The following is a 113235-nucleotide window of genomic DNA, read 5'->3' on the forward strand; positions in this document are numbered from 1 at the left end:
AGCGGGCCGAGAGCGCGCCGCTGCTGCGGGCGAGCGCGCTGCACATGAGCTACCGCAGGCCCGGCCGCAAGGAGTCGTTCACCGCGCTCACCGACGTGTCGTTCGACCTGCGGGAACGCGAGATCGTCGGGCTGGTGGGGGAGTCGGGGTCGGGGAAGTCGACGATCGGCAGGATCGTGGCGGGCCTGGCCAGGCCGACCGCCGGATCGGTGTCGCTGCGCGGGGAGGTCTACAACGCGCCCGGTGACGTGCGGCTCCCGAAGAGCCTGCGCCCGGCCGTCCAGGTCGTGTTCCAGGACCCCTACGGGAGCCTCAACCCGCGGCGCACGGTCGCCGCCACGCTCGCCGAACCCTTCGTGGTCAACACCGATCTGCCGGCCGCCGAGATCCGCGCCAGAGTCGAGGCGCTGGTCGCGCGGGTGGAACTGCCCCAGTCCGTGCTGCACCGGCTCCCGGCGCAACTGTCGGGCGGGCAGCGGCAGCGCGTGGCCATCGCCCGCGCCGTCGCCCTTGAGCCCTCGGTCGTCGTGGCCGACGAGCCGGTCTCCGCGCTCGACATCACCACGCAGACGCAGATCGTCGCCCTCATCCGGCGGCTGCGCGCGGAGCTCGGGACGTCGTTCCTGTTCATCTCCCACGACCTGGGGGTGGTCGCCGACCTGTGCGAGCGGGTCGTCGTGCTCAACCAGGGCCGGGTGGTGGAGCAGGGCCCGGTCCACCGGGTGTTCGACGACCCCCGGGATCCGTACACGCGGGAACTGCTCGACTCGATCCCGGGGCGGGTGGCCCGTGTTTAGGGGGACACGTGTCTGATCTGCTCACCGCGGAGACATACGCCGAGGAGGCGGACGTCCGCCGGTTCCCGGTGCTGCGGGCGATCCTCGCCGAGCGCTCCGCCAGGACCGGGCTGATCCTGGTCGGCGTGGTCGTGCTGGCGGCGCTGCTCGCCCCGGTCGCGGCGGCGCTCACCGGGCACGGCCCGGACCAGCAGTTCCGGTCGGAGGCCCTGGCCGAGAACGGGCTGCCGATCGGCCCGAGCGCCCACTTCCTGCTCGGCGCGGACGGAAACGGCCGCGACGTGCTGGTCCGGACGCTGTACGGCGCGCGCATCTCCCTGCTGGTGGGGATTCCGGCGACCACCCTCGCCCTCGTCGCCGGCACGGCCGTCGGCCTGGTCGCCGGGTTCTCCCCGGGCAGGACCGACCGGCTGCTGTCCCTGGGCACCGACGTCGCGCTGTCGTTCCCGTTCGTCGTGACCGCGCTCAGCCTGGTCGCGCTCAACCGGGGCGGTGACGGGGAGCCCGTCGTCGACCCGGTGCTGCTCGTCGTGCTGGTGATCTCGCTGTTCGCCTGGACCTACTTCGCCCGGCTCACCCGCGGGCTCGTCGTCGTGCTGCGCAACCGGCCGTTCGTGGAGGCGGCGCTCTCGATCGGCGTGAGCCGCCGCCGCCTGATCGTGCGGGAGATCCTGCCCAACGTGCTTCCGGTGGTCGCGGTCTACTGGGCCGTCCAGCTTCCCGTGAACATCCTCGCCGAGGCGACCCTGTCGTTCCTCGGGGTCGGCGTCCAGGCGCCCACGGCGAGCTGGGGCAACATGATCGCGGAGGCCCAGCGGTCGTCCCTGTACCAGGTGCAGCCGTGGTTCCTGCTCGGGCCCGGCATCGCCATGTTCGTCACCGTGCTGGGGTTCAACGCGATCGGCTCCGGCATCCGCAACGTCCTCGATCCCCAGGGGTAGCCGGCGATGAGAAGGCACATCGCGGGCCACGCGGCCCGCGCCCTCGCGACCCTGCTGGCCGTGCTGGTCATCACGTTCGCGATGACCCGGGTCGCCTACCGCAACCCCGCCGCGGTGCTCGCGCCCCGCAACGCCACCCAGGAGACACTGGACGGCATCACCCGGGCGCTGCGCCTCGACGAGCCGTGGTATCTGCAGCTCTGGCACTACCTCTACCGGGGGCCGGACATCCAGGGCGCGCCGATGGGCCTGTTCAACTGGCCGCCCGCCCTCGGCTACTCGTTCCGGCAGCAGCGGCCGGTCACCGAGCTGATCCTGTCGAAGATCCCGGTGACGCTGTCGCTGGCGCTGGGCGCGCTCGTCATCTGGATGACGCTGTCGATCCTCTTCGGCGTGGCGGCGGCCAGGAGGCCGGACTCGTGGGTGGACCGGATCCTGTCCGCGTTGTCCTACGCGGGCCTGTCCGTCCCGACGTTCCTGACCGGGATCCTGCTGTCCTACTTCCTGTACTTCACGCTCTCGACGTACGGCATCAGGTGGTTCCCGAGCAGCGGCTACGTCGGCATCACCGAGAACCCCTTCGAATGGGCCAGGCACCTCGCGCTGCCCTGGCTGACGATCGCCGTCGCCGAGATCGGGATCTTCCAGCGCGTCGTGCGGGCGAACATGCTCGACGTGCTCGGCTCCGACTACATCCGCACGGCGCGGGCCAAGGGCGTCACCGAGCGGAGGGTGCATTTCGGCCACGCGCTCAGCGCGGCGCTGAACCCGATCATCACGCTCGGCGGGCTGGAGCTGGCCGCGCTGATGGGCGGGGCCATCGTGACCGAGCAGATCTTCGGCCTCGACGGCGTCGGACGGCTCGCCGTCGAGGCGGCGGTCGGCGGGGACTTCCCCGTCGTCATCGGCACCACGATCCTCGCCGCCGCCATCTTCGTGGTCTCGACGTTCGCCGTCGACGTCGTCACCCGCCTGCGCGATCCCGCCGCCCGCTGACTCCTGAAGGAGAAGACATGACTTTCGACGTGCGCGTGCTGAGCGGGGAGGACGAGCTGCTCGCGGCGTCGGCGACGTTCCGCACCGCCCTCCTCGGCCTGCCGCCCCTCCCGGCGGGAACCGACGTCACGCAGTTCTTCGAACCCGGCCGCACCCTCGGCGCCTTCGACCGGACCGAGCTCGTCGGCACCGCGGACTCCTACGCGAGCACCCTGGTCGTGCCGGGCGGCGCGCGGGTCCCGCACGCCGCGGTCACGCACGTGGGCGTGCTGCCCACGCACACCCGCAGGGGCATCGTGACCGCGCTGATGCGCCGTCAGCTCGCGGACGCCGCCGCGAGAGGCGAGATCGCGGCCACGCTGCGGGCCTCCGAGGCGGTCATCTACGAGCGCTTCGGGTACGGCATCGCGGGGTCGGCCGCCCGCCGGGAGGTGTCCCGCAGGCAGGCCGTGCTCCGCGCGACCGTGCCGCCTGGGGGCCGGGTCCGGCTGGCCGACCCCGCGTCCTCCTGGAAGACGCTCGCCCAGATCTACGAGTCCGCCGCCGCCTGGACCGGGGCGATCGGCCGGCCCGCCTCCTGGTGGCGGCAGCAGGAGCAACGGCAGGCCGCGGACCCCGGCCCCGCCTACGTCGCCGTGCACGGGGAGGACGGTTCGGAGGACGGGTACGTCCGTTACCACCCCGCCGACACGGCGGAGTGGTTCACCAGCCGGGACCGGGCGATCGTCGTCGACGATCTCGTCGCCGCCACACCGGACGCGTACGCGGGGCTGATCCGCTGGTTGCTCGGCCTCGACCTCGTCGACCGGATCATCCTGCCGTTCACCGCCCCGGACGACCCGCTGCCGCTGCTGCTGACCGACGACCGCGCCGTCCGCACCGTCTCCGTCCGCGACGAGACGTGGCTGCGCCTCGTCGACGTGCCCGCCGCGCTGGCACGGCGCGACTATCGGGGCTCCGGCTCGATCGTCCTGGCCGTCACGGACGACCTGCTGCCCGGCAACACCGGGACCTACCTGATCAGCGCCCGCGGGGCCGCCAGGACGAAGGGCCGCGCCGATCTCTCTGGGGCCGATCTGTCTGTGGACGTCGCGACCCTGGCAGCCCTCTACCTGGGCGGTTCCCGCTGGTGGCAGCACGCCAGGGCCGGACGGGTGACCGTCCACAGCGACGGCGCCCTGGAGACGGCCGAGGAACTGTTCCACACGGACGCCTCGCCCTTCTCCGGCACGCTCTTCTGACGGCTGAGCTGCGGATATGACGGGTGTCACGGGTCAGGACACGACGCGCGGCACTTATCGCCGCATCGGCCGATCCGTACCGTGATGGTCATGACGAACACGCCTTCATCGCAGCGTACGGACTGGCGCATCTCCCTCCTCGGCGGCCTCAAGCGCCGGGGGCCGGGGCGGATGCCCGCGGACACGGTCGTCCTCACTCCCGTCGGCGGGGCCGATCTCGACCTGAGCGAGGCCGAGATCGCGCCGGTCACCTCGGTGACGAAGATCTCGATCGCGGGCGGCGTGCGCCTGCGGGTGCCCGCCGACGTCACGGTGGAGGTCGAGGGCTTCAGCCTGTTCGGCGGCCGCCACGTGGAGCCGGGAACGCCGAGCCCTTCCGGCCGTGTCGTCCGCGTCCGCAACTACGGCGTCTTCGGCGGCGTCGACGTCACCCGCGGCTGAGCCCCTGCGCCCCCGAGCGGGGCGCAGGGCTCAGGCGGGCCCGCCGTCCGCCAGGATGCGTTCCAGGGTGCGCCGGCCCATCCGGCTCATGGCCGGGTTGGTCTCGCGGTAGTACCAGACGAGCCCCATCGCCTGCACGAAGGCCCACGCCCTGCCCCGCTCCCACTCGAGGTCGTCGCACTCAAGATCGAGGCGGAGCACCCGGCGCGGCCCGGCCTCCAGCAGGTGCCAGGCGCTCACGAGATCGAGTGCGGGATCGGCCGGCCCGAAGCCGCCGACGTCGAGAATCCCGGCCAGCCGGCCCTCGGACACGAGCACGTTGCCGGGGATGAGATCGCCGTGGTTCATCACGTCGGCCGCTTCGCGGGGCAGCGTACGGAGGTCCTTCCACGTCCGGCGCAGCCGGGGAACGTCCAGCAGTCCCTCACTGCGCTCGAAGCAGGTCTCCATCCACGCGTCGTGGGACCGGAGGTCGCCTCCCCGGCCCGTGCCGCCGAACGTACGGCCACGCGTGCCGATCGCGCGCAGGTCGGTGATGAGATCGGCGAGGTCGTGGGCGAACGCGACCGACTCGCCCGGGTCCTCGTCGGTCGCCACGGCGCCGGGCAGCCACGTCTGCACCGACCATGGAAGCGGATATCCCGCGCCGGGTTCGCCGAGCGCGACCGGCTCGGGCGTGGGAAAGCGGGTGCTGCCCGCCAGTTCGCGGGCCGCCTCCGCTTCTGACTCCAGCCAGCGCCGCGTCGCGTCGACCGGCCCGGGCTGCAGGGGGAACCGGGCCGTGAGGCGATCGCCGACGCGGAAGATGGCGTTGACCGTCCCATGGGCGGCGACGCCGGTGACGGGCAGGCCCCGCCACTGCGGGAACTGCTCGTCCACCAAGGCGCGCACCGTCTCCCGCGACACCGTCAGCTGACCGGGGTGCATCTTCACGTCCGCGAGGGTTCCGCGTCCCGGTCTTCTCCCGCAACGTGTTTTCGGCCACCTGAGGCGGCCTCGCCGGCCGTCAGGTGCCCGCGGCCACCTGGGCGGGCGTCCACGGAGGCAGGCCGAGTTGCACCGAGATGCCGCGGAGCAGCGAGTCGTGCATCCGGGCTCTGGTCATGCCGGAAACCTGTGTGGCCACGGCGATTTCGAAGCCGTCGATCTGGGTGAGGATCAGGTCGACGGTCTCCTCCACCGTCGAGTGGACCCGGAAGGCCCCGTTGGCCAGGCCCTCCTCGATCGCGGCGTGCATGGGGGCCCGCCAGCCGTCGTACTGGAGCCCGAAGAGGCGTCTGAGCTCCTTGTCCCGCGCGGACGCGGCGGCGTATTCCATGAACGCGAGGCAGCGGTTCCGGAAGCCGCGCGGGTGGGTGATGTACTCCACCAGGCTGCGGATGCGGTCCCAGGGGTCGCGATGGCGGGCTGCGATCTCCTCCAGTCCCTGGATGATCTTCCCGGTGTGGTGCGCGAAGGCGGCCAGCATGAGGCCGTCGCGGGTCTCGTAGTAGTGCTGCAGCGTGCCGATCGACACCCCGGCGTGCTTGGCGACGTCCCGCAGCCGGACCCGCTCGTAGCCCATCTCGGCGACCAGCTCGATGACCGAGGCGAGGATGCGCCCTCGCTGACCGTCGGTCCGTACCTCCAGTGCGGCGTCCACCCGTTGCCCTTTCTCGGCCCGTCCTGTGCCTGTCGCCTCCGGACCGCACTATAGCGATCGTCAACGCGTAAAAGGAACCGAAAAGCCCTATTGACAAGGGCATGAAGCCACTCCTCTAATAATGCGGTACTAACGGAGCCGGAGCGCTGACGCAGGTCGGAGCGCTCCGCGGAGCCATGGACTGGAGGGGCGGTGGGCAAGACGATCATCTGTCCGTGCCATGACGTGACCGTCGAGGACATCCGGGCGATGTACGCGGCGGGCTACACCCACCCCGAGACGCTGAAGCGGGCGACGGCCGTCTTCATGGGCCCCTGCCAGGGCAAGCACTGCGCGGGCCCGGTCATGGAACTGCTGCGGGAGCTGGCGGGCGGCGACGCGGGACGGGTCGACCGGCGCCCCACGGCCCGGCCACCGCTGCGTCCCGTCCCCCTCGGCGTGCTCGCCGGCGCCGCCGGGCCGTCCGCCGAGACGAGCCCTGAGACGAGCCCCGTGAACGGTACGACGGGGGGTGCCTGACCATGGCGATCCCCGGAGCCTGCCGCTCCCCGCTCCGCCGCGCGTACGACGTCGTGATCGTCGGCGCGGGCGTGCAGGGCCTCGCGCTGGCGTACGAGCTGGCCAAGCTCGGCGTCCGGGACGTGGCGGTGCTGGACCGGAGCTATCCCGGAGGCGGCGGCAGCGGCCGCAACGGCGAGATGATCCGCTCCGCGTTCGGCTCCCGCGAGTGGACGGGCCTGTTCGACGAGTCGCTGCGCCGCTGGCGCACGCTCTCCGCCGAACTGGACTTCAACGTGCTGTTCTCCGGCAGCGGCTACCTGGTGCTGGCCTCCACGCCCGAGCAGGTCGAGCGGTGCCGGGCCGACGCCGTACGTCAGGCCACGCTGGGCGTGCGCTCCCAGTTCGTCACGGCCGAGGAGGCGCGCCGGATCGTGCCCGAGGTCAACCCCGATCTCGCGCTCGGCGGCGTCTACCAGGACCACGCCGGGTTCGCCCACCACGACGCCGTCGTATGGGGGTACGCCCGGGCCGCCGCACGTCTGGGCGTGGAGATCCACACGGGTGTCACCGTGACCGGCGTCGAGGTCGCAGGCGGGGCCGTACGCGGCGTCCGCACCGACCGCGGGGACGTCTCCACGCCGGTCGTGGTGAACGCGGCGGGCGGCGCGGCCAGGGCGATCGCCGAGATGGCCGGGGTGCGGCTGCCGACCCGCACCTGCCGCCTGGAGATGATCGTCACCGAGTCGGTCGCGCCGTTCCTGCGTCCCGCGCTCGCCAGCCTGGAACTGCTCGGCTACTGCCACCAGACGGCCAGAGGCGAGTTCGTGGGCGGGACCGAGTTGCCGTACCCCGACGTCAGCGACAGCCTCAACGGCACCTACACGCTGCTCGCCGACATGGCCGCGAAGTTCGTCCGGCTGCTGCCCCGGCTGGCCGGGGTGCGGCTGCTCCGCCACTGGGCGGGGCTGGTCGACCAGGCGGACGACCTGTCCCCGGTGATCGGCCCGGCGCCCGAGGCCGGCGGGTTCTACCTGACCTGCGGCTGGGTCTACGGCTTCATGGGCGCCCCCGCGACCGGCGCGCTGCTCGCCCGGGGGATCCACGAGGGCGTCATGCCGGAGCTGCTCCGGCCCTTCTCGGTCACCCGCCTGCACGAGGGACGGCTCATCCAGGAGGGCGCCCTCGTGGTCGCAGCGGAGGAGGGGAACGCGGCGTGAACCTGCGCATCACCACCCATCCGTCGTCGTCGCCTGCCAGGTCCAGGCGGGTCGCGTTCACGTTCGAGGGCCGCACCCTGCACGGGTACGAGGGCGAGCCGGTCTCCACGGCGCTGCACGCCGCCGGAGTGCGGGTGCTCTCCCGCAGCTTCAAGTACCACCGCCCCCGCGGCATCGGGCTGACCTGCGGCACCCCCTCGTGCCCCGGTTGCCAGCTCACCATCGACGGTCACTACGGCGTGCCGGGATGCGCCACTCCGCTGCGCGGGGGCGAGTCGGTGCGCCGGGAGCGTGCCTGGCCCGGCGCCGAGTGGGATCTGCTCGCGGCGATCGACCGGTTCTCCGCGCTCGTCCCCGCGGGTTTCCAGTTCCGGCTGCTGCGCGGCTCACCCCGGCTGGCCCATCTGGCGGAACGCCTCATGGGCGTGATCGCGGGCGGCGGGCGCAATGTGGCGGCCGAGGTCGCCGCGCGGGCGCTGCGGCCCGGCCTGGGGGTGAGGCGGCCCCCCGCTCGCCGTCGTCGGCGCGGGGCGTGGCCGGGCTGGCCGCCGCCCTGGCCGCCGCCGGGAGCGGGCTGGAGGTGGTCCTGGTGGACCAGGGCGAGGAGCCGGGCGGTGCGCTCCGGGCGGAGACGCGTGACGTGCGCGGCCCCGACGGCGTGGAGGTCCCCGGATTCCGGCTGGTGGCCGACCTCGCGGCCCGGGCGCGCGAGCACGCCTCGATCACGGTGCTCACCGCGTCGACCGCGCTCGGCTGGTACGAGGGCGGGGCGCTGCCGGTGGACACCCCGGACGGCCTGCTGGTGCTGCGCCCCGGCCGGTTGCTGGTCGCGACCGGCGACTACGACGTCCCGATGCCGTTCCCCGGCAACGACATCCCCGGCGTGATGATGGCCGGTCCGGTCCAGCGTCTGATCAACGTCGATCACGTCCGCCCCGGCGAACGCGCCGTCGTGGTGGCCGCCGAGCCGTACGGCTACGGCCTCGCCGAGCAACTCCACGCCGTCGGCGTCACGCTCGCGGCCGTCGTCGACCCCCGGCCGGAACGGGAGATCCCGGCCGGGGCGTTTCCGGCGGCGCTCGCCGCCGCGCGGGTGCCGTACCTGCCGGGCCACGCCGTACGGGAGGCCACCGGGCATCGTGGCGTGCGCCGCCTGGTGGTCGCCCCGCTTGCGGGTGGCTCGGTCGTGCGGCTGGCCTGCGACACGGTGGTGGTGGCCGCGGGACGGCGACCGGCCGAGGAACTGCTCCTGCAGCGGCTCTACCACGGCGACGTCACGCTCGACGTGACCCGCGACGAGGCGGACGGGCCTTACTCTCTGCCGGGCGGTGTGGCGGTCGCGGGCGGCGCGGCGGGGACGACCCGGACCCCGCCGGCCGCCCTGGCCCACGGCGCCGAGGCGGGCCGCCGCCTGTCCCGATGGAAGCCCGGAAGCGACCTTCCCCTCACCCCTCTCTCGCCCGGCGCGGCCGGGCGGCCGTCTCCTTCAGGAGGAACCAGTGACTGACACCGGCGCGCACGGGATGCTGTCCCGCCGTACGCTGCTCATCCGCGGCGGCCAAGGGCTCGGCCTCCTCGCGGCCTCCGGCGTGCTCAGCGCCTGCGGCGGCGGCTTCTCCGCCTCGTCGTCGAGTGGCGGCGGTGGCGGTGGCGGCACGACCCTGACCGTCGTGAGCTTCGGCGGCGACTACCAGAAGGCGCAGGCCAAGACCATGTGGGCGCCGTACGCCGCCAAGAACGGGATCACCGTGAAGGAGGACGGCCCCACGGACAACGCCAAGATCAAGGCGCAGGCCGAGTCGGGCAACCCGTCCTGAGACATCGTGGTCGTCGGCAACGACTTCGGGAGCGAGTCGGACTCCCGGTGGCTGGAGCCGATCGACTACTCGGTCGTCGACAAGTCGTCCATCGTGGACGGCTACGCGCAGACGTACCGCGTCGCCGCCGACATCGAGGGCACCGTCCTCGCCTACCGCTCCGACAAGACCGGTGGCGCCGCGCCCACCCCCTGGGCGGACTTCTTCGACCTGAAGAAGTACCCGGGCAAGCGCACCGCCTGGAAGTCGGTGGGCGGCGGCATCTTCGAGATCGCGCTGCTCGCCGATGGCGTCGCCCCGGCCGACCTCTATCCGATCGACGTGGACCGGGCACTGAAGAAGCTGTCCACGATCAAGGACCAGCTCATCTGGTGGGAGACCGGCGCCCAGGCCCAGCAGTACCTCGAGAGCGGGGAGGCGGTCATGGGCATGGTGTGGATCGCCCGCGCCGTGCTTTCCGCCGCGAACGCCCCCATCACGATCGCCTGGGACTCCTGGCTGTCACAGGAGGCGTACTGGGTCGTGGTCAAGGGCAGCAGGAACAAGGCCGAGGCGATGAAGCTCATCGCGTACACGACGTCGGCCGGCCCCACCGCCGAGTTCACGAAGTACCAGCCGTACGGACCGGTGAGCAAGGCGGCGCAGGACCAGGTCGACCCCTCGGCGAAGGAGAACCTCCCGACCACCCACCTCGACACCCAGGTCAAGGTGAACGACGAGTGGTGGGGCAAGAACCGCGACTCCGTCAACGACAGGTTCCAGCAGTGGCTGCTCTCCTGAGCCCGCTGTCGCCGAGCGGCCCGGCGCCGGCCGCCGCGCCCGCGGAGAAGGGCGCGGGCTCCCGGCGCGGGACGCGGAACTGGCCGTTCCTGCTGATCGTCCCTGCCCTGCTGGTCCTGCTCGCGGTCTTCGCGTACCCGGTCGCGCAGACGTTCGTCAGCGCGTTCACCACGCCCTCGCCGGGAACCGGCAACTTCGCCTGGTTCTTCGGCTCCTCCGCCAACGTCGCCGTGCTGACCAGGACGTTCTCGACGGCCCTGTGGGCGACCGTGATCTGCCTGTGCCTCGCCTATCCCTACGCGTACCTGATGACGGTGGCCTCCCCGCGGGCCAGGGCGGCGCTGCTGCTGATCGTCATGCTCCCGTTCTGGACCAGCCTCATGGTCCGCACCTTCGCCTGGCTCGTGCTGCTCCAGGACACCGGCGTCGTCAACGGGTTCCTCGGGCTGCTCGGCCTGGGGCCGGTGAGCCTGGTCCGCACGCAGGCCGGAGTCCTCGTCGGGATGGTCCAGATCCTCATGCCGTTCATGGTGCTGCCGCTGTACTCGGTGATGAGCGGCATCGACCGGCGGCTGCTGACCGCCGCCCAGAGCCTCGGCGCCCGCCCGCTGGTCGCGCTGCTGCGCGTCTTCGTGCCGCTGTCCCTGCCGGGGGTCGCCGCCGGGGCGACGATGGTCTTCATCACCTCGCTGGGCTTCTACGTGACGCCGGCCCTGCTCGGCTCGCCCAGTGAGGCGCTGATCTCGCAGTTCATGTACACCCAGGTCAGCGGAATGCTGATGTGGGGCAGGGGCGGCGCCATGGCGGTCGTGCTGTTCGCCGCCACCCTGCTGCTGATCGGGCTGCTCGGCCTGGCCATGCGGGCCGGCCGCCGGAGCAGGGCGGGCGCCCGATGAGCGCCCGGCTCGCCCGCGCCGCCCTGTGGACCGCGGGCGTCCTGGTCGCCGCCTGGCTGGTGGCGCCCACCCTGGTGGTGATCCCGCTCAGCTTCACCGACAAGGTGTCGCTGACGTTCCCGCCGACCGGCTGGTCGACCAGGTGGTACGCCAACTTCTTCGGCGATCCGGCGTGGACCGCCGCACTGGCCAACTCGCTGCTGGTCGGTGTGCTCGTCGCCGTCGTCGCGACCACCCTCGGCACGGCGGCGGCGTTCGGGCTCAGCCGCTGGACGAACGGAAGGGGAGCGGCCGCCGCGAGCGTGCTGCTGCTCGCCCCGATGATCGTCCCGGGCATCATCCTGGCCATCGGGATCTACGCCGTCTTCCTGAAACTCGGCCTCGCCGGGACGCTCGTCGGCTTCGTCGCCGCCCACACCGTCCTGGCCATGCCCTTCGTCGTCGTCTCCGTGACGGCCTCTCTGCGCACGTTCGACGTCCGGCTGGAGACCGCGGCCGCGAGCCTGGGCGCCGGGCGGTGGGCGACGTTCCGGCAGGTCACCCTGCCGCTGATCATGCCCGGTGTGGTCTCGGGCGCCCTGTTCGCGTTCGTGACCTCGTTCGACGAGGTCGTGGTCTCCCTGTTCATCCAGAGCCCCACCCTCGTCACCCTGCCCGTCCAGATGTATTCGAGCGTCACCCGCGAGACCGATCCCACGCTCGCCGCCGCCGCGACCATGATCCTGGTCCTCACCACGGTCCTGGTCGGCGGTGGGCTCACGCTGGCCGCAAGGAGGAACCGTGCCCGTTGACCGGCCCGAGGGGGCGGCCCTGCCCGCAGGCAAGGGCGCCCGCATCGACCTGAGCGGCATGACCAAGCGCTACGGCGGCTCCGCCGCCGTCGACGACGTCACCCTCACCGTGGAGCCGGGGGAGTTCATGACGTTCCTGGGGCCGTCCGGCTCCGGGAAGACGACGACCCTCAACATGATCGCTGGCTTCACCGACATCACGTCCGGGACCCTCCGGATCGACGACCGGCCCGTGGGTGACGTGCCCGCGCACAAACGGGACATCGGCGTGGTGTTCCAGCACTACGCGCTCTTCCCGCACATGACGGTCGCCCAGAACGTCGCCTTCCCGCTGCGCCAGCGCAAGGTGCCCAGGGCCGAGCGCGACCGCCTCGTCGCCGCCGCCCTGGAGACCGTGCAACTGCCGGGCCACGCCTCCCGCTACCCCCGCGAGCTGTCCGGCGGGCAGCAGCAGCGGGTCGCGCTCGCCCGGGCCATCGTGTTCAGCCCCCGCGTCCTGCTCATGGACGAGCCGCTCGGCGCGCTCGACCGCAAGCTCCGCGAGTTCCTGCAACTGGAGATCAAGCGCATCCACCGGGAGGTCGGGTCCACCTTCGTGTTCGTGACCCACGACCAGGAGGAGGCGCTGATCCTCTCGGACCGCATCGCGGTGTTCAACAACGCCCGCATCGAGCAGGTCGGCACCGCCCGGGACCTGTACGAGCGGCCGGCCACGCTGTTCGTGGCCCGGTTCCTCGGCGAGTCCACGATCCTGCGCGGCACCGCGACGCCGGACGGGCACCGGTCGCGGCTCGACCTGGACGGCTTCGCCGTACGGGCCTCCGGCGGGGTGCGCAGCGGACCGGCCGCGCTGGTCGTGCGGCCGGAACGGCTCCGCCTGGAGCCCGATGGGTTCGACGCCGCCGGGATCGGTGCGAACGCGGTTCCGGTCACGGTGGTGGAGGAGATCTATCTCGGGTCGGCCCGCAAGCTGGAGGTGCTGCTGCCCGGCGGCGGGCGCGGCCTCGTACGCGAGCATGCGGGCACGTCGAGCGACCTGAGAGTGGGCGACCGCGCCCGCCTGTGCTGGCATCCCGACGACTGCGTCCTGCTGCCCGACGACCCCACCACCGAAAGGATCTTCACGTGACCGTCAACGGCGGAGTGTCGTTCTGGTACCGCGAGACGGGGTTGCCCGCGCGACGCCCGCCCCTGGACCGGCCGATCGAGGCGGACGTCTGCATCGTCGGGGCCGGCTACACCGGCCTGTGGACGGCCTACTACCTGAAGAAGGCGCAGCCGGGGCTGGACATCGTCGTCCTGGAGCGCAAGTTCGCGGGCTACGGCGCCTCCGGCCGCAACGGCGGCTGGCTGACCGGCGCGCTCGCGGGGTCGCCCCGCAGGTTCGCCCGCACCCACGGCGGCGAAGGCGTGCACGCCCTCCAGCGGGCGATGAACGAGACCGTCGACGAGGTCATCGCGGTGGCGCGCGCCGAGGGCATCGACGCCGACATCGTCAAGGGCGGCATCCTCAGGGTGGCGCACGCCCCGTCCCACCTGCCGCGCCTGACCGCCCAGGTGCGCGCGGCCCGCGCCTGGGGCGACACCGACGTGGAGCAACTCGACGCCGAGCAGACCACGGCCAGGATCCGGGTGGACGGCGCCCTCGGCGCGTCGTTCAGCCCCCACTGCGCCAGGGTCCAGCCGGCCAAGCTCGTGCAGGGACTCGCGAAGGTCGTCGAGGGGCTCGGGGTGCGCATCTACGAGTCCACCCCCGTGACGGAGATCGTGCCGCACGAGGCGCGCACGCCGTACGGCGCCGTGCGGGCGGACTTCGTGCTGCGTGCCACGGAGGGGTTCACCGCCGGGCTGGCCGGCGAGCGCAGGACCTGGCTGCCGATGAACTCCTCGCTCATCGTCACCGAGCGGCTGCCCGACCGGGTGTGGGAGCGGATCGGCTGGGAGGGCCGCGAACTGCTCGGCGACATGTCCCACGCCTACATCTACGCCCAGCGGACGGCCGACGACCGCATCGCCATCGGCGGGCGCGGGGTGCCCTACCTGTTCGGTTCCCGCACGGACGACGACGGGCGCACGCACGCCACGACGGTGCGCGCCCTGCGTGACGCACTGGTGCGGCTGTTCCCCGCCGTACGGGACGCCGCGGTCGAGCACGCCTGGTGCGGCGTCCTCGGCGTGCCGAGGGACTGGTGCTCGACCGCGACGCTGGACCGCCGGACCGGGCTCGGCTGGGCCGGCGGTTACGTCGGCCACGGCGTGGCCACGACCAACCTCGCCGGGCGGACCCTGCGCGACCTCGTGCTCGGCGCCGACACCGAACTGACCCGGCTGCCCTGGGTCGGCAGGAAGGTGCGCAGGTGGGAGCCGGAACCGCTGCGCTGGATCGGCGTGCGCGGGATGTACGCCGCCTACCGCGCGGCCGACCGGGCCGAGATCGTGGGCGGCCGCACGACGACCTCGCCCATCGCCAGGATCGCCGACGCCGTGGCCCGCCGGCACTGAGCGGCCCACTCGTACGAACACACACCAGACCAGCAGGAGATCGGATTGACCAGCATCGTCGTACCCGACGCGAGCACTGCCGTCCTCGGACCGGCCGCGCCCAAGCCGACCTCGGTCGAGGGTGACCAGCGCGAGGCGACCCTCGCCGTGTGGACCTCCGAGGACGGCAGGACCAGCGCCGGTGTGTGGGAGTGCACGCCCGGCAGGTTCACCGCCGTACGGGACGGCTACCACGAGATCTGCCAGATCCTCTCCGGGCGGGTGACCGTGGTCTCCGCCGACGGCACGGAGCAGGCGGCCGGCCCCGGCAGCACCCTGGTCATGCCGGCCGGCTGGCGGGGTGAGTGGCACGTCCACGAGACCGTACGGAAGACGTACGTGACCACGCGCCTGTGACTCTTCAGTCCGGGTTTCCCCGGTCTCCCCGGCCGTATTGGCCGAACAAAGCGCAACTTCAGGAGATTTCCACCAGTGTCTGACTTGCCGGTATTGAAGAACTTCGTCAATGGTCGTCACACCGACACGGCCGACGGTGCCACCTCCGAGCTGATCGATCCGTGCGACGGCGAGCCCTACGCCCTCGCGCCCGTGTCCTCGCCGCAGGACGTCGACGTCGCGATGCGCGCGGCGGCCTCCGCGTTCGAGACCTGGCGCGACACGACCCCGGGGGAGCGCGCCCGCGCGCTGCTGCGGCTGGCCGACGCCATCGAGGCGAACGCCGACCGGCTCGTGGACGTGGAGTGCCGCAACACCGGCAAGCCGCGTGGAGCGACCGCGTCGGGCGAGGTGCCGCCGATGGCCGACCAGGTCCGCTTCTTCGCCGGCGCCGCCCGGCACCTGTCCGGACTGTCCGCCGGAGAGTACGCGCCGGGCCACACGTCGATGGTCCGGCGGGAGCCGATCGGCGTGTGCGCCCAGGTCACGCCGTGGAACTACCCGATGATGATGGCGGTGTGGAAGTTCGCTCCGGCGATCGCGGCCGGAAACACGGTCGTGCTCAAGCCGTCGGACACCACTCCCGCCTCGACCCTGCTGCTGGCCGAGATCGCGGCGGAGTTCCTGCCTCCGGGTGTCTTCAACGTCGTGTGCGGTGACCGCGGCACCGGCCGCGCCCTGGTGGAGCACGAGATCCCGCAGTTCGTCTCCATCACCGGTTCGGTCCGGGCCGGCATGCAGGTGGCCGGCAGCGCCGCGGCCGACCTCAAGCGCGTCCATCTGGAACTCGGCGGCAAGGCGCCCGTCGTCGTCTTCGGCGACGCGGACATCGAGGCCGCCGCCCGGAAGATCGCCGGGGCCGCGTACTACAACGCGGGGCAGGACTGCACGGCCGCCACCAGGGTCCTGGTCGCGGAGAGCGTGCACGACGCGCTCACGGCCACCCTGGTGGAGCAGGCGCGCGCCCACCGCACCGGTCCCGGCGTCGCCGAGCCCGACTTCGGGCCGTTGAACAACGCCACCCAGCTCGCTCACGTCTCCGGGTTCGTCGAGCGGCTCCCGGCACACGCCGAGGTCGAGACGGGCGGCGGCCGGATCGGCGACCGCGGCTTCTACTACGCCCCCACCGTGGTGTCGGGCCTGCGGGAGGAGGACGAGATCGTCCGCACGGAGATCTTCGGCCCCGTGATCACCGTGCAGCCGTTCACCGACGAGGCGGACGCCCTGAGGATCGCCAACTCCACGGAGTACGGACTGGCGTCCTCCGTCTGGACCAAGGACCACGGCCGCGCGATGCGCATGGCACGCAATCTCGACTTCGGGTGCGTGTGGGTGAACACGCACATCCCCCTGGTCGCCGAGATGCCGCACGGCGGGTTCAAGCATTCCGGATACGGCAAGGACCTGTCGATGTACGGATTCGAGGACTACACCCGGATCAAGCACGTCATGAGCAACATCGACCTGTGAGAATTTCGAATTCGCGATTGGTTCGGAGAACGATTCGGCGTTGAATCACCGGCTATTCCGTGCCCCACCGGGTGCTTTTCGTGCCGGGCCCGGAAATGACGGATGGGGACTTCCGCGGCCGGTGGGGACGCGGCGTCCGGCCCGGCGCGGGCGCGCCAGGAACCTTTTTGTCGTCTGTTCACTGTCGAAATAAGTCTCACTACCGTGTCCTCCCGGCAGGGCGCCCGCGCCCTGCCCGAGAAAGGAGGACGCTACCGATGACTGGTTCCGATAACGGGTTGTACGTGGGCCGGAGGTCCGTGCTGGCCGGTGTGGCGGGCTTGCTGGGAGCGGCGGCGCTGCCCACTGCCGCCGCGCACGCGGACCCGAAGGAGTTGCCGAACGGGGGCGCGCCGAAGGGGCGGTACCCGTCGAACTGGCCCGAGCTCCAGCCGTACGGCCTCGCGGACACGCGGGTGGACCTGTGGCCGCGTGACGACAACTCCTTCATCCTCCCGCTGGAGCTGCGCCCCCCGCGACGAGGAGCTCGGCCGGGTCTGGATGCGGGACACCTACGTCAACTGCTTCGACGTGGGCGGTCGTCCGGTCTACGTCGCCACGGGCACCACCCGGGTGCCCGGGCTGGAGGCGGCCGGCCCGTGGAACGACGGCATCTTCGTGTGGACGGCCACATCCCTGCACGGGCCGTGGAAGCTGGCCGACACGACCGCATCCGGCCGGACGCCGAGAAGGGCAAGGTGTGGTCGCCCGAGTTCGCCGGCGAGAACCGGCCCGGGCGCACGGTCGTCGCCCCGTGGCAGGAGTACTGGTACGACGACCAGTTCGGCAAGCGCGGCAACGCGTGGGCGCCCGAGGTGCACTACTTCCGCGGCAAGTGGTACATCGTCGCGTGCATGGGCGACCACTCCCAGAAGGTCGGCTCGTTCATGCTCGTGAGCGAGGGTGGGGTGGAGGGCCCGTACCGGCTCGTCCAGGGCAACTACGACAAGCCCTTCGGTGACTCCTTCATCGGCGGGCCCGCCTTCATCAAGCCCGGCGCCTACCACCACATCGACGGCGGCCTCTACAGCGAGGGCGACGAGGCGTGGCTCGTGCTGCACAACAACCTGTACGCGAAGTTCCGGGATGACATGGAGGACATCATCCCGACGACAAACCTGCCGAAGTTCCAGCAGACGCCCTACGCGCCCGAGCCGTATCTCGAAGGCGCGTACGTGTTCAAGTACGGCGGCAAGTACTACCTCATCCACGCCGCGTGGGACCGCTCGTCGGTCAACGCCGACGGCAGCACGCGGTACGCCTACGACACGGCCGCAGCCGGCCGCGTGCAGTACCAGTACGACGCGATCATCGCCGTCGCGGACAGCTTCGAGGGGCCGTACTCCAAGCGGTGGACCCTCGGCGTCGGCGCCGGCCACAACAACATCTTCGTGGATCGCAGCGGCCAGCTGTGGGCGACGTTCTTCCGCAACCCCAACTTCGGCTACTGGGCCGACCCGTCGCGCATCGGCGACGCCGCCGTGCCCGGTGTCGTGCGGCTGGAGTGGACCGGGCCCGAGGGCAACCGCCTGTACGTGGCGCGCCGGAACCCGGGGCACAGCAACGACTGACCGCCCCGGCGCGGACTCGTGCCGGCGGATGGGGGTCTCGGCCGTACGCCGGCGGCCTGAACGGGCTCGCCCGGCCCGTCGGGCGCCGGCGGTGCGGCATCCGGAGTCCTGCGCTACCGCTTGGGACGTCCTGCACGATCACACCTGCACCGATGTCGCGTCCCCGATCTCGACGGTGAGACCCTCCTCGGCGGCCAGCACGTCACCGCCGAACGCCGGCCTGGCGGCCGCCACGGAGGCGGCCCGGTCGTTACCCGGCCAGAAGTGCGTGAGCATCAGCCGGCGCGCGCCCGCCCGCCGGGCCCATTCACCGGCCTCCGCCGACGTCATCAGATTGCGGGTGGAGCGGCCGGTCTCGCCGTCGCGGTCGGTGGCCTCGACGATGAACAGGTCGGCGTCGCGGCCAGTTCGGCCAGTACAGCGGTCGGGCCGGTGTCCCCCGAGTAGGCCAGGACGATCCCGTCGGCCTCCAGGCGGACGCCCGCGTTGGGCACGTAGTGCGGAAGCGACAGTCCCGTCAGCTCGAAGGGCCCCACCCGGTGACCGCCGGGCAGCGGATGCATCTCGAAGACCGCGTGAAGGTCGACGTCGGGTTCCAGACCGCCGAGGCGGTCGAGCACGCCGGGCGGGCAGTACAACGGCAGCCGCGGTCCACCCGGGTCGCCGTAGTACCGCATCCGGAACAGCGCGTGCAGGTCGATTGCAGGCCCGGCCCGGTTCGGGGAAGGCACCACAACTGCCGAGCACGGTGACCTGTCGCATCCGCACAGAATGTCAGATCGCGTTCGCGGCCGGGATCTTCGCGCTCATGGTCCGGCCCCGCCACGAAACCGTCCAGGGACATGGTGAAGTGCCAGAGGACCTTGCGGTTCGCAATCGGTTTGGTGGTGCGGTGGAAGCATGGTGTCGCTTCCTTCTGGGAAGATGACCACTTCACGCATAGGCCACTTATGCCGTGAGACGCCGCAGCAGCCCGACAACAAGGACGAACCCCCCATGAGACGATGCACTGCCCTGGCAGTCGCCGTACTGATCACGTCCGCGTCCGTCGCCGCGGGCCCCGCCGCCGTCGCACAGGGAGGTCCCCCCGATCCGGTGGACGCGCTCAAGCGGCAGTTCCGCGAGGAGCACGGCGTCCGCACGTCGGAGACGGCACGCGTGTTCTTCGGCGCGAAGTCCAGGAGCGCGTTCCGGATCAGCGGCAGGCTGCAGTTCGGCCCCTCGGGCGTGGTGGCGGTCGACCTGACCTGGCGCGACGTACCCGAGCCTGGGAACGGCCCGGGCGGGAAGCCGTCAGAGAAGGCGCCCTCCTATCGGGTGATCCGGGTCGGCAAGGACGTGTACTACGACGTCGCGCAGTATCCGGGGCCGGTCCCCGACGGCAAGAAGTGGATCCGGAGGAACCACGCCGCGGGCATGACCCGCTACCTCGCCCCGGCCGCCGGCCTGCAGCCCGTCAACGTCTACGACCCGTCCGTCCTGAAGGCAGTGCTGAAGCGGTCGAGGAGCACGCCCGTCTCCGGCGGCCGCCTCTACCAGGGCACCATGAGTCACAAGGAGATGGGCAGGGTCACGAAGGGCCACTACGTCGACCCGTTCTCGGGACTGTCCGCCAGGAAGAGCAAGGGGAAGATCTCCTGGCGGCTCTGGACCGGCCACGACGGTCTGGTCGCACGCCTGCTCACCACCGACACCCTGGGGGCGGCGAAGACGTCGGTGTTCGCGCGGACGGACACGCGCTACACCGGCTGGGGATGCCGTCTCGTCATCACCGCCCCGCCCGCCGACGAGGTCGTCGAGCAGGACGACCTGGCGGGGTACGTCCCCGAGCCCGACCCGGCCCACTAGCTTCGACTCGGGATGGAGGGGCCGGCCGTCGCGGTCAGGCGAGCGCGAGCTCGGCGGGTGCGGTGACGGCGTCGGGGTCGCCCGCGTAGGAGGCGGCTTCGATCACGGCCGGGGGGGAGGCGGGGACGAACCCGGTGGGCGTCCACCTCCGCAGGGGCCGGGTCGAGGCGCGTACGGTGACCCGGGCGGATGCTCCGGCCGCCAGATCGACGGTGGCGAAGCCGAGCAGGACCCGCGTGGGGAAGTCGTCCGCGACCGCGTCGATGCCCGTGGGCCGTCCGTAGAGCTGCACGACGTGGCGGCCCGCGCGTGAGCCGGTGTTGGTCACGGTCACGACGCCGGTGAAGGAGTCGCCGTCGGGAGCGCTGAGAGTGAGGTCGCCGAGGGCGAAGCTCGTGTAGGACAGCCCGAACCCGAGGGGGAAGGCCGGCGCGTGGCCGTCCCGGTCCAGCAGCCGCTGGCCGAACCACTTGTCGTAGGTGATGGCGGTGGCGTCGCGGTCGAAGTACGGCAGGTGCTCCTCGGCGGCCGGGATCGAGTACGGCAGCCGTCCGGCGGCGTCGGCGTCGCCGAGCAGCACGTCGGCCAGGGCCCGGCCTCCCTCGCAGCCGGAGTACCAGGAGACCAGCACGGCGGGTACGGCGTCGCGCCACTCCTCGGTGATGACGGCCCCGGCGGTGACGATCACCACGACGGTGCGGGGGTTGGCCGCCGCCACGGCCCGGATGATGTCGGCGTCGACGGGCCGCAGCCGCAGACTCGGGCGGTCACCGCCGGCGCTTCCCCCGCTGATGGAGTCCACCGCGCCGGGCTCGGCCAGGAAGGACGCGAACGACTGCCCGGCGGGGTCGTCGCCGGGAGGCGGGAACAGCGCCAGCAGGCCGGGGTCGGCCAGCACGTCCCCGCCGACCCATTCGCCCTCGTCGGCGGCGGTGTAGCCGGCGACGACGACGGCGACGTCGGCCTGCGCGGCCGCGGCGGCGGCCGCCGCCGGGTCGTCGTCGGCCACATGGATGATCCGGGCCTGGGGAATCGCCTCGGTCAGGCCCCGCAAGGCGGTGACCACCTCAGGGGCGCGTACGTCGGAGGAGCCGTTGTCGCCGGTGTTGGCCACGTCCGCCAGGCGCCCGACGACCGCCAGGGAGGTGAGGGCGTCCCGATGCAGGGGAAGCAGGGGCGCGTCGCCGACCGGGTCGTTCTTGAGCAGCACCATGCCACGGGCGGCGACCTCGCGCGCCAGCGCGCGGTGCTCGGGGCTGAAGACCACGTCGAGCGGGGGCTCGGGCTCGGTGAGCGCGGCGTAGTGGCGCAGCTGGGTGCGCAGGACGCGGCGGGCCGCCCGGTCGACGTCGTCCCAGCTCGCCCGGCCCTCTTCCAGGTCGGCCGGCAGGTGCTGGGCACGCTGCTGGCGGAAGGGCTCCTCCACGTCCAGCCCGGCGCGCAGCGAGGCGGCGGCGTCGCGCAGGCCCCAGATGAAGTCGGAGACGGTGACGCCTTCGAAACCCCACATCCCGCGGAGCACGCCTTCCATCAGGTGCTCGTTCTGCCCGGCCCACTCGCCGTTGACCGAGTTGTAGGCGGTCATGACACCCGACACGCCCTCGTCCACGATTCGGCGGAAGTGCGCCAGGTAGACCTCGTGCAGGGCCGCGTCGTCGGCGGTGACGTCGACTTTGAAGCGAGCGTTCTCCATGCTGTTGAGCGCGAAGTGCTTGACGACGGCCATGGCGTTGCGCTGCACCCCCCGGGTCAGCGCCGCGCCGAACTCGCCGAGCAGGATCGGGTCCTCGCCGTACGTCTCCTGGACCCGGCCCCAGGCGGGGTGGCGGGGCAGGTTGACGCACACGCCGCCGAAGAAGTTGGCGCCCTGGGCGCGCAGCTCGCGCCCGATGGCGGTGCCGACGCGCTCCTCGAGGTCCACGTCCCAGGTGGCGCCGCGGGCCATGGAGACCGGGAACGCGGTCGACTTACCCATGACCACGCCGCGCGGGCCGTCGGAGAACAACAGGCCGGGGATGCCCAGCCGTTCGACCCGGCCCATCGGGATGGGGGTGAGGTTGTACCCGTTGGTCATCATGTCGGCCATGCCCGGCCAGAACTCCAGGTCCCCGTCGAGCAGCCACAGCCGTTCTTCCCGGGTCATCCGCGACAGCAGCTCGTCGGCCGCCTCGTCCACGGGCCGTCCGGCACGCACTGCGGCGACGGCGGCGGAGAAGGCGGTCGGAGAGGTGGTGGGAGAAGAGGGCGTCGACATGCGCACACAGCTCTCTGAACAGGCGCGGCAGGGCTGTCCACCACGCTATCTACCAAACGGTAGATAACCTAGGCTGGTACCGTGATCGAAATCAACCCCCGCCTCCGAGGAGCCAGGACGGCATGACCGCCTCACCGGGACGGCGCCGGCTGCCGCCCGCAGAACGCCGGGAGGAGATCCTCAAGGCGGCCACCGAGCTGATCGCCGCCTCCGGATTCAAGGGCGTCACGCTGGAGGCGTTCGCGGCGGCCTGCGGCATGACCAAGGCGGGGTTGCTGCATCACTTCCGCTCCCGGGAGGAACTGCTCATCGCGGTACTCGAACGCCGGGACACCCTCGACCTCACCAGCGTGGTCGACACACTGGAACCGGCGCCCGACGCGGCCGCCGCCCGTGCGGTCATGTCGGGATTCGTCCGCCGCAACCTCGCGCAGCGCTCGCTCGTGCAGCTGTACACGGTGCTGTCGGCCGAGGCGCTGGACCCCGCGCACCCCGCGCACGCCTACTTCCGGACGCGGCTCCACGAGGGCCGCGCCATGCTGGAGCGCTACCTGCTGGCCTGGCATCCCCATCCGGGTCCGGCGGCCGTGGACCTCCTCGCCTTCCTCGACGGCCTGCAGCTCAACTGGCTGCGTGACGACGGCATCGACTTCCTCGCCCAGTGGGAGGCCTTCGCCGACCGCTTCTTCGCCGCCTGACGTTCCCGGGGGCCGCCGGCACGTACGCGAGGGTGGCGGTTGTCGGTCGTAAAGGCGTGTAACCGCAGGTGGAAGGCGTTCGGCGACCTCCCGGAGTGGCGTAATCTCGCCGTTATCCAGGTATTCCTACCTGGAAGGTAGTCTTTGGCCTCATGGAGTTGGCGGACGCGAGACGGCGCCGGGCGGACAGGGCCCGCCAGGTCGCCGACCTGCTGCGGCGGGAGGTCGTGCACGGCGGTTTCGGCGGTGGTCACCTGCCGCTCGAGTCCGCCCTCGCCCGGGAGTTCGGGACCTCCCGCAACACGATCAGGGACGCCCTGGACCTGCTGCGCGACGAGGGCCTCATCGAGCGGTGCCCGGGCGTCGGCACCACGGTGGCCGCGGAGAAGTACCCGCACGGCCTGCACCGGCTGCTTGGCCTCGCCGAGACCCTCCGGGAGCACGGCGAGGTCACCAACGAGGTCCGCGCGATGGGGCTGATCCCGCCTCCGGCCGCCGTCCGGGGACGGCTCGGCCTGCCGCCGGGCGAGTCCGTCGTCTACGTGGAGCGGCTGCGCAGGCTCAACGGGCTGCCGCTCTCGCTCGACCTGACCTACCTCGTACGCGAGGTGGGGGAGCCGCTCTTCGACGCCGACCTCGTGCACAACGACGTGTTCGTGCTGCTGGAACGGGTCGCCGGCCAGCCGCTCGGCGTGGCGGAGCTGACGATCGAGGCCGTGAACGCCGACGCCCACACCGCGGCCGTCCTCGACGCGCCGCGCGGCGCGGCGCTGCTGATGGTCGAGCGCCTCACCCACCTGTCCGACGGCCGCCCGGTCGACCTGGAGTTCGTCAGGTTCCGCGGCGACCGCCTCACCATGCGCGGCCATCTCTGGAGGAACACCGATGACCCTGGTCAATAGCCGTGTCGACGTGCCCGTCACGATCGACGAGTCGCTGTGCATCGAGGGCTGCACGCTGTGCGTGGACGTGTGCCCGCTCGACTCGCTGGCCATCCACGAGGTCAGCGGCAAGGCGTATATGCACGTGGACGAGTGCTGGTACTGCGGCCCCTGCGCCGACCGGTGCCCCGCGGACGCGGTCACGGTGAACATCCCCTACCTGCTCCGATAGAAGGACACCTCCCATGCGTAAGCTCTTCGCCGCCGTGGCGCTGCTGGCCGCGGCCGGGTGCTCCGTGTCCGCGGGCGCCGACGACGGCAGGCAGACGGTCGTCGTCGGATACCAGTCGAAGACGATCAACACGGTGACGGCCGGGACGCTGCTGCGCGGCCTCGGCTACCTCGAAAAGCGCCTCGGCGACCGATACCGGGTCGAGTGGCAGGACTACGACACCGGCGCGCCGATCACCGCCAAGATGGTGGCCGGGAAGATCGACATCGGGTCGATGGGCGACTACCCGCTTCTCATCAACGCCTCCCGCACCCAGGGCGTGCCCTCCGCGCGGACCGAGCTCGTCTCGGTGACCGGCTACAACCTGCGCGGCGGGCTGAACTCGGTCGTCGTGCCTCCGTCGTCGGACGTGCGGACGCTCGCCGACCTGAAGGGGAAGAAGGTCTCGGCCAGCTCGGGGTCGGCCGGGCACGGCACGCTGGTCCAGGCGCTGGAGCGGGCCGGGCTCGACCCCGCGACGGACGTGGAGGTCGTGAACCAGCAGCCGCCGGTCGGTGCGTCCGCGCTGCAGTCGGGCAACGTGCAGGGATACGCCCAGTTCGTGGCCTGGCCGGGACTGCTCGTCTTCAAGAACCAGGCCAGGCTCGTGTACGACGGGTCGGCGCTCGGCGTGCCGACCTTCCACGGCGTCGTCGTACGGCAGGCGTACGCGAAGGAGCACCCCGACGTGCTCCAGGCGTTCCTCCAGGCGCAGATCGACGCGACGAACTACCTCCACGAGCATCCCGTGGAGGCCGCCGAGGCGGTCGCGAAGGCCACCGGCCTGCCGCCCGAGGTCGTCTACCTCTACAACGGCCGCGACGGCATCGCCTCGTTCGACGTCACCGTGAAGCCGCGACTGCTGGCCGCACTGCAGCACGACGAGAAGTACCTGAAGATCATCGGCACCGACTTCAAAGACGTCGACGTGACGAAGTTCGCGAACGACTCCTACATCAGGAAGGCGTACGGCGCCTCTTACGAGGCCGGCGTCGCGAGCACCGTCAACGCGGCGAGGATCACCGGGACCGACGAGGCCTGCGGGATCGCCGTGAGCGATCCGGCGAAGGCGGGCGAGCTCTGGCTCGCGGGGGAGGAGCGGCTTCGTCCCGCGGCCACCCCCACGTGCCTGCTGCGCCAGATCGCCGCCGCCACCTCGGGCGGCCGGGCCGTACGGGCCGCGTACGTGCCCGACGCGGTCACCGGGACGCACTGGTTCGCGGACAGGTCCGTCTGGGTGCGCGATCCCTCGGCGGACGAGAAGGAGCGGTTCAAGCCCTTCACCACGGGGGATGGCGCGCAGACTTACGTGAAGGAGCACCCCCGGGCGCGGATCGTCGGCTACGACGAGGCGTTGAAGGCCGCGGCGGGAGGTGCGTCGCGATGAGCACCCCGGCGTTGGACGCGACGCTCGGCCCCGGTGCCCCCGCCGTGGAAAGCGCGGACGCCGCCACGGCGACGGGCCGGACGAGAACGGCGGCCGGCCTGCGCAGGTGGGCGGTCAGGTTCGGCTCCCTGGCGGCCGTCGTCGCGCTGTGGCAGTGGCTGACGACCGCGGACGCCCGCGTCGGACTGCGGTTCGACCGGCTGCCCTCGCCGCCGAGGTCGCGGCGGAGTTCGGCCGGCAGCTCGGCACCCGGATCTACTACCTCGACCTGGCCCAGAGCATGATCCGCATCCTCACCGGGTTCGCGCTGGCGGCCGTGGCCGGCATCGCCCTGGGCGTCCTGGTCGCCCGGTCCCGGTGGGCCGGTGACCTGCTGCTGCCGCCCGTCGAGGTCGTCCGGCCGATCCCGGCGATCGCCCTCGTCCCGATAGCGATCCTGGTGTTCCCCACCGACGAGCAGGGCATCGTGTTCATCACGTTCGCCGCGGCGTTCTTCCCGATCATGGTGAGCACGCGGCACGCCGTACGGGCGCTGCCGACGCTGTGGGAGGACGCGGTCCGCACGATGGGCGGCGGGCGCGCGCACGTGCTGTGGAACGTCGTCCTCCCGGGCACGCTGCCGGGCGTCTTCGGCGGGCTGTCCGTCGGCATGGGCGTCGCCTGGATCTGCGTGATCTCCGCCGAGATGATCTCCGGGGAGTTCGGCGTCGGCTACCGCACCTGGCACGCCTACACGGTGGTCGACTACCCGGCGGTGCTCGTCGGCATGGCGTCGATCGGCGTGCTCGGCTGGGTCGCCTCGGCCTCCGTCGAACTGCTCGGCCGGCGTCTCACCCGCTGGCTGCCTCGTGCGGGCGAGAGCGCGGAAGGGGACATCCGATGAGCGCCCCGGCCGCGCCCGCCCTGGAGACAGGGCTCGCCATCCGCCTGGAGGGCGTGTCCCTCGGCTACGGGCGGCACGCCGTGCTGGAGGACCTGCGCCTCGACGTCGCCCCCGGCGAGGTCCTGGTCATCGTCGGCCCGTCCGGATCGGGCAAGTCGACCGTCCTGCGGGCGATCGCCGGACTGCTGGCGCCGCGCGCGGGCCGGGTCCTGGCCCAGGGCGTCCCGGTCACCGGGCCCTCGCCCGACCGCGCGATGGTCTTCCAGGACGACGCGCTGCTGCCCTGGCGCACGGTCCTGCGCAACGTCGAGCTGCCGCTGCGCATCCGCGGCGTGCCGAGGCGCGAGCGCAGGGCGGCCGCCGAGAGCTGGATCGCCCGCGTCGGCCTCGCCGGTTGCGAGGACCGGCTGCCCCGGGAGCTGTCCGGCGGCATGCGGCAGCGGGTGCAGCTCGCCAGGTCCCTGGCGGGCGCGCCGCGCGCCGTGCTCATGGACGAGCCCTTCGGCGCCCTGGACGCGCAGACCCGGGCCGGGATGCAGCGCCTGCTGCTGGACGTGCTCCGCGACACCCTCGCCACGGTCGTCTTCGTCACCCACGACGTGGACGAGGCGCTGCTGCTCGCCGACCGGGTCGTCGTGCTCGGGCATCGCGGCGGACACGGCGGCATAGGACGCGTCCTGCGCGTGCCGGACCCGCGCACCCCCGACATCGACCGCGCCGGGCTGCGCGCCCGCATCATCGAGGAGCTGTGAATGGACATCCCTGCCCCGGCGGACCGTACGCATCTTGAATGCCAGGTCCTGGTGGTCGGCGGCGGCACCGCCGGGACCATGGCCGCGATCACGGCCGCCGAACGCGGCGCCGACGTGATCCTGCTGGAGAAGGCGCACGTACGGCACAGCGGCGCGCTGGCGATGGGCATGGACGGCGTGAACAACGCGGTCATCCCCGGCAAGGCCACCCCCGAGGACTACGTCGCCGAGATCACCAGGGCCAACGACGGGGTGGTCAACCAGCGCACGGTCTACCAGACGGCCACGCGCGGCTACGACATGGTGCGGCGGCTGGAGCGCTACGGCGTGAAGTTCGAGAAGAACGAGCACGGAGAGTACGCGGTGCGCCGGGTCCACCGCTCGGGCAGCTACGTCCTGCCCATGCCGGAGGGCAAGGACGTCAAGAAGGTGCTCTACCGCGTGCTGCGCCGCCGCGACATCCGCGAGAAGGTGCGCATCGAGAACCGGGTGATGCCGGTCCGCGTGCTGACCAGCGGGGGCCGGGCCGTCGGCGTCGCCGGGTTCGACACCCGTTCTGGCGGGTTCGTCACGGTCGCCGCCGGTGCGGTGATCCTCGCCACCGGCGCCTGCGGACGGCTCGGCCTGCCCGCAAGCGGCTACCTCTACGGCACGTACGAGAACCCGACCAACGCCGGGGACGGATACTCGATGGCCTACCACGCGGGCGCGGAGCTCAGCGGCATCGAGTGCTTTCAGATCAACCCGCTGATCAAGGACTACAACGGCCCGGCCTGCGCGTACGTCGCCAACCCGTTCGGCGGCTACCAGGTCAACGCCGAGGGGGAGCGGTTCGTCGACTGCGACTACTGGTCGGGCCAGATGATGGCCGAGGTGGCCGGGGAGATCGCGTCGGCCCGCGGCCCGATCTACCTCAAGGTCAGCCACCTGCCGGACGAGACGCTCACCGCGCTCGAGAACATCCTGCACACCACCGAGCGCCCCACCCGGGGCACCTTCCACGCGGGACGCGGGCACGACTACCGCACCCACGACGTCGAGATGCACATCTCCGAGATCGGCCTGTGCGGCGGCCACTCGGCCTCGGGCGTCTGGGTGGACGAGAACGGCGCCACCACGGTCCCCGGCCTGTACGCCGCGGGCGACCTGGCCTGCGTGCCGCACAACTACATGATCGGGGCGTTCGTGTTCGGCGACCTCGCCGGCGCCCACGCCGCCGAGCACCACCGCACGCCGGACGGCCTGCCGGAGGACCAGATCGCCGACGCGCACGAGCTGATCTACCGCCCGCTGCGCAACCCCGACGGCCCGCCGCAGCAGCAGGTCGAGTACAAGCTGCGCCGGTTCGTCAACGACTACGTCGCCCCGCCGAAGACCGCCAGGAAGCTGGACATCGCGCTGGAGACGTTCGACCGGATGCGCGACGAGATCGCGGGCATGGGCGCGAGGACTCCGCACGAGCTGATGCGCTGCGCCGAGGTGACGTTCATCAGGGACTGCGCCGAGATGGCCGCCAGGTCCTCGCTGATCCGCACCGAGAGCAGGTGGGGTCTCTACCACGACCGCGCCGACCTGCCCCGCCGGGACGACGACGAGTGGCTCTACCACCTCAACCTGCGCAAGAACGCCGCCGGGGCGATGGAGTTCGTCAAGCGCCCGGTCGAGCCCTACCTCGTGCCCGTCGAGGGCTTCGCCCCCCGCCCGGCCGAGCCCGTCCTGCTCGGCGCGTACGGCACGGCGGGCCCGGCGCGGCGCAGGGCGGGCGGGCGGCTCGCGGTAGAGGCGATCGGGCGCTCGCCCCGCATCCTCGAACTGCTGCGGCTCGCCGACGGCGAGCCCGCGCTGGACCAGATCACCCCCTACCTGGCGGAGGCCGACCCCAAGGTCCGCAGGGCGGCCGTCGCGACGCTGACCGAGACCGCGCCCCGGGGTGTGGAGACCGCGCTGACCCGGGCCCTCGCCGACCCGCACGGCACGGTGCGGCGGGCGGCGGCCACCGGCCTGCGCGAACTCGTCGAGGTGCTGCCCGCGACCGCCGAGTTCGGCGCGTCGCTCCGCGCCGTCGCGGGCTACCCGGAAGCGGGCCAGGCGAGAGAGGGCCAGGGTGGAAAGGGCCAGGGCGGAGCGGGGGACCCGGTCGTCCGTGCGGCCGTCCTGGACGTCCTGCGGGCGCTGCGCCTCGGTGACGCCGCGTTGTTCGAGGCGGCGCTCGCCGACGCCGACACCCGGGTGCGGATCGAGGCGGTCAGGGGCCTGGTCGCGCTCGACGACGCGGAGCGGGTGGCGCTGGCCGCCGGCGACCGGGACCGCGAGGTGCGCGTATGGGCGGCCAGAGGGCTCGGCGTCATCGGCCTGCCGGACGGCGCCCCCGCCGTCGCGCGCCTCGCCGCTGATCCCGACCCGCTCGTCCGGGCGGCGGCCCTGGAGGCGTTCGCCGGGCTCGGCCCGGCTGTCCACCAGCAGCCGGGCTTCGCGGAGACGGCCGTACGGGCCCTGGCGGATCCGGCCTGGCAGGTGCGGGTGGGGGCGGCGCGCGGACTGGCCGCCGCCGACCCGGCCCTGGTGGTGGAACCGCTGGTGACGGCGCTGGCCGACCCGCACCTCGACGTGCGCAAGGCCGCGGTGCTCTCGCTGTCCGGATGGGCGGCGCGGCCGGAGGTCGCCGCGGCCCTGCACGGCGCTCTCGGCGACTCCGACGCCGACGTCCGGGCCTACGCCCGCAGGGCGTTGGACGCCGCGCGGGCCGAGGCGGCCGAAGGCTTGAGCACGGTCCCGGCTGGGGCCCGGGCATGAGCGAGCGGAGCGAGCGAATCAGTGGACACAGTGGGTTGAGCGCGCCAGGCACGTCTCCGGACCCTTTCCCCGGGGACACGCACTGGTACGACCTGCCGGACGACGATGCGGCGCAGGAGGAGGACGGGGGCGGCGTGTTCACGTGGTTGGGCCGGGGGCTCAGGCGACGGTGAAACCGCTGAACAGGACCGTGGCGAGCCCCAGGGCCAGCAGCACGTTGGCCACGGTGGCGGCGGCGAAGACGGCGACCGGACGCCAGCCCGCCTCCCGGAGCGAGGCCACCCGGAACTCCAGGCCGATGCTGACGAAGGCCAGGATGAGGAACCAGGTGCGCAGGTCGTTGGCGACGCCGACGACCGCCTTGCCCTCGGCCGCGCCGACCGTGGTGAGATACCACGTGGTCACCACCGAGGCCGCCACGAAGCCGAGCACGAACTTCGGGAACCGCCGCCACAACTCGCTCGCGCCCGGCCGCTCGGCGCCGGGGCGGCGCTCGATCCGGAAGGCGAACCAGGCGGTCAGCGCGACCACCACGACGCCGATCAGGGCGTTCTGCGTGACCTTGACGATGGTAGCGACGGCCAGCGCGTTCTCGCCCGCGAGCGTGCCGGCCGCGGTCACCGCCGCCGTGGTGTCGATGTTGCCGCCGATCCAGGCGCCCGCGACCTCCGGGCTCAGCCCCAGGGCGGAGGCCAGCGCCGGGAGGACGAAGATGGACGGCAGGGCGAACGCGATCACCAGGCTCGCGCTGTAGGCGAGTTGTTCACGCCTGGCCTGTACGGCTCCCGCCGCCGCGATGGCGGCGCTGACGCCGCAGATGGACACCGCGGCCGACAGCAGCGCCCGCAGCCTGTCGTCCAGCCCGAGCCGGCCGCCGAGCCACCAGGTGAACAGGAACACCGCGCTGATCAGCACGATGCCCTGGACGATCGCGGGACCGGCCGCCGTGACGATCACCTTCAGGTTGATCGACGCGCCGAGCAGCACGAGGCCGGTCTTGATGAAGAACTCGGTGCGGAAGCCGGCGGCCAGGCGGTCGCGCAGCCCGGTCGCGGTGAGCACCGCGTTGCCCAGCAGGCCGAGTGCGATCGCGTAGACGGGGTACTCGATCGCCTTGGCCAGGTCGGAGCCCGCGAACCACTCGGGCACGCCCTTCTCCAGGGCCCTGGTGCCGGCGGCGAGGACGAGGACGGTGAGGACGCCCAGGGCGGGCCACTGCCACGCCGTGGCCCTCGTTGCGGTGGGCACGGCCGCTTCGCCGCTCATCACGGCACCAGCCCCGTCGGGATCACGCCGGTGATGACCAGCGCGAGGAGGACGAGGCCGACGATGGTGGCGGCCCAGTCCTCGTTGATCGCGGCACGGGTGTGCTCGCCGACGGTCGGGGGGTGTTCGTTGCTCACGCCGGACGCCTTTCTCGGGAGTGCGGGTGTTCGGCTCGACTGTGGGACCGCAATACCCATCAAGTCAATAGGGAATAGAGGGAAAGCCTGGGTGCCGACGGTCAGGCTGCGGTTACGGAAGAGCCGGAGTAGATACTTGCTATTACCTACCAGGTTTGTGGGATAGTAGCTCCATGGGCCCGGACCCGATCCGCTCATCCGGTGAGCGCGCAGAGACCCCGCTGACGGCCGCCATCATGGCGGGACGGTGGATCCGTACGGCCGCCGTCGACGACGAGAGCGGCAGGCGATGGCGGGCCAACCCCGATCCGCACGGCCGGCCGGCGATGCCCGGGGGACCCGCGTCCCTCCATTCGGGGGCGGCCGGGATCGTGCTGTTCTTCCTGGAGCTCGCCGCCGGGACCGGGCACGAGGCCTACCTCGAGGACGCCCGCGCGGGGGCCCGCTACCTCGCGTCGACGTGGCAGGGGCAGTCCGACGTGTCGCTCCACCACGGCCTCGCGGGTGTCGTCCTCGCGCTGACCGAGGCCGGCTGGGCGCTCGGTGAGGAGCGTTTCGAGAGCGCCGCCGTCGCGGTCGCCGACAGGATCGTCAGGAGCGCCCGCGCGTTCGACGACGGCGGCATCGGCTGGTCGGGGGATCCCACGCTGCGTGGTGACGGCGGCGTGGTGCTGGGGCTGCTGCGCGCCGCGGCGGCGCTCGGCGTGCCGGCCTACGAGGAGATGGCTGTCGAGGCGGGACGGCGGATCGCGCGCCTGTCCGCGCCCCGGGAGCGGCCCGCGGCCTGCCCGGCCCTGTCCGCGGAGGCGACACCGCCCACCTTCCTGGCCGGGACCGCCGGGACCGCCTTCCTCCTCGCCCGCCTGTACGGCGCGACGGGCGAGGAAGCCTTCCTCGACGCGGCACGCCGGGGCGCGGGCCTCGTCCGGGCCGCGGGCGTCCTGGCCGGCCGGAGCGCGATGGTCACCGACCACCTGGGCTACTGCTCGGGCTCCGCCGGGATCGCGCGCATGTTCTACGAGCTGTATCGGGTGACCGGCGACGGCGACGACCTGGAGTGGGTGAAGCGGCTGGCGGGGGGCGTCAAGGAGTCCGGCGCGCCGTTCCGGCAGACCGCGGGGCTGTGGAACGTCGCCTGCCAGTGCTGCGGCACCGCCGGGCTGATCGAGCTGTACGTGGGGCTGTGGGCGGCGACGGGGGAGCAGGAACACCTGGAGTTCGCCCGCAGGCTCGCCGACCACCTGATCGGCCGGGCGACCGGCTACGACGGCAGGGGATACCGCTGGTATCAGGCGTACCGGCGGCACCGGCCCGGAGAGGTGTCGGCCGACACCGGCTACCTGACCGGGGCGGCGGGGATAGGGGCGGCCCTGCTGCACCTGGACGCGGCGGGGCAGGCGGACCGGCCGCGCCGCGTGATCCTGCTGCCCGACAACCCCTTCCCGCCCATCCCCACTGCCGGCCGTCGCCCTGCGGAGGCCGGCCGGCTGACAGCGGCAGGTGAGGAGGCCCATGACTTTCACAGAGGACGGTCTCGGAGCGCGGCGTACGGCCCCGGAGGCGGAATCCCCGCCCGGCATCCGCAAGCCGCTGCCGCCCCGCCTGTTCGCCGTGCACGGCACGAACGCGGAGACCCGCTGGGAGGCGCTGCGAGGCGAGGACTACCTGACGCCGGACGACCTCTTCTTCGTCCGCAACCACACGGCGACACCGCTGATCGACGCGGCCACCTGGCGGCTCACGCTGTGGGGCGGCGGGCTCGACGGCGGGCCGGTCGCGTTCACCTACCGGGACCTCCTCGGCATGCCGGCCGAGACCGTGACCGCGTTCATCGAGTGCGCGGGCAACGGACGTCGCCTGTACGGCGAGCAGCAGAACCAGGAGGTGTCCGGCACCCCCTGGCGGCTGGGCGCGGTGGGGGTGGCGCGCTGGCGGGGCGTGCGCCTCGCGACGCTCCTGGAGAGGGCGGGGATGAGCGGCAGGGCCGTCGCGCTGATGCCGCGCGGGCTCGACGCCGATTACGTCGAGGCGGGGGAGAACCTGGGGAGGGTGCGGCGCCCGCTTCCCGTGGCCAAGGCGCTGGACGACGTGCTGGTGGCCTACGAGATGAACGGGCGGCCGCTGCCGCCCGACCACGGTCATCCGGCGCGCCTGGTGGTGCCGGGCTGGGTGGGCGCCGCCTCGATCAAGTGGCTGGGGGACATCGAGGTGTCGGCGGAGCCGCTGGAGTCGCCGTGGAGCACGCGGCTGTACCGGATGCACGGCCCCGGTCACCCGCCCGGGGGCGGCCCGCCGCTGACCCGGGTGGGGGTGAAGAGCGCCTTCGAACTGCCCTGGCCGGCTCGCCTGGAGGCGGGGCGCGAGCACCTGCTGCGCGGCCGGTCGTGGTCGGGCGGCGGGCGCGTGGTCCGGGTCGAGGTCAGCGACGACGGGGGCGTGTCGTGGCGGCCGGCCCGTCTGCGCGACGACCGGCACCCGCGCGGCTGGGTCCGCTGGACCTTTCCCTGGACCCCGCGCGATGCGGGGAACGTCCGGTTGCTCGCCCGGGCCGCCGACGAGACGGGCGCCGTGCAGCCCGATCGGGCGGCGTACAACGCCCTCGGCTACGGCTTCGACGCGGTGGTGCGCCACCCCGTCGTCGTCACCTGACCCGGTCGCGGTGATGTGGTGGATCCTCTCAACGGTCGGCAGAGGTGAGGGCGTCCGATGTCAGGGGTGATGCGTCCTGCTGCGGATGCCTGCGGCGCCGCTGATAGCAGATCGTGGCGGTGGCGAGCGCGGCGCCCCAGATCGGCCAGAAGCACTCCGGCAGCCAGGCGCCCCATTCATCCAGCGCGAACCGGCCCGCGATCGACCATCGGATGTAGGTGAGCCCGGCCACGGTGATGATGATCGAGACGAACCCGGCCGGGATGACCGCCAGCGACGGTGGCACCCGCCTGCCCCGCAGACCGGGGATCCAGCGCGGGAAGACCTCGCCCCACCGCTGGTTCAGCCCGAGGGTGAGCACGCCTCCGAGCGCCCCGAAGGTCGCCAGATAGGCCCCCAGCAGCCACAGGCCGTCCTCGCCCTCGGCCAGGAACTCCTTGCTCACACCGAGAGGGATGCCCAGCGCCCACGCCCACCGGGTGGCGCAGTACACCAGGGGAACCGCGACCGCCACGTACACCGCGATGCGTCCGCGCTCCGGAGTGAACCAACTCCCGCGCTGCTGGCCGCGTGTGTAGGCCAGCGCCGCGGCGGCCAGCAGCAGGCCGCCCAGCACGCACACGAGCTGGTTGAGCACCGGCCAGGGCCAGGCGTCGGCGAAGGTGGCGCCGCCCAGCCCCCAGCCGAATACGGGGGCGACCAGCAACAGCGGCGTGTAGGCGACGCCCATCATCAGCCGGGAGTCGGGGATCACCAGGACCAGGAACGCGGCAATCGTCCAGGCCGGCCACAACGGCGCACGGCGGGCGCTCCTTCGGGTCAGCGCCAGCGCCGTCACCGCGGTGAACAGCGAAAAGGCGGCGATCCACCAACCGAAGCGCGGTGTCGTGCCGGCCAGGATCGACAGCGCTCCGTCGGGGTCGGGATCGGAGGCGCCCCAGGGGAAGCCGGGCATGCCCAGCGCCCACGCGGCGCCGAGCACACCGTAGGCCAGCGCCCACAGCGCCGCCGCGTGCCCCTGCCGGCCAGAGAGGAATGTTTTCATGGGATCAACCTCCCGGCGCGGCCGGGCGGTGAGCCAGATGTCGTTCGGCACTCTTCCGGGCAGAACCGGTGCCGTTCGGCACTCCTCGGCGCGGCCCAGTCTGCGCGTATCGTCACTGGGTGACCGTGATGTGGGGTGTTGCCCTGGTGCCGATGGTGATTGCCGTCGCGGGGGCCGTGACGGGGGTGTTCCTGCCGCGGTTCCGTTCGCGTCTGTCCTCGTCGGCGTCGCTCGCGGCGATCGTGTCGGTGGCCGCCACGCTGGCTCAGTCGGCCGGCGTGGCACGGCCGGGGCCCGGCTCCGGCGTGCTGGGCATGGTCGAGAGCGCGGCGCTGATGGTGCTGGTCGCCCTGGTCATCCGATATGCGCCAGTTCGGCGGGCCATGGTGTCGGCGCCGATCGCGGGCCTGGCCGCGTCCGTCTGGTTGCTGCGCGTGTTCGCGCCCGTCTCGCCTCTGGAGGGGGTCGGCGCGTGCGCGTTCTGGGGTCTGGGCGCGCTGCTGGCCGCCGCTGTCGGCGGCTACCTGCGGTTCCTCGATGCACGGCAGGAGCGCGCTGTGGCCGACGCTCGTCTGGCCCTGCGGCTGCGGCTCGCCGGGGATCTGCACGATTATCTGGCGCACGACATCAGCGAGATGGTGGCGCACGCTCAGGCCGGCCGCGTCGCGGGCGATCCGCGGCAGGCGCTCGAGCGCGTCGAGGGCGCGGGCCGGCGGGCCCTGTCCATGCTGGACCGGACGCTGGACATGCTGCACCACGACCGGCCTCTTGCCCCCGGCGGCGACCTGGGCGGGATCCGCGAGGCGGCGGAACGGTTCTCCGCCGCCGGCCCGGCGCGGGTCGACCTGCGCATGGATCCGGCCGCGGCGGCTTCGCCGGACATCGCGGCACTGGCCTACCGGATCGTGATCGAAGGAATGACCAACATCAGGCGGCACGCCCCGCAGGCCAGACGGGTGGACCTGAGCGTCAGCGCCTCGTCCGGCATTCTGGAGGTCACGATGACCAACGACGGCGTCGTCCGCGCCCCGGGCCCCCGGCGTGGCGGCACCGGCCTGCCCGCCCTCGCCGCGCTCGTTCAGGCCCGGGGCGGTGAGCTGATCGCGGAGACCGTACCCGAGGGGTGGTCGCTGACCGCCCGCCTGCCGCTGGCACAATCCCCGGAGTGGTCACCCGCATCCTGATCGCCGACGACCAGGAAGGCATCCGCAGCGCCTTCCGCCTGATCCTCGACGCCCAGCCCGACATGACCGTGGTGGCCGAAGCGGCCGACGGGCGCACCGCGATCGACACCGCCAGAACGGTCAAGCCCGACGTGGTGCTCGCCGACATCCGCATGCCGGGAACCGACGGCATCGAGGTCACCCGCGCCCTGGCCGGCACCGGCATCCACGTCGTGGTCGTCACCACCTTCGGGCTGGACGAGTACGTCGATGCCGCGCTCCGGCACGGCGCCGCCGGGTTCATACTCAAACGCTCCGGCCCCACGCTGCTCATCGAGGCGATCCGGGCCGCGATGAACGGCGACGTGCTCATCAGCCCGCAGCTCACCGTCCGGCTGCTGCGTCAGCGCGAACAGCCTCGGGAGACCTCCACCGTGGTCCTCACGGAGAGAGAGGACGAGATCGTGGCTCGGGTCGCGCAGGGCAGGACCAACGCCGAGATCGCCGCTGAGCTCTTCTTGTCTCCGGGCACCGTCAAGAACCACGTCGCCTCCATCCAGCGCAAGGTCGGCGCCGGGAACCGCGTCGCGATCGCCGCGTGGGCATGGGCGACCGGCAGGGTGGAGCCCTGATCGCGCCACGGACAGGGGGATTTTCCTGCAAAGCTAGTAGGAAATATTGACATTTCGCTCAGGTGATCGTACGTTCGGTGGTATGAGCCAGGGCGTTCGTCTGACCCGGCGTTCGAGCGTGGACTACGGCCACGTCGCCAGCGCGCAGTGTCGTTGATTGTGAATCTTCCGTCGTCATCGTGCCGATGAGGGCCGGCCGGGAGCATCGGCCGCCCTCCTCGCGAGCCGTGCGTGATCGTGTCACGCACGGTCCCGCCTCCATCCGAATCCCTGATCCCGCGTGTCGTGGTGCCCGCGGCGGGCGGAATCGACCTTGAGAGCAGCCGCGACCTTCCGGAGGTTTGCCATGACGGAGACTCTGCTCGGCCCCGGCCTCGACGCCGACGACTACAAGCGCGGGCTGGACGCCGACGGCTACAAGCGCGCCCTCGCGGTGCACGCGGCGGGAGTCGTCGTGATCACCGCGGAGAGCGGGGGAGTGCCGGTGGGGTTGACCGCCACCTCGTTCTCCTCCGTCAGCCTGGACCCGCCCCTCGTCTCCTTCTACGTGGACCAGGCGTCCACCACCTGGCCGTCGCTGCGCGCGGCGGACCACTTCGCCGTCAACGTCCTGGCCAGCGACCAGGCCGATGTCGCCGCCCGGTTCGCCCGCAAGGGCGTCGACCGGTTCGCCGAGCCCACCCGGTGGCGTCCGGGACCGCTCGGGGCGCCGCTGCTCGAGGACGTCTCCGCGCACCTGATCTGCCTGCCGTACGAGCGGGTCGGCGTGGGCGACCACGTCCTCGTCGTGGGGCTGGTCACCCAGGCCGAGGTGCGCGGGCCGGGGCGTCCGCTGCTGTACCACCAGGGCCGCTTCGGCCGGTTCATCGCCCACCCGTGATCCCGCTCCGCACGAACATCCGTCCCGATCTGGAGGACCGTCTGTTGACCACTCGTAAGCTCTTCTACGCGGAGACCGGACGCTCCGAGCGGCACGAGGCGGTGGCCTCGTGAGCTCTCTCGTGGTGCTGGTCGGCAATCCGCGCGGCGGTTCCCGGACCCACCTCGCGGCCGTGGCGGCGGCCGAGGCGGTGGGGCGCCGGATCGGGCACGAGGCGCCGCCCGAGGTCGTGGACCTGTCCGCGATCGGGCCGCACCTGTTCACCCCCGGCCCTTCGCCGACCGTGGAGGTGGCGCTGGAACTGGTCGCCGGAGCGCAGGTGCTCGTGGTGGCCAGCCCCACCTACAAGGCCACCTACACCGGGCTGCTCAAGGCGTTCCTCGACCGCCTCCCCGGCGGCGCGCTGACCGGGACGGTGGCGCTGCCGCTGCTGGTCATGGGCTCCCCCCGGCACGCGCTGGCCGTCGAGCTGCACCTGCGTCCCGTGCTGGTCGAGCTCGGCGCGCTCGTGCCCAGCCCCGGGCTGGCGCTGCTCGAGGCCGAGATCCCCGACCTCGACCGGGTCCTCACCGACTGGACCGATCGCGTCGCCGCGCAGGTGGCCGCGGCGCTGGAGAGGCGGGCGACCGCGTGACGACCACCCACGCTCCCGTTTACGCGAGCCCCGCCGACGTCGCCGCCTTCGGCCCTTACGGGCCGGGCAGGACCGACCGGCCGGGACCCCTCTACCCCTTCCAGGGCCGGATCACCGCCGACGGTTCCGGCGGCCACCCCGCCGAGCCCGGCCGCTACCACCTGTACGCCGCGTACGTGTGCCCGTGGGCGCAGCGGGCGGCCATCGTGCGCGACCTGGCCGGGCTGAAGGACGTCGTCTCGCTGTCGTACGTCGACGACGAGCGTGACGCGCGCGGCTGGGCGTTCCGGGAGCGGCGCGGTCCCGACCCGGTGAACGGCTTCGCGCTCCTCGCCGAGGCGTACGACGCCACCGAGCCCGGCTATCCCGGCCACATCTCGGTGCCGGTGCTGTGGGACCGGCGGACGAACCGGATCGTGAGCAACAACTACCCCGACATCCCGGTCGACCTCGGCACCCGGTTCGCCGAGTGGGCCGACTCGGGCCTGGACCTCTATCCGGAGGACCTGCGCGACGAGATCGAGGCCCTGGACGAGGAGATCGCCCGCGACCTCGCCCACGGCGTGCACGGGGTGGCCAGGGCCGCCACGCAGGAGGAGTACGAGCGGCGGCGCGGCGAGGTGCTCGCCGCGCTCGACCGCCTCGACGCCCGCCTGGCCGACCGGCGTTACCTGTTCGGGGACCGCCTCACCGAGTCCGACGTGCAGCTCTGGGTGGTCCTGGTCAGGTATGACCTGCTGCACAACCCGCTCGCCGGGATCGGCGAACGGCCGCTGACGGACTATCCCAACCTGTGGCCGTACGCGCGCGACCTCTACCGGCTCCCGGCGTTCCGGGAGACGACCGACTTCGCCGCCCTACGGCTCACCACCCGGCCCGCCTACCGGGGCGACGGGCCGGTGCGGATCGCGGTCGAGCCCCGGGAGGCCGACTGGGACGAGCCGCACGGGCGCGGCGCCGACCGGGCAGGGCAGGTGACCGCCCGCCGCGACGCGGCCGCCGGCGGGTCTTAATGAGGTGCGGCGGATAAGCGGGTTTTGCGAGTCTGGGACGCATGCAGGCGACCCTGACCGTGACTCCCGCGCAGCTTCCTGAGGTGCTGCTGCACGTCGCCGTCGTGCGCCCGGTGTTCCTGTGGGGTGCGCCGGGCATCGGCAAGAGCTCCCTCGTCCGCGCGTTCGCCGACTCCCTCGGCCTCGACTGCGTGACGCTCCTCGGCACGCAGCTCGCTCCGGAGGACCTCATCGGCGTGCCGCAGATCGTCGGGGACCGCAGCCGGTTCGCCCCGCCGGAGACGATCGCGAGGCAGGAGCCCTACTGCCTGTTCCTGGACGAGCTCAACGCCTCCTCCCCGGAGGTCCAGAAGGCGTTCTACTCGCTGATCCTCGACCGGCGCATCGGCACGTACGAGCTGCCTGCGGGGTCGGTGGTGATCGGCGCGGGAAACCGGGCGACCGACAACGCGCTCGCGAGGCCCATGCCGTCCGCGCTGGTCAACCGCATGATCCACGTCCATCTGCGGGCCTCGGCCGACGACTGGCTGAGCTGGGCGGCCACGAGCGGCATCCACCCCTGGATCGTCGACTACCTCGTCCAGCGCCCCGACCACCTGTGGAGCGCGCCGCCCAAGACGGAGGAGCCGTTCTCCACGCCGCGCGGCTGGCACATGCTGTCCGACGCCATGCACTCCTACGGTGAGGGGCTGGACGACGAGACGCTGGGCATGCTGGCCTACGGCACGCTGACCGCCGCGCACGCCTCGGCCTTCCGCGCGTACGTGAAGACGGTGCGGCACGCGTACGACCTCGACGCCGTGATCAAGGGGGACGCGGGGTGGCCGCGCCGGCCCGAGGACCGCGACCTGCTGTACTTCCTGTCCGAGACCTTCCGGGCCCGGCTGGTCAAGGAGCTGCCGCAGTCGAAGGAGCACGCCTCGCCCGCCGGCCGGCAGCTCGCCTTCCGGGCCAAGAACCTGCTCGTCGAGCTGGCGGGGATCTCGCTCGAATGCGCGCAGCTCGTCATCGCGGCGGGCGACGACGGCGCGCCGGTGCTGCCGTCGTGGTTCCTGGTCGAGGTCGGCCGCGACCTGCCGCGCCTGGCCGCGGCCCGCACCTGAGGCGGCGGGGGAGCCGACGTGCCGCGCAAGAAGCAGAAGAAGGCCGACCCCTGGCGCGACGCCGTGCTCAAGGGCTGGGAGGAGGTACGCTCCCACCCGCTGTTCCGCCACCTCGGGGGCTACCTGTACGCGGAGGACGAGCACGTGCTGCCCCACGACCGGTGGGCCTACATCACGCCGGACGGCGGCGTGCACCACCACCCCAGAAGGCGCGCCGAGGCGGGCGAATGGGCGTGGGTGTTCGCGCACTGCCTGCTGCACGCGGGATTCGGGCACCTGGACCCGCGCAACGCCCTGCCCGAGGACCTGGACAAGGAGCACACCCCTCGGTGGGAGCAGCCGCGGCGCGCTCCCCGTCACCCGTACCTGGCCGCGTGCTGTCTGAGCGTGGACAGGTTCCTCGCCACCCTCAAGATCGGCACGGCGCCGGAGCCGCGGCCGCAGGTCTTCCCGCCGGAGGACGAACGGACGCTGGCCGGTCTGTGGCGCACGTCCGGGGTGCCCGCCGAGTTCGACGTGCCGGCCTTCCCGGATTTCTTCGCCGGCACGGTCGAGACGGCCAAGGCCCACGACTACGAGGAGGCGTTCGCGCTCGGGGGTCGCGCCGCGGCGGCGACGGCGATCGAGGTGGCCGGAGGCGCGCGCGACTCCGTCCGGAGCGCGGTGAAGAAGCCGTGGGACCACGCGCTCGGCTGGTTCGTGTCGTCGTACCCGCTGCTGGGGGCGCTGGCGGCGGGCATGACGATCGTGGCGGACGCCGATCTCGCCCGGGGCTGGGACATCTCGGTGGCCGCGGTCAACGCCGAGGCGGCCGAGATCTACGTCAACCCGCTGGTCTCGATGACCGCCGAGGAGTGGCGGTTCGTGCTGGCCCACGAGATGCTCCACGCCGCGCTGCGGCACGGTGAGCGTACGGGCTGGCGGGAGCCGTACCTGTGGAACGTCGCCTGCGACTACGTGGTCAACGGCTGGCTGGTCGAGATGGGCGTGGGGGAGATGCCCGAAGGGCTCCTCCACGATCCGGACCTGCGCGGGCTGTCCTGCGAGGCGGTCTACGACCGGGTCGCCCGCGACCTGCGCCGTCTGCGCAAGCTCGCGACGCTGCGCGGGCGCGGCCTGGGCGACGTGCTCGGGCAGCCGCTGCCGCGTCCCGGCGCGCCCGGACGCTACGTGGACCTGGACGAGTACTACCGCAACGCCCTCGTCACCGGCCTCGCCTACCACCACAGCGGGGGCAGAGGCACCCTGCCGGCCGGCCTCGAGCAGGAGATCCGGGCCCTGGACCACCCGCCGCTGCCCTGGGACGCGGCGCTCGCGCGCTGGTTCGAGGAGCACGTCCCGGCCGTCGAACGGCGCAGGTCCTACGCCCAGGCCTCCCGCCGCCAGTCCGCGACGCCGGACATCCCCCGTCCGGGGTGGCTGCGGCCGGAGGAGATGGTGCGCCGGGCCACGTTCGGGGTCGTGCTCGACACGTCGGGATCCATGAACACCCGGCTCCTGGGCAAGGCGCTCGGCGCCATCGCGTCGTACGCGACCGCGCGCGACGTGCCGCGCGCCCGGGTCGTGTTCTGCGACGCCGTCGCCTACGACGCGGGATACCTGCCGGTGGAGGACGTCGCGAGCAGGGTCCGCGTGCGGGGACGCGGCGGGACGATCCTCCAGCCGGGCGTGGACCTGCTGGAGCGGGCCGAGGACTTCCCACGCGACGGCCCGATCCTGGTCATCACCGACGGGCAGTGCGACGTGGTGCGGATCCGCCGCGAGCACGCGTTCCTGATCCCCGAAGGCGCCTTCCTGCCGTTCGCCCCGCGCGGCCCGGTCTTCCGCATGAGGTGACGGGAGCCTCCCGCGCCCGCGCCCGGTTCCGCCGGGCGCGGGCGCGGGTCACGGACGGCAGCGGTCCGGGTCGGCGCGCAGGAAGGCGTTCCGGTCCGTCTTCACGGTCTCGTCGCCTCCCGCCCAGGCCAGCACCTGCCCGCCGCCGAGACCCGCCAGGTCCGCCGCCGTGAACGGCACCCTGCCCCGCAGGTTCCGGCCGTCCACGAAGCCGTTGACGGTCGCGACATAGGGCACGCCCTCGCGCAGCGCGGTGAGGCTGTCGTCGGTGGACCGCCAGCCCTCGGGCGGCGCACGGAACGCCCGGACGTCCCGCACCGCCGCGCCGGCGCCGCCGTTGTGCACGCTCCAGGTGAGCGTGTCGCCGCCCTCGGTGTCCTCCAGGACCGAGAAGTCCCGGGCGGCGTAGCCGGGGCAGTCGGCGAGCAGCAGCCTGACGCCGCCGTCCTCGGCGCGTTCGACGGCGAGGACGCCCTTGGGCGCGGGCGTGCCGTCGCACGCCGCGGTGAAGAAGGCCAGGGCGGTCAGCGCGACCGCCGCATGCCCGAGCCCCGGCCTTCTTCCGCGCATCATCGTGGTCCTCTCTATCTGATTTCTAGCTCACCGGGCCCCAGTGGAGGGGTTGCCATTCGACGTAGCCGCCCCACCAGAGGTTGGCCCCGACCTCGAACTCGTTGGCGGCCACCTTGCTGCCGGTGGTCCGCTGCGAGTACATGGTGGCACCGGCGTAGGCCGCGATGAACTGGGTGGCGTCCCTGAAGCGCGCCCACTGCTCGGAGTGCACGGCCTCGTGCTTTTCGAGGTTGGGGCCGTACTTGTCCGCCGTCTCCCGCCCGGCGACCCGTGCGATGTCGTCCCTGGTCTGCTTCTCGTCCCGCAGCCGGCTCTCGAACTCCTTCTTTGAGTGCGGGTAGAAGTGGACGTCGCCGACCGTCATCGGCTGGTCGCCACCCGGAGAGCCGCCGTAGCAGACGTACTGCAGGGCCCGCTTTTCACACCCCTCGCTGGCGAAGATCTCGTACGTCAGCGCCAGCGCGTTCGCTCCGTTGAAGTTGTTGTTCCAGTGGAACGGGTGGACGAGCAGCGCCTTGAACAGGTTGACGCCGTTGTCGCGGTGGACCGGCTTGCAGTGGCAGCCGCCCGCCGGAGGCTTGGGCGACGGGCCGGGGGACGGCCTCGGCGTCGGGTAGCTCTTCTTCTTGTGCCTCCGATGCTCGGCGCCCTTGGCGGGGTCGACCTTGCCCGTCTTCGGGTTGTACCCGACGTCCGCCTGCGTCTCCTTGTCGCAGTACTTGAGGTCGTACTGGCACGAGTTGGGCCGCGAGCCGATCTCCTCGCCCGTCGGGTCGCTGAACGTGACGGGGTTGTTGTTGCCGTAGGAGTACCCGTTGAGCGACTGGGCCTGGTCGGTGGACAGCACCGGGTCCACGCTCAGGAACCTGCCGGCGACCGGGTCGTACATGCGGGCTCCGACGTAGGTGAGCCCTGTCGCGGCGTCGGCGGGCTTGCCGAGGAACCCCTTGTCGTCGGGCCAGGCGCCGCCGACCGTGTCCCCGCGCGGCGCGCCGAACGGGGTTGTGAAGCGCTTGCTGATCGCCTGACCGGCCGCGTCGACCGACAGCGAGGAGGTGCCGTGCTGGTCGCCGGCGAGGAAGGAGACCGCGTTCTTCCCGGCCTGCGTCGTGCGCACCGCGATCACCTGCGTGTCCGCGGCGTAGAAGCGGCTGGCCCAGGTCGTGACGGTGCTCCCGGTCTTCTTCGAGTGGATCTCGGTGGCGCCGAGGTAGAGCACGCTCTCCCCGTCGCCCACCGCCCGGCGGATCAGCAGCGCACCGTCGGCGTCGTACAGGTAGGCGGTCTTCTGCGTGCCCTGGGTGAGGGTCGCGATGCGGCCCTGCGCGTCCCAGGTCAGCACCTGGCCGTTGCGCCCGGTCGTGTTGCCGGACTTGTCGTAGGAGTAGGTGGCGGTCGCGCCCGTGCAGGAACCCGTGACGACCGCGGTCAGGGCGTGCCGCCTGGCGGTGTCGCCGTAGCAGTACGCCGAGGTGGTGGCGGTGGAGCCGGTGTACTTCGTCTCCGTCGCCCGCAGGCCCGAGGTGTTGTAGGTGTAGGCGGTCCGGTACGGCGCCGCGCCGCCCAGCGTCTTGCCGGTGCAGTCGTCGGTCGCCGGCGTCCACGCCTCGGTCAGCCGCCGCTGCCCGTCGTAGGCGAAGCACTGGATGTCGCTCTGTCCCGCGCCGTCCTGGGTGGGGGTGTCGGCGATCTCGGTGACGTTGCCCGCGTCGTCGTAGCGGTAGGTCAGGTCCTGCGGCTTGACCGGCGTGGACTGGGTGGTGACGAAGGACCGCTTCAGCCGGTCGGTCCCCTCCTCGTAGCTGTTGTTGAGGAAGGTCTTCTTGGCCTCCGTGGCCCCCGACAGGCCGAGGGTGAACTGCAGGGGCTGGCCGAGCGCGTTGTAGTCGGCCTTCTGCAGGTAGTCGGTGGTGCCGGTCACCCCGGCCACCTGACCGGTCGGCGTGTAGGTCAGGCTGATCTTCTCCTCGGCCAGGCCGCCGGCCGCGGGCTCGGTGGAGCTCTTCAGCGTGCCGTCGAGGTTGTAGTCGCTGCCGTAGATGTAGCTGGTCTTCGCCGCCCCGGACAGGACCATCGGGTCGTTCGGGTCGATGTCGATCTCGGTGCTGGTGGCGCGGTACTGGCCGTCGTACGCGAGGACCTTCTTCGTGTACGCCTTGCCGGAGACGCCGCCGTCGTAGCTGGTGGACGAGGCGAGCCGGCCCTTGGCCACGGTGTCGTAGGTCCAGGCGGCCAGCTTGTTCGCGTCGGTCCGCGACTCCGACCACAGCCCGGTCTTTCGGCCGAGCTCATCGTAGCCGTACAGCAGGACCGTGCCGTTCGCGCCGGTGACCGTGTCGGTCTGGTCGAGTGCGGTGTAGCGGACGGTGCTGGCGCCCTTGTCCGGGTCGCTGATGCCGGTCTGCCGTGCGAACAGGTCGTAGGTGTAGGACCACTTCGCGCCGTCGGGACCGGTGACGGTGAGCTCCTTGCCGTCGGGCCGGTAGGCGAAGGACGTGGAGGTGTATCCGCTGGAGGACAGCGCGCCGTACTCGGTGTCGGCGGGGGAGGGCGAGTTGTACTCGCGCCGCTCGACGGTGCGGTCGAGCGCGTCGGTGATGGTCCGGACGGCCGTGCCGCCGGTCAGCGCGCTGACGGCGATGGAGTCACCGGTGTAGGTCGTGGTGGTCGTCCACTTCTCCACGCCGTACGACAGGAACGTGCTGCGGATCTGCCGTCCGGCGCCGTCGAAGACGATGTTCGTCTGCTTGGGCGCCTCGCCGTACTCCTCGCGGGTGTAGGTGGCGTTCGGCGTCTGCTTGGAGTCGAAGATGTCGGCGTAGGTCTCGTAGGCCAGGCCCCGCGAGTCGTAGCGGGTGTCGGTCAGGAGCCGCCCGCCGTTCGGGGTGGGCTTCTGCGTCTGCATCGGCCGCAGCAGCGAGTCGAAGATCTCGTACGACCAACTGGCCGTGGTGGACGACTTGACGGTCGAGGTGCCGATCGCGGGCGCCTTGCCCCGCTCGTACACGTAGGAGTAGGCGTAGGTGGGGGTCTGCCCGCCGTCCTTGCTGCGGTCCGGCAGCCACACGCCGGTCAGCCTGCCGAGCGCGTCGTAGGTCTGCTCGGTCTTTCCGTTGTTGGGGTCGTAGGTGCGCACCGGAAGGCCGCGCGTCCCGTCGAGGAACGTCGTCACCTTCTGCTGCTTGGCGTTGGTCTCCACCTTCTTGGTGAGCACCCCGGCGCCCGTCGGAGTGTAGGCCGTGGTGGCGGGGTTGCCGCCCGCGTCGGTCACGGTCAGCGGCCTGCCCAGCGTGTCGTAGGTGGTCGACTCGGTGCGCTGCCAGCCGGTCGGCGGGCGGTCGTCGCCGGTGACGGCCGAGGGGTAGCCGGTGGCTCGTCCCGTCCACGTGGCGTCGCCCTTCACCGGCTTCTGGCTCGCCGACCAGCCGGTCGCGGCGGTGTTGTCGTACACGGTGGCGGTGTCGGACAGCACGTCGCCCGAGGTGTCGGAGTTCGCGGGCAGCGACAGGTCGGCCTCCTTCACCGAGCAGGCGCGGCCGACCACGCGGGTGCGGGAGACCAGCGAGTTCAGGCCCTTGGCGTCGTCACGGGCATACCAGGTGCGGGTGCAGGTCTCGTCGCCGCTCTTCGCGGTGTCGCCCGTGCTGTCCTGCCTGACCGCCATGCCGTACGAGTCGTACGTCGTGGAGGTGGTGACGGTGCGCCAGGTCTTGGGGACGGTCAGATAGGTGTGCTCCGAGGTCTTGCCCATGCGCACGTAGTAGGCCTCGGTGTCGGCGTACGACTTGTGCTGGGTGGCGGTCTTCGCCGACCACGGCTCGTTGACCGTCACGTCGACCGGGTCGGCCCCGTCGTAGGTGACCTCCTCGCGGGTGAACCCGGCGTACTGCTCGGAGTCGGTGAGGTCGGGCACGTCGAGACCGGCGACGTCGAGGCCCGGCACGGTGGCGGCGCGCCGCCTGTCGGGATCGACCGTCCTCGGGTCGGCCGACTTGAGCAGCCGGTCGCCGTTCATGCCCTGCAGGTACACCTCGACCGACGTGGTGCGGGTGCCGTCGGCGTCGCCGACGTACGTCGTGACCTTCTGGTAGCCGCGCCACAGTGACCAGGTGCGCTCGTCGGCCGGGGTGAACGGGCTGTCGTTGTAGCGCCAGCCGGGCGTGGCGTACTCGTAGGCGTACTCGACGAGCGGGTTGTGCCCGGCGGGGTCGGCGATGTTCACCGCGAGCACGCGGTATTTGTTGAACCAGTCGATGGAGGCGTCGGTGGCGCCGTTGATGTGCCAGAACTGCGGATAGCAGGACAGCGCGTTGTCGTCCTCGGCCTTCGGCATCTTCGAGCCGCGCACGCACTCGGGCTCGTTGTAGCTGACCGTGGTGATCGCGCCGGTCTCCGAGGTGACCGTCTCGACGCGCGGCCTGGTCAGCGGCAGGATGTTGCCGCCTCCCGGCTGGGTGCCGCCGGCCACGCGGTTGGGCCGCATGGCGTAGGTGAACGAGACGGGGTCGAGCGTCAGCGGCGTGTCACCGGCCGAGCCCGTCCGCACGATCGACATCAGCGACAGCGTCTGGTCGGCGGAGCTGCCGATGTCGCCGCCGTCCAGGTACTTCTGCGTGAACGCCCACGAGTCGACCGGCTTGTACTCGGTGCCGGACAGGACACTCGTCTCGATCTTCACCAGGCGCTTGCGGCTGAAGAAGGCCGGGCTCTCGGCGTGGCAGTCGTCCTTGTTCGCGTCCTTCTTGCAGATGGCGTCGAAGGGGACGTCGGGCCAGTTCTCCGCGGTGTCCTTGGTGAGGCTGCCGCAGTCGGAGGCCGTGCAGCGCTCGGCGTAGGAGAAGGCGACCTTGTAGGGCGCGTCCACGGTGAACAGGGTGTCGGACCGCTGCCCGTAGAGGATCTTGTCGAGGTAGCCGCCGCGGACGTAGGAGGTGGTCGCGGTGTCGGACTTGTTCTTCCGGTAGTAGTTCGTCTCCGCCGTGTACCAGTAGGTCATGGCGTTGCCGTGGGTGTCCTCGGCGTAGTCGAGGTTCCACCGCCACGCCTGGGTGACGGAGCGGCCGGCGAAGGCGTCGCCCTTGTCGTAGCCGGGCTCGCCGGAGTCGTCGCCGTACACCGGGACCGTGAACACCGAGTCGGTCCGCTGGGTGCCCGCGCCGCTCAGCTTGTTCAGGCCGAAGACGTACTTGGTGCCGTCTCCGGTGATGACGGTCCAGTACTCGCCGTCGTCGTCGCCGTTGTCGGCGCCCGTGGAGTGGACGACCGTGGAGGCGTCGTCGTTCTTCAGCCGCCACTTGCCGCTGGTGTCGTCCTTGACGAGCTCGGTGGCCTTGCCGTTGAGGACGAGCGAGGCGTTGTCGTACTTCCAGCACAGGTCGTACTGCTTGTCGTGGCCGTCCTCGCGGCAGGTGCCGAACTGGCGGTCGATGTAGGAGGTGGCGGCGGTGTCGAAGCCCTCGCCGATCGAGGTGCCCTGGTTGTTGGTGGTGGAGGTGCGCCCGTCCACGCTGCCCGAGTCGTACGACAGGTCGAGCGCGGGCGCCGGACCCGCCGCCGGCTCCACCGGGGCGATCGGGTAGGACCAGGTGAAGGAGCCGGAGTTGCCGCCCGCCTCCCAGGTGGACGACGAGGAGAGCGGGGTGGCCGCGTAGTTGCCGCTGCCGTCCGCCGCCTCGCCGCCCTCACCGGGGGTGTCGGCGGTCACGGCCAGCACGGCCGGGGCGGCGTCGAACGCGACCGGCGCCGAGAGGGTCTGCGCCGCGGCCTCGTTGTCGGTGTCCAGCGGGGTCCGCGTGCGGCACTCCTCCCGCTCCGGGGTGGTCGCGGCGCAGGCGGGCAGCCGCACGAGGCGCAGCCGGCCGCTCCACCCGCCGCCGTACGCCGAGGCGAAGGCGGCGTAGCCGACGCTCAGCGTCGCGGTGCCCGGGGCCTGCGCCGACGCGGTAAGCAGCACCCCGTCGACCCCGGCCGCCTCGGCGGCGGCGCGGTCGAGCACCCGCACGCGGGCCGTCCGCGAACCGGCCGACTGCGCGTCCGGTGCTTGCGTGTCCGGGGCCTGCGGGGAGGCGGACGTGCCGGGTGCCGGGGCGGCGGCCTTCAGGCTCACCGGGAGCCCGCCCACGCTGACGCTCCGGTCGCCGCCGATCGGCACGTCGGCCTCGCCGGCCTCCGGCCACCGGGCGGCCTCGCGCTCCTTCGCGGCCCGGTCGGCGGCGGCGTCGTTGCGCGCCCTGGACGCGGCGACCCGCTCCCTGGCCTCCTTCGCCCCGCTCGCGTCCATGGCCCTGACCTTGCTGGACCGTTGTTTCTGCACGGGAGGGGCACCGGGTGGGCCCTGTGCTGTAGAGACAGTGGCGGCCGAGGCCGCCGTCACCCCGACGGGTAACGAGACCACCACCGCCAACGCGGCCACCAGGGCAGCACGAATTCCGGGCCGACGCATGACCCAACCTCCTCGAGAGGACAAGAGAGAACCCGCGGATCAACCGGGGGAGATGCGGGAGGTGCGGGGACCGGCGGGCCGGTCCCCGCACCTCCGTCAGTCGCCGATGACGGCGTCCATCTGGTCGGAATCGGCCATGGCGCCCGCCCACAGCCGCAGATCGGTGATCCTCGCGGGGAGGAAGTGACCCCAGGAGGTCGCACTGAAGCCCTTGCCGGCCGCGAAGTCGCCCGACCCGGGCACGGCGGTGTAGGCCATGTCGAGGTCGTTCTGCTCGTGGCCGACGTAGAGCCGCACCACCCGCCCGTTCGCCGCCAGGGCGTCGTACACGCCGGTCAGGCGGACCGGGCTGTCCAGACTGGCCGGGGTGTCGGAGCTCACCCAGGTCTTCGTGCCGTCCTTGTTGACCCGGCCGAAGCGCCAGAAGCCGACCGGGACGCTGATCTCGTTCCCGTCGTCGTCGAGCTGCGTCTCCTTTCCGGTCAGCTCGAACCACAGGCCCCAGGACGAGCCGTCGGCCGTACGCTGCCCGGCCACCTGGCCGACGGTCCCGATCGGCTTCGCGAGGATCTTGTCGCGGTCGAGCTCGACCTTCACGGTCACCGTGAACGAGCCGGTGTCGTCCACGATCGGGCCCGCGGTGGTGGCCGCGTCGTCCACGCCGTCCAGCACCAGGCCCTCGCCGTCCAGCGACGCCCCGCCGGCCAGCGCCAGCGCCCGGCCGTAGCCCGACAGCGAGTCGGGCAGCTGCGCCCCGGCGGCGCCCGCCGGGTCCCAGTCGGCCACCAGTTCCACGTCGTTGCGCCCGGACGCCGGGGACTCCGACCGCGCCTCCGTCGCGACCTCCTCCGGGGTCAGGACCCGCTGCCAGGCGGCCACCTCGTCGATCGAGCCGGGGAAGTAGAACTGGAAGACGTTGGCCCACTTGTAGCGGCCGATCTCGAACGGTCCCGTGGCCGACCACATGCCGGGCACGGTGGCGGTGCCCTGCGGCACGCCGTTGACGTAGAAGCTCAGCTTCTGCGTCGCCGGGTCGTAGGTGCCGGCCAGGTGGGTCCAGACGTTCGCCATGGACGTGCCGTTCTTGCCGCAGACGCCGTAGTAGGCCTTGCCCGTCGCCTCGTCCTTCTCCTTGACCCCGAAGCAGAAGGCGCCGTAGTCCTTCTCGTGCCAGAGCAGGAAGGGGCTGTAGCCGCCCGAGCCGTCCTGCGACAGCACGATGCCGTCGTCGCTCACCTTGTCGAGCCGCACCCAGGTGGCGACCGTGTAGGCCGACCGGGTCTCCAGCACGGGCCCGGACGTCGCCGCGTACGCCGACGTGCCGTTCAGGCCCAGCCCCTTGTCGACCTTCGGGGTGGTCAGCGCAGTGCCCGCGTCGTCGTACCAGACCTCGCCGCGGCGTCCCCGGGCGTCCCGTACGGCGCCGCCGGACAGCGTGGCGTCGTGGTGTCCGGTACCCCGGTCGACGGCGACGCCGGAGTCCTCGTCGAAGTGCCACCTGCCGACCGGGCCCGCGCCCGCGGCGACGAGGAAGTCGATGACCGTGGTCGCGCCGTACCTGCCGACGTTGTCCTTGGCCCGGACGTACAGGCTGTACGTCCCGGCGGCCGGTGGGGTGATGACGGCCTTGGCCGTGGCGCCCGCGACGTCGGACGACCAGGTCGAGCTGGTGGACGCGCGGTACTGGTAGGCGACGTTGTTGGTGTCACCGGAGGCCGGGCCGAAGGTGACGGTGGTGCTCTGCCCCGGCCCGCCGGCCGGCGCGCAGCTCGTGGTGGTGCAGGCGGTGTACGGCGCGCCGAGCGTGACCACCGGCGCCTTCGGCGCGGTCGGGTCGACCTTGAAGTAGCACCAGCCGGCGCTCAGGTAGCTGCTGGTCCCGGCCAGCCACTTGGTGTAGTTGCTGTAGTACGAGCGCGTCCACGAGTCGTAGCGGTAGAGCACCCCTTCCGACAGCGTCGGCGCGTCGGCGGTCACCTTCACGTTGTCGCCCACGTGCCCGGTCGTCGGCCGCTCGATCGTGGAGAAGGCCTGCGTCCAGGTCCCGTCGCGTTCTTCTTCTGCACGTAGAACGCCCCGCGCAGCATCGCGCCGGACTCACCGCCCGCGAGGGTCTGCGGGATGGTCGCCATGGTGGGCGTGGGGTCGGAGACGACCGCGGGCGCCGACTCCTTGGTCTCGCAGACGGTGCCGGAGCCGGTGACCAGGCCGACGCCGGTCGGCACCCCCGGCATTCCGACGTAGTCGACGACGAGCACCGCGTCGTTCCTGAACCGCTTCCAGGCGGAGGTGTCGCCCTCGTCGTGCGCCCGCAGCTCCAGCGTGAGCTTGGAGAACTTGCCCGCCGCGAAGTCCTTCACGGTCGGGGTCAGGTTCTCGTTCGTCTCCTCGGGGTTGTCCTTGAACTCGATCGGCGCGGTCGGCTCGTCGGGATCGCACGCCGAGCCGCGGCCCGCCGACACGTTGCGGTCCACCATCCAGTCGAGCTCCTTCGGCCGGCCCGACCAGGTGGTGGACGACGTGAAGTTGTTCGTACGGACGAGGTCGACCCACCGGGGGTCGCACTGGAACGCCCAGGGCTCGGTGATGCGGAACGCCGCGCTCAGCACCTGCTTGCCCTTGAGACTGGCGGGGGAGAACTGGAAGTACAGCCGCTGGGTGTATCCGGGCCCGCAGTAGTAGCCGTTCCAGGTGCCGCAGTGGCCGACGCCCTCACCCTGGTTGTTGCTGCCGTTGCCCCAGTTGTACGACTTGTAGCCGTCCGAGCGCAGCAGCGTCCTATCGGTCTCGCCCCACGTGACGGTCGGGTCGATGTAGACGGGGTAGGCCGACTCGTCCTTCTGCTTCAGCAGGCCGGCGTCGGGGACGAGCGTGAGCGTGTCCTTGCCGACCTCGATCGGCAGTTCGGCGTGCCCCGCCCGGGGGCGGGACCGTCGGCGGCCTGCCCCTCGTCCGAAGGGGCGCTCGTCTCCGGCGCCGCCTGCGGTGTCGCCGGTTCCCCCGCGGTGGGAGCGCCTTGGGGAGCGCCGCCCTTGGCTGCCGGGGCCGAGGCGGACGGGGTCGCGGAGGCGTCCTCCGCCGTGACCTGCCCGGCGGCGGGGTTCCCGGTGGAGTCCCACATCGCGGCCGGAGGCGAGGTGAAGACCTCGGTGGCGTTGCCGTCGGTGGCGGACATGCCGCCGTCCGCGGTCTCCTCCACCTTGAGCCCGGACGACCTGACGGCGTACCGGATCCGGGCGAGCGCGGGGTTCTCCGCGGCCTGCGGAGTCTTGACGATCAGGACCTGGCGGAAGCCCTCGGTCGTCGCCGTCATCCTGAGGTCCACGTCCGGCAGGACGTTCGGGTACGTGGCGTTCGGACCGTCGAGCACCGGCGCGGGCAGGGTTCCCGGCCAGCCCAGCGCGAGGGTCGGCCGTCCCTGGTCATCGTGACGAGGTTCCCGCCGTCACCGCCTCCGGAGAAGGAGATGCCCACGGCGGCGGCGGCCGGCCCCACGCTTCCGTCGGCGCGCCGCTGCAGCGTCGCGTCGGGTGACACCCACGCCCCGTCCGCTCCCTTGACCCGGACGGGGGTGGTCGACTGCTCCAGCCGGAACGACTCGCCGTCCGGATTGGCATAGGTGGTGGTGAACTCGGTCCGGGCCTCGGTCACCTCGACCGGTTCCCGGATCTCGGCAGCGCGCTTGAGCGCCTGCTGCCAGCCGCTGAGCCGGCCCGCGTCGGACCCCGTCCGACTTTCCTGTGCCGCCATCGCGGCCGGGGGTGCCCCGGTTCCCACCAGTACACCCGCCACGACCACGGCAGTGAGCGAACGCCAACTCCGCAGTCCGGGAAACCTAAACATGGGTTATCTCCCGTACGAAATCCGCAAGATCGCACACATTAAACGTTTACCGTCACCCCCTGTCAATGAATTCTTTTCGCCCATGAAGGCATCCGAGTCATGTTGCTGACATAAAGCGAAAATAAGTGATATTAGGTCGGTAAGTCAGACAAATTGACACTGTGGTGCACAGGGCGTGCGTCGGCGTGCCAGACCTCCGCCGTCGATGTCATTGCACGAAGAACGCGTGCTCACGCAGAGTGACCGATGACGTTCCTTCTCGGATCGCGGTGAAGCCGCCGTCCGCCGCGCCCACGGCTGCCGGACCGGGTTGTCCTGTCACCTGAATCCCGTGGTACGTTCCTGCTCGTAAGGTGCGGCGCTCGTTCACGAGCGTGTCGGGACATCCGGCCGGCACGACAGCCTCAGCAAAGGCTGTCTGGATCTCTCAGCGGAGAGTTCGCCCTGCCATGTCCTCATCCTTGTCTCCACGTGCTTGTCTCCCCGCGCGTGGCCAGTCTTCCTGCTCGTGGTCGCCGCCACCATCGTGCGGGACCTCGGCGCCTCCTGGTCGCCGGCTCCCCGGCTCGGCGCGAGCGACAACCGCGGCGTGCACGATGAGCGTCCCGTTGCCCGCTCGCCGGGGAACGCTCACGCACTGATCCTTCCACGCTTCCGCCGCAAGGCGTTCGCATCCACAGCCGTACCGATCACCGGAGTATTTCCATGATTCTCGTCACCGGAGGCCGCGGCGCGGTCGCCACCCACCTGCTGACCCTGCTGCTTCAGGCCGGTCGCCCCGTACGCGTGGCCTCCAGCGACCCCGCACAGCTGCGGTCCCCGACGGCGTCACGGCCGTCACCTGCGACCTCCGCGATCCCGCCACCTTCCCGGCCGCTCTCGCCGGCGTCACCGAGGTCTTCCTGTACGCCGAGGCCTCGCACATCGCCGACTTCGTCGACGCCGCCGTCACGGCCGGGGTCGAGCACGTCGTCCTGCTGTCCTCCGCGAGCGTGCTGGATCCCGGCGCGGCCGACAACCCGCTGGCCAAGTCCCATCTCGACGTCGAGACCGCACTGCTCGCCGCACCGCTCACCACCACGATCCTGCGCCCCGGCTCCTTCGCCGGCAACGCGGGCGCCTGGGCCTGGCCCATCAAGGCCGGGCGCCCGGTGAGCCTGCCCTACCCGGGCTCCCACACCGACCCCATCCACGAACGAGACCTCGCCGAAGTGGCCTTCACCGTGCTCACCGACCCACGCCACCAGGGCCGGCGCCTCCACCTGACCGGCCCGGAGAGCCTCACGTTCAGCGAACAGATCGAGCAGCTCGCCGAGATCACCGGCCGGCCGGTCACCGTCGACCACGTCACCCCCGAGGAATGGAAACAGGAGATGGCCGATTACCTCCCCGCTCCCTACGCGGACGCCCTGCTCGACTACTGGGCGGCCAACGACGGCCGCCCCGTGCCCCTGACCGGCACCGTCGAACAGGTCACCGGGCACGCTCCCCGCACCTTCGCCACGTGGGTCCGCGACCACGTCGCGGACTTCGCCGGCTAGCACCTCCGTAGCGGGCCGCCGGGGCGGGGCGGTCGCCGGCGCGCCGCACCTCCCCCGTACGGGGGAGCACGTGAAGAGCCGCCGCGGGTCGTGTGAGACGATGATCGGCCCCGGGCGGTGGCACCGGGGAGCACGGTGACGGGACGCCGAAGGAGGGGCTTCACGGTATGGCTGTCATCCATCGCACCACGCTGACGCCCAGCAAGCTGGAGCTGCTCACCACGTGGCTGCCCGCCCAGCCCTGGTACGAAGGCGGGGGACGGCCGGAGCTGACGAAGGCCGGGGGCTTCCGGCTCGACGACCCGCGGGGCGAGGTCGGCATCGAGTTCATGGTGGTCACCGACGTCTCCGGCGAAGCTCCGGTCTTCTACCAGGTGCCGTTCACCTACCGGAGCGCGCCGCTGGAGGGGGCCGATCACGCCCTCATCGGGACGGCGGAGCACGGCGTCCTGGGACGGCGGTGGATCTACGACGGCACCCACGACCCGGTCCTCGTCGCACAACTCCACGCCCTGTTCCAGGGCGACGCCGAGGCGCAGGATCAGAACGTGAGCCACACCCCCGACCCCTCGGTCACCAGGAGCTTCGCGGGAGCCGCCGGGTCGGGCCCGATCCGGCTGACGGCCGTGACCGACGCGCCGCACGCCACCGACATCGTCGTGGACGGCGACGGGGGGCGGACGGCTGACCATGCGGGTGACCCGTGTCCTGCGGCCCGGCGAAGCCGGCGGCGCCGACGCCCTGGGTCACGTGACGGCCGGTTGGCGGCTGCCGGACGGGGCCGAGGTCCGCGGCGTGTTCGCCGTCGTCACGTCCGTCTGACAGTTCCCGGCCGGCGACCTCCGATGAGCCGCTCCGCCGGGGAGGCAGTCGAGGACGGCGCGCGGAGAGGCGGTCAGGAGTCCGGCGTCCTGCCACAGGTCGTGGCGGCGAGGGCCGTGGCCGCCGCGGACCGTAGCGCCACGTCGTCGTCCTCCTCGGAGGCCCAGGCGACGTGCCCGTCCGGGCGGACGAGCGCGGCGCGGACCCGCCGCCATCCGGCCCGGGACTCGACCGGCTCGTCCGCACGCACGGTCAATCCCGGCGGGGTGGGCAGCGCCCGGGACGTAGTCACCCGACCGTGGAGGGCGCGGCCCGCTCCCGTGAGGTCGAGCAGCACGTAGCGCCCGGGGACGAGCAGCGCGAACAGCCCCGACCCGTCGGACAGCCGCAGGTCCGGCGCGCGTGTCCCCACGAGCGGGTGATCATCGGCGTCCCGTCCGTACGACACACCGACGCCGGAGACCTGCTCCGCCAGGAAGCGGGAGAACTCCGGCACCCGCGCGATGGCGTCGTCCAGGACCGACCGCAGGGCGAGGTTCTCGGGCGTGAACGTCGTCATGAGCGCGGTCTGCCCCCGGGTCAGGCGCAGCGTGGCCGCGCCTACCGGGTGCCTTTCCGCGTGGTAGCTGTCCAGCAGCCCGTCGGGAGCCCATCCCCGCACGGTGGCGGCGAGCTTCCAGCCGAGGTTCCACGCGTCCTGCACGCCGAGGTTCAGGCCCATGCCCCCGGCGGGGAACAAACGGTGCGCGGCGTCCCCGGCCAGGAGGACGCGACCGCTGCGGTATCGGTCGGCGAGGCACGAGGCGGATCCCGTGCCGGACACCCAGACGGGGTCGCGCAGGCCGAAGTCGGTGCCGGCGACGGCCACGAGCCAGGCGCGCAGTTCCTTCTCCGCGGGCCTGCCCCCGCACCCGAGGGCGCCGGTGCCGTCGACGCCCGCCACCCGGTGGAGGCCGGGTCCGATGGGCACGACCAGCACCTGGCCGGCCGCGTCGGTCTTCTGGAAGTACGGCACCGTCGGAGGATCGTCGAGCGTCACGTCGGCGACCCAGGCGTACGCGGTGGAGCCGCTTCCCGGGAAGCCGATCCCGGCGGCCGAGCGGACGGCGCTGCCCACTCCGTCACAGCCGACCAGGAAGCCCGTCTCCATCGTGTAGGGCCCTTCCGGGCCCTCGGCCCGCACCAGGACCCGGTCCGCCTCCTGGGCCAGCGCGGCGAAGGCGTGCCCGCGCCGGACGTCCGCCCCCAGGTCGCGGGCGTAGCCCTCGGTCAGCTCCTCGACCTTCGGCTGCGCGAGCAGGAGGACGTACGGGAAAGGGGTGTCGAGCGTCCCGTAGTCCATCCGATGCTCGAGGAGACCGAAGTGCGAGTCGGGCACCCGGATGCCCTGCGCGACGAACGACTCGCCGACGCCGCGCGACGCCCACAGTTCCATCGTGCGGGGGTGGACCGTGAAGCCCTTGGAGTGCGGGTCGCGTTCCGCCCGCCTCTCCAGGACCGTGACCTCGACCCCCGCGAGACGTAACTCCGCCGCGAGCCACAGCCCGGTGGGGCCGCCTCCGACGATGACGACTTCTCCCATGTGCCTCTCCCGAGAACGATCCGCTGACCGTGATCTTCGGTGCGAGGACGGTGGACCGTGCGGCGCCGGCCCCTCGTCGCCCCGTCATCCTCTCCCGGCGGAGGGAACGGCGCCAGACGTCGAGGACCCCGCTGTCGGCCCGCTATCCGCGGGGCCGCCGCAGGACGCGGACCTGCCGGGGGGCCAGGGTGGTGTCCGGAGCCAGGGAGGGGCCGTGGAGGGGGTCGCCGGGGACCGCGGACAGGTCGACGTGCCGGTCGGTACGGTTGATCAGGAACCAGTAGTCGTCCGTTCCGTCGGTGCGGACGGCGACGTCCACGAGCCCGCGGGCTTCGGAGGGCAGCTCCGAGGAGACCCCGGCGACGTCCAGCAGGTGGGGGAGGACGACCCCGAGACCCTCCGGGCCGAGGCGGGTGGAGACGTACGACGCCGAACCCGCTCCCGTACGGCGCGTCGTGACGGCGGGGCGGCCCGCGTGGTCGCCGGACTTGTACGTCGCCAGCACCTCGGTCGCCGGGTCGGCGAGGTCGATCCGGTCGGTCCACAGGGTGCCGGTGACGCCGAGGTCGAGGTCGACGGCGTCGCCGTCCAGCAGGGGGCCGAACTCCTCGATGCGGATGCCGAGCAGGTCGCGCAGCGCCCCGGGATAGCCGCCGAGCCACACGTGGTCGTCCTCGTCCACGATGCCGGAGAAGTAGGTGGTGACGAGGTGCCCGCCGGAGGCGACGTAGTCCTCCAGCCTGCGGGCGAGCGCGCCGGGCACGACGTGCAGGATCGGCGCCACGAGCAGCCGGTAGCCGCTGAGGTCGTCGTCCACGTCGACGACGTCCACCCGGACGCCCGCGTCGAGGAGCGCGGTGTACCAGTCGAGGGCCTCCTGCCGGTAGCGCAGCAGCGAGGTGGGGTGGGAGTCGAGCTCGCTGGCCCACCAGGAGTCCCAGTCGAAGACGATGGCCACGGGGGCGCGCAGCCGCCGGGTGCCCGCGACCGGCGAGAGGGCGGCCAGCGTGGCGCCCAGGTCGGCGACCGACCGGAACACGTCGCTGTCGGTGCCCGCGTGGGGGACCATCGCCGAGTGGTACTTCTCGGCGCCGCCCGCCGACTGCCGCCACTGGAAGAAGCAGACCGCGTCGGCGCCGTACGCGACGTGGGTGAGGGAGTCGTGAGCCAGGCCGCCGGGCCGCTTCGCCAGGTTGACCGGCTGCCAGTTGACCGCGCTGGTGGAGTGCTCCATCAGATACCAGGGCCGGCCGCCGGCGAGTGAGCCGGTGAGGTTCGCCGAGAAGGACAGCTCGTCCTGGGCCTGGGGACCGGTCAGCAGGTAGTGGTCGTTGGAGACGAAGTCGACCTCGGCGGCCCAGTCGGCGTAGTCCATGCCCTTGGTCTCGCCCATGACCATGAAGTTCGTGGTCACGGGGATGTCCGGGGTCAGCTCGCGCAGGACGTCCCGTTCGGCGCGCAGGTAGTCCTTCAGCGCGTCGGAGGAGAACCGCTTGAAGTCCAGTTGCTGGGTGGGGTTGGGGTAGGAGGCGGCCAGGCGTGGCGGCAGGATCTGCGACCAGTCGCTGTAGCGCTGGGACCAGAACGAGGTCGCCCAGGCGCGGTTCAGCTCGTCCAGCGTGCCGTACCGTCCTCGCAGCCAGTCCCGGAAGGCGGTCGCGGCGTCGTCGGAGAAGTCGTAGACGTTGTGGCAGCCGAGTTCGTTGGAGATGTGCCAGGCGGCGAGGGCGGGATGGCCGCCGTACCGCTCGGCGAGGGCCCGGGTCAGGCGCAGCGCGTGCTCGCGGAAGACCGGCGAGGTCGGCCGCCAGTGCTGCCGGGCCCCCGGCCACAGCGTGTGGCCGTGCTGGTCCACGGGGAGGATCTCCGGGTGCTTGGCGGTCAGCCACGGCGGCGGCGAGGCCGTCGCCGTGGCCAGGTCGACCGCGATGCCGTTGGCGTGCAGCAGGTCCATCGCCTCGTCGAGCCAGCCGAAGTCCCAGACGTCCTCGTCCGGCTGGATTCGCGCCCACGAGAAGATCGCCAAGGAGACGATGTTCACCCCGGCCGCCCGCATCGCGCGCATGTCCTCGTCCCAGACCTCCCGGGGCCACTGCTCGGGGTTGTAGTCGGCCCCGAACCCCAGGCGGGCCCGTCCGGGGTCGGACGGCCAGCGCACCCAACGGTGTCGGTCAGCGTTCACAACGACTCCTTCAAGTGATGGTTACGTGGTCTTCCACTGCTGGTTGGCGCCGCCGTTGCAGGTCCACAGGATGACCGGGGTGCCGTTGGCGGTGCGGGCCTGGTTGACGTCGAGGCACAGGCCGGACTGCCGGCCGGTGACGGTGCCGTTGGAGTTGAGGGTCCACTGCTGGTTCGCGCCGCCGTTGCAGTCCCAGACGTCGACGACGGTGCCCGGGCTGGTGCCCTGGCCGTACGCGTCCAGGCACTTGTTGCCGTAGACGCGCAGCTCACCGGAGGCGGTGGCGGTCCACTGCTGGTTGGCGCCGCCGTTGCAGTCGTAGATCGTCACCTGGGTCCCGTTGGCCTGGGAGGAGCCGGGGACGTCCAGGCACCGGTTGGAGGGCACTCCGCGCAGCACGGAGGCGCCTCCAGAGCCGGAGCCCCAGGCGTACCTGATCCGGTCGACGCCGCTGCTGTTGGGGGTGCTCAGCGTGAGGTTGACGCCGCTGCCCTGCAGCGTCTGCAGGGTGTAGGGGTCGCCGTTGCGCAGCCCGGGCCAGTAGATCGCGCCCATGCCGAGGGAGCGGATCGTGTCGGTGTCCGCGCGCAGGTAGCGCACGAAGTTGTCGGTGCTGTTCGCGTCGTTGTAGTTCAGGCCCGTCGTCATCGGCGCGCCCATCTCGTCGACGACCGTACGGGACGCGCACGAGCCGATCCGGTTCCTGAAGTCGGTGACCCAGTCGTTGTAGGTGTGGGTGCCCCAGAAGCCGTAGTGGTGCAGCGACAGAAAGGTGCCGTTCAGCCGGCTGTCGGCGCACACGGAGGTGACGTTGTCGTTGTAGCCGGTGCCGCTGACGAAGATCCGGTTCTTCGGGATCGACGGGTGGTCGCCGATCCAGCCGGCGGCGACGTCCGCCCACGCCGACTGGCCGTAGCCGAACGGCTCGTTCATCGGCTCGAAGTAGACCAGGCCGTTGCCGCCGTACCTGGCGGTGACGGTGTTCCACATCGAGGTCCACGCGGCGACGTCGTCGATCCTGCCGTCCTTGGCGGAGGGGCCCTCCCAGTAGGCGAGCACGACCTTGAAGCCCTTGGCGGTCGCCGCGTCGATCGCGCCCGTGTACGAGTTCCACCAGCCGGTGCCGACCGAGTAGGGGTTGACCGGCAGCCGTACGGTGTTGGCGCCCAGGTTGTTCTGGAAGCCGGTGAGGATGGCGTCGGCCTTCGCCTTCACGGTGGCGTAGCTGTCGGAGGCGGACAGTCCTGAGGGGATCACGGCATCGTCGGCGTAGTTGTCGCGGGGGTCGGCCCAGTTGACGCCCTTGAACTGGCTGGTGTCGGCCGCTGCGGGCGTCGCGCCGGCCAGCACGCCGGCGGAGACGAAGGCCAGTGCCGTGAGCGCGCCGGCCAGTGAACGGCGGTGTGCGTGCGTTCCGGGGTGGTTGCGGGGGTGGGAGTGCATGGTGCTTCCTTTCGGGGGGAGGACCGGGCAGCCGGGCGAGGGTCCGCTGGACCTGTCTGTTCGACCCGTCGGGTCAGGGGGATCGGCTGTCGGTGGCCGGGACGACGCCGCCGGTCGGCGGCGCCGCGGAAGTACGTATGCGGTGGACTCGGCGCAGTTCAATCGGCCGGGTGGAATCGGCACGTGTGCCGGAAACGCGCGGGCCGGGTGCGTCTCGGCGCCCGGCCGTCCTGCCGCCGCGCTCCCCGCGGACGGCGGCAGCGATGGCCCCGGCGACTACGGTGACCGCTACTTGACGGTGAAGCCCTGCTCTTCGCCGTACTTCAGAGAGGCGTCCTGCCAGGCCTTCAGGCCGTCCTGCAGCGTGCTGGAGGAGGTGTACGCCTTGCCGACCGTGTCGTTGAAGATGCTGTTGGCGTAGACCTGGAAGGGCAGGTAGGACCAGCCGCTGACGACCTGCGAGGCGGACTCGGCGAGCACCTGGTTGACCTTCTGGCCGCCGAAGTAGGGGAACTCCTTGTCCTGGAACTTCGGGTCCTGCAGCTGGGCGGTGGTGGCGGGGAAGGCGCCGCCGTCGACCCGGGTCTGCACCCCCTCGTCCACGTTGGCGTACTTGAGGAAGGCGTAGGCGAGGTTCTTGTTGGCGCTGGCCTCGGGGATCGCGAGCGAGCTGCCGCCGTTCTCGGCGGTGGACCTGCCGCCGGCCTCCCACTGCGGCATGGGCGCGACCTGCCACTTGCCCTCTCCGGCCTTGACCCCGGACTCGAGGTTGGCGGGCATCCAGGCGCCGATGACCAGGGTGGCGATGGTGCCGTCGCCCAGGCCCTTGTACCAGGCGTCGCTCCAGCTGGTGGTCGGCGCGAGCAGCTTGCCGTCGATCAGCTTCTGCCAGAGGGCGGTGAACTTCTGCGTGCCCGGCTCGGCGAAGTCGATCCCGACCGTGGTGCCGTCCACGGTGTACGGCTTGCCGCCCGCCTGCCAGATCATGCTGGTGGTGAAGCCCGCGTCGCCGGTGTCGTTGGTGATGTACGCCTTCGGGTTCGCCTTGTGCAGCTTCTCGGCGTCCGCCGCGAACTCGTCCCAGGTGGTGGGCACCTTGAGGTCGTACTTGTCGAAGACCTCCTTGTTGTAGAACAGCGCCATCGGGCCGGAGTCCATGGGCAGGCCGTAGATGCCGTTGCCCATGTGGACGGAGCTCCACGGGCCGGGGGTGAAGGTGCCGTCCAGCTTGCCCGCGCCGAGGGCGCTGAGGTCGGCGACCGACTTGGCGAGGGCGAACTGCGGCAGGGCGTAGTACTCCACCTGGGCGACGTCCGGCACCCCGGACCCGGCCTTGATCGCGTTCTGCAGGGCCGTGTACTGGTCGTTGCCGGTGCCGGCGTTGACGAGGTTGACCTTGACCTTCGGATACTTGGCCTGGAAGTCCGCGACGACCTGCTTGAGCGTCGGCTCCCACGCCCAGACGGTGATGGAGCCGCCGGTGTCGAGCGCCTTCTGGATGTCGGCGTCGGAGACGGCCGCGGACGCCGCGGGGGCGGGCGGGCGCGTCGGCGCCCGGGGAGGAGCCGTCGTCGCCGGAGCCGCAGGCGCCGGCGGTGAGCGACACGGTCAGGGCCGCGCCCAGCAGGAGGGCGCGACGGCGGGTTATCGCCATGGGATGTGCCTTTCTGAGTTATCCGGGGAGACAGACGTCGGTGGGGGCGGCCATACCGTGCCGGTCATCGCGTGGCCGGTCACGCCGTGCCGGTCGTTCCTTGGCCGGTCATTCCTTGACGCTTCCGGCGGCCAGGCCCGACTGCCAGTAGCGCTGCAGCAGCAGGAACGCCGCGATCAGCGGGATGATGGTGAGCAGCGAACCGGTGATCACGAGGTTGAAGATTGCCTCGCCGCCCGCCGTGAGGGCCTGCTGGTTCCATTCCTTGAGGCCGACGGTGAGTGGATACCAGTCGGGGTCCTTCAGCATGATCAGCGGCAGGAAGTAGTTGTTCCAGGTCGCGACCACGTTGAAGAGCAGCACCGTGACCAGGCCGGGTGCCAGCAGCGGCAGGCTGATGCGGAAGAAGGTGCGGAACTCGCCCGAGCCGTCCACCCGCGCCGACTCGAGGATCTCCTTCGGCACGGCGTCGGTGGCGAAGGTCCACATCAGATAGAGGCCGAACGGCGAGACCAGCGACGGGATGATGATCGCCCACGGAGTGTCGGTCAGGCCCATCTTGGCGAACATCAGGAACGTGGGGACGGCAAGCGCGGTGCCGGGCACCGCCACCGCCCCGATCACGACGGCGAACACCGCCTTCTTGCCGGGGAAGTCGAACTTCGCCAGCCCGTAGCCCGCCAGCGTCGCCAGCAGGGTCGCGCCGCCCGCCCCGACGACCACGTACAGCAGGGTGTTGAGCAGCCAGCGGACGAAGATCCCGTCGTTGTACGTGAAGGTCGTGCCGATGTTGTCGAACAGGGCGAAGTCGCCGTCGAACCACAGGCCGAAGGAGCCCAGCAATCCCTCCTGGGTCTTGGTGGCGTTGATCACCAGCCAGACCAGGGGGAGCAGCGTGTAGACGAGCATGAGCGCGGTCAGCACGGTCAGCGTCGCGCTGCGGCGGTCCTGCGGGGACCGGCGCCGCCGGAACCCGTGCCTGATCACCAGGGGAGCATGGCCCGGGGTGGTCTTCCGGCCGGTGACCGGAGCAGTGGTCGCCATGGGTCAGACCGCCTTCCGCATGCCGCGCAGCTGGACGAGGTAGGCGACGATCATCGTGATGATCCCCATGACGATGGCGACCGTCGCCGAGTAGTTGAACTGCTGGCCCGCGAAGGACAGCGAGTAGGCGTAGTAGTTCGGCGTGAAGTAGGTGGTGACCGAGTTCGGCGCGATCGTCTTGAGGATGCTCGGCTCGTTGAACAGCTGGAAGCTGCCGATGATCGAGAAGATCGTGGCGATCAGCAGCGCGCCGCGCAGGGCGGGAAGCTTGATCGCCCAGATGATCCGGAGCTGGCCGGCCCCGTCGAGCGCGGCCGCCTCGTACAGCGAGGGGTTCACCACCTTCAGCGCCGAGTAGAGGATCAGCATGTTGTAACCCACGAACTCCCAGGTCACGATGTTGCCGATCGACGCGAGGACCAGGTCGGGCGACAGCGGGTCGGGCAGCGAGAGCCCGAACGCCTCGTTGATGTTGCCGATCAGGCCGAACCTGGTCCCGTACATGAAGCCCCACATCAGCGTGGCGACGACCGCGGGCACCGCGTACGGCAGGAACACCGAGATCCGGAAGAACGCCGTGCCGTACAGCCTGCCGCTGTCGATCGCGAGCGCGACCAGCAGCGCGAGGAACAACATGATCGGCACCTGGACGACCAGGAAGAGCGCGACGCGCCCGAACGCCGACCAGAACTGCGGGTCCTGCAGGACCTTCAGGTAGTTGTCGGCGCCGACGAAGGCCGTCCCGCCGATCAGCCGGGTGCGGAACAGGCTGAGGTAGATCGAGTACGCGATCGGGGCCAGGAAGACCAGCGCGAAGACCGCCATGAACGGCCCGACGAACTGCCAGCCGACCCATGACCTGCGTCTGGCGGCCAAGACCCCCCGAGCATTCGAATACCCTTCCGAGACCACCGGCTCGCTCCTCTCCGCGGCGTGGTTACCGGCCGTGACTCTCCTGTTTACGTGAACATCATGAGCATGTTTACGTGAACATCGCGAGCGAACGAGCACGGCTCTGTCGTGGCGGAGGGTGATCTCTCGAGTCGCCGAGGTTATGTTTACGTAAACTTCTGCTGCGGTATGGTGGCACCCGTCCTACGAGAGGTCAAGGGCTCCCCACGTCACACCCGGTCGGATCGCGACGTACGATCTTCGGCGACGGGGGCGAGCAGGCGGGAGCGACACAGCGATGGATCCGGACGGCCCGGCCCGGCAGGCCCCGGCGCCGATCGGCGGCGCGCAGCGGGGCGGCTCGGGCATCCCGGGCGGGCGCCGAAAGCAGAGGGTCTCCATGGCCGACGTGGCCAGGCTCGCCGGCGTCTCGTCGCAGACGGTCTCCAGGGTCGCCAACGGCCATCCCGGCGTCGTCGGCGCGACCCGGGAGCAGGTGCTCGCGGCGATGCGGGAGCTGGGCTACCGGCCCAACAGCGCCGCCCGGGCGCTGCGGTACGGCCAGTTCAACACTATCGGCGTGATCCTCTTCGGGCTGGCCTCGACCGGCAACAGCCGCACCGTGGAGGCGATCGCCACCCACGCCGCGGCCGAGGGCTACGCGATCACGCTGATCCCCATCGGCATCCCGACCCAGGACAACGTGCTGGGCGCCTTCACCCGGATGGGCGAGCTGGCCGTCGACGCCGTCATCGTCATCATCGAGATCCACCTCCTCGACGCCGGCACGGTGACGCTTCCTCCCGGCGTCCACGTCGTCGTCGTGGACTCCGACGCCGGAGACCGCTACAGCGTGGTCGACACCGACCAGGCCGAAGGCGCCCGGCTCGCCGTACGCCACCTCCTCGACCTGGGCCACGAGACGGTCTGGCACGTCACCGGCCCCAAGACGTCCTTCGCCAGCCAGCGCCGGGCGCAGGCCTGGCGCCTGGCCCTGGAGGAGGCCGGGCGGCCGGTGCCCCCGCCGCTGCACGGCGACTGGTCGGCCGAGTCGGGTTACGCCGCCGGGCTGGCGCTGGCCGGCGAACCCGGCTGCACGGCGGTGTTCGCCTCCAACGACCAGATGGCCCTCGGCCTGCTGCGCGCCTTCCACGAGCGGGGGCGCGCGGTGCCCGCCGACGTCAGCGTGGTCGGCTTCGACGACATCCCCGACGCCTCCTGCTTCGTCCCTCCGCTGACGACCGTCCACCAAGACTTCGCCGAGGTCGGGCGGCGCTGTGTCCAGGGCGTGCTGAGGCAGATCCGCGAGGGCGGGGCGTCCCGGCCCGGCACCGACCTCGTCCCCACCCGCCTGGTCGTCCGCGAGAGCACGGCGCCGCCGCCGCGCGCCCGGCCGTAAGGCGGCCACGTGCCGGTTCGCGAGCGGCCGGCGCGGGCGTCAGGTGGCCTTCCCGGCGGTCAGCGACGGCATGGCGGGGATCACGGCGGCGAGCCATCCGGCAGGGTCCGCGGTGAAGCGCGGCGCCGCCTGCGTCTCCCACCACGACCGTGCGGCGACGATCGTCTCCGCCTTCCCCGTCCGGCCGTCCCGGTAGGCGACCTCGCGCTGCCCGGTCTCCCGTACGACGACGCGGCCCCGCTTCGCGCCGGCCTCGTAGTCGTTCCAGTTGATGCCGTGGCCGGCCCACAGCATCTCCTGCATCTGCCCCGTGGACCTGCCGTGGAGCTCCCGGTGGGAGAACTTCGCCTGCGCCGCCATCGTGATGCTGTTGCGCACGCAGTCGTTCTGCCGCCACAGGAAGTAGTTCGCGACTTCGAAAGGGTCGGCGAGGGTGAACGCGCGGGCGTCGAACGTGGCACGCCGGCCGTCCGCGGGCCCGGTGCCGTATGCCTCGTTGAACGTGATCGTCGCGATGCTCGCGGCCACGCTGACGACCTTCTGGGTCACGCCGCCGAACCACGGCTGCGAGGACGGGGTGGCGAAGTCGGTCATGAGGACGCTGCACTCGTCGGACTGGACGTACGCGAACACGCTGCCGGTGATCTCCTCGCACAGCGCCCTGCCGACCTCGTTCATGGCGTCCATGACGGCGCGGTCGAACGGCCGGTGGGCGTCGCGGAGGAAGGTGTGGAACGCCCGCCCGTCGACGCGGAGGATCGTGTACGCCCGGCGCGGCAGCACACTCCTGGTGGCGTGCTCGTACGCCTTCATGCGGTCGCCGAGCGCGGTCTTGTCGCTCATGCCGGTCTCTCCTTGGCCTCTGCCGCTTGGCCGGTCTCGGGGTGGGGGTGGGCGATGCAGGATCTCACGCCACGGGGGAGGGGCCGCCACCGCTTATCGCCACCCTTATCGCGAGCGAGGACGGAGACCGGCGTTCCTCGATGGCAGGTGCGTCAGGCGCCGGGATGTGAGGCAGCGCGGCCTGTTCAGCCGTCCACCTCTTCATCGGGGACCTGGAGCCTGCCCAGGAGCATCAGCAGGAGCTCGTCCACGATCTGGTCGCGGGTGGCGTCGACCCAGCCGACGGCCCAGTCGTGCATGAGCCCGTTGATCGCCCCGATGAACGCGGCGGCTGTGATGCGGAAGTCGCGCGGGGGGGATCTCGCCGCGGCCGGCGGCGTCGTCCAGTTGCTCGCACAGGAAGTCGATCCAACGGGCGCGGCGGTCCAGGCGCTGGCGGTCCAGCCGGGGGCTCACGCCGATGATCTCCACGAACGCGATGCGGGTGTGACGGGGGTCGGCGGTGGCCCCGGCGGCGTACGCGCGGAACAGCCGGGTGCAGCGGTCGATGGGCTCCAGGTGCCGCACCTGGGGGAGCACGGCGAGGACGGACCGCTGGGCGACGTCGTTGACGTACAGGTGCAGCTCGGCCAGCAGGTCCTCCAGGGTGTGGAACTCCTCGTAGAACTGGCGGCTGGACAGGCCCGCGGCCCGGCACACGTCCGTGATCCTGGTGGCGCGGTAGCCGGGGCCGCCGCCGAACAGGTCCAGGCCCGCCTCGAGGAAGCGCCTGCGGCGCTCGGCCTGCCGTTCTTCCGCCGATCTGCCGCCGTACCGGCCCGCCGCCGGGGTGATCCTGCCCGCCACCGCGTCCTCCGCTCCGTGATGCATGAATTTTGGGCCTTGTAGGCGGGCGTCACACGTGCCTACCATCCAGTAACAAGTCTGAATATCGAAATGTTCAGACTTGCGCGGGTCCGCGCGCCGAGGCGTGCGGACCCCCACGGCCGGCCATGCTCGATCTCCGTCCACCTCCCACCCCCCCGGAGGAAGAACATGCACGCTTCGGCCCTCGCACGCCGGCGCGGATCACTGCTCGCCGTCGCCGTGGCGGTCACCGCCGCCGTCGTCTACGGCGCTCCCGCCGGTCCCGCGCGCGCCGCCGACGGACTGCGCGAGGTGATGTTCGTCGGCAACAACTGGGACGGCACCGCTGACGTCATCGAGTCGAGCGGGAGCTTCGCCAGGATCGGCCGGATCAACGTCATCCCCGACAAGGCCCGGCGGCTGGCCGAGATCTACCTCAACCCCGTCAAGCTGGCCTTTTTCCTGGGCATCCGGCAGGGCCCCGGGGAGGGGCACGACCAGTTCGTCGACGACATGTACGCCACCCCGGACGGCACGGCCATGGTCGTCTCCCGCCCGAGCTTCGCCGACGTGGTGTCGATCGACCTGGCCACCGGTGCGATCAGGTGGCGGTTCCCGGTCTCCGGCTTCCGCGCCGACCACATGGCCGTGTCGCCCGACGGCGCCAAGGTCGCGGTCTCGGCCTCCACCTCCAACACCGTGCACGTCCTGGACATCAACACCGGCAGGCAGCTCGGCTCGTTCGGCGCCGGCGACAAGCCGCACGAGAACATCTTCACCGGCGGCGGCAGGTACATCTGGAACATGTCGATCGGCGAGGTCGACAACGACTTCGACAGCCCGTCGCAGGACTGGCTGAAGGGCGACCGCCACATCACGATCGCGGACGCCTCGACGTACAAGGTCGTCAGGACCATCGACATGCGGGACCGGCTGGACGCCTTCGGCCGCAAGGACCTGTCGGACGCGGTGCGGCCCGCCGTCTTCACGCCCGACGAGTCGAAGCTGTACTTCCAGGTCTCGTTCTTCAACGGCTTCGCCGAGTACGACACGGCCACGGACAGGATCACGCGAATCAAGACCCTGCCCAAGAACCCCGCCACCAGCGAGGACCGCACCACCTGGGTCAACGACTCCCGCCACCACGGGCTGTCGATCAACCCCGCCGGCGACAAGCTCTGCGTCGCCGGGACGATGGACGACTACGCCACCGTCGTCGACCGGGCCACGCTGCAGGAGGGCCCGCTGGTGAGCGCGTCCAAGCCCTACTGGGCCACCGTCAGCGGCGACGGACGGGCCTGCGTCATCTCCGAGAGCGGCGCCGACCGGGTCACCGCCATCGACTTCGCGACCGGACAGAAGATCGTCTCGGTGCCGGTCGGCGACCACCCGCAGCGCGTCCGCATCGCCCGCATCCCGGCCGGCTGGACCCCTCCGGCCGCCGGCTGAACCCCCCGCGAGTGCCGGGACGGGCCGCCCCGCCCCGGCACCACCGTCGCGCTCCGGGTTCGGAGCCGATGGGGATTCAGGAGCCCTCGTCCAGTTGGATGGCGGCGCCGGGGCAGACGGCGGCGGCTTCGCGGACCGCGCTGTGCCGGTCCTCGGCGGGCTCGGCCTCCAGCAGGACGACGATGCCGTCCTCGTCGCGCTGGTCGAACACCTCCGGTGCGATCAGCACGCACTGGCCGGCGCCGCAGCACTTCGCCTCGTCGACGATGACCTTCATGTCCATGTCCTCCTTGCCATCGGGTCTTCGTGGTCGGGGGTCACCAGCGGACTGGGACCTCGCGCAGGCCGCCGACGGCCAGCCCCTCCACGCGTTCCAGCTCCTCCACCGGCACGGCCAGCTCCAGCGTCGGGAGCCTGCGCAGCAGCACCTCCAGGACGACCTGCAGCTCGGTGCGGGCCAGCGCCTGCCCGAGGCAGGAGTGGGCGCCGGAGCCGAAGGCCAGGTGGGGGTTCGGGCTGCGGGTCAGGTCCATCTCGGCGGCGTTCTCGAAGGCGGTCTCGTCGCGGTTGGCGGCGGCCATGCTGCATACCACGGTCGTGCCGCGGGGCAGGACCGTGCCGCTGACCTCGGTCTCCGCGTTCAGGTAGCGGGGCAGGCCGAAGCCGGAGTTGGCGTCGAAGCGCAGCGACTCCTCCACCGTCGTGCGGATCAGCGACGGGTCGGCCAGCAGCCGCTCCCACCGGGAGCGGTCGGCCAGCAGCATGGAGACCATCTTGCCGATCATGTTGGCGGTGGTCTCGTGCCCGGCGACCAGCAGCGCCATACCGGTGACCAGGATCTGGATGTCGGACAGCCCGCCGTCTTCCGGGCCGCCGACCGCGATCAGCTCGCTCAGCAGGTCGTCGCCGGGCTCGGCGCGCTTGGCGGCGACGAGGTCGGACATGTACTGGAAGAACTCGCCCTGGGCGGCCTCGATCTCGTCCTTGCCGTAGCGGGTGAGGTTGAGCAGCGTGTCGGACCAGTAGGAGAACCGGTCCCGGTCGGCGGCGGGCACGCCGAGCATGTCGCAGATCACGTAGACCGGCAGCGGGAAGCCGAGGCTCGCCCTGAGGTCGCCCGGCGCACCGCGCTTGACCATGTCGTCGATGAGATCCTCGGCGATCCGGATCATGGCGGGCCGCATGGCGTTCATGCGCTTGGCGGTGAACCACTTGCCGACCAGGCGCCGCCAGTGCTGGTGCTCCTCGCCGCTGTCGGGGATGATCGTCGCCATCTCGCTGCTGAACACCCCGCCGCCGTCCGCCGACAGCCGGGCCGCGTCGGGCGCGTTGAGCTGGCGGGTGAAGCGCGGGTCGGCCAGCACCTGCTTGACGTCCTCGTAGCGGGTCAGCAGCGTCGCCCCGTCGCCGCTGGGCAGCGTGACGTGGGCCACCGGGCATCGGGCGCGCAACTCGGCCCACTCCGCGGGCGGGTCCAGCGCCGCGTCGTTGGGGATCGGGTAGCTCAGGACCTGGTCGTTGACACTCATTCGGCATCTCCTCTTATGGATGGTCGGTCGCCGTGCACCCCCAGATGGGAAGGACGGCGCCCATCACGTATGCCCGGGTAAGCGTGAAGGCCGGTCGTGCCGGTGCCCGTCTGCATGCAAACTCCGGGGCGTCTTCGGGACGGGTGTCTCAGCGTCGGGTGTGTCAGGGGCGGGCGGCGGCCGTGCTCACGGCGTGCGCCCACGCGGCGCCGGCCGCGATCATCGCCCGCCAGGCGCGCAGGTCTTCGGCGGCATGCCGACGGAGAGCACCCCGGTCAGCCGCTCGTCCGTGCGGTAGGCGAGCAGGAAACGCCGCTGCGCGATGTCGCCGTCCACGACGACCGCCTCGTCGTGGCCGCGCAGGTGCCCGTACGCCTGGATCTTCATGTCGTACTGGTCCGACCAGAAGTACGGCACCGGGGCGAACGGCCGCCGGGCCTCGGGGGAGAGCAGGTTGCGGGCGACGGCCATGCCCTGCTCGGCGGCGTTGGTGCGGTGCTCGACCCGCATGGCCGTGCCGAACAGCGGGTTGTGCCAGCGGGCCACGTCCCCGGCCCCGTACACGCCGGGTGCGGCGGCGCTGAACTCGTCGCACACCAGCCCGTCGGCCAGGGAAAGCCCGCTGCCCTCCAGCCAGCCGGTGTTGGGCACGGAGCCGATGGCCACCAGCACGTCGTCGGCCGGCAGGACCGTCCCGTCGCCCAGGCGCACACCGCTGACCGCGCCGCCGGCTCCGACGACCTCGCGGACGGCGGCGCCGGTGCGCAGGTCGACCCCGTGGTCACGGTGGACCTGGGCCAGGAACCGGCCGCCTGCTCGCCGACGGCCTGCGCCATCGGGACCGGGCCCGCCTCCAGCATCGTCACCGCCACCCCCATGCCGCGGGCGACGGCGGCGACCTCGGCGCCCACGAACCCGGCGCCGACGATCACCAGCCGCCGTCCCGGACGCAGCCGGTCCTTCAGCGTGAGAGCGTCGTCCAGGGTGCGCAGCGTGTGGATCCCGGTCACCCCCTCGCTTCCCGGCAGGCGGCGGGAGCGTACGCCGGTCGCGACGACCAGCCCGTCGTAGGGCACACGGGCGCCGTCGGCCAGCTCCACCGCCCGCCCGGCCACGTCAAGCCCGGTCGCGGCCACTCCCAGGCGCAGGTCGAGGCCCAGCGCCTCGATGTCGTCGTCCCGACGCAGCGGCAGCCGGCCGGGCTCCCATTCGCCGGTCAGGATCTGCTTCGACAGCGGCGGGCGGTCGTACGGCGGATGCGGCTCGTCGCCCACGAGCGTCAAGGCGCCCCGGTAGCCGGCCCTGCGCAGCGCCTCGGCGGTGATCAGCCCGCCCGCCGAGGCGCCGACGATCACGACCCGGTTCACGACTGCCCCAGCGTGTTCATCGCGTTCCCTCCGATAGCTGGTGAGACCGGCGACGGTGGCGCCGGTCAGGGCTCGGGGGACGCCCACGACCGGTTCAACCGGACAACGTTGTCCGGAACACCGTAGCCCGGCTGACAGTCATATGTCGAGTAAGGACGAAGTCGATGTCGAAAAATCGGACATTGATGTCCGGTTGCTATCCTGACCGCATGGCTGTAGCGCGCCGGACGAACAGGGGACCCAGCGCCGCGGCGGGGAACCGGGCGGCGCTGATCGCCGCGGCCCGGGAGGTGTTCGCCGCCGCCGGTTACGACGCGCCGCTCAGCGCGGTCGCCCGCGCCGCCGGAGTCGGCCAGGGCAGCCTCTACCGGCACTTCCCCGACCGCACCAGCCTCGCCCTGGCCGTGTTCGAGGACGGCGTCGCCGAGCTGGAGGCGCTGGCCGCCGAGCCCTGTGCGACGCTCGACGACCTGCTGGCCCTGATCAGGGAGCAGACCATCGCCTCGACCGCGTTCATCGAGATGGTCAGCGCGTACGCCGACGACCCGCGGATCATCGCCGTACGCGACCGCGTGGCCAAGGTGCTCGACGGCAAGCTCGCCGAGGCCCGGCGCGCCGGGCACGTCCGCGCGGACCTCACTACCGAGGACCTGATCCTGGCCGTCGGCATGTTCGCCGCGGTCCTCACCATGAGACCCGCGCCGGCCCGCCGCGTCGCCGCCGCACGGGCGTGGGCCCTGCTGCGCAAGGGCATGGACGCCTGACCGGGCGGTCCGGCGACAACTGAGCGAACCACGCTCGCCCGTGCGGCGCGCGTAAGCGCACCTCCTCGGGGACACGACAACGGGGAGGCGCATGGAGGACGGGTGGACGCGATCATCAACTGGCTCTGGGGCCTGTCGGGGGCGGTGCTCTACGCGGTCGTGGCCGCGCTGGTCTTCGCCGAGGACGCGCTGTTCGTGGGGTTCGTCGTGCCGGGGGAGACGGCCGCCGTGCTGGGCGGCGTGCTCGCCAGCCAGGGCAAGCTGTCGGTGTACTGGCTGGGGCTCGTGGTGACGCTGGCCGCCATCGCCGGCGACAGCGTGGGTTACCTCATCGGCCGCCGCGTCGGCCCCAGCGTCCTGGACGTACGGGTTCTGCGGCGCCGTCGCGACCGCGTGGAGAGGGCCCAGGCGCTGATTCGCCGGTGGGGCCCTCAGGCGGTGCTCATCGCCCGGTTCGTCGCGTTCCTGCGTGCCATGATGCCGACCCTGGCCGGGGTGTCACGCATGCACTACCGGCGGTTCTTCCTGTTCAACGTCCTGGGCGGGGTGCTCTGGGGCGTCGGTTACACCCTCCTGGGCTTCTTCGCCGGGGAGGCGTACGAGCAGGTGCAGTCGGCCGTCGGCGGTGTGGTCGCGGCCGTTCTCGCCGCGCTCGTCGTGACCGTCCTGGTCGTGTGGCGCGTCCGGCGGCACCGCAGAGGCTCCTGCGAGCGCGGGAACTCCGGCCGCTCGTGATGTCGTCGCCGCGGCTTTTTGTCGGTCCCGTCTGACAGGCTGGCTCTCTCATTCAAGTGCCTGTGAAGGAGGACGTGTGGCCAACTGGCGTGAAGTGGCCGAATCGGCACCGGAGTTCGCCGCCCGGGTCAGGGAGTCGTTCGAGTCGCACAAGCACAAGACCATCGCGACGCTGCGTAAGGACGGCTCGCCGCGGGTCAGCGGCATCGAGGCGTACATCATCGGTGACGAACTGTGGTTCGGATCGATGCCCGGTGCTCTGAAGGCCCGTGACCTGCAGCGTGATCCGCGCTTCGCCCTGCACGGCCCTCCGGTCATCCTCGGCGCCGGCGAGGCCGCCGGCTCATCGGGGGGTGACACGAAGCTGTCCGGCTATGCGGTCGAGGTCACCGATCGAGACCGGCTCGCGCCGATGCTGGCCGCCCGCGGCTTCGGTCCCGATGCCTTCAGCGAGTCCCATTTCTTCACGGCGGACATCCGCGAGGTCGTGTTGACGCAGATCGAGGGATCCGCCATGGTCATGGACCTCTGGCGCCCCGGGCAGGGAGTCCGCCGCCTCGATCGCCCCTAGGGCCTCTCGACCGGTTTCGGTCCTGGGCGAGGGCCGGCGTGTTCCAGCGTCCGATGACAGCCGTGATCGCCGAGGCCGCCGCCCATTCACGCGGCGGCATCAGCCCTGTGAGATCGGCTGCCGGCCTGCTGGGGCGGCATCGGCGGGGCCGGCGGCAATGACCGCGTCGAGCATGCCCTGTGACGCCTGCAGATCTTCGATGGTGTGGGTGATGCGCTCGCGCTCGCGGCGCAGTTGCGCCACCAGCTCGGAGCACACGGGCGCGAGGTTCGGGCCGTCGTCGCGGACGCAGGGCAGGACCTGGGCGATGGTGGTGGTCGACAGCCCGGCTGCGAGCAGGGTGCGGATGCGCCGGACGGTGTCCACGTCCGCGTCGCTGTAGACGCGGTAGCCGCTGGGCAGCCGTGCCGGCGCCAGCAGACCCTGTTCTTCGTAGTAGCGCAGCAGCCGCTCGCTGACCCCGGTCCGGCGGACCATCTCCCCGATGCGCACGTGATCTGCACCTCACCGCATTGACTCTCACATTGATGTGAGACTTTAGCATCTCGGTCATGACCACTGGCACAGCTCTCGTGGCTCTCTCGGCGACCCGGTCATCCCTGCTTTCCGCGCCGCGCCTGGCAGCCGCTTTGGCGGTACTCACCGCATGCGTGTTCGTCGTCGGCACCGCCGAGTGGGTCATGGTCGGGCTGCTGCCCCAACTGTTCGCCGATCTGCACCGCCCGCTGCCCGCCGTCGGGTCCCTGGTGACCTGGTACGCCCTCGTGGTCACCGTCGCCGGGGCGCTGGTGACAGCGAGGATGCTGCGCCTGGCACGCCGCCGCGCGCTGCTGGTCCTGCTGGGCGTGTTCCTCGCCGGCACACCGACTCCGAGGTCACCACGTTGCTCGCCCTGTTCGGGCTGGGCGCGGTCGTGGGTGACGTCCTCGGCGGCCGCCTGGCCGACCGCGCCCCAGCGCCTCCGCCTTCAATCTCGGCGTCGCCGGCGGCTCCCGGTTCGGCGGCCAAGCCCTCACCACTGGCCTCACCCTGCCGACCTGCCCTGGGCCGGTGCCCTGGTGGCAGGAGGCGCCGTGCTCCTCGCAGCGGTGGCCGCCCGCCGATCACGCACCACCACGATCACCGCGTAGTGATCCCTCACAGAGAAACAGAAGGAGAAACAGCCTATGTCCACTGCTCTGCCCAGCTCCCGCCTCGGCCGCGTGGTGCGCGGCACCGGCCCCGGCCTGTTGCTCGCCCATGGTGCCGGCGGCGGTATCGACGCCAACTACGGCCCCATCCTGGACACCCTCGCCGTGGAGCACACCGTCGTCGGGCCCGACTACCCCGGCACCGGCCGAACCCCGCGCGCGAAAGCTCCGCTTTCCCTGGACGGTCTGGCCGATGAGCTGGTTGCCACCGCCGTGGAGGAGGGCGTGGAGACCTTCGCCATCGCCGGTTACTCCCTCGGCGCCCCGGTCGCCATCCGGGCCGCCACCCGCCACCCTGACCGCGTGACCGCTCTGGTCCTCACCGCGGGCTTCGCCCACCCCAACCCGCGGTTCCTGCTCGCGGCCCGCATATGGCGCGACCTGCTCCGCGCCAACGACCTGGAGCGCCTGGCCGGCTTCCTATCCCTCATCGGCCTCAGCGCCCCCGCCCTGGACGCGATCGACCAGGACGACCTCGACACGGCCATCAAGACCACCGCGGCCACGATCCCGCCCGGCACGCCGGAGCACCTCGACCTGCTCATCGACCACGTCGACGTACGGCCCGACCTCGCCGCGCTCACGGTGCCGACCCTCGTCATCTCCACCACGCTCGACCAGCTCGTCACCCCGTACCATCACCGCCAGCTCAGCAACGCCATCCCCGGGGCGCGCTACGCCGAGATCCAAACCGGACATCTCCCGTTCATCGAGCAGCCCGAGCAGTGGGGCGCCCTCATCCGCGACTTCCTGCGCGACAGCCGCGCCTGAGCCCCGCACCCACTCCTGCCCTTACCCGGCCGGGCTGTCGGCGACATCCTTGGCGAGGAGGCGTGCGCAGGCGTGCGGGCCCGTCCGCGTGGACGGGCCCGCACGTGCCACGGCCGGTGCTCGGTCGCGGGTGCCGCGTACCCCGATCGCCGTCGGGATCAGGCCGGAGCGGTCCCGTGGCCGAGCCGCTCTCACGCCGGACCGAGCGGGCGGGAATCAGTCCTTGTTCGACTGCCGCCAGTCCCGCACGGCGTCGCGGATCTTGTCGAACACGGCCACCGGCGGGCCGAGCAGCATGTTCGCGGTCGCGGACTCCCCGGCGCCCGGATGGGGCCTGGTCGGCGAGATCGCCTCGGCGGCCCGGACCGCGCCGGCCATGCGGCGCAACCGCTCCGGGGGCGTCTCCCGACGCAGCCGGGGGAACTCCTCCCGCTCCTCGTGCGTGGCGTGGTCGACGACCGCCTTCTCCAGTGCGGCCAGCCGGGTGTCGAACTCGGGGTCGTCGACGCCGAGGTCGTACAGGTCGGACAGGGCGTGCTTGGCCTCGTCCTCCTCGTGCAGCCGGGCCTCGACGACCTCCTCTCCCGCCTTCGACCGCGCCGCCGGGTGCACGACCTGCTCCTCCGCGCTCTCGTGCACCGCCAGCAGCCGTACGAGCTCGTTGAACAGTTCGCGTTTGCGCTCGCCCCGGGCGGCGGCGACCTCCGCGAACATGGTCTTGATCTGGTTGTGCTGCGCCAGCAGCAGGTCGATGACGTCCTGTTCCGTAGCAGTGGCCACTTTCGTCACCTTTCGAGTCGGAGACTCCGACCCGCCTGCCCGAACCCGGATCGCCTACACCCGCGCCTCGCCCGGACGTCTTCCGTGAGCCGGAGGGCGCCGTGATGCGTCATAGAGAGCATGAGGATTTCGCGTATCGCGTTGCTGCCGTTGGCGGCCCTGCCCGTGCTGGCCGTCACCGCTCCCGCCGAGGCGGCCACGGCACACAGGAAGCTGCTCGTGGAGTTGCGGGAGGAGGGCGGTTCGCCGGGCTGCACAACCGGGTGGCCGTCTACACCGACGGCTGCGCCGTGCTGAGCCGCCGCACCGGCCCCACCGTCCGCAAATGCCTGACCACAGCCGAGTGGCGCGGACTGCGCGGCTCGCTGAAACACCTGCGGCTCGGGCGCTCCGAGTCCCAGCCTCCGGGGGCCGACTTCATCGCCTACCGGTTGTCCTACAAGGGGCACCGGGCAACCCGCTACACCCTGCCTCCCACCTGGCAACCGGTCGTGAGCAGGCTGGAGAAGGTCCTGGTCAAATACTGGGCGCCCAACTGACCGTCCCGGCTCAGCTGCGCAGGTAGGAGGCGCCGTTCAGGTCGACGATCGTGCCGCTGGCCCACTCGGCGTCCGGTGACGCCAGATAGAGGACGGCGGCCGCGATCTCCTCGGGCCTCGCCACTCTCCCGAACGGGCTCTGGGCGCGGATCTCGTCGCCTCGCGGCGCCTTGAGATGCTCGTCGGTCATGTCGGTCTCGACGAAGCCGGGCGCCACGGTCGCCACGGCGATGCCGAGGGGCGCCAGGGCGATGGCGAGCGACTGGCCCAGCGCGTTCAGGCCCGCCTTGCTGGCCCCGTAGGCGGGACTGTCGGGCTCCCCGCGGAAGGCGCCGCGTGAGGAGACGTTGACGATCCTGCCGCCCGGAGCCATGTGCCGTACGGCGTTCCAGGTGACGTTGGCCGGTCCGACGAGATTGACGGCCAGCGTCTCGCGCCACACCTCCTGCCACTCCTCGTACGAGGTCTCCATGATCGGGTGGTGCAGGAAGACCCCCGCGTTGTTGACCAGGACGTCGATGCCGCCGAGGGCGGCCGCGGCCTCCTCGACCATCCGCCGCGCGTCGGCGGGATCGGCGACGTCGGCCTGGACGACGGCGTGGCCCGCTCCCGGCAGTTCGGCACGGACCCGTTCGGCCAGTTCGGGGGAGCCGCGGTGATGGATGGCGACGCGGTCGCCGGCGGCGGCGAAGGCCGTCGCGATCGCCCGTCCGATTCCGCGCGACGCGCCGGTAACGAGGACTGCTCGCTCACTCACAGGGGGAGACTAGCGTCCCTTCTGTTCCGATCATCACGGTGTGGTGCCCCTTCGAGGGGAGATCCGCTGAGTTTGCCGCGGCATGAGACAGGAGCGGTGATCGAGCGGCCACGGTTTGGCGTTGCGGCGGGCCCAAGGAAAGCGATGGGTGGTTCTCTGTAAAAAGAGAGTCATAGGTGCCTGTTGTCTGAAATACGCCGATTTATCGTGGTGCCTTCCCCATGCAGCTTCGCGTCGACCGGGAGGGAGGGCTGTGAGATCCGGACGACTGAGACTGCGTCCCCACTCCATCCGTACTCGTTACACCCTCACCGTGGGGGTCCTGGCCCTGATCGTCCTCACGGTGATCGGTGTCAGCCTGGACCTCGGTGCGCGCGGCCGGGTCCAGGACCGTGCGTTCGGTGAGACGCAGCGCGTCGGCATCGCCTGGATCTCGTCGATGCGGCCCGGCCGGATTCCCCAGCCCTACCCGGTCGATCACGTCGAGTTCCTCCAGCTCGTCGACTCCAAGGGGAGGGTGGAGGCGGCCACCCGCGCCGCGGCGAACAGGCCTCTCAGCGAGGTGCGGCCGTCGGTCCGCGACCGCGTCCGGTATCTCGCCGAGTGTCCGTCCGAGGGGCGCTGCCTTCTGGTCACGGCCATGCGGATCCTGCCGCAGGCGGCCGACGTGCTGTGGGCCGGCGAGCCGCATTTCCTGTACGCCGCGACCGTACAGCCGTGGATCCTGGCGGCGCACCGGCTGGAGTTCGGCATCCTCGCCGCGGTCCTGCTGGTCTCCGCCATCGCCGCCTGGACCACCTGGCTGGTGGTGGGCCGGACGCTGCGGCCCGTGACGGCCATCCGCGAGCAGGTACGCGAGGCGACCCGCAGCGACCTGCGGCTGAGGGTCCCCGAGCCGCCCGGCGACGACGAGATCGCCCAGCTCGCCCGCACCTCCAACCAGTACCTGGAGCGGCTGGAGGAAGCGGTGACCTACCAGCGCCGCTTCGCCTCCCTGGCCAGCCACGAGCTCAGGTCCCCGGTGGCCGCCCTGCGCACCCAGCTCGACGAGGCGCTCACCTACCCCGAGGATGTCGACCCGCGCGAGACCATCCGCACCGCGATGCGCACGACGGAGCGGTTCCAGGCGATCATCGACGAGCTGCTGGCCTACACCCGGCTCACGAACGCCTCCACGTCGCGCCCCGAGCCGCTCGACCTCACCGCGCTGGTGCGTGACGAGGTCGCCGCGCGGTCGCACGGCACCTCGGTGACCCTGCGCGCCACGGGCGGCCCGCTGCTCGTCGAGGGCGTGCGGCTGCACCTGATCGGCGTCGTGAACAACCTCCTGACCAACGCGCAGCGGCACGCCTGCTCCCGCGTCGAGGTCACGGTGGAGCGGGCAGGGGATCACGCCGTGCTGGCCGTCCAGGACGACGGCGACGGCATCGCCCCGCAGGACCGCGAGCGGGTCTTCGAACCCTTCGTCCGTCTCGCCGACGGGCGGCGCCGCGACCCCGGCGGCAGCGGCCTGGGCCTCGCAATCTGCCGCGAGACCGCCAAGGCCCACAACGGATCCCTCACGATCGAGGACGCCCGCGCGGGGCCCGGTTCGTGCTCCGCATCCCCGTGCTGTCCGGAGCCCAGGACGCCGGGACGGGGACGGCGCCCGCCCAGGCGGGCAGCACGACGGAGCGCCCCAGGACCCATGTCGCCACGTGACCGGCGCCCTCCTACCTACCCCCGAGGGTGCGTACGGTGACCTCCAGCCGGGAGGCGAGCTCGGCCACGCTCGTGCCGTACGTCTCGGCCACGGTGACGCCCTCGGGGCCGATGTGGAAGACGGCCAGGTCGGTGTAGACGCGGCTCACGCAGGCCAGCCCGGTGAGCGGGTAGGTGCATTCGGGGACGAGCTTGGGCGTGCCGTCCTTGGCGAACAGCGTCATCATGACGAACACCTGCTTGGCGCCGGTGGCCAGGTCCATGGCGCCGCCGACCGCGGGGATGGCGTCGGGAGCGCCGGTGTGCCAGTTGGCCAGGTCGCCGCGCTCGGAGACCTGGAAGGCGCCGAGCACGCACACGTCGAGGTGACCGCCGCGCATCATCGCGAACGAGTCGGCGTGGTGGAAATAGGAGGCGCCCGGCAACTCGGTGACGGGCATCTTGCCGGCGTTGGTCAGATCGGGGTCGATCTCGTCGCCGTGGGCGGCGGGTCCCATCCCGAGCATGCCGTTCTCGGTGTGCAGGACGACCCCGGAGCCGGCCGGGAGGTGGTCGGCGACCGTCGTCGGCTGGCCGATGCCGAGGTTGACGAAGGACCCGGGCGGGATGTCCCGGGCGACGAGGGCGGCGAGTTCGTCGCGGCCGAGCGGGCCGCGGCCGAGGTGTTCGACGGTCCTCACAGGGGTTTTCACAGTGGTTTTCACGACGTCGCCTCCGTCGCGCTCAGGTCCAGGATCCGGTCGACGTAGATGCAGGGGGTGACCACGGCCTCGGGGTCCAGCTCGCCGGTCTCGACCACGTGGTGCGCCTGCGCGATCGTCAGCGTCGCGGCGGTCGCCATGACCGGCCCGAAGTTGCGCGCGGTCTTGCGATAGACGAGGTTGCCCATCCGGTCGCCGACATGGGCGGCGATGAGGGCGACGTCCCCCTTGATCGGATACTCCAGCACGTAGTCGCGGCCGTCGATGGTGCGCGTCTCCTTGCCCTCGGCCAGCGGCGTGCCGACCCCGGTCGGGCAGTAGAAGGCGCCGATGCCGGCCCCGGCCGCACGCATGCGCTCGGCGAGGGTGCCCTGCGGGACGACCTCCAGCTCGATCTTGCCGGCCCGGTAGAGGCCGTCGAAGACCCACGAGTCGCTCTGGCGCGGGAACGAGCAGATCATCTTGCGCACCCGCCCGGCGGCCAGCAGCGCCGCCAGGCCGGTGTCGCCGTTGCCCGCGTTGTTGCTGACCACCGTCAGGTCCGTGGCCCCCTGCCGGATCAGCGCGTCGATGAGCCGTACGGGCATGCCGGCCATGCCGAAGCCGCCGATCAGCACGGTGGAGCCGTCCGCGATGCCCGCGACCGCCTCGGCGGGGTCGGTGAACACCGTGGTCATGACGCGCTCACGTTCTCGAGCACGACGGCCAGGCCCTGGCCGACGCCGATGCAGATGGCGGCAACGCCCCACCGCTCGCGCCGTTCGCGCAGCACGTGGGCGAGCGTGCCGAGCACGCGCCCGCCGGAGGCGCCCAGGGGATGGCCGATGGCGATGGCGCCGCCCCTGGTGTTGACGATCGCGGGGTCGACCTTCCAGGCGTCGAGGCACACCAGCGACTGCACGGCGAACGCCTCGTTCAGTTCGACGGCGCCGACGTCGTCCCAGCCGATGCCGGCCCGGCGCAACGCCTGGTTGGCCGCCTCGACCGGCGCGTACCCGAACATCTGCGGTTCGAGCGCCGTGGCGCCGCGACCCGCGACGCGGGCGATCGGGTCGCGCCGATCCGGTCGGCGGCGGCCCGCGAGCCGAGCACGACCGCCGAGGCGCCGTCGTTCAGCGGGGAGGCGTTGCCGGCCGTGATCGCGCCGTCGGGGCGGAAGGCCGGCTTGAGCCCGGCGAGGATCTCCGGCGTCGTGCCGGGCCTGATGCCCTCGTCCCGGGTGAGGTCGGCGCCCTCGACCGGGACGACCAGGTCGTCGTAGAAGCCGTCGTTCCAGGCCGCGTCGGCCAGCACGTGCGACCGCGCGGCGAAGGCGTCCTGCCGTTCGCGCGAGACACCGAACCTCTCGCCGAGCTGCTCGTTGGCCTCGCCGAGGGAAACCGTCCACTCCTTGGGCATGCGCGGGTTCACCAGCCGCCAGCCGAGCGTCGTGGAGACCGCGGTCACGTCCCCGGCGGGAAAGGCACGGGAGGGCTTGGGCAGCACCCAGGGAGCCCTCGTCATCGACTCCACGCCACCGGCGACGACGACGTCGGCGTCGCCGCTCTCGATGGTCCGCGAGCCGATCATGGCGGCGTCCAGGCTCGACCCGCACAGCCGGTTCACCGTGGTGGCCGGCACGGTCACCGGCAGCCCGGCCAGCAGCACGGCCATCCGGCCCACGTTGCGGTTGTCCTCGCCGGCGCCGTTGGCGTTGCCCCACACCACGTCGCCGATCTCCGCCGGATCCAGCCCCGGGAGCTTGGCCAGCACACCGCGCAGCGCGGTGGCCGCGAGGTCGTCCGGCCGGACACTCGCGAGCGCCCCGTTGAACCTGCCGAACGGCGTGCGCGCCGCGGCGTAGACGAAGGCCGAGCCCATCACGTTCCCTTCTTGTTCGCTATGCGAACGTGGGTTCATTTTGCGAACGCCACGAGCATAGTCCATGCCGTCGACCCGCGACCGGGGCGTCCTCGGGCGCACCGGCGGAGGCGAGGGCTCCGGACGGTAGCCGCCGGCGAGGAGCGACGCCCCAACGATCTCCAAGCGGTTCACAAGGGCGGCGCGTCAGGCTGGCGCGGTCGATGTGGTGACGACCCTTGAGAGAATCATCGTGAGGACAGCAAACGTGACCAGTAAGTTCGCCGCGGGCGTGGCCGTCGCCCTGACCGCGCTGATCGCCCAGCCGTCGGCCGCCCAGTCCGCCGAGGCCGCGACGACGTACAGCAGCCCGTGCCAGGGGATCCGCAACTGCATGGGAGAAATGCAGAGCGGTGAGGGGTGGATGATCGAGACCCCGCAGAAGAACTGGAAGCGGGTGATCTACCAGTTCAAGCACCTGAAGAAGAGCGAGAAGAGGGTGTGCGCCCACGAATACCCGCGTCTGACCATGTGGATCAACGACCCGAACGGCAAGCGCCACAAGACGGTCGTCATCAAGGCGTCCGGCAAGCTTCCCCGTCGCGCCTGCTTCTACTAGGAAACCGACGCCGGTCGGCCTAACCTGGGGGCGGTGTCGGTCGACGGTACGGCGGAATACGCCGATCTCGCGGGATTGCCTCCACTGGTCAGGCGTGCGGTCGAGGTGGCCCGGCAGGCGGGCTTCGCCCCTTCCTGCCGGCCTGAGCAGGGGCGGCTGCTGTACGCCCTGGCGGCCGGGGCCGAGATGATCGGGGAGACCGGCACCGGATGCGGCGTAGGCCTGGCATGGCTGGCCTCGGGCGCCCGGCCCGGGGCCCGGCTGGTCAGCGTCGAACGGGACGCACATCGAGCGTCCCTGGCCGCCCAGGTCTTCCTCGATCATCCGCAGGTCTCGGTGATCCGCGGTGACTGGCGGGAGATCTACCGGGACGGGCCGTATGACCTGCTGGTGCTCGACGGCGGCGGCCAGGGCAAGAGCGGCGAGCAGCCGGCTGATCCGCACCGGCTGCTCAATCCGGGAGGCACGCTGGTCATCGACGACCTGACCCCGGCTCGGCACTGGCCGCCGCGGTTCGACGGCACCGTCGACCAGGCGCGGATGCACTGGCTCGGCCACCCAGGACTGGACGCGGCCGAACTTCGCCTCGCGCCGGATCTGGCCGCGCTCGTGGCCACTCGCCGGTTCGCCGAGACGTCCGGCACGGCGGATTGCTGAACCGGGTCGCGCAGCGCGACCCTTCCCTCCGGGTCAGGGCTTCGTGGCGGTGACGGGCTCGGGGACGTCGTGACCGGCCGTACGGCCCGCCGGGCGTGCGGGGAGCGCCATGGTCACTGCGGCGGCGACGAGGGCGGCGGCGCAGCCGATCAGCATCCCGGCGCGGAAGCCGCCCTCCGACGCAGCACGTGTCCGCCCAGCCGGATGGTCATCTGCGACAGGACGACGCCGACCACCGCGGCCGAGACCGTGGTGCCGATGGAGCGCATCAGCGTGTTGAAGCTGTTGGCGGCGGCGGTCTCGGAACGGGGGACCGCACCCATGATCAGGGCGGGCATCGCCCCGTAGGCCAGGCCGACACCGATGTTGCAGACGCAGGTGACGATCAGCAGGCCCCAGGTGGAGCCCAGCAGGACCGTCGAGGAGCCGTATCCGAGCGCCATGACCAGGCTGCCGGCGATCAGGGTGACCTTGGGGCCGCGAGCGGCCGACAGACGGGCGCCCAGCGGCGAGACGGCCATCATCACCAGGCCTGAAGGGGCCATCCACAGGCCGGCCGCCAGCATCGACTGGCCCAGCCCGTAGCCGGTGGCCGCGGGGAGTTGCAGGATCTGCATCACGATCAGCGCCTGGGCGTACATCGAGAAACCGACCACGATCGAGGCGAGGTTGGTCAGCAGCACCTGCCGCCGCGCGGTGACGCGCAGGTCGACCAGCGGGTCCCTGACGCGCAGCTCCCACCAGCCCCACAGCAGCAGTACGACCAAAGCGGCGGCGAGCAGGCCGAGCGTGGTGCCGCTCGCCCAGCCCCAGTCGGCGCCCTTGGAGACGCCCAGCAGCAGGCACACCAGCCCGGCGCCCAGGCCGAGCACACCGGCGGCGTCGATCCGGCCGGAAGCCCGGGCGGGTGTGGCCGGGACCAGCAGCCAGATCAGCACCGCGACCAGCACGCTCAGCACGGCCGAACCCCAGAACAGCGCCCGCCAGCTCGCGTACTCGGCGACCGCCGCCGCGATCGGCAGGCCGAGTGCGCCGCCGATCCCCATGGACGAGCTCAGCAACGCGATGGAGGGACCCAGCCGCTCGGGCGGCAGCAGGTCGCGCAGGGCGCTGATGCCCAGGGGGATCATGCCCATGCCCATGCCCTGCAGGCCCCTTCCGATGATCATCGGGGTCAGGGAGCCCGCGATCGCGCAGACGACGCAGCCCGCGATCAGCGGCACCGAGCAGACCAGCATCATGCGGCGCTTGCCGTACAGGTCGCCGAGCCGGCCGGTGACCGGAGTGGTGACCGCTCCCGCGAGCAGCGTGACGGTGATCACCCATGAGGCGTTCGACGCGGTGGTGTGCAGCAGGTTCGGCAGCTCGCCGACCAGTGGCACCACCAACGTCTGCATGAGCGACGCGACGATGCCGGCCACCGCCATCACGCTGACGATGCCGCCGGGGCGAGCGGCGGACGTGGAGCCTCCCACGTGGGTCTCCCTCGAATCGATGGTCAAAACGATGTGCACCCTACACATCATGTGTTAAAGGCACAATTCGTGTAGGGTGCACACATCTGGACGAGAAGGAACCGGCATGGACAAGCCCACGCACCTCATCGAGTTCGAGACCATGCTGCTCGGACGGCACCGGCAGCTCGACCGCAGTGCCTACCTGCTCCTCAGCCGCATCCACATGACGGGTCCGATGTCCATCGGACAGCTCAGCGACGCCTTCGGGCTGGACGTGTCCACCCTCAACCGGCACACCTCGGCCCTGCTGCGCGCCGGGCTGGTGGAACGCATCCCGGACCCCGACGGCGGCATCGCCCGGAAGTTCCGGCTGACCGAGGAGGGCGAGCGGTGGCTCGGTGAGGAGCGCGAGAAGAACATCCTCGGCCTGGAGAAGGTGCTGGCCGACTGGACGGCCGAGGACGTCGCGGCCTTCGCCGCCTACCTGAGACGGTTCAACACCGACATCGAAAGTCTCGCCGGACGGCCCTGGCCCCGACCCTGAGCCGCGGACTCGCCGGCACCGGTCTCACTCGGCGCGGAAGCCGGACAGCTCCTCGACCGCCGCGTCCAATGAGGTGTCCACGCCGTCGTCGACCAGCTTCCGGTACGCCGGGTCGCCCGCCGCCGCGAGACGCCGGATGCCGTCGGCGGAGGCGCCGACCCGCCGGCGGACCGTCTCGACGAACCGCCCGGCCGGGCCGTCCCAGCCGTAGGCGTCGAGGAACAGCCGCAGCCTCCGGGGCCGCTCGGCGAACGCGGTGAACCCCTCCGCCGCCGCGACATGGCGGGCGTGCAGCGGCACCCAGGAGAAGGCGGTGAAGGCGAGGTCCCACTCCGGCGCGACAGGACCGGCGAAGTCCCAGTCGAAGAAACCGACGAGGCGCCCGTCGGCCCACGCCGCGTTGTACGGCGCCGCGTCGTTGTGGCCGACGACCAGGCCGGGCCGCCAGGTCCCTCCCTCGCGCCAGACCGCGTCCGGCGGAGGGGCGAAGCTGGACACCGCGGTGTGGAAGTCGCGCAGCCAGCCGCCCACCTGGCGGAGCGCGTCGTCACTGTGCACCCACGCGGGCCACGGCCGCGTGGTGCCGAGCACCTCTCCCGGCAGGTACGACAGGACCTCCCGGCCCTGGTCGTCGAACCCTCGTGCACGCGGGGCCCCTTCGAACCCCACGTCCTCCAGATACCGCAGCAGCGCGTGCACGGCGGGCGTCCACGGGCCGGGGACACGGCGGACCGTGTCGCCGACCCGGACCGCCCCATTCGTGTTCCCGCCTGGAAGAGGTCGCTCCTGGATCATGTCTACTCCGTGTATCCCTCCGCACCTGACAGCCCCGGCGCGGCGAACGAGCGGCAGGCCCGGGCGGGCGGCAGTGTACTGCCGCGCCGTCCGCGCGGGACCGGAGAGAGCGAGGATGCCTGTCCGCCTGGCTCGGCCCTTTGCCTGGATGTACAGCCGCCCGTGCTCGGCCCACCGATGTCTCCGTACGACCTGCTCGATGTCGTCGGGCACCCTCTTGCGCAGGTCCTTGGCGGCGGAGTTCGAGGTCGGGGGCTGATCAGCACGCGCTCGACGGCCCCGCTCCATCAGCTGTACGGACGGCACGAGGTGAACGACGGCCCCCTTCGGCAGACTGAGACAAATCCGAACACTTTCGCAGACATCGTCGCGACGGCGCGGATTTCCGTCGGGCCGTGAGTCGTCGGAGCATGCGGCCGGCGCCACATCGGGAAAGATCGCCTACCGGGAAAGTCCGTTCAGACGAAGATCGGATCCACTACGCTCTGCCCGTCTGAAACCGGGAGGATACGGAATGCCCCTCATCTATGGCGGGTTCGGTCTGGTTCTGCTCGCCTTATGGATCTTCTGCCTGTTCGACGTGATCGTCGCGGCGGAGGAGGACTGCCGCAACCTGCCCAAGGGGTTGTGGATCCTGATCGTCCTGTTCCTCCCCGAGGTCGGGTCGATCCTGTGGCTGGTCGCGGGCCGGCCGCAGACCATGACGCGGCCCGGCGGGCTGCCGTACAAGGGCAACACCGGGCGCTTCCCCGAGTACGACCGGCCGGGCCGGTTCGTCCCCTCCAACCCCGATGATGACGAGGAGTTCCTCCGCCGCTGCCGGGAGCGGGCCGAGGAACAGCGCCGCGCCTACCGCGAGCAGCAGCGTCAGGCGGAGAAGAACCAGGACCAGTAGTGGCGGGCACCCGGGCGAGCCTGATCCGGCGCGACGCCAGCGAGGCGCAGCCGAGCATGGACCGGTCCCAGGGCATCGCGACGTCCGCGGGAACGAGACTTTGACTCCGATGCTCGTCGCCCCCGAACCCGCTCGTGGCGCTCCTGCCGCGCGGGTTCTTGCCAGCGCTTCGCTGAATTCGCTGGGGCGTCCTCGGGCCGTCATCTTCCGGCTCGTGGGGCCGCCGTCGATAGTGCTCACGTGGCCTCCTGCGGGTCTGCTTCGAAGGGTGATGGGCTGCGGTGGCGCGTGACTGCGGTGCGGCGTAGGCGCCGTCGACGCAGTGGGGTGGTCTGCCCGTGCTCGTCGCGGGCGATGACGTCGGCCGCCTTCTCTCCCCGGCCGCCGACGTGTCTGGCGTTCATGCCGTCGCGCAGCTCCCTGGACCAGCAATGCGGCGGCGATGACCACGACGAACAGCGCCGCGATCCATCCGGCGCGTCATCGGGTGGCGTTCTCCGCCGTCTCCGGTCGCGGGATTCACGCTGCCGAGACCTGGCGAGAGTCGTCCCGGTAGGACTGAGCTATTCGTCCCGGTACCGGCCCTGCCGTTCTGCAGAGCCGTCAACCGCTGGTAGGGGACGGCGCGCGCACGTACCCTGAGTGGGGCGGTGGTCCTTGCCCGCGCTCCTGGGGTTCGCGAATGAGGTGACCCGGCGATGGAACATCGATCAAGCAGCGACGTGCCCGACCGGAACGAGATCGCGGAGTTGCGGGCTCGGGCTGATGCCGGCGACCAGAACGCGGCAGGGCGGTTGGGGGAGTTGCTTGCCAGGAGCGGCGATCCGGAAGGCGCACTGCGGGTGTGGGCTCGAGCCTACGGCGGCTCCTCGCCCACGACGAAGCGGTTGGCTGAGTTGAAGGCCGAGGACGGCGATCTGCAAGGCGCGGTGTCGACGTGGCAGGTTTCTGACGCTGTGCGGCAGAACCGGGAAGGTCTTCATCAGGAGTACCTGGACACCCTGGATGCCTACGAACGGCTCGAAGACGATGACCCCGAGGATTGGGCGTTCATAGAGGAGGAGGAGTTGACCCGGCTGCTGGCCGAGCGGGGTGACGAGGCGGCGATCGCGAAGCTGCGGGCCCAGGCCGACGCCGGCGACTCCGCCGCGGCGATACTGCTGGCCAGGTGCGAAGAACGCTACCGCCGCGGACAGAACGCGACGGCGCGGTCCCCAAGCCCCCTTGGGGAGTGACCTTCGATCGGTGGGAAGACCTCGCCCGGCGTTTGGGCGCGGCGGCATGTCGCGGCTTCCTTCTTACATGTGTCCGGCTTCCCGATCCCGCCCACGGTCGCGGGAACGAGGGCCGCCGGACGCGGATGAGCCCTGGCCGCATGACCAGGGCTCGCGCGTCCGCCGCCGCGTCACACCTCCATGAGCCGGGACAGCCGGACGATCGCGCCGGCCGCGAGGTCCACGACCACCGGGCCGGACGCCGCCGGCCGTACGCTGCCGTCGTCCCGCGTGAGCGTGACGGACACGGCGACCTTCCGGTCGAACGTCGAGCGGTCGGCGACCAGCGGTTGCACCAGGGTGACCTCGAGCGTGGGCGCGTCCGCGGGGAGGACGGCCCGCGCGACCTCGATGCCGGACACCGCGAAGACCAGCCCCACGCCGGCGATGCCCGCGGCCCGCAGGTCCACGTCCCGCCGGATCAGGACGGCCGTGTGCAGGTTCTCCAGGTAGACGTTGCGGACGACCAGCTGGGCGGGGTCCGCAGCGTCGAGCAGCGCCTGCGGCACGACGGCCCCGTCCCGGACGGCGGCGGGCAGCGCGACGTCCCCGTGGGCGGGCACGTGCGCCGGCGGGTCGAGCGGGACACGCTCCCATCCTCCGACCGCCGGCCGCACCCAGAGAGCCGTCACCGTGGCCGCCGTGTCGGCGTCGTTGCGCAGGCCGGTCGCGGTGACCCGTACCGGCCCGCCCGGGTACGGGCCGGCCAGCTCGTCCACGTCCAGGTGCACGGTGGTCGCGATCGAGGTGGAGGAGTCGCCGGTGTCGAAGACGACCTGCGAGACCGCGTCGCCGCCGCGCAACTGGGTGACCGCCACGACAGCGTCGTCGTAGTCCACGTGCAGCGCCAGACGGATCGCGTCGTCGTCCAGGACGGCGCGCAGGCCGCCCTCCAATGTGCTCGACCGCACCGACACCCCGGTCGACCCCACCGAGGGGGACGTCGGGAGCAGCACGCGGACGTCGCGCCCGCCGGCGTCCGCGCGCAGCAGCGACTCCAGCTCGGTGAGCTCGGCCGCCGACAGATCGGGCACGCACCGGGCCTGCAGCCGGCACGGCAGGCCCGCGTCCACGGTGGCGTCGAACACCTGCAGCCACTCCAGCTGGGGGCGGCCGGCCACGTCGCGGGCCACGCGGTAGTGGGCGGGCACGACGAGGTACGTGGCCGGCTGCTGGAGCGACTCCCACACCGAGTACCGGTGGTCGCGGTCCAGGCGCGGAGCCGGCGCGAACCGCCGGGCCGGGACGCGGCCGAGCTGGAAGGCGTCCTGGCAGCCGACGATCACGGGCTCTCCGCCCCCGACGTCCTGCCGGTACAGGCCTGGGTTGTCCCGGCACGGCACCAGCAGCGGCAGGCGGTGCGAGCGGGTCACGGACACGCCCATGTCGATGGTGAACGACGGAGGGTCCGTGGCGAACCCGTCGGGGTCGAGCCCGCCCGATCCCGTGGTCCCGGTGAGGATCCCGCCGCGCCGCCCGCCGAGGTCGTCGCGGAGCACCAGGCGCCGACCGGCGCGCGGCAGGGGGAGCGGCACGCGGGCGAGGGTCAGCGGGGCCGAGAGGTCCTGCGCCGGCGCCTCCACCTGTGCCTCCACCTGTGCCTCCAACCGGGCCTCGGCCGGCGACGCCGCCAGCAAGGCCGGCCCCGCCACCGCCGAGTCCGCGAGCGACGCTTCCACCGCGCCCGGCGCCGCCGCGGAGGTGCCCGTGAGCGCCGACTCCGTGAACGGCGGCGACACTTGGCTCAGCCGGGCGGCGCCCCGCCCGGCGATCGTGAGCTCGCCGGGGACGCGGACCTCGGTGGTCACCACGTCCGACCAGTTCGGATGCTCGTCGGGGATCGGGTGCTCCACGCGCAGCGGCTCCTCGAACGGCCATCCCCGTACCGGCACGACCTCGAGAGGGCCTGGCCTGTCGTGGTTCACCACGGAGGTGGCCCACGCGGCGAGCGTCTCCTGCACGCCGACGAAGCTCGTGCTGACGATCACCCCCGCCCCGTCGTCCGGCTGGAAGCCCGGCGTGCTCAGCGCGCCGTACGCGGCCCTGGCCACGGCTCCGCTGATCTCGGCCCGGCAGTGGACGACGTCGTCGCGCCGGTCCACGTCGACCGGGAGCTCGGTGGAGGCCGGCCGGCCGGTGTCGGCGTCCACGAACGGGATGCGCAGCCGTACGTTGACGTCCGTCCACGGGACGGGCCGGGCGCCGGCGGGCGGCGGGGGGAAGCGCGAGCACGGCGGTGACCGTCGCGCTGAGAACGGGTGATCCCTCGTCGTCGTGACCGGTGACGCGGAACAGGAACCGGAACGTGCCCTCGGAGGCGGGCACGAGCTCCGGCGCGGGCGCCCACCAGGGCGAGCCCAGCTGCGAGTCCGGCAGCAGGGGCTCGCTCCGGTCGGCCGCTCCGACGCGGGGGCCCGGCTCGTCGGCCGGGACTCCTGGCGTGTTCATCCCGGTCAGTCCTGGCTCACGACGGTGACGCCGGGAGCGGTCTTCTTCGGCACTCGCACGGACAGGTCGCCGCTGCCCTCGCCGTCCGTCCAGGGCCCGATCCACTCGTCCCCATCCTCGAACAGCGTGCCCTTGATGATCACGCGCGCCCGGTACCGGTACGCCGGGGGCCGTCCCGGCTGTCCCGTGTAGAGGGCGAACCGGCGTTCCTTGTAGTTCTCCCCGGTGTCGGCCATGGTGAAAGTGAACGTCACGATCGGGCGCTCGCCGCCGTCGGGGCCCTCGCCCTTGGGCTGCACCTGCACCTCGACGATCTGGTTGCTCGCCGTCAGGTCCCGGTTGATGGAGATCGGGGCGAGCACGAGCGCGCCGGCGTTGTCGGCGCGCACGGCGACGTTCAGGCTGTCGGTGAGCGTGCCGAACGGGCCCGGGTCGAGGTCCACCTCGTTGGCCTCGACGATGATCCGGGAGAACCGGTCGTCGAGGGCGGACGGCGCCTCGTCGAACTGGATGGTGCGCCGGACGAACACCTTGTCCGGACGCCACCCCTCCGGCGCGCCGGCGACCTCCTCCGCCTTCTTCTGAGTCTGCCGGGCGAAGAAGACCTCGCTGGTCGCGCCGCTGGCGTAGACGAGGGTCGGCGAGGAGGCGGGGGCGAGCGGGGTGGTCTCCCCGACGGGGGCGCCCTCGCCGTGCACGTCGGTCGTCGCGTCGACCTCCTGCGGGCGCGGCGGCGGCAGGAAGTCGTGGGCGGACCACGCGATCTCGCCGTTCACGCTCGGGTAGCCGATCTGGACGCTGGCGAACTTCACCGGGTCGCCGCTCACGCCGTGGTCCGGGTCGGGCCACTTGATGACGGGCCGGCAGACCGTGGTGATCTTGCGCTCCCAGTTGTCCAGGTACAGCGTGCGCATGTAGCGGCTCTTGAGCTCCGGGTGGGCGGCCAGCAGGTCGGCCACGCCGTCCACGTTGCCGCCCATCGTGCTCGGCTGCGCGTACATCTCGTCGACCTCGAAGGTGAAGGAGTTGGCGATCTCCACCCGATCGTGGCGGAAGTTGAGGTTGAACCCCGCGCCGAAGCCCCAGCCGAAGAGGTTGAGCAGCCCGCCGGGCTTGGGCGGGCCCGGGTCCTGGACCTCCGGCATCGGCTGGAAGATCACTTGCTTCGCCTGCTCCAGCCACATCGCCACGAGCATGTCGATGTACTTGGTGACCATCGCCTCCTTGTTGTCCGCGCCGGGAATGGTCCGGTCCATCTCCAGCTCGACCTTGATGTCGCCGTTCATCCGCAGCGTGTTCCAGGTGGCCTTGAGGTCGCCCGAGCTCCACCACCAGCTGGCGTTGGCCTGCGCCGTGAAGTGGCTGAACACCCGCTCCCAGTCGGCGGTCATGTGCAGCCGCGTGATCGGCGCCCACAGCGGCAGTGTGAGGTCGGCCGTCACCCCGATGGGCACCTCGGTGCCCAGCAGTCCCTGCTCCACCTGCGCCGCCGCGAACGTGCCGAGGTTGACGACGAACGGGTGCTCGGCGGTGGGGATCAGGCTGCCGGTTCCGGCGCCCTGGGCGGTGACGAAGAACGGGTCGCCCGCGTTGCCGCCCTGCGTGCCGTCCTGGTCGGTGATCATAAGGCGCAGCGTGGAGCTCCTGATCGGGATCGGCCGGATGTCGGCGATCGTGGACCGGCCGGCCACGCCCGGCTTGACCTGCCAGAACCGGTCACGGCTGCCCTGCTGCATCCGTTCCAGGATCTGCTTGTGCGCGGCCTGCAGGACGCCCTCGGGCGGCGCGCCGGTCATCGCGAAGCTGAGCACCCCGCCCGAGGTCTCCCGGGTCTGCCCGGGGGCCACGCCGAGGTTCGTCTGGCCGTCCTGCACGCCGAGGAAATGCAGGAAGCTGAGCCTGAGGTCGCCGTTCGGCTTGCGCGCCAGGCGCATCCGCTCCGGCAGCCAGTAGAAGACGGGGTTGGCCCCCTGGGCCTGGAGCTCGTCGTTGTGCTTGTCGGGGAGGAAGACGAGGGAGTATTCGACGCCGGCGTCGTTGAGGGTGACGGTCTCGAAGCCGCCGGCCATGATCGGTCCTGCTGGGTTCACCATCGCTGGCTCCTGAACTGTGTGGGAAGGCCGCTCACAGCGCGGCGGGGTAGTAGATGAGGGACGGGTCGAGGCCGCTGGCGACCACGGCGGCCGCGTTGCGGAACAGCCGGAGGTTCGCCCGGTTCCGCGGGGCGAGGCCGGGGTTGCCGTCCTCCCGCAGGTGGGACTGGGCCGCCGCGTCCTCCCACCGGCCGGCGTTCGCGGCGGCGTTGAAGCCCGGCCAGCGGGTGGGGAAGAACGAGCCTGTCCAGGCGATGCTGTGCGCCCCTAGCCGGGCGTCGGCGGGCCAGTCCGCCCATCCGGGGAAGAAGGCCGAAAGCCGGGCCTCGTTGACGTCGAACCGCTCGCGGACGAGCTCGTCGATCGCGGCGTCGGGCAGCTCCAGGGTGTGGATGGCCTTCGCCGCGAGGTGGCCCTTCTTCGCGAGGTCGGGCGCGTCCTTGATCCGGTGCCACTCGGCCACGATCTCCGCGCGGGTGGCGGGCGTCCCGGTGTCCTTGTGCACGAACGGCAGGGCGGCCGCCTCCTCTGGGGAGTCGACGAGGTTGCCGACGCCCGTGGTGACCAGGCCCTTGACGTCCTGGTACAGGTAGGGGAGCCGGCCCTCCAAGGGGGCGCTGAACTCGGGGAAGAAGTCCCTGACCGAGCGCGCCGAGCCGGTCGGCCCGCCCGGTGCGGGAGGCTCGGGAACGTCCTCGGCCAGCGGCCCGATCGGCAGCCCCGGCCAGTCCTCGATGGGCCGGGGGAAGCCCTCGGCCACGGAGCCGTCGTCCGGGTCGAGCCTCGCGTACTCGTTCCCGGAGAAGATGTACGGGTTGCCGCTGGGCCACCACAACGCCGTCTCGATCCGCGGGAACGCTCCAGGCCAGTCGTCGGCGACCGACTTGGTCTCCGGGTCGATCCGGCCGGTTGTGCCGTCGAACTCCTGGTACTCCTCTCCGGAGAAGAAGTAGGCGTTGCCGCTGCCCCAAAGGATCGCGGCGTCGATGCCGGACTCGAACAGCCCGGGCCACATCTCGGCGATCGGCCGCGGGCCGTCCAGCACGATCCCGTTCTCGAGGTCGTACGACAGGCACTGGTCGCCGCGGAAGAAGAAGACCGAGCCGTCACTCCACGGCAGGGCGGCGTCGATGTCCGCCTCGAACAGGCCGGGCCACTGGTCGGAGATCGCCAGCGGGTAGCCCTCGTCGGCGCCGTCGGCCTCGACGTCGTACCGGATGTAGCGCTCGCCGGTGAAGAAGTACGCCTTCGCCCCGGACGGGGCGACGAACCCGCAGAGCTTGTCCACGGCCGTCACCCCCCGGCCCGAGGCGCGGGCTCGCCCGACACCGTGCCGACGTGGCGGAACCCGCGCGACTCGACCAGCGTGCCGCCGGCCGCCTCGATCCGCTCGACCGTCCGGGGCCGCAGCCGCAGCTCGGCGAAGTCGCCCGTCGCGGCGACGAGGTACTCGACCCGGCCGTGGACGGCCTCGTCGTCGCGGGTCCAGATCGCGCCGGACACCGCGCTGAACCGGGACGGCACGGTGACCTCCTCCTCGATCGCGGCCGCCAACTCCTTCTCGAAGGTCTCCTGGATCATCCGCAGCGGGAGGTGGACGGCGGCCATCACCAGCGAGTGGCCGTCCCGCGTCCGCAGCACGTCAAGCGCCGTCTCGTCGTCCGGAGCCGCGCCGGCGACGAGCCGGAAGCGCGGCTCCTTGGTGTCCGCGCCGAGCCGGGCGATCCGGGGGCGCATGCCGAAGAACCGGGTGTCGCTCACCAGGATCGAGTTCACGATGCAGCGGTACGCCGGCGGGAACCCGTAGCCGGCCTCGCGGTACAGGCTGCGCGTGAACAGCGTGCCGGGCGGGTGCGGCAGGTCGCCCGCGCCCGGCATGACGTCGCCGGTCATGGCCTCCTCGAAGACGGAGTCCACCGTCGAGGGGTGCAGCCGGATGTCGCAGAAGGTGAGGTTGCGCATGCTCAGACCGCCGTTCCGGTGACGCCGATCTGCATGTGGATGTGGTTCTTGTGGGCCTCTCGGCCGTGCGGCGTCCCCGGGGCGGTGGCCGGGTGGTCGGGGTGCATGATGAAGCTGCGCTCGCCGATGGACGTGGGCGTGTCCAGCCCATCGGGGCCGTCGGTGCGGTCCTGCCACTCCGAGGCGACGAACTCGTACACGGCGCGCCAGAAGTCGCGCGTGAACGGGTCGGCCTCCTCGTCGTCGAGCCGGTAGGACGTGTCGGACCCGGTCCCGGGCGGCCAGTTCCCGCCGGGGGTGGCGGCGGTCGACACGGTCCCCCAGTCGTCGTTGACGGTGAGCGTCCACTCCTCGCCGTCCTCGGCGACCGCCTTGACGCCGACGAAGTCGACCGCGCGGCCCTGGCCGTGGCAGTCGGTGCGCGGGCGGCCCTGGCTGTCGACGCCGCCGCCGGAGATGCCGAGGTGGTACAGCTCGACGACGTTGTAGGTGTCCTTCAGCCACTGGCACAGCCGCACCAGGGCGAGCGCGTTGCGGGGGTCCAGCCGGTCGGGCGCCGCCGGGTGGCCGGGCTGCCCGAACGTCACCGTGCCCGACGCCAGGTAGCGGACGACGACTCCGGCGACGTTGCCGTCCTGGGGCTGCTCGCCGTCCCAGCCGTCCAGGCTCACCCCGTCCGGGCCGCCCTCCCCCTCCAGCCGGAGCACGTCGCTCGACTGCAGGTCGAGCAGCTCGGCGTAGGCGTCTTCCTTGCTCATCGCGCGTGCGGGATCGCTCACGATCCTGGTCCTTCCGGTGCGGTACGTCACCGCTGACGCGGTGGTCTGTCGCAGGACGGATGGCGCGGGGGGACCGGTGATACAGCGAATCTCCGCGAATTTTCCGGCGGCCGCGGCCGGTCTACGGCCGGGGCGCGGTCGCCTACGGCCGGGCGTCGATCCAGCCGGTGATGACGGAGGCCCCGGCGGACGTGCGGACGTGCAGCCGGAAGCGCCGGGCCGGGACCGGCTCGATCACGAACCAGCCGACCTCGTCGACCGGGACCTCCCGGACGGGGCCGTCGTCGTCGCGTACGAGGACCGCACCGGACTGCGCGGGCACCAGTTGCCCGCGCACCGCGTCGGGATGGATCTCGGCCTCGATGGACAGCTCGCCGGCGGCGAAGCTCAGAACGCGCGGCCCCGAGCCGTCCGGCCGCGGCTCGTCGCGCAGGCCCGCCGGTTCCCGGGCCGGGAGCAGGGAGTCGAGCTGCAGCTCGGCCAGCTCGGCGTCCACGGTCCGCCACGCGAAGGCCGCCTTCCCGGCGCGCACGAAGGACTCGGGCACCCGGGCCTCGCGCACCGCGTGCCCCAGCTCCTCGAGCAGCCGGTCGTCGTCGTCCCACCAGCTCGGTGCGTCCGTCACGCCGTCGCCCCCGTCCACGTCGACCGCCTAGGCCGGCTGGAGAGCGGCCAGTGCCCGGCTCCTGCGCAGCCTATCCAGGCAGCGCCCGCGGCTGGGGCCGATCGCCCCCACCGGGACGCCGAGCGCGGCGCTGATCTCGGCGTAGGAGGCCGGCGGTTCGGCGAACAGCATGCTCAGCAGCTCCCGGCACCGGGCCGGCAGCTCGGCGAAGGCCGTGCGCAGGGCGTGCCGCCGCTCCGCCACCAGTATCTCGCCGTCCACGCCGTCCTCCTCCCCGCGGGCGCCCGGCTCGGGGCCGTCCACCGGAACCTGCCGCTTACGGGCGCGCAGCAGTTGCAGGCACTGTCGCTGGGTGGTGCGGACGAGCCAGCCGGGAAGGGCGGCCGGCTCGTGCAGCGTGTCGAGGCGCTCCACCAGCCGCAGCCAGACGCCGCCGGCGACGTCGTCCGCGTCGCTGCCGGTCACGCGGTATCGGCCGCACACCCCCCAGACCAGCGGCGCGTACCGCTCGACTATCGCGTCCCACGCCGCGGCGTCGCCCTCGCGCGCCCGGAGCACGAGGTCGACGACGACCGGATCGTCGCGCATGACCCGTCAGCCCTCGAGCGGGTACGGCCGGACCTCGGCGGCCTCGGCCAGGAGCTTGTCCAGCGCCTGCCGGGGCGTCACCGAGCCCGGGACCGTGCGGGCGGCGACCGCGCCGGTGACGAGGGCGGCCGAGAAGGAGGTGCCGCTCCACCGGGCGTGGCCCTGGAAGGTCTGGCGGCGGCCGTCGATGTCGACCTCTCCCGTGAGGTACGAGCCAACGACCCCCTCCCCGGGCGCCAGGCACGCCACCCACGGGAGGTCCGGGCTCCAGCCGGGCATGACCGGGTGCCCGTCCACCGTGCCGTACGCGCCGACCGCGACGACGGGTGGGACGGCGGCCGGCCAGCAGGCCGAGCGCCGGCTGCGTCCGGAGCTGAGGTGGGGGAGCGCGCCGTGGTTGCCCGCGGCGGCCACGACCAGCACCCGCGGGGCGAGCCGCTCGATCGCGCGGGCGATGACCAGCGGCGGCCCCCCGGACAGCGTGAAGCAGCCGAGGGAGAGGTTGAGGATGTCCGGCTGGAAGGCGGCCGCCAGCCGCAGCATGGCCCGGGCCGTGTCCCAGGAGTCGGCCGGCCCGTGCCGGGGTCGAGGACCCCCTCGACGGAGAGCTCCGCGGCCGGCGCCTCCCGCTGGATGAGGCTGCGCACGAACGCGGAGTGCCCCGAGCGGTACGGAAGCGGATGCTCCGCCGTACCCGGTTCCGTGGACGCGAGCGGGGTGTCGACGACGCCGACCCGCACGCCGCGCCCGGCGTCCTCGTGGCCGGCGAGCGACTGCGGCACGTCGGCGGGGCCGGCGGGCTCCGGCTGCCCGCCGTCCATCGGCTTGTGTCCCAGCACGTCGAACTCGCCCAGGGACATGGGCTTGTGCCCGAGGGCGGAGAACTCGCCGCTCACCAGGTGCATGGGCTTGTGGCCGCTCGCCAGGACCGCGCCGTCCGGCAGGGACATGGGTTTGTGGCCGTCCCCGATGACCGCGTCCACGACCCGGTTCTTGCCGATCCTCGGCACCCAGCCGCCGCGGTCGGCGGCCGCCTTCTCCCGCAGCAGGGCGAGGAGCTCGCCGACCTCGACGGGATCGTCGTCGGCGTCCTTGAGGTCGCGCAGGCGGGCCAGCCCGAGGAGCTCGTCCCGGTCGTCGGGGGCGAGGGCGGCGTGCACGACGCCGAAGTCGTTCAGCATGCGCTCGACGACCTCCAGGTGCAGGAGGTCGACGATGAGTTGGTCCGGTTGGTGCGATGTGGTGCCCGCGTCGACTGGCATCTGGATAGTGTCCTTCCCGGGGTCATGACTTGTCCGGAACGCGAACTTCCTCAGACGGAGCCACGAGGGCCTGGCCGTGATACATCCAACGCAGGAAACGCCGCCGGGCGCAAGGGCCCACGGGAACGCTCCAGCACCCGCTCCCGCCGTTCCCGCCGACGGCGGCAGCGGCGGCCCGCCGCGCGTGGACGGGTCGCCGGAGCCGGCGGATGAGCCGCTCGCCGAGGCCGAGGCGGCGCTGGCCGCGGTCGACCGCGACCCGGTCTCGGGCCTGCCGACGGCCGAGAGGCAGCCCGGCGGCGCGCCCGTGCGGGCCACGCCGTGGCGGCGTCCCACGGCCGAACGCGCCTGGGGCCACGCGCTCCTGCACGTGGGCGAGCTCGACAACGCCGTCAGGCACCTGAGCCGCGCCGCCGCCTGGGGTGTGCGGGCCGGCCGCGCCGACCTGGCCGCCGAGGCGCGGTACAAGCTCGCCTTCGCGGTCCTGCAACGGGGCAGGCCGCAGGCCGCGCTGCGCGAGATCGACGCCGCCCTGCCGGATCTGACCGGCATGGCGGCCGCCCGCGCCCGCGCGCAGCGCGCGATCGTGCTGCACGTGATCGGCCGCCTCGACGAGTCGCTCGCCGAGTTCGAGGTGGCGCTGCAGGTGCTGCGCCGGCACGCCGACCTGCTCGGCGTGCAGCGGATGCTGATCAACCGGGCCCTCGTCCACTCCGACCGGCACGCCTTTTCCGCGGCAGAACGCGACCTGCTGGAGGCGGAGACGCTGGCGCGCGAGCTCGGCCGCCCGCTCACGATCGGCCTGATCGCCAACAACCTCGGTCTCATGGAGACGCTGCGGGGCGACGTACCGGCCGCGCTGCGCCACCTCGACCGGGCCGAGCGCATCATCGGCGCGCACGGCGCTCAGCTGGGCACGCTGCACCAGGACCGGGCCGAGCTGCTGCTGTCGGTGGGGCTCACGGCCGAGGCGAAGGCGGCCGCCGCCCGCGCGGTGGACGCCTACCGCCGCGAGCGCCGCTCGCTCAAGGTGCCCGAGGTGCAGGTGCTGCTCGCGACAGGCCGAGATCCTGTCCGGCGATCCGGCCGCCGCGCTGGGCCACGCCCGTGCGGCGCTGCGCCGTTTCCGCGCCCAGGGGCGGCGGGAGTGGGCGGAACTGGCCCGGCTGTCCGCCCTGTCCGCCCAGCGCGCCGCCGGCCGCCGGCCGCGCCTCCCGGCGGCGGTCATCGACGTCATGGTCGCGACCCTGGACGCGGCGGGATGGCCCGCGGCGGCGCTGGACGCCGCGATCGTGGCCGCCCAGGTGACCGCCGAGCGCCGCGTCCGGCGGGGTGAAGAAGGGTCCGGCCGCTCCGGAGACGCCGGTGACGCGCGGGCGGGAGCGGAGCCCGCCGCAGAGGGGCGTTCCCGGACGGCGGATGTGGCCGCCGGCTACCTGAGCCGGGCCGCGGCGGCGTCCCGGTCCCGGGGACCGGCGCTCGTCCGGGCGCGCGGCTGGTACGCGCGGGCGCTTCAACGGCGCGCCGAGGGGGACGCGCGCGGCGTGCTCGCCGCCGTACGGACGGGCCTGCGGGTCCTGGACGAGCACGCCTCAGCGATGGGGGCCACCGACCTGCGGGTACACGCGGCGGCGCACCGGGCCGACCTGGTGGCGCTGGGACTGGAGGTGGCCTTCGAGGCCGGCCGCCCCGACGGCCTCCTCGAGTGGTCGAGCGCGCCCGGGCCAGCCGTCTGCCGGCCGCGCCGGTCCGTCCGCCCGACGACCCGGTGCTGACCGCGCTGCTGGCCCGGCTGCGCTCCGTCACGAGGGACCTGGCCGGTCAGGCGGCGGCGCCCGCACCGCTGCTCGCCCGGCAGGCGGACCTGGAACGGCGCATCCGCGACCACAGCCGCCGGCTCGCCGGCACTCCCGGCGACGCACCCGCGGCCCCGGTAACGCCCCGGGACCTCGCCGCCTCGCTCGGTTCGTGGGCGCTGGTCGAGTACGTCCGCAGGGGCGCCGACCTGCACGTGCTCACCGTGGTGGACGGCCGCGTGGGCGTCCGGCGCCTCGGAGCGACGGCCGAGGCGGCTGACCTGATCGAGCGGCTGACGTTCGCCGTGCGGCGCGGCGCGCGCCCGGACGCCCGGCCCGAGCTGCTGGCCGCGTCCGCCGCGCTGCTGGACGCCGCGGCCGCCCGGCTCGACGCCCTGCTGCTCGGGCCGCTGGCCGAGATCGGCGACCGCCCGCTCGTCGTGGTGCCCACAGGACCGCTGCACAGCCTGCCCTGTCGGTCCCTCCTGCCGTCCTGCGCGGACGGCCCGTGACCGTCGCGCCGTCCGCGACGCTGTGGCACCTCGCCCGGACCCGCCTCGCGTCGGCGGACGGAACGGACGGTGACGGCAGGGGCGTCGAGGCCGGGGGACGGGTGGTCGCGGTGGCGGGCCCGCGGCTGCCGGCCGCGGGGCCCGAGGCGGCGGCGGTCGGCGCGATCCACGACGGCACCGTGCTCGCCGGGGCCGCGGCGTCGGTCGAGGCGGTCTCGGCCGCCCTGTCGCGGGCCGGGCTCGCGCATCTCGCCGCGCACGGCCACCTGTCGGCGGAGAACCCGCTGTTCTCCGGCATCGCCCTCGCCGACGGGCCGCTGATGGCCTACGACGTGGAACGGCTGCCGCGGGTGCCGCACACGCTGGTGCTCGCGGCCTGCGACAGCGGTCGTTCCGTGGTCCGCACCGGCGACGAGCTGATGGGCCTCGCCGTGGCGTTCCTCGCCCGCGGCACGTCCCAGCTCGTCGCCTCGGTGCTGCCGATCCCCGACGCGGCGACGACCCCCGTCATGGTGGCCTTCCACGAACGGCTGGCCGCCGGGCGCCCGCCCGCCGCCGCCCTCGCCGAGGCCCAGCGGGCCGTCCGGGGCGATGACCCGCGGACGGCCGCCGCGGCGGCCGGCTTCGTGTGCATCGGCGCCGGTGCCGTCCCGGTCTTCGGCCGCGATCCGGGCCGTGATCGGGCCGCCGCCGGCGCCGGCTGACGAGGCGGTGGTCGCCTCGCCGACGCGTGCCCCGCCGCCGGCAGCTCGTTCAGGTCCGGGTCAGCCCTGCCCCTGCGGGACGTTCAGGGGGAAGCTGCCGGGGGGCCGTGTCGGTCCACGCCGAGGTGTACGACCGGAGGTAGCTGGCGAGGAACGGCGAGACGTCGCCCTGCGCCGGGGTGTCGAACCGGACGTTGTCGAGCGCCAACGAGAGCGAGGCCGAGCTCACCGTGATCGTCTGGTTCGACGGGGTGTCCGACCACGACCGGGTCGTGTTGGTGCCGATGCCGACGACGAGCTGGTGGCCCTGCGCCAGGGTCCACTCCGTCGACTTGAGGTCGAACTCGACCGTGCCGGTCCTGACGAGCGACATCTGCTCGTCGAACATCACGGCCGTCCCGTCGGGGGCCACGTCCCACATCCGGACCAGGACGTTGCCCTCGCCCTCCGCGGTGAAGGACACGCGCGGCGTGCCGGTGACCCGGACATCGCTGTTGACCGGCTTGGACCACGAGTAGAAGCCCTTGCCGTCGTCGGTCGTGCGCGGCTTCGGGCCGTAGCCCTGGTCCTGCGGTCCCGTGGGCAGGTCAGGCGCGTGCTCCATGTCCCACACGCCGGCATCCTCGGCCGTCTGTGGCGCGGCGGTCCGCGCGCGGCCGTTGTCGACGTAGCTGCCGGGCTGGAGGCGAACCGTCGTCTCACGCTTCGTCACCGGCCACGAGTCCTGGGCGCGCCACACGCCGTCGCTGCCCTCGACGAGGAAGTCCGGATCCTCGACGGACGGGACGATGCCCTTCAGGTGCAGGTCGTAGAAGCGCATGACCTCGTCGAACCAGCCGGCGCGGCCCATGAGGAGCCTGCCCTGGCTGTCGGTCTCGTTGCCGCGGACGTGCTCCCACTGCCCGAGCCAGCCCCGCGTCGGGCCGGCGTGGTTCGTCAGGTACCGCTGGATGTCCTCGGGCTTGGTGTTGTTCTCGATGAAGCCCTGCGTGACGAAGAGCGGCACCTGCGATCCCTTCGCCATCGCGGCGAGGTCACGGGCCTTCCAGTAGCCGGAGGTGCGGTCCGGGTCCTGGGTGTCCTTGAGGTTGTTCGCGAGGCACTCGGGGTGGGTCTTCTCGTAGTCGGCGTTCTGCCGGTAGTGGTCCGAGTCGTCCTTCATGCCGGGCAGGCTCGCGATGCCGTTGTAGGCCCGCGGGGTGCCGAGGTAGTTCGGGCGCCGGACACCGTTGCTGAAGAGGTAGTTGTACATGTCCCACAGCGGCTCCGAGGCGACGACGGCCGCGAGCCCCGGGCGGCCCTGGTTCGCGCCGACGAGGCCGGTCACCGCGTCGTACGACTTGCCGTACATCCCGACCTTGCCGGTCGACCACGGCTGACTCGCCGCCCAGTCGACCGCGGCCCGGATGTCGGCCTGCTCGCCGGGGCCGACCCAGTCGAGGCAGCCGGTCGAGCCGCCGAAGCCGCGCAGGTCGACCATGACGACGGTGTACCCGCGCGCCATCAGGTCGGCGCCCTCGATGAGGTCGTTGAAGCGCTCGGACGGGCCGGTTCCCGTGAAGCCGTCGTTGCCGGTCTGCCCGATGTGGCCGAAGTACGGGCCGACGGACAGGATGACCGGCGTCTTCGCGTCCGAGGGCAGGTGGGCGGGTCTCAGGACGTCGGCGTGCAGCTCGACTTCGCTGCCGTCCGAGGACGGGAAGTACTGCTCGGTCCACAGCGCTCCGGCGGGGACCCGCACGTTCTCCTCGTGGGAGACGGCGTGGCCCGGTGACGGGATCGTGGCGGCCTGTGCCGGGGTGGACATGGCAAGGGGGGCCAGGCCACCGCACAGGAGCGCCGCCGAGGCGAGCACGGGGACAGTACGTTTGTGACGCACGTGGGTTCCTATCGTGGGGGGCGTCGACGTCGGCTCTGACGTCACCTCGACGCTATGGGTGGCCCCGCGGCCTCGCATCCTGCAGATGTCGGAAATTCAGCTCTGCGCACTTCGATGGATGCAGTATCAGAGGACCGCCCCGTGCCTACGAGTCGATGTCGTCCTGCTCGCCGGGCAAGACGACGATGTGGGTGCTCGCAACCCGCTGTGCGACGCGAGCGAGATCCGCTGGAAGGCCATGGACGCCACCAACGGCCACTGGCGGGCTGAGCGGCCGGTCCGCCGGTGAACCTTTCATCCTCATCTTGCTGGTCGGGCATCGGCATCACGGCCGCCTGGTCTGGACCTCACCTGCGGGCGACCGCTACTCACGATCAAAAGGGCTCAGTGCGGATGTCACACTAAAGCCGGATCTTCGCTCTTTGATGTCGTCCATAGCGTCATCAGACCGGAGAACGGGGATCGACTCATGCTGACTCGCAGGGATTCGCTGCGCCTGCTCGCGGGCGCCGTCGTGGGAGCCGCCGCATCGCCCGCCCGCTCGGCGATCGCGGCCGACACTCCTCCCGCCTGGACGGTCACCGGCTCGAGTTCGCCGTCGCTACAGCCCTTCGACGACCTGCTGAAAAGCTTCATGGAGGCGCGGAGCATCTCGTACGCCTCGCTCGCCGTGGTGCGACAGGGCAGGCTGGTGCTCGCGCGGGGATACAACTCCACGTCGGGCCCGGTCCTGGCCCAGCCGACGTCGTTGTTCCGCCTGGCCAGCCTGAGCAAGCCGGTCACGGCCACCGCGATCATGAAGCTTGTCCAGGACGCAGGCTCAGCCTGTCGGCCACGGTGGCGCCGATGCTGGGGCTCAGCACGGCCGTCGACTCCAGACTCGGTGACGTCACCGTGCTCCACCTGCTGCAGCACCTCGGCGGCTGGGACCGCTCCGTATCGTTCGACCCGATGTACCAGTGGGACTTCAATATCAGCAACCAGCTCCAGGTGCCGCTGCCGGTGACACAGGCGAACATCATGGACTACACGTCGAGGTACAAGCTCGACTTCAAGCCCGGAGACAGGTACGCCTACTCGAACTATGGTTACATGCTGCTCGGCAAGGTCATCGAGAAGGTCACCGGCCTGCCGTACGCGACCTACGTCCAGCAGAACGTGCTCGCCCCGGTGAAGATCACCCGCATGACGCAGGGCCGCACGGCGCAGAGCCTGCGGCGGCCCTCGGAGATCCCCTACTACTCGCAGTACAGCGGGACGACCGTGCTGGACAACTCCGGGGCTCAGGTGCCGATGCCGTACGGGACGTTCAACCTCGAGAACATGGCCGCGCACGGTGCCTGGCTCTCCTCGGCCGTCGACATGGCGAAGTTCACCACGATCTTCGACGCGCCCGGCCTGCTCACCTCGTCGACGATCGCGCAGGTGTTCGCCCAGCCCGCCGTCGACTGGAACGGCTCGTACTACGGCATGGGCTGGTCTGTCCGCCCCGTCAGCGGCGGCCTGAACACCTGGCACGACGGGGCGTACCCCGGCACCTCCACCCTCATGGTCCGGCGGTATGACGGGCTGAGCTGGGTCGTGCTCTTCAATCAGTGGAACGACGCCCTGGGCCGGAACTACACCGCTGACATCGACTACCCGTTGCACGTGGCGGCCGACAGCGTCACCTCCTGGCCGACCACGAACCTGTTCCCGTCCTACGGCCTGTGACCCTCGCCTGATCAGACCCTGCACGCTCCCGCGCCGATCGCCGTCTGCGCGAAGATCGGGGTGCGCGAACACCCCGGAACCGGCGGGGGCGGTTCCGGGGCGGGCGGTCGTTCCGGGATCGGCCTCCGGGATCAGGTCGCGAGCGCGGTGCGGCGGCCGCGGCGGGCCACTTCGCGCTCCAGGTACCACTCCACGGCCAGCAGCGGGATCGTCCAGCCGAGCCAGCCGGACAGACCGGAGATCGTCCACGCCATCAGGTCGGGGTCGCCGTGGAAGACGGTGTCCTGCAGCGGGGGCAGGGCGGTGATCAGGATCCCGGTCCACAACCGGTTGGTGATGATGGAGTAGGTCAGCACGGCGCTGCGCAGCATCCAGCGCCGGTGGTCGGCATATCGGCGGGCGCGGGCGGCGCGCCAGCCGGTCACGGTGAAGGCGAGCCACAGCAAGGCGAGGAGCACGTCGCTGACCGCGAGGAACGGCCCGAACGGGGTGCGCGCCCCGATGACCAGGCCGGTCAGCCCGGCCGGCAGCACCCCGGCGAACACGTAGACCCGCCCCGCGCGCCGGTGCCACACCGGGTGCCGCCGGCGGAACCACGGCCACACCTGGAAGAACGCGGTGACCATGGCGACCGAGGCGAACAGCACGTGCGCCACGAGCAGCGGGTAGTGCAGGGCGAACCCCTCTGGTTGCGGCACCCGGGACAGCGACGGGTTCCCGGTCAGGTACGGCGGCAGCGAGAAGGCGAGGAACCCGGCCGTGACCAGGCCGAGCGGCACCGTCCAGCGGCGCCGCCACCACGGACGCCGGCGGGCCGATACCGGCGGAGGACTGTCGATCGTCGTGTGCATGACGGCTCCAGGGGGACGGTCGGAGAGATGCGTATGCCATACGCTTAATGCGTACCATATACGCAACGCGTAGGTCATACGCAAACTGGTAAGCTTCCTGGAATGCCGGACGACATCGCAGACGAGCTGCCGCACGCGCTGAACGTGCTGTGGGGGCGGGCCAAGCCGAAGGGGCGGGGACGCACGCCCGCGCTCAGCCTGGAACGGATCGTGGCGGCGGCCATCACCCTCGCCGACGAGGAGGGCCTGGCCGCGCTGTCCATGGCCCGGCTCGCCGAACGGCTCGGCTGCGCGCCCATGTCGCTGTACCGGCACGTGACCGGCAAGGACGACCTGCAGCTGTTCATGCTGGACGCCGCGCCCGGCCCCCCGCCGGAGTTCGGCACGGCGCCGGCCGACTGGCGCGGCGCACTCACCCGGTGGGCCGTCGAGCTGTTCGGCGTCTACCTGCGGCATCCGTGGATCGTCCAGCTGGTGAGCTCTCCGCCGGTTGACCCCGGCCAGCTCGCCTGGCTGGACGCCGCGCTGCGCACTCTCGGCGGCACACCCCTGGACTGGCGGGCCCGGTTCTCGGTGGTCATGCTGGTGCTGCACTACGTGCGCGGCGCGGCCCAGCTCGTGACGTCCGTGACCGCCGAACCAGAGGAAGGGGCCGACGGGGCGTACGCCGCACTGCTCACCGAGTTCGCCGACCCCGGCCGGTTCCCGGCGCTGGCCCGCGCCGTCGAGGCCGGGGTGTTCGCCCCCCACGCGGGGCCCGGTCCGGACGACGACTTCCGCGTCGGGCTGGACCACCTGCTCGACGGGGTGGGAGTGGCGATCGAACGCGCCGCCCGGACCTGAGCCGGATCAACCGGCCGGCGCGGCGCCACAGGAGGCGCGGACCTTCAGCCCGGGCAGCGGGTCGACAGCGGAGCCGGGCCACCCTATCGATCAAACAGGGTGGCGAGGAAGTCCTGCGTCCTGGCGTCGACGGAGTAGACAGCCGTGCCGATCATGCCGCGGGTCAGCAGCACCTTGTAGGTGTTGCGGATCAGCCGGTCGGCCTGTTCGTCCGTGACGGACTTCTTCAGCAGCGCGGGGTCCTTGCTGGCGGCGCGTACCGTGATCAGACGGCCGTCCCGATAGACGAGGTCGGGGCCGAAGACGACGCCGTTCCAGTCGTACTCGAAGCCCTGGGCGGTGTACACGCAGCCGACCTGCTCGAAGCCGCCCGGCATCGTGGCCCACAGCGCGCTGGGAGGGGCGTCGCCGACGGCGCGGTCGCCCTTGACGTTCCACGGCTTGAACCAGCCGCCGATCCGCACGTCGGAGACGAGGCGGTCGCCGTCCGGGTCGCTCCATCGCCAGCAGAAGCCGGCCGTCATCCGTGCCGAGTAACCGTCGTTCAGCTTCCCCCGCAGCAGCCCCTCCAACTCGTACGGCGAGTCGGCGAGCGTGACCTCGAAGTGGGGGTCGCCGGTCCACGGCTCGGGATCCTCACCGTTCAGGCCGAGCAGTCGCAGCACCCATTCCTCGTACGCGCGGCTGCCGCCGCAGCGGAACTGGGCGTCCAGATCCACCTGCTGTACGGCCAGACCGCGGGCCTGTGCGTGCGCCCTGATGTCGGCGACGGTCCCGGTCTCGCCCGGCCGCACCACCTGGTGTTCGTCCAGGAGGAAGACGGGGACGCGGGCGGCGCTCATCAGCTCGTCGAGCTGGGAACGCCCCGTCCGGTCGGTGGCCTTCGTGAAGCGGTTGGCCGAGGTCTCGCGGATCCGGTGGGCCTCGTCGCAGATCAGCACGTCGAGGTCGTTGGGCTTGGCGGCCATGAAGTTGTTGAAGTACTTGAACATCGCCTTCGTGCGCGTGGATCCCCTGGCCACGTGGCGGCGCATGGTCTCGGTGAAGGACCGCGATCCGGTGGCGTGGTGTGCCGGATAGCCGCGCTCTGCGAGTTCGCCGAGCAGCGACAGGGCGATGACGCTCTTGCCCGAGCCGGGACCGCCGGTGACGATGACGACTTCCTTGGAGTCGGACGCCCTGGCCTTCTCCACCGCGTGCAGCACGATCTCGTACGCCAGGCGTTGCTGGTCCAGCAGGACGAACTGGTCCCGATGCTTGATCTCGGCCGCGGCCACCTTCAGCAGTTGCTTGGACGGCCGGATCGCCGACGCCAGCAGCCTGTCGGCGGCGTGCGCACCGGGTTCGGGCGCGAACTGCGCACGCAGGTAGTCGATGAACTGGCCACGACGGCTCTGGCTGAACAGACGGGTCCGCTCGTCGTCCACGCGGTCGTAGAGGTCGTGGATGTCCAGGTCGTTCGCGTTGTGCAGGTAGGCGACCCCGCGTACGGCGTGACGGCGGTCCTCCAGGGCGCCGACGAAGTCGGCGAGGTAGTCGCAGTAGCCGTGCACCTGCACGACCGGGTGAAGTTTGGGGTGGTCGCCCATGCCGGGGACGAGAACGAGGTCGGCGTCGTCCTCGTACAGCTCGGCGTGGCTCCACTGCTTGAGCTCCACGACGACGTACGCGTCGTCGCCGCTGTGCCGGTCCACGCCGGCGAGGATCACGTCGGCCCGCTTGCTGGTGAGCGGTAACTGGTATTCCAGCAGCATCTCGACGCCGCCGAGCCCGGCGTCGACGAGGTCACGGGCGAGCACGGGCAGGCTGCGATCCCAGGACCTTCGCTCGCTCCTGCCGGGGTTGACGCCCTGAGTGATGCGAAGCTGTTCGGCTATCACCTCGCTCAGCACCCTCTCCGGCACGGACGCGAGCTGAAGCAGACCTTCCGCGGAATGCCGGACAACGGCCACGGACCTACCCCCAGGCAGCACGAAAGACTCGTGCGGTGTGGGGGCGTGTCCGTTCTCGGGCGAGAGAACGGAAGCCCGTCGGGCCGCATCACCAGTACGTCCGGAAGATTACAACGATCCACCGACATGATCCCGGCGGAGCGTGCGTCTCGCGCCGTTCTGACCCGTGGCGGTTCAGCAGCCGGGGTACTTGTCCCGGTCGACGCGGCCGCCGGTGAGCTGGGTGGTGAGGTCGTTGGCGAGTTCGACGACGGTGTCCCTGCCCTCCAGCCGGGACACCCAGTGCCGGGGGAGGGCCTCGTCGCCGTACACGGTGCCGAGCAGGTTGCCGCAGAGGGAGCCGGTCGAGTCGCTGTCGCCGGAGTGGTTGACCGCGAGCAGCAGCGCCCGCTCGATGTCGTCGCCGCTCACCAGCGCGCAGTAGACCGCGATGGCGAGCGCCTCTTCGGCGACCCACCCGCCGCCGAGCGTCTCCAGCGTCTCGGGCGACGGCTCCGCCGTGCCGGCCAGGGAGACCGCCGCCTCGATCGCGGCGGTGGTCTCCTCGTGCGCGGGCCGTTCGGCGAGAAGGCCGAGAGTGTCGTGTACGGCCTTCGCGAGCGGCGCACCCTGGGCCAGGAAACAGACCAGCGCGGCGAAGGCCCCGGCCGCCAGATAACCGGTGGGGTGCCCGTGCGTGATCTGGGCACAGTCGGCCGCGAGCGTGAAGGCCGCCCGCGGGTCGCGGGTGGCCAGTCCGAACGGGGCGGAGCGCATGACGGTGCCGCAGCCCTTGGAACCGGGGTTGACCGGCCCGGGCAGGCCGGGGGCGGCGAGCGGGCCGAGGTCGGCGCGCAGGCCGGACAGACAGGCGTTGCCGGGTGCGCGACGGGAGTAGAGCCAGGTCTGCTCGCGCAGCCAACCGGTGCGGACGAGGTCGTCCGCGGGCGGCGGCACGCGGTGCTCCTGCGTGTCGAGCCAGCGCAGGTAGGCGTGGCGGACCACCTGCACCTCACCGCCGCCGATGCCTCTCTCCCTGACGCGTACGCCGGCGCGGATCAGCCCCTCGACGGTGAACAGCGTCATCTGGGTGTCGTCGGTGATCAGGCCGGTCTTGCCGCGCCAGTCGGGCGCGAGGTCGGTCAGGCCCGCCTTGCCGTGGTCGCGGCGGATGGTGGCGATCGAGTCGAACTCCACGGGCGCGCCGAGGGCGTCCCCTACGGCCCCGCCGAGCAGGCAGCCGCGCACCCGGGCCCCGAACGGAATCTCGCCCGTTTCGGCATTGCTCACGATGGTCCCCTTTCTGCCTCGAATGAACCGTAGCGGTCTTGTCGTGGGGCCGCCGATCGGATAGAAACGGCTCACCTCGAGTAGGAAACTTTCCGACCTACTCGGGCCGGACGCGAGGTGAGCGTGAGCGGGAACTACCTGGCCGGGCCGCAGGGCCTGCTCTGGTCGATCAACGCCCGCGCCGTGCTCGACGTGGTCGACCGCGAGGGGCCGCTGGGCCGGCCGGAGATCACCAGGGCCACCGGCCTGTCCAAGACCACCGTCGCCCAGACGCTGCGCGAGCTCGTCGCACGCGGGGTCGTCGAGGAGGCGGGCGCCGACACCACCCGTCGCGGGCCCGCCGCGACCCTCTACCGGGTCGCTCCCCGCTGCGCGCTCGCGCTCGGCGTCGACATCGGTCACCTGCGCGTCCGCGCCGTCCTCGTCGACGCGGTGGGGGAGACGCTCGCCCAGGCGGAGGCCGAAGCGCCGCGCCGCAGGGTGGCCGACACGGCCGCGGCGGTGACCGCGCTCGCCGCCGAGTGCGCCGGACGCGCCGGGACCGGGCCTGGCGCCATCGGCCAGGCCGTCGTCGGAGTCCCCGCGGTCGTGGCACGCGACGGCCGCACCGTCAGGCGGGCCTACGGGCTGCCGCAGGGCGGCCGCGGCCTGGCCGAGGCGATCGAGCGCGACCTGCCGGTGCCCCTGCTGCTGGAGAACGACGTCAACCTCGCCGCCGTCGCCGAGCAGCGGTTCGGCGCGTGCGCCGACGTCGCCGACTTCGTCCTGCTCGGCGTCGGGGTCGGCCTCGGCGCCGGGATCGTGCTCGGCGGCCGTCTGCATCGGGGCTTCGCCGGGGGAGCGGGCGAGGTCGGATTCCTGCCCCATCCCGCGACCGAGCTCGGCACGGAGGTGCTCGGCGCCCGCCGCATCGCCGAACAGGCCAGGCAGGCCGGCATCGAGGGCAGGCCGTCCCCGCGCGAGATCTTCGAAAGCGCCAGGGGCGGCGACGAGAGGGCGCTCGCCGTCGTCGACGCGACCGCCCGCAGGATCGCCCACGTCGCGGCCTCCATCGCCCTCGTGATCGAGCCGGAGCTGTTCGTGCTCGGCGGCGCGTTCGGCGCCAGCGCCGACCTGCTGCTCGGCCGCATCCGCCGCCACCTGGCCAGGGACGCCGCGCCGCTCCCGATCAGGATCATCGCGAGCGGCGTTCCCGGGGACGCGGTGCTGCGCGGTGCGGCCTGGCTCGCCCGCCATCGGGCGCGCGAACGCGCCTTCGCCGCCGTCGTGGGCGGGCGGCCGTACGACACGGACCCGGCAGGGTCGAGGAAGGGGACATCGCGTGAACCTCGCGCAACGGCTCGGCGCCGGGCCGGACGACCGGCTGCTGATCGTGAACGCCGACGACTACGGCATGTGCCGGGCGGCCAACACCGGCATCACCGCACTGCTGGCCGCCCGCGCCATCAGCTCGGCGACCGTCATGACGCCGTGCCCGTGGGCTCCCGATGCGGTCCGTACGGCTGTCGCGGGCGGCTACGACGTGGGCGTCCACCTGACGTTCACCAGCGAGTGGGAGGGATACCGGTGGGGACCGGTGACCCGCGACCGCGCGGTGTCCTCGCTCGTGGACGACGCCGGCTACTTCCCGGCCGACTGCCGCACCGTGGAGGAGCGGGCCGACCCCGAGGAGGTCCGCGCGGAGATCGACGCGCAGATCCGCAGGGCCGTCGCCCTCGGCCTCGACCCGTCGCACGCCGACAACCACATGGGCAGCCTGTACGGCCTGGTCACCGGCAGGGACTTCCTCGACGTGGTCTTCAAGGCGTGCGCGGAGCACGGCCTGCCGTTCCGCCTGCCCCGGACCCTCGACGGCATGGGCCTGCCGGAGGAACTGGAGCCGTTCGCGCGGGCCAGGGCCGAGGCCGCGGACGCGGCGGGCGTGGTGATCCTCGACCGGCTGTGGACGCTGCCCTTCGAACTGGCCGAGGGGGAGACGTACGAGAGCGTCAGAAGCGACATGATCGGGCTGATCCGGGCGCTGCGCCCCGGCGTCACCGAGATCTACATCCACCCGTTCGAGGACACCGGCGAGCTCCGGCAGATCATGCCGCATCACGCCAAACGCGGCATGGAACTGCGGCTGTTCACCGATCCGGAGGTCCGCCGCGCCATCGCGGAGGAGGGCGTCCGCCTCATCGGCTGGTCGGACCTGCGCACGGCCCAGAGGGCCCGGTGAAGCGCGGCCCAGAGGGCCCGGTGACGGGCCCGGCTGCGGGCTCGGTGAAGCGCGGCCAGGTGCTGGCCTACGGGTCGGGCAACCTGTCGGTCAACCTGCTCAGCCAGGCGTTCGCGACGTTCGCCACCTTCTACTACGTCGACCACCTGGGCGTCGACCCGTCGCTCATCGGCGTCGCCATGGTGATCCACGGCATCGTCAACGCGGTGCTCAACCCGTTCGTGGGGCACGTGTCCGACCGGACGCGCACGCGCTGGGGCAGGCGGGTGCCGTACATCGCGATCGGCATGGCGCCGCTGGCCGCCGCGTTCACCATGATCTGGATCCCGCTCGTGGACGGCGCGACGGCGAGGTTCTGGTACTTCCTGGTCGTGGTCCTCGTCTACGACGTGCTTTTCGTCGTCGTGGTGCTGAACTACGTGGCGCTGTTCCCCGAGATGTTCACCACCATCGCCGAGCGGGCCGCCGCCGCGTCGTGGCGGCAGATGTTCGCCATCGTCGGCATGATCGTCGGCGTCGCCGCGGCGCCCCTGCTGTACGGCGCCATCGGATGGGCCGCCATGGGCGTGTCCTTCGGCGTCGTGGCGCTGGCCTTCTTCGCGCTGTCGCTGCGCGGTTCGGCCGAACGGGCCCACGCGGAGCGCGAGAGCTTCGGGTTCCTCGCCGCGCTCCGTTACACGCTCGCCAACCGCGCCTTCGTCACGTACGTCACGGGCAGCTTCCTGCTGCAGCTGACCTTCGCCCTGCTGCAGGCGGGATCCCGTTCTTCACCAAGTACGCCCTGGGCGAGGCCGACTCCGCCAACACCGTCATCCTGGGCGCGGTGTTCGTCACCGCGATCCCGATGGTCTACGTGTGGAGCCGGGTCACCATCCGGATCGGGCCGCGCCGCGCCGTCCTCGCCGCGATCGTCGTGTACGGCGCGGCGCTCGTGCCGTTCCTGTTCGTCGGGAACCTCGCCCTCGCGGCGGTCACCGGGGCGGCGGTCGGCGTCGGCATCGCGGGCATGCTCGTGCTCCTGGAGATCCTGCTCGCCGAGGTCATCGACGACGACGAGCACAGGACGGGCACCCGCCGCGAGGGGATGTACTTCGGGATGAACGGGTTCATCGTCCGCTGGGCGGTGTCCCTGCAGGCCGTGGTCATCACCGTCGTGCTGTCCCGATCGGGCTATCACAGCGGGGCCGCGGTCCAGCCGGAGTCCGTCGTGACGGGCGTCCGGCTGACGATGGGCGTGGTGCCCCTGGCCGCGCTGGCGCTGGCCTTCGGCTGCTACCTCCTCTACCCGCTGCGCGACGGCGGGTCGCGCCGTTCTCCGGTCGCGGCTCGGAATTCCGCCGTGGGCCGCCCGTCGGCGTGAGCAGGCCGGTGACCGTGAACGTCGAGCTGACCGGCGTCGAGAACGATCCTGGGAACCGTTGTACACGGTCGTGTCGCCTCACCACGGTCCGGCAGCTGACCCATCCGCCTCCAGCCCGAACCGCGCCAGGTTTGCCCACC

105 protein-coding genes and 10 pseudogenes (1 of these 115 only partly in view) are annotated in these 113235 nt (G+C 71.9%); 67 read left to right on the plus strand and 48 right to left on the minus strand.

What is annotated here, in order from left to right:
- The 5 genes from B1L11_RS02830 to B1L11_RS02850 form a co-directional block, all read left to right on the plus strand.
- A partial coding sequence (locus B1L11_RS02830; protein ID WP_143736843.1) for an ABC transporter ATP-binding protein occupies nt 1-797 on the plus strand: 797 nt, incomplete at its 5' end.
- An 8-nt stretch (nt 798-805) separates the two neighbouring features.
- Nucleotides 806-1738 carry an ABC transporter permease gene (locus B1L11_RS02835; RefSeq protein ID WP_079312912.1) on the plus strand — a complete coding sequence of 311 codons (933 nt, stop codon included), beginning with the start codon at nt 806-808 and terminating at the stop codon, nt 1736-1738.
- A gap of 6 nt (nt 1739-1744) precedes the next feature.
- Nucleotides 1745-2734, plus strand: a complete 990-nt coding sequence (locus tag B1L11_RS02840; RefSeq protein ID WP_079312914.1) for an ABC transporter permease — start codon at nt 1745-1747, stop codon at nt 2732-2734.
- Nucleotides 2735-2751: 17 nt separating this feature from the next.
- Complete coding sequence (locus B1L11_RS02845; RefSeq protein ID WP_079312916.1) at nt 2752-3975, plus strand: GNAT family N-acetyltransferase; 1224 nt, start codon at nt 2752-2754, stop codon at nt 3973-3975.
- Nucleotides 3976-4065: 90 nt separating this feature from the next.
- Nucleotides 4066-4416 carry a hypothetical protein gene (locus B1L11_RS02850; protein WP_143736845.1) on the plus strand — a complete coding sequence of 117 codons (351 nt, stop codon included), beginning with the start codon at nt 4066-4068 and terminating at the stop codon, nt 4414-4416.
- Between the two features lie 30 nt (nt 4417-4446).
- Here B1L11_RS02850 and B1L11_RS02855 read toward each other — a convergent pair whose 3' ends face one another.
- Together B1L11_RS02855 and B1L11_RS02860 are read right to left on the minus strand one after the other, a co-directional pair.
- On the minus strand, nt 4447-5343 hold the full coding sequence (locus B1L11_RS02855; RefSeq protein WP_079313116.1) for an aminoglycoside phosphotransferase family protein: 897 nt from the start codon (nt 5341-5343) through the stop codon (nt 4447-4449).
- Between the two features lie 79 nt (nt 5344-5422).
- Nucleotides 5423-6058: a TetR/AcrR family transcriptional regulator gene (locus B1L11_RS02860; protein ID WP_079312920.1), complete on the minus strand. Its 636-nt coding sequence runs from the start codon at nt 6056-6058 to the stop codon at nt 5423-5425.
- A 192-nt stretch (nt 6059-6250) separates the two neighbouring features.
- Between B1L11_RS02860 and B1L11_RS02865 the strand changes: the two genes are divergently transcribed.
- The 13 genes and pseudogenes from B1L11_RS02865 (at nt 6251) to B1L11_RS02925 (ending at nt 18077) form a co-directional block, all read left to right on the plus strand.
- A complete protein-coding gene (locus tag B1L11_RS02865; protein ID WP_179154945.1) occupies nt 6251-6577 on the plus strand; it encodes a (2Fe-2S)-binding protein in 327 nt (108 codons plus the stop codon).
- A 2-nt stretch (nt 6578-6579) separates the two neighbouring features.
- Complete coding sequence (locus B1L11_RS02870; RefSeq protein WP_079312922.1) at nt 6580-7776, plus strand: FAD-dependent oxidoreductase; 1197 nt, start codon at nt 6580-6582, stop codon at nt 7774-7776.
- Nucleotides 7773-8054: pseudogene (locus B1L11_RS54465) on the plus strand ((2Fe-2S)-binding protein); the annotation flags it as partial. The gene B1L11_RS02870 and the pseudogene B1L11_RS54465, both read left to right, overlap by 4 nt.
- Nucleotides 8055-8308: 254 nt before the next feature.
- Entirely contained in the window at nt 8309-9283 is a 975-nt protein-coding gene (locus B1L11_RS02880) for an FAD-dependent oxidoreductase (RefSeq protein WP_179154946.1), read from the plus strand.
- Complete coding sequence (locus tag B1L11_RS02885; protein WP_079312926.1) at nt 9276-9593, plus strand: hypothetical protein; 318 nt, start codon at nt 9276-9278, stop codon at nt 9591-9593. The genes B1L11_RS02880 and B1L11_RS02885 overlap by 8 nt, the downstream gene beginning before the upstream one ends.
- A 6-nt stretch (nt 9594-9599) precedes the next feature.
- Nucleotides 9600-10373, plus strand: a complete 774-nt coding sequence (locus B1L11_RS02890; RefSeq protein ID WP_179154947.1) for an extracellular solute-binding protein — start codon at nt 9600-9602, stop codon at nt 10371-10373.
- Entirely contained in the window at nt 10358-11269 is a 912-nt protein-coding gene (locus B1L11_RS02895) for an ABC transporter permease (protein WP_218670856.1), read from the plus strand. The genes B1L11_RS02890 and B1L11_RS02895 overlap by 16 nt, the downstream gene beginning before the upstream one ends.
- The gene (locus tag B1L11_RS02900) at nt 11266-12060 is read left to right on the plus strand and encodes an ABC transporter permease (RefSeq protein WP_079312930.1); all 795 of its coding nucleotides are present in this window, start codon (nt 11266-11268) and stop codon (nt 12058-12060) included. The genes B1L11_RS02895 and B1L11_RS02900 overlap by 4 nt, the downstream gene beginning before the upstream one ends.
- Nucleotides 12050-13189: an ABC transporter ATP-binding protein gene (locus B1L11_RS02905; protein ID WP_218670857.1), complete on the plus strand. Its 1140-nt coding sequence runs from the start codon at nt 12050-12052 to the stop codon at nt 13187-13189. Before B1L11_RS02900 ends, B1L11_RS02905 begins: the two co-directional genes overlap by 11 nt.
- Nucleotides 13186-14562 carry an FAD-binding oxidoreductase gene (locus tag B1L11_RS02910; RefSeq protein WP_079312932.1) on the plus strand — a complete coding sequence of 459 codons (1377 nt, stop codon included), beginning with the start codon at nt 13186-13188 and terminating at the stop codon, nt 14560-14562. The genes B1L11_RS02905 and B1L11_RS02910 overlap by 4 nt, the downstream gene beginning before the upstream one ends.
- A gap of 45 nt (nt 14563-14607) precedes the next feature.
- Entirely contained in the window at nt 14608-14958 is a 351-nt protein-coding gene (locus B1L11_RS02915; RefSeq protein WP_079312934.1) for a cupin domain-containing protein, read from the plus strand.
- A gap of 75 nt (nt 14959-15033) precedes the next feature.
- A complete protein-coding gene (locus tag B1L11_RS02920; RefSeq protein ID WP_079312936.1) occupies nt 15034-16467 on the plus strand; it encodes a gamma-aminobutyraldehyde dehydrogenase in 1434 nt (477 codons plus the stop codon).
- A gap of 257 nt (nt 16468-16724) precedes the next feature.
- Complete coding sequence (locus B1L11_RS02925; RefSeq protein ID WP_218670858.1) at nt 16725-18077, plus strand: family 43 glycosylhydrolase; 1353 nt, start codon at nt 16725-16727, stop codon at nt 18075-18077.
- A 138-nt stretch (nt 18078-18215) separates the two neighbouring features.
- Here B1L11_RS02925 and B1L11_RS47860 read toward each other — a convergent pair whose 3' ends face one another.
- Together B1L11_RS47860 and B1L11_RS47865 are read right to left on the minus strand one after the other, a co-directional pair.
- Entirely contained in the window at nt 18216-18407 is a 192-nt protein-coding gene (locus B1L11_RS47860) for a hypothetical protein (RefSeq protein WP_218670859.1), read from the minus strand.
- Complete coding sequence (locus B1L11_RS47865; protein ID WP_218670860.1) at nt 18407-18808, minus strand: hypothetical protein; 402 nt, start codon at nt 18806-18808, stop codon at nt 18407-18409. The genes B1L11_RS47860 and B1L11_RS47865 overlap by 1 nt, the downstream gene beginning before the upstream one ends.
- A 265-nt stretch (nt 18809-19073) precedes the next feature.
- Between B1L11_RS47865 and B1L11_RS02935 the strand changes: the two genes are divergently transcribed.
- Nucleotides 19074-19925, plus strand: coding sequence for a hypothetical protein (locus B1L11_RS02935; protein WP_079312938.1), 852 nt, complete (start codon nt 19074-19076; stop codon nt 19923-19925).
- Nucleotides 19926-19959: 34 nt separating this feature from the next.
- On the opposite strand, the gene B1L11_RS02940 is transcribed toward B1L11_RS02935, so the two are convergent.
- On the minus strand, nt 19960-22179 hold the full coding sequence (locus tag B1L11_RS02940; protein ID WP_079312940.1) for a glycoside hydrolase family 3 C-terminal domain-containing protein: 2220 nt from the start codon (nt 22177-22179) through the stop codon (nt 19960-19962).
- 122 nt (nt 22180-22301) lie between these two features.
- Between B1L11_RS02940 and B1L11_RS02945 the strand changes: the two genes are divergently transcribed.
- The 8 genes from B1L11_RS02945 (at nt 22302) to B1L11_RS02975 (ending at nt 29844) form a co-directional block, all read left to right on the plus strand.
- Nucleotides 22302-22877: a TetR/AcrR family transcriptional regulator gene (locus tag B1L11_RS02945; RefSeq protein WP_079312942.1), complete on the plus strand. Its 576-nt coding sequence runs from the start codon at nt 22302-22304 to the stop codon at nt 22875-22877.
- A 152-nt stretch (nt 22878-23029) separates the two neighbouring features.
- Complete coding sequence (locus B1L11_RS02950; protein ID WP_079312944.1) at nt 23030-23779, plus strand: GntR family transcriptional regulator; 750 nt, start codon at nt 23030-23032, stop codon at nt 23777-23779.
- A complete protein-coding gene (locus B1L11_RS02955) occupies nt 23763-23990 on the plus strand; it encodes a 4Fe-4S dicluster domain-containing protein (protein ID WP_079312946.1) in 228 nt (75 codons plus the stop codon). The genes B1L11_RS02950 and B1L11_RS02955 overlap by 17 nt, the downstream gene beginning before the upstream one ends.
- Nucleotides 23991-24003: 13 nt before the next feature.
- Complete coding sequence (locus B1L11_RS02960; RefSeq protein ID WP_079312948.1) at nt 24004-25416, plus strand: ABC transporter substrate-binding protein; 1413 nt, start codon at nt 24004-24006, stop codon at nt 25414-25416.
- Nucleotides 25413-25700 (plus strand): hypothetical protein, encoded by a 288-nt coding sequence (locus tag B1L11_RS49620; protein ID WP_256862175.1) that lies wholly within the window; start codon nt 25413-25415, stop codon nt 25698-25700. Before B1L11_RS02960 ends, B1L11_RS49620 begins: the two co-directional genes overlap by 4 nt.
- Nucleotides 25697-26299 (plus strand): ABC transporter permease, encoded by a 603-nt coding sequence (locus B1L11_RS02965; protein ID WP_256862176.1) that lies wholly within the window; start codon nt 25697-25699, stop codon nt 26297-26299. The genes B1L11_RS49620 and B1L11_RS02965 overlap by 4 nt, the downstream gene beginning before the upstream one ends.
- The gene (locus tag B1L11_RS02970; RefSeq protein ID WP_079312950.1) at nt 26296-27051 is read left to right on the plus strand and encodes an ABC transporter ATP-binding protein; all 756 of its coding nucleotides are present in this window, start codon (nt 26296-26298) and stop codon (nt 27049-27051) included. The genes B1L11_RS02965 and B1L11_RS02970 overlap by 4 nt, the downstream gene beginning before the upstream one ends.
- Nucleotides 27052-29844, plus strand: a complete 2793-nt coding sequence (locus B1L11_RS02975; protein ID WP_079312952.1) for a fumarate reductase/succinate dehydrogenase flavoprotein subunit — start codon at nt 27052-27054, stop codon at nt 29842-29844.
- A 159-nt stretch (nt 29845-30003) separates the two neighbouring features.
- Here the strand turns inward: B1L11_RS02975 and B1L11_RS02980 are convergent, their stop codons facing one another.
- Both B1L11_RS02980 and B1L11_RS46420 read right to left on the minus strand, forming a co-directional pair.
- Entirely contained in the window at nt 30004-31110 is a 1107-nt protein-coding gene (locus B1L11_RS02980; RefSeq protein WP_079312954.1) for a YeiH family protein, read from the minus strand.
- The gene (locus B1L11_RS46420; protein ID WP_179154948.1) at nt 31110-31247 is read right to left on the minus strand and encodes a hypothetical protein; all 138 of its coding nucleotides are present in this window, start codon (nt 31245-31247) and stop codon (nt 31110-31112) included. The genes B1L11_RS02980 and B1L11_RS46420 overlap by 1 nt, the downstream gene beginning before the upstream one ends.
- Nucleotides 31248-31573: 326 nt before the next feature.
- Here B1L11_RS46420 and B1L11_RS02985 point away from each other — a divergent pair.
- Nucleotides 31574-32632: pseudogene (locus tag B1L11_RS02985) on the plus strand (lanthionine synthetase LanC family protein); the annotation flags it as partial.
- Between the two features lie 127 nt (nt 32633-32759).
- Nucleotides 32760-33896: a sulfite oxidase gene (locus B1L11_RS02990; RefSeq protein ID WP_079312956.1), complete on the plus strand. Its 1137-nt coding sequence runs from the start codon at nt 32760-32762 to the stop codon at nt 33894-33896.
- 28 nt (nt 33897-33924) lie between these two features.
- On the opposite strand, the gene B1L11_RS02995 is transcribed toward B1L11_RS02990, so the two are convergent.
- Nucleotides 33925-34941, minus strand: coding sequence for a hypothetical protein (locus tag B1L11_RS02995; protein WP_143736846.1), 1017 nt, complete (start codon nt 34939-34941; stop codon nt 33925-33927).
- A 128-nt stretch (nt 34942-35069) separates the two neighbouring features.
- Between B1L11_RS02995 and B1L11_RS03000 the strand changes: the two genes are divergently transcribed.
- From B1L11_RS03000 to B1L11_RS03030, 7 genes are all read left to right on the plus strand, one after another.
- Complete coding sequence (locus B1L11_RS03000) at nt 35070-36125, plus strand: sensor histidine kinase (protein ID WP_372974643.1); 1056 nt, start codon at nt 35070-35072, stop codon at nt 36123-36125.
- On the plus strand, nt 36107-36736 hold the full coding sequence (locus tag B1L11_RS03005) for a response regulator transcription factor (protein ID WP_079312962.1): 630 nt from the start codon (nt 36107-36109) through the stop codon (nt 36734-36736). The genes B1L11_RS03000 and B1L11_RS03005 overlap by 19 nt, the downstream gene beginning before the upstream one ends.
- A gap of 346 nt (nt 36737-37082) precedes the next feature.
- A complete protein-coding gene (locus B1L11_RS03010; protein ID WP_079312964.1) occupies nt 37083-37616 on the plus strand; it encodes a flavin reductase family protein in 534 nt (177 codons plus the stop codon).
- A 109-nt stretch (nt 37617-37725) separates the two neighbouring features.
- The gene (locus B1L11_RS03015) at nt 37726-38250 is read left to right on the plus strand and encodes an NADPH-dependent FMN reductase (RefSeq protein WP_079312966.1); all 525 of its coding nucleotides are present in this window, start codon (nt 37726-37728) and stop codon (nt 38248-38250) included.
- Nucleotides 38247-39263 carry a glutathione S-transferase C-terminal domain-containing protein gene (locus tag B1L11_RS03020; RefSeq protein WP_079312968.1) on the plus strand — a complete coding sequence of 339 codons (1017 nt, stop codon included), beginning with the start codon at nt 38247-38249 and terminating at the stop codon, nt 39261-39263. Before B1L11_RS03015 ends, B1L11_RS03020 begins: the two co-directional genes overlap by 4 nt.
- 41 nt (nt 39264-39304) lie before the next feature.
- On the plus strand, nt 39305-40366 hold the full coding sequence (locus B1L11_RS03025) for an AAA family ATPase (RefSeq protein WP_079312970.1): 1062 nt from the start codon (nt 39305-39307) through the stop codon (nt 40364-40366).
- An 18-nt stretch (nt 40367-40384) separates the two neighbouring features.
- Entirely contained in the window at nt 40385-42202 is a 1818-nt protein-coding gene (locus tag B1L11_RS03030; protein WP_079312972.1) for a hypothetical protein, read from the plus strand.
- A gap of 48 nt (nt 42203-42250) precedes the next feature.
- Here the strand turns inward: B1L11_RS03030 and B1L11_RS03035 are convergent, their stop codons facing one another.
- The 4 genes from B1L11_RS03035 to B1L11_RS47875 form a co-directional block, all read right to left on the minus strand.
- On the minus strand, nt 42251-42775 hold the full coding sequence (locus B1L11_RS03035) for a hypothetical protein (RefSeq protein WP_079312974.1): 525 nt from the start codon (nt 42773-42775) through the stop codon (nt 42251-42253).
- A 22-nt stretch (nt 42776-42797) separates the two neighbouring features.
- Nucleotides 42798-49055, minus strand: coding sequence for an RHS repeat-associated core domain-containing protein (locus B1L11_RS03040; protein ID WP_218670861.1), 6258 nt, complete (start codon nt 49053-49055; stop codon nt 42798-42800).
- Between the two features lie 258 nt (nt 49056-49313).
- On the minus strand, nt 49314-51212 hold the full coding sequence (locus B1L11_RS47870) for a LamG-like jellyroll fold domain-containing protein (protein WP_218670862.1): 1899 nt from the start codon (nt 51210-51212) through the stop codon (nt 49314-49316).
- Entirely contained in the window at nt 51197-52336 is a 1140-nt protein-coding gene (locus tag B1L11_RS47875; RefSeq protein ID WP_218670863.1) for a hypothetical protein, read from the minus strand. Before B1L11_RS47875 ends, B1L11_RS47870 begins: the two co-directional genes overlap by 16 nt.
- Between B1L11_RS47875 and B1L11_RS47880 the strand changes: the two genes are divergently transcribed.
- The 4 genes and pseudogenes from B1L11_RS47880 (at nt 52325) to B1L11_RS49630 (ending at nt 55423) form a co-directional block, all read left to right on the plus strand.
- A complete protein-coding gene (locus B1L11_RS47880) occupies nt 52325-52648 on the plus strand; it encodes a hypothetical protein (RefSeq protein WP_218670864.1) in 324 nt (107 codons plus the stop codon). The two genes, B1L11_RS47875 and B1L11_RS47880, sit on opposite strands and share 12 nt — an antisense overlap.
- A 1281-nt stretch (nt 52649-53929) precedes the next feature.
- A pseudogene (locus B1L11_RS03050) lies at nt 53930-54601 on the plus strand (NmrA family NAD(P)-binding protein); the annotation flags it as partial.
- 167 nt (nt 54602-54768) lie between these two features.
- Nucleotides 54769-55026 (plus strand): annotated as a pseudogene (locus B1L11_RS49625) (1,4-alpha-glucan branching protein); the annotation flags it as partial.
- A gap of 265 nt (nt 55027-55291) precedes the next feature.
- Nucleotides 55292-55423, plus strand: a complete 132-nt coding sequence (locus B1L11_RS49630; RefSeq protein ID WP_256862192.1) for a hypothetical protein — start codon at nt 55292-55294, stop codon at nt 55421-55423.
- A gap of 73 nt (nt 55424-55496) precedes the next feature.
- On the opposite strand, the gene B1L11_RS54470 is transcribed toward B1L11_RS49630, so the two are convergent.
- The 7 genes and pseudogenes from B1L11_RS54470 to B1L11_RS03085 all read right to left on the minus strand — a co-directional run bounded on the left by B1L11_RS54470 (nt 55497) and on the right by B1L11_RS03085 (nt 64204).
- The gene (locus tag B1L11_RS54470; protein ID WP_372974644.1) at nt 55497-55982 is read right to left on the minus strand and encodes a hypothetical protein; all 486 of its coding nucleotides are present in this window, start codon (nt 55980-55982) and stop codon (nt 55497-55499) included.
- A 36-nt stretch (nt 55983-56018) separates the two neighbouring features.
- A pseudogene (locus tag B1L11_RS49635) lies at nt 56019-57032 on the minus strand (FAD-dependent monooxygenase); the annotation flags it as partial.
- Between the two features lie 115 nt (nt 57033-57147).
- Nucleotides 57148-59187: a beta-galactosidase gene (locus tag B1L11_RS03065; RefSeq protein WP_079312980.1), complete on the minus strand. Its 2040-nt coding sequence runs from the start codon at nt 59185-59187 to the stop codon at nt 57148-57150.
- 21 nt (nt 59188-59208) lie between these two features.
- Entirely contained in the window at nt 59209-60630 is a 1422-nt protein-coding gene (locus B1L11_RS03070; protein WP_079312982.1) for a ricin-type beta-trefoil lectin domain protein, read from the minus strand.
- Between the two features lie 288 nt (nt 60631-60918).
- Nucleotides 60919-62130: a sugar ABC transporter substrate-binding protein gene (locus B1L11_RS03075; protein ID WP_218670876.1), complete on the minus strand. Its 1212-nt coding sequence runs from the start codon at nt 62128-62130 to the stop codon at nt 60919-60921.
- Between the two features lie 262 nt (nt 62131-62392).
- On the minus strand, nt 62393-63328 hold the full coding sequence (locus B1L11_RS03080) for a carbohydrate ABC transporter permease (protein ID WP_079312984.1): 936 nt from the start codon (nt 63326-63328) through the stop codon (nt 62393-62395).
- Between the two features lie 3 nt (nt 63329-63331).
- The gene (locus B1L11_RS03085; RefSeq protein ID WP_256862177.1) at nt 63332-64204 is read right to left on the minus strand and encodes a carbohydrate ABC transporter permease; all 873 of its coding nucleotides are present in this window, start codon (nt 64202-64204) and stop codon (nt 63332-63334) included.
- Nucleotides 64205-64517: 313 nt separating this feature from the next.
- On the opposite strand from B1L11_RS03085, the gene B1L11_RS03090 reads away from it, so the two are divergent.
- Entirely contained in the window at nt 64518-65618 is a 1101-nt protein-coding gene (locus B1L11_RS03090) for a LacI family DNA-binding transcriptional regulator (RefSeq protein ID WP_218670866.1), read from the plus strand.
- A 39-nt stretch (nt 65619-65657) separates the two neighbouring features.
- Here the strand turns inward: B1L11_RS03090 and B1L11_RS03095 are convergent, their stop codons facing one another.
- Both B1L11_RS03095 and B1L11_RS03100 read right to left on the minus strand, forming a co-directional pair.
- Nucleotides 65658-66461 (minus strand): tRNA(His) guanylyltransferase Thg1 family protein, encoded by an 804-nt coding sequence (locus tag B1L11_RS03095; RefSeq protein WP_079312986.1) that lies wholly within the window; start codon nt 66459-66461, stop codon nt 65658-65660.
- Nucleotides 66462-66662: 201 nt separating this feature from the next.
- Entirely contained in the window at nt 66663-67331 is a 669-nt protein-coding gene (locus tag B1L11_RS03100) for a TetR/AcrR family transcriptional regulator (protein ID WP_218670867.1), read from the minus strand.
- A 165-nt stretch (nt 67332-67496) separates the two neighbouring features.
- On the opposite strand from B1L11_RS03100, the gene B1L11_RS03105 reads away from it, so the two are divergent.
- Nucleotides 67497-68756 (plus strand): YncE family protein, encoded by a 1260-nt coding sequence (locus B1L11_RS03105; protein ID WP_079312988.1) that lies wholly within the window; start codon nt 67497-67499, stop codon nt 68754-68756.
- Between the two features lie 76 nt (nt 68757-68832).
- Here B1L11_RS03105 and B1L11_RS03110 read toward each other — a convergent pair whose 3' ends face one another.
- From B1L11_RS03110 to B1L11_RS49645, 4 genes and pseudogenes are all read right to left on the minus strand, one after another.
- On the minus strand, nt 68833-69033 hold the full coding sequence (locus tag B1L11_RS03110) for a ferredoxin (protein ID WP_079313128.1): 201 nt from the start codon (nt 69031-69033) through the stop codon (nt 68833-68835).
- A 40-nt stretch (nt 69034-69073) separates the two neighbouring features.
- Nucleotides 69074-70285 (minus strand): cytochrome P450, encoded by a 1212-nt coding sequence (locus B1L11_RS03115; RefSeq protein ID WP_079312990.1) that lies wholly within the window; start codon nt 70283-70285, stop codon nt 69074-69076.
- A gap of 219 nt (nt 70286-70504) precedes the next feature.
- Complete coding sequence (locus B1L11_RS49640) at nt 70505-71086, minus strand: FAD-dependent oxidoreductase (protein WP_306291590.1); 582 nt, start codon at nt 71084-71086, stop codon at nt 70505-70507.
- A gap of 65 nt (nt 71087-71151) precedes the next feature.
- A pseudogene (locus tag B1L11_RS49645) lies at nt 71152-71739 on the minus strand (FAD-dependent oxidoreductase); the annotation flags it as partial.
- A gap of 122 nt (nt 71740-71861) precedes the next feature.
- Here B1L11_RS49645 and B1L11_RS03125 point away from each other — a divergent pair.
- From B1L11_RS03125 to B1L11_RS03135, 3 genes are all read left to right on the plus strand, one after another.
- Nucleotides 71862-72416, plus strand: a complete 555-nt coding sequence (locus tag B1L11_RS03125) for a TetR/AcrR family transcriptional regulator (protein WP_079312992.1) — start codon at nt 71862-71864, stop codon at nt 72414-72416.
- Nucleotides 72417-72518: 102 nt separating this feature from the next.
- Nucleotides 72519-73151 (plus strand): DedA family protein, encoded by a 633-nt coding sequence (locus B1L11_RS03130; protein WP_079312994.1) that lies wholly within the window; start codon nt 72519-72521, stop codon nt 73149-73151.
- A gap of 76 nt (nt 73152-73227) precedes the next feature.
- Complete coding sequence (locus B1L11_RS03135; protein WP_079312996.1) at nt 73228-73722, plus strand: pyridoxamine 5'-phosphate oxidase family protein; 495 nt, start codon at nt 73228-73230, stop codon at nt 73720-73722.
- Between the two features lie 99 nt (nt 73723-73821).
- On the opposite strand, the gene B1L11_RS03140 is transcribed toward B1L11_RS03135, so the two are convergent.
- Nucleotides 73822-74214 (minus strand): MerR family transcriptional regulator, encoded by a 393-nt coding sequence (locus tag B1L11_RS03140; RefSeq protein WP_079312998.1) that lies wholly within the window; start codon nt 74212-74214, stop codon nt 73822-73824.
- Between the two features lie 59 nt (nt 74215-74273).
- On the opposite strand from B1L11_RS03140, the gene B1L11_RS03145 reads away from it, so the two are divergent.
- Together B1L11_RS03145 and B1L11_RS03150 are read left to right on the plus strand one after the other, a co-directional pair.
- Complete coding sequence (locus B1L11_RS03145) at nt 74274-74852, plus strand: MFS transporter (protein ID WP_143736850.1); 579 nt, start codon at nt 74274-74276, stop codon at nt 74850-74852.
- 36 nt (nt 74853-74888) lie between these two features.
- On the plus strand, nt 74889-75683 hold the full coding sequence (locus tag B1L11_RS03150; RefSeq protein ID WP_079313002.1) for an alpha/beta fold hydrolase: 795 nt from the start codon (nt 74889-74891) through the stop codon (nt 75681-75683).
- Nucleotides 75684-75899: 216 nt separating this feature from the next.
- Here the strand turns inward: B1L11_RS03150 and B1L11_RS03155 are convergent, their stop codons facing one another.
- On the minus strand, nt 75900-76463 hold the full coding sequence (locus B1L11_RS03155; RefSeq protein ID WP_143736852.1) for a hemerythrin domain-containing protein: 564 nt from the start codon (nt 76461-76463) through the stop codon (nt 75900-75902).
- A 120-nt stretch (nt 76464-76583) separates the two neighbouring features.
- On the opposite strand from B1L11_RS03155, the gene B1L11_RS46425 reads away from it, so the two are divergent.
- Together B1L11_RS46425 and B1L11_RS03160 are read left to right on the plus strand one after the other, a co-directional pair.
- Nucleotides 76584-76760 (plus strand): hypothetical protein, encoded by a 177-nt coding sequence (locus B1L11_RS46425; protein WP_179154949.1) that lies wholly within the window; start codon nt 76584-76586, stop codon nt 76758-76760.
- The gene (locus B1L11_RS03160; protein ID WP_079313004.1) at nt 76727-77002 is read left to right on the plus strand and encodes a hypothetical protein; all 276 of its coding nucleotides are present in this window, start codon (nt 76727-76729) and stop codon (nt 77000-77002) included. The genes B1L11_RS46425 and B1L11_RS03160 overlap by 34 nt, the downstream gene beginning before the upstream one ends.
- A 10-nt stretch (nt 77003-77012) precedes the next feature.
- Here B1L11_RS03160 and B1L11_RS03165 read toward each other — a convergent pair whose 3' ends face one another.
- Nucleotides 77013-77759: an SDR family NAD(P)-dependent oxidoreductase gene (locus B1L11_RS03165; protein ID WP_079313006.1), complete on the minus strand. Its 747-nt coding sequence runs from the start codon at nt 77757-77759 to the stop codon at nt 77013-77015.
- 313 nt (nt 77760-78072) lie between these two features.
- Here B1L11_RS03165 and B1L11_RS03170 point away from each other — a divergent pair, with 313 nt between their 5' ends.
- Nucleotides 78073-79500: a cell wall metabolism sensor histidine kinase WalK gene (locus B1L11_RS03170; RefSeq protein WP_079313008.1), complete on the plus strand. Its 1428-nt coding sequence runs from the start codon at nt 78073-78075 to the stop codon at nt 79498-79500.
- Here the strand turns inward: B1L11_RS03170 and B1L11_RS03175 are convergent.
- The 3 genes and pseudogenes from B1L11_RS03175 to B1L11_RS03185 form a co-directional block, all read right to left on the minus strand.
- Nucleotides 79472-80140 carry a 3-oxoacid CoA-transferase subunit B gene (locus B1L11_RS03175; protein WP_218670868.1) on the minus strand — a complete coding sequence of 223 codons (669 nt, stop codon included), beginning with the start codon at nt 80138-80140 and terminating at the stop codon, nt 79472-79474. The two genes, B1L11_RS03170 and B1L11_RS03175, sit on opposite strands and share 29 nt — an antisense overlap.
- A gap of 20 nt (nt 80141-80160) precedes the next feature.
- Nucleotides 80161-80838, minus strand: a complete 678-nt coding sequence (locus B1L11_RS03180) for a 3-oxoacid CoA-transferase subunit A (protein ID WP_079313012.1) — start codon at nt 80836-80838, stop codon at nt 80161-80163.
- Nucleotides 80835-82021: pseudogene (locus tag B1L11_RS03185) on the minus strand (acetyl-CoA C-acyltransferase). The gene B1L11_RS03180 and the pseudogene B1L11_RS03185 overlap by 4 nt, the downstream one beginning before the upstream one ends.
- Nucleotides 82022-82268: 247 nt before the next feature.
- On the opposite strand from B1L11_RS03185, the gene B1L11_RS03190 reads away from it, so the two are divergent.
- Both B1L11_RS03190 and B1L11_RS03195 read left to right on the plus strand, forming a co-directional pair.
- On the plus strand, nt 82269-82619 hold the full coding sequence (locus B1L11_RS03190) for a hypothetical protein (protein WP_079313014.1): 351 nt from the start codon (nt 82269-82271) through the stop codon (nt 82617-82619).
- A gap of 33 nt (nt 82620-82652) precedes the next feature.
- Nucleotides 82653-83276 carry an O-methyltransferase gene (locus B1L11_RS03195; protein ID WP_079313016.1) on the plus strand — a complete coding sequence of 208 codons (624 nt, stop codon included), beginning with the start codon at nt 82653-82655 and terminating at the stop codon, nt 83274-83276.
- 33 nt (nt 83277-83309) lie between these two features.
- Here B1L11_RS03195 and B1L11_RS49650 read toward each other — a convergent pair whose 3' ends face one another.
- A complete protein-coding gene (locus tag B1L11_RS49650) occupies nt 83310-83432 on the minus strand; it encodes a hypothetical protein (protein WP_256862178.1) in 123 nt (40 codons plus the stop codon).
- Complete coding sequence (locus B1L11_RS03200) at nt 83426-84751, minus strand: MFS transporter (RefSeq protein WP_256862179.1); 1326 nt, start codon at nt 84749-84751, stop codon at nt 83426-83428. Before B1L11_RS03200 ends, B1L11_RS49650 begins: the two co-directional genes overlap by 7 nt.
- Before the next feature lie 106 nt (nt 84752-84857).
- On the opposite strand from B1L11_RS03200, the gene B1L11_RS03205 reads away from it, so the two are divergent.
- The gene (locus B1L11_RS03205) at nt 84858-85277 is read left to right on the plus strand and encodes a MarR family winged helix-turn-helix transcriptional regulator (protein WP_079313018.1); all 420 of its coding nucleotides are present in this window, start codon (nt 84858-84860) and stop codon (nt 85275-85277) included.
- Nucleotides 85278-85301: 24 nt separating this feature from the next.
- Here B1L11_RS03205 and B1L11_RS03210 read toward each other — a convergent pair whose 3' ends face one another.
- A complete protein-coding gene (locus tag B1L11_RS03210; RefSeq protein WP_218670869.1) occupies nt 85302-86072 on the minus strand; it encodes a phosphotransferase in 771 nt (256 codons plus the stop codon).
- Between the two features lie 514 nt (nt 86073-86586).
- Here B1L11_RS03210 and B1L11_RS03215 point away from each other — a divergent pair.
- Nucleotides 86587-86967 carry a PLDc N-terminal domain-containing protein gene (locus tag B1L11_RS03215; protein WP_079313020.1) on the plus strand — a complete coding sequence of 127 codons (381 nt, stop codon included), beginning with the start codon at nt 86587-86589 and terminating at the stop codon, nt 86965-86967.
- A 236-nt stretch (nt 86968-87203) separates the two neighbouring features.
- Here B1L11_RS03215 and B1L11_RS46430 read toward each other — a convergent pair whose 3' ends face one another.
- The gene (locus B1L11_RS46430; RefSeq protein ID WP_179154950.1) at nt 87204-87371 is read right to left on the minus strand and encodes a hypothetical protein; all 168 of its coding nucleotides are present in this window, start codon (nt 87369-87371) and stop codon (nt 87204-87206) included.
- 294 nt (nt 87372-87665) lie between these two features.
- On the opposite strand from B1L11_RS46430, the gene B1L11_RS03220 reads away from it, so the two are divergent.
- Nucleotides 87666-88202, plus strand: coding sequence for a hypothetical protein (locus B1L11_RS03220; protein WP_143736854.1), 537 nt, complete (start codon nt 87666-87668; stop codon nt 88200-88202).
- Nucleotides 88203-88372: 170 nt separating this feature from the next.
- Here the strand turns inward: B1L11_RS03220 and B1L11_RS03225 are convergent, their stop codons facing one another.
- The 8 genes from B1L11_RS03225 to B1L11_RS03260 all read right to left on the minus strand — a co-directional run bounded on the left by B1L11_RS03225 (nt 88373) and on the right by B1L11_RS03260 (nt 97279).
- Nucleotides 88373-90391, minus strand: coding sequence for a hypothetical protein (locus B1L11_RS03225; protein ID WP_079313024.1), 2019 nt, complete (start codon nt 90389-90391; stop codon nt 88373-88375).
- A gap of 303 nt (nt 90392-90694) precedes the next feature.
- A complete protein-coding gene (locus tag B1L11_RS03230) occupies nt 90695-92782 on the minus strand; it encodes a hypothetical protein (protein ID WP_143736856.1) in 2088 nt (695 codons plus the stop codon).
- Between the two features lie 31 nt (nt 92783-92813).
- On the minus strand, nt 92814-94070 hold the full coding sequence (locus B1L11_RS03235) for a hemopexin repeat-containing protein (RefSeq protein WP_143736858.1): 1257 nt from the start codon (nt 94068-94070) through the stop codon (nt 92814-92816).
- Nucleotides 94071-94075: 5 nt separating this feature from the next.
- Nucleotides 94076-94744 (minus strand): hypothetical protein, encoded by a 669-nt coding sequence (locus tag B1L11_RS03240; RefSeq protein ID WP_079313030.1) that lies wholly within the window; start codon nt 94742-94744, stop codon nt 94076-94078.
- A 2-nt stretch (nt 94745-94746) separates the two neighbouring features.
- Complete coding sequence (locus B1L11_RS03245; protein ID WP_143736860.1) at nt 94747-95523, minus strand: hypothetical protein; 777 nt, start codon at nt 95521-95523, stop codon at nt 94747-94749.
- Nucleotides 95524-95665: 142 nt separating this feature from the next.
- Nucleotides 95666-96166 carry a hypothetical protein gene (locus B1L11_RS03250; protein WP_079313034.1) on the minus strand — a complete coding sequence of 167 codons (501 nt, stop codon included), beginning with the start codon at nt 96164-96166 and terminating at the stop codon, nt 95666-95668.
- 9 nt (nt 96167-96175) lie between these two features.
- A complete protein-coding gene (locus B1L11_RS03255) occupies nt 96176-96736 on the minus strand; it encodes an RNA polymerase sigma factor (protein ID WP_079313036.1) in 561 nt (186 codons plus the stop codon).
- 6 nt (nt 96737-96742) lie between these two features.
- Nucleotides 96743-97279 (minus strand): S8/S53 family peptidase, encoded by a 537-nt coding sequence (locus B1L11_RS03260; RefSeq protein ID WP_079313038.1) that lies wholly within the window; start codon nt 97277-97279, stop codon nt 96743-96745.
- A gap of 137 nt (nt 97280-97416) precedes the next feature.
- Between B1L11_RS03260 and B1L11_RS03265 the strand changes: the two genes are divergently transcribed.
- From B1L11_RS03265 to B1L11_RS03285, 5 genes are read left to right on the plus strand one after another with little or no spacing between them, the layout of a single operon-like run.
- Nucleotides 97417-98211: a hypothetical protein gene (locus tag B1L11_RS03265; RefSeq protein WP_079313040.1), complete on the plus strand. Its 795-nt coding sequence runs from the start codon at nt 97417-97419 to the stop codon at nt 98209-98211.
- Complete coding sequence (locus B1L11_RS03270; RefSeq protein WP_079313042.1) at nt 98183-99334, plus strand: hypothetical protein; 1152 nt, start codon at nt 98183-98185, stop codon at nt 99332-99334. Before B1L11_RS03265 ends, B1L11_RS03270 begins: the two co-directional genes overlap by 29 nt.
- Nucleotides 99234-99773 (plus strand): hypothetical protein, encoded by a 540-nt coding sequence (locus B1L11_RS03275; protein WP_143736861.1) that lies wholly within the window; start codon nt 99234-99236, stop codon nt 99771-99773. Before B1L11_RS03270 ends, B1L11_RS03275 begins: the two co-directional genes overlap by 101 nt.
- On the plus strand, nt 99704-100306 hold the full coding sequence (locus B1L11_RS03280; RefSeq protein WP_079313046.1) for a hypothetical protein: 603 nt from the start codon (nt 99704-99706) through the stop codon (nt 100304-100306). The genes B1L11_RS03275 and B1L11_RS03280 overlap by 70 nt, the downstream gene beginning before the upstream one ends.
- Nucleotides 100303-101010, plus strand: coding sequence for a CHAT domain-containing protein (locus tag B1L11_RS03285; protein ID WP_179154951.1), 708 nt, complete (start codon nt 100303-100305; stop codon nt 101008-101010). Before B1L11_RS03280 ends, B1L11_RS03285 begins: the two co-directional genes overlap by 4 nt.
- A 49-nt stretch (nt 101011-101059) precedes the next feature.
- Here the strand turns inward: B1L11_RS03285 and B1L11_RS03290 are convergent, their stop codons facing one another.
- On the minus strand, nt 101060-102889 hold the full coding sequence (locus tag B1L11_RS03290; protein WP_218670870.1) for a CocE/NonD family hydrolase: 1830 nt from the start codon (nt 102887-102889) through the stop codon (nt 101060-101062).
- A gap of 118 nt (nt 102890-103007) precedes the next feature.
- On the opposite strand from B1L11_RS03290, the gene B1L11_RS46435 reads away from it, so the two are divergent.
- The 3 genes and pseudogenes from B1L11_RS46435 (at nt 103008) to B1L11_RS44755 (ending at nt 104602) form a co-directional block, all read left to right on the plus strand.
- Entirely contained in the window at nt 103008-103178 is a 171-nt protein-coding gene (locus tag B1L11_RS46435) for a hypothetical protein (protein WP_179154952.1), read from the plus strand.
- Between the two features lie 345 nt (nt 103179-103523).
- A pseudogene (locus tag B1L11_RS54475) lies at nt 103524-103643 on the plus strand (hypothetical protein); the annotation flags it as partial.
- Between the two features lie 92 nt (nt 103644-103735).
- On the plus strand, nt 103736-104602 hold the full coding sequence (locus B1L11_RS44755) for a serine hydrolase (RefSeq protein ID WP_256862181.1): 867 nt from the start codon (nt 103736-103738) through the stop codon (nt 104600-104602).
- 131 nt (nt 104603-104733) lie between these two features.
- Here B1L11_RS44755 and B1L11_RS03305 read toward each other — a convergent pair whose 3' ends face one another.
- The gene (locus tag B1L11_RS03305) at nt 104734-105453 is read right to left on the minus strand and encodes a DUF2306 domain-containing protein (protein WP_079313054.1); all 720 of its coding nucleotides are present in this window, start codon (nt 105451-105453) and stop codon (nt 104734-104736) included.
- Between the two features lie 102 nt (nt 105454-105555).
- On the opposite strand from B1L11_RS03305, the gene B1L11_RS03310 reads away from it, so the two are divergent.
- Nucleotides 105556-106296, plus strand: coding sequence for a TetR/AcrR family transcriptional regulator (locus B1L11_RS03310; protein ID WP_079313056.1), 741 nt, complete (start codon nt 105556-105558; stop codon nt 106294-106296).
- Nucleotides 106297-106379: 83 nt separating this feature from the next.
- Here the strand turns inward: B1L11_RS03310 and B1L11_RS03315 are convergent, their stop codons facing one another.
- Entirely contained in the window at nt 106380-108200 is a 1821-nt protein-coding gene (locus tag B1L11_RS03315) for a DUF2075 domain-containing protein (protein WP_256862182.1), read from the minus strand.
- Between the two features lie 222 nt (nt 108201-108422).
- On the minus strand, nt 108423-109592 hold the full coding sequence (locus B1L11_RS54480) for an ADP-ribosylglycohydrolase family protein (RefSeq protein WP_372974642.1): 1170 nt from the start codon (nt 109590-109592) through the stop codon (nt 108423-108425).
- 117 nt (nt 109593-109709) lie between these two features.
- On the opposite strand from B1L11_RS54480, the pseudogene B1L11_RS54485 reads away from it, so the two are divergent.
- The 3 genes and pseudogenes from B1L11_RS54485 to B1L11_RS03335 form a co-directional block, all read left to right on the plus strand.
- Nucleotides 109710-110693: pseudogene (locus B1L11_RS54485) on the plus strand (ROK family protein); the annotation flags it as partial.
- A 145-nt stretch (nt 110694-110838) separates the two neighbouring features.
- On the plus strand, nt 110839-111735 hold the full coding sequence (locus tag B1L11_RS03330) for a polysaccharide deacetylase family protein (RefSeq protein ID WP_079313134.1): 897 nt from the start codon (nt 110839-110841) through the stop codon (nt 111733-111735).
- A 113-nt stretch (nt 111736-111848) separates the two neighbouring features.
- Nucleotides 111849-113095, plus strand: a pseudogene (locus tag B1L11_RS03335) (MFS transporter); the annotation flags it as partial.
- A gap of 78 nt (nt 113096-113173) precedes the next feature.
- Here the strand turns inward: B1L11_RS03335 and B1L11_RS03340 are convergent.
- Nucleotides 113174-113235 carry the end of an ATP-binding protein gene (locus tag B1L11_RS03340; protein WP_079313060.1) on the minus strand. 1816 nt of this gene lie beyond the right edge of the window, so the window shows 62 of its 1878 coding nt (coding positions 1817-1878); the start codon falls outside the window, past its right edge; the stop codon is at nt 113174-113176.

It is taken from the genome of Microbispora sp. GKU 823, from assembly GCF_002027145.1.
GTDB lineage: Bacteria > Actinomycetota > Actinomycetes > Streptosporangiales > Streptosporangiaceae > Microbispora > Microbispora siamensis.

Bases quoted from the DNA above. Each gene is read 5' to 3' on its own strand.
- B1L11_RS02850 (WP_143736845.1), top strand. From the start codon at position 4,066: ATGACGAACACGCCTTCATCGCAGCGTACGGACTGGCGCATCTCCCTC.
- B1L11_RS47860 (WP_218670859.1), bottom strand. From the start codon at position 18,407: ATGACGTCGGCGGAGGCCGGTGAATGGGCCCGGCGGGCGGGCGCGCGC.
- B1L11_RS46435 (WP_179154952.1), top strand. From the start codon at position 103,008: ATGCAGTATCAGAGGACCGCCCCGTGCCTACGAGTCGATGTCGTCCTG.
- B1L11_RS03305 (WP_079313054.1), bottom strand. From the start codon at position 105,453: ATGCACACGACGATCGACAGTCCTCCGCCGGTATCGGCCCGCCGGCGT.
- B1L11_RS03265 (WP_079313040.1), top strand. From the start codon at position 97,417: ATGCTCCGCCGTACCCGGTTCCGTGGACGCGAGCGGGGTGTCGACGAC.
- B1L11_RS03040 (WP_218670861.1), bottom strand. From the start codon at position 49,055: ATGGACGCGAGCGGGGCGAAGGAGGCCAGGGAGCGGGTCGCCGCGTCC.
- B1L11_RS03260 (WP_079313038.1), bottom strand. From the start codon at position 97,279: ATGCTGCGGCTGGCGGCCGCCTTCCAGCCGGACATCCTCAACCTCTCC.
- B1L11_RS03275 (WP_143736861.1), top strand. From the start codon at position 99,234: ATGGTCGCGACCCTGGACGCGGCGGGATGGCCCGCGGCGGCGCTGGAC.
- B1L11_RS03230 (WP_143736856.1), bottom strand. From the start codon at position 92,782: ATGGTGAACCCAGCAGGACCGATCATGGCCGGCGGCTTCGAGACCGTC.
- B1L11_RS02925 (WP_218670858.1), top strand. From the start codon at position 16,725: ATGACTGGTTCCGATAACGGGTTGTACGTGGGCCGGAGGTCCGTGCTG.
- B1L11_RS02955 (WP_079312946.1), top strand. From the start codon at position 23,763: ATGACCCTGGTCAATAGCCGTGTCGACGTGCCCGTCACGATCGACGAG.
- B1L11_RS02870 (WP_079312922.1), top strand. From the start codon at position 6,580: ATGGCGATCCCCGGAGCCTGCCGCTCCCCGCTCCGCCGCGCGTACGAC.
- B1L11_RS46425 (WP_179154949.1), top strand. From the start codon at position 76,584: ATGAGGATTTCGCGTATCGCGTTGCTGCCGTTGGCGGCCCTGCCCGTG.
- B1L11_RS03105 (WP_079312988.1), top strand. From the start codon at position 67,497: ATGCACGCTTCGGCCCTCGCACGCCGGCGCGGATCACTGCTCGCCGTC.
- B1L11_RS02940 (WP_079312940.1), bottom strand. From the start codon at position 22,179: ATGTCGACGCCCTCTTCTCCCACCACCTCTCCGACCGCCTTCTCCGCC.
- B1L11_RS03205 (WP_079313018.1), top strand. From the start codon at position 84,858: ATGGACAAGCCCACGCACCTCATCGAGTTCGAGACCATGCTGCTCGGA.
- B1L11_RS03010 (WP_079312964.1), top strand. From the start codon at position 37,083: ATGACGGAGACTCTGCTCGGCCCCGGCCTCGACGCCGACGACTACAAG.
- B1L11_RS02935 (WP_079312938.1), top strand. From the start codon at position 19,074: ATGAGACGATGCACTGCCCTGGCAGTCGCCGTACTGATCACGTCCGCG.
- B1L11_RS02845 (WP_079312916.1), top strand. From the start codon at position 2,752: ATGACTTTCGACGTGCGCGTGCTGAGCGGGGAGGACGAGCTGCTCGCG.
- B1L11_RS02980 (WP_079312954.1), bottom strand. From the start codon at position 31,110: ATGAGCGGCGAAGCGGCCGTGCCCACCGCAACGAGGGCCACGGCGTGG.
- B1L11_RS03310 (WP_079313056.1), top strand. From the start codon at position 105,556: ATGCCGGACGACATCGCAGACGAGCTGCCGCACGCGCTGAACGTGCTG.
- B1L11_RS03115 (WP_079312990.1), bottom strand. From the start codon at position 70,285: ATGAGTGTCAACGACCAGGTCCTGAGCTACCCGATCCCCAACGACGCG.
- B1L11_RS03095 (WP_079312986.1), bottom strand. From the start codon at position 66,461: ATGAGCGACAAGACCGCGCTCGGCGACCGCATGAAGGCGTACGAGCAC.
- B1L11_RS02960 (WP_079312948.1), top strand. From the start codon at position 24,004: ATGCGTAAGCTCTTCGCCGCCGTGGCGCTGCTGGCCGCGGCCGGGTGC.
- B1L11_RS02965 (WP_256862176.1), top strand. From the start codon at position 25,697: ATGATCCGCATCCTCACCGGGTTCGCGCTGGCGGCCGTGGCCGGCATC.
- B1L11_RS02855 (WP_079313116.1), bottom strand. From the start codon at position 5,343: ATGCACCCCGGTCAGCTGACGGTGTCGCGGGAGACGGTGCGCGCCTTG.
- B1L11_RS02840 (WP_079312914.1), top strand. From the start codon at position 1,745: ATGAGAAGGCACATCGCGGGCCACGCGGCCCGCGCCCTCGCGACCCTG.
- B1L11_RS02995 (WP_143736846.1), bottom strand. From the start codon at position 34,941: ATGAAAACATTCCTCTCTGGCCGGCAGGGGCACGCGGCGGCGCTGTGG.
- B1L11_RS02945 (WP_079312942.1), top strand. From the start codon at position 22,302: ATGACCGCCTCACCGGGACGGCGCCGGCTGCCGCCCGCAGAACGCCGG.
- B1L11_RS03035 (WP_079312974.1), bottom strand. From the start codon at position 42,775: ATGATGCGCGGAAGAAGGCCGGGGCTCGGGCATGCGGCGGTCGCGCTG.
- B1L11_RS02975 (WP_079312952.1), top strand. From the start codon at position 27,052: ATGGACATCCCTGCCCCGGCGGACCGTACGCATCTTGAATGCCAGGTC.
- B1L11_RS02990 (WP_079312956.1), top strand. From the start codon at position 32,760: ATGACTTTCACAGAGGACGGTCTCGGAGCGCGGCGTACGGCCCCGGAG.
- B1L11_RS02950 (WP_079312944.1), top strand. From the start codon at position 23,030: ATGGAGTTGGCGGACGCGAGACGGCGCCGGGCGGACAGGGCCCGCCAG.
- B1L11_RS49630 (WP_256862192.1), top strand. From the start codon at position 55,292: ATGCGGGTGACCCGTGTCCTGCGGCCCGGCGAAGCCGGCGGCGCCGAC.
- B1L11_RS54470 (WP_372974644.1), bottom strand. From the start codon at position 55,982: ATGACGACGTTCACGCCCGAGAACCTCGCCCTGCGGTCGGTCCTGGAC.
- B1L11_RS44755 (WP_256862181.1), top strand. From the start codon at position 103,736: ATGCTGGGGCTCAGCACGGCCGTCGACTCCAGACTCGGTGACGTCACC.
- B1L11_RS03210 (WP_218670869.1), bottom strand. From the start codon at position 86,072: ATGATCCAGGAGCGACCTCTTCCAGGCGGGAACACGAATGGGGCGGTC.
- B1L11_RS03025 (WP_079312970.1), top strand. From the start codon at position 39,305: ATGCAGGCGACCCTGACCGTGACTCCCGCGCAGCTTCCTGAGGTGCTG.
- B1L11_RS03100 (WP_218670867.1), bottom strand. From the start codon at position 67,331: ATGCATCACGGAGCGGAGGACGCGGTGGCGGGCAGGATCACCCCGGCG.
- B1L11_RS03220 (WP_143736854.1), top strand. From the start codon at position 87,666: ATGGAACATCGATCAAGCAGCGACGTGCCCGACCGGAACGAGATCGCG.
- B1L11_RS03180 (WP_079313012.1), bottom strand. From the start codon at position 80,838: ATGACCACGGTGTTCACCGACCCCGCCGAGGCGGTCGCGGGCATCGCG.
- B1L11_RS02970 (WP_079312950.1), top strand. From the start codon at position 26,296: ATGAGCGCCCCGGCCGCGCCCGCCCTGGAGACAGGGCTCGCCATCCGC.
- B1L11_RS03080 (WP_079312984.1), bottom strand. From the start codon at position 63,328: ATGGCGACCACTGCTCCGGTCACCGGCCGGAAGACCACCCCGGGCCAT.
- B1L11_RS49650 (WP_256862178.1), bottom strand. From the start codon at position 83,432: ATGCTGATCGGCTGCGCCGCCGCCCTCGTCGCCGCCGCAGTGACCATG.
- B1L11_RS03000 (WP_372974643.1), top strand. From the start codon at position 35,070: ATGTGGGGTGTTGCCCTGGTGCCGATGGTGATTGCCGTCGCGGGGGCC.
- B1L11_RS03125 (WP_079312992.1), top strand. From the start codon at position 71,862: ATGGCTGTAGCGCGCCGGACGAACAGGGGACCCAGCGCCGCGGCGGGG.
- B1L11_RS03110 (WP_079313128.1), bottom strand. From the start codon at position 69,033: ATGAAGGTCATCGTCGACGAGGCGAAGTGCTGCGGCGCCGGCCAGTGC.
- B1L11_RS03150 (WP_079313002.1), top strand. From the start codon at position 74,889: ATGTCCACTGCTCTGCCCAGCTCCCGCCTCGGCCGCGTGGTGCGCGGC.
- B1L11_RS03240 (WP_079313030.1), bottom strand. From the start codon at position 94,744: ATGCGCAACCTCACCTTCTGCGACATCCGGCTGCACCCCTCGACGGTG.
- B1L11_RS46430 (WP_179154950.1), bottom strand. From the start codon at position 87,371: ATGAACGCCAGACACGTCGGCGGCCGGGGAGAGAAGGCGGCCGACGTC.
- B1L11_RS02900 (WP_079312930.1), top strand. From the start codon at position 11,266: ATGAGCGCCCGGCTCGCCCGCGCCGCCCTGTGGACCGCGGGCGTCCTG.
- B1L11_RS03255 (WP_079313036.1), bottom strand. From the start codon at position 96,736: ATGCGCGACGATCCGGTCGTCGTCGACCTCGTGCTCCGGGCGCGCGAG.
- B1L11_RS03070 (WP_079312982.1), bottom strand. From the start codon at position 60,630: ATGCACTCCCACCCCCGCAACCACCCCGGAACGCACGCACACCGCCGT.
- B1L11_RS03090 (WP_218670866.1), top strand. From the start codon at position 64,518: ATGGATCCGGACGGCCCGGCCCGGCAGGCCCCGGCGCCGATCGGCGGC.
- B1L11_RS03145 (WP_143736850.1), top strand. From the start codon at position 74,274: ATGACCACTGGCACAGCTCTCGTGGCTCTCTCGGCGACCCGGTCATCC.
- B1L11_RS03215 (WP_079313020.1), top strand. From the start codon at position 86,587: ATGCCCCTCATCTATGGCGGGTTCGGTCTGGTTCTGCTCGCCTTATGG.
- B1L11_RS49620 (WP_256862175.1), top strand. From the start codon at position 25,413: ATGAGCACCCCGGCGTTGGACGCGACGCTCGGCCCCGGTGCCCCCGCC.